A 112,592-nucleotide genomic window follows, 5' to 3' on the forward strand; every position below is an offset into this window, starting at 1 on the left:
ATTGTCCACCCTGGCCCTGGGCGTCTCGGCCATCAACTATTTCAAGGATATTCCGCCGGAGCTCGTGGACATGCAGACCTTCTGGCGGCATTCCATCACCTGCGGCGTTTTCGCCCGGCTGCTCGCCGGGACGCAGAGCGGCCTTTCCCCGGAGCGGTTCTTCATCGGCGGCCTGTTACACGATGTGGGCCGTCTCATCCTGTTCAAGAAGCTGCCTTACGCGGCCACCGAAGCCATGCTTTTCGCCCGCGAGAACTGCCTTCCCCTCGTGGAGGCCGAGCTGTCGGTTCTGGGGCTGCGTCATACCGACATCGGCAAGCCTCTGCTGGAGTCCTGGCACTTCCCCGAAGGCCTCGCCGCCATGATCGACTATCACCATGACCCCATGGGGTATCCCAACCCGCTCGAACCGGCCATCATCCATGTGGCCGACAATCTGTCCAACGCTGTGGAGATAGCCCGGGGCGGCATGTACGTCATGCCCGGGCTGGACGAGGAAGCCTGGGACATCCTTGGTCTCGACCCGGAAGCCCTTTACGAGGCCATGGAGCGGTACTCGACGCAGATCGACGCCGTTCTGGACGCGTTTCTCTAGCCATCCGGCCGAACCGGGGTCCCGGTCAACCTTGCCTTTAGCCCAGCCGACGGGCGAATTCCGAGACGATGATGGCCCCTGCCTGGGCAACGTTCAGCGAGTCGAATTCCCTGAGAAAGGGGATATGGAGGCTGTGGTTCGCGAATTTGGCCACGCCGGGGCGGATGCCTTTTTCCTCGTTGCCGAGGATGAGCACGGCCGGAGTGCGCAGTTCCGCGCTGTAGACGTTGTCGGAGTCGGAAGTCATGCGTGCGCAGTAGAGGGTGAAGTCGTAGTTGACGCAGTCCTTCATGGCGTTGGCCATGTTGCCGACCTTGGCCACGGGGAGCTTGTTCAGGGCGCCGGCGGAAGAACGCACGGCCCCGGCGCCGAGATAGGCGCCGTGATGCTGGCAGACGATGAGCCCGGCTCCGCCGAGCGCGTGGACGGTGCGGGCGAGCACGCCGACGTTGCCGGTGTCCTGGACTTGGTCCAGGGCCACGATGAGGGGCAGCGGGGCGTCGGGAGCCTGTTCGAGGAGCCGCTCCAGCGGGGTGTACTCCAGGGCCGCGCACCGGGCGGCCACACCCTGGTGGTTGCCGCGGTACATGTAGTCCAGCTCCTTGGCCGAGACAGACTTGAAGGGCACCTGGGCGGTTCGGCAGAGGTCGAAAATTTCTTCCATGGCCTTGTCGCGCCGCCCTTTTCGGAAGGCCACGAAGTCCACTCTTTGTGGAGAATCCAGCAGAAGCTCCTTGACCGGCTTGTTGCCAACTATGTAGATTTTCGAATCCTTTTTATCCCGGCCATGATCTTGCATTATCGATTCCTTGTGATAGACACGGCAAAAAGTTGCACATGGTTGCCTTTGGCAAGGGGGTCTAGTAGGCGTTTATCGCTCCTATTGCAATCTATGGCAAGCTGGGCTAGCTGGAAGTCTCGGACATCCGGCGTTCAAGATTTTTTCTAGACTTTTCAAAACCGGACTTATCTGGTAATGGTGTGCCGAACTCGGAGGATCGCTTGAGAGTTTTCAACTGTGCATATTTACTCGCGATGGGGCTGCTTATCGCGAGCCTGGCCGCGGGTTGTTCCACCAAGACGACCCCTGAGGCGGCCCCGCCCGTGGAGGAACAGGTGGCGGAGAACCTCGTGCCCGATGACGCCGAGGCTCTCGAACCCGAAATCGAGGCCACTCCCGAAGTGGCTCCCGACGAGGACCTGACCCAGACCGAGCAGGCCGTGCTCAATCAGCGTTTCGGCCTGCTGTTCGATCTTGAGCCCCACGAGAACGATGAAGTCGAACTCTTCTTCACCTACTACAACCACAAGGCGCGCAAGACCATGGAGCGTTGGCTGAAACGCTCCCAGCCCTATCTGCCCTATGTGCGTCGGGTCTTCACCCAGTACGGTCTGCCCCAGGACCTTGTCCTGCTGCCGTTCGTGGAATCCGGCTACAACGTTCGGGCCTACTCCTGGGCCGGTGCGGGCGGAATGTGGCAGTTCATGCGCGGCACGGGCCGCTTGTACGGCCTCAAGGCCGACTGGTGGATCGATGAGCGCCGCGACCCCTACAAGGCCACCGACGCCGCGGCCCGCCATCTCAGGGACCTGCACGACAAGTTCGGCGACTGGTACCTGGCCCTGGCCGCCTACAACGCGGGCGAAGGCAAGATATCGCGTGCCCTGAAACAGGCCAAATGCGACGACTTCTTCGAGTTGACCGAGAAGAACCGCAAGCTTTCCCGGCGCAATCGCCTGAAACGAGAGACCCGGCACTACGTGCCCAAGTTCATCGCCATTTCCAAGATTTTCCAGAACCTGGATACCCTCGGCTTCGAGCCCGTGTCCTGGGACATGGAGATTGAGATCGTCCCGGTCAAGGTGCCCGGCGGCACCGACCTGCTCGCTCTGGCCCGCGCCGGCGGCATGACCTGGAAGGAATTCCACGACATGAACCCGGCTTTCCGCCGCCAGGTCAGTCCGCCGCACATGGAGGCCACCGCATACCTGCCCTCGGACAAAGCCGACAAGATGATCGCCTATCTGTCCGAGCCGGGCGCCCAGCCCTATGCGGGCTACATCCGCTACCGCGTGCGCTCCGGCGACTCCTGGTGGGTCATCTCCCGCCGCTACGGCGTGCCCATCAACGTGCTCAAGAGCGTGAACAACACCCGCTCCAACATACTGCGTCCCGGGCAGCACGTCATGGTGCCGGGCCACGGCTCCAAGCGGACCGTGACCGCGTCCGCTTCCTCGTCCACGGCCAAGACCCGCGCCATCGCCGCCAAACGCGGCAATTACGTGGTCCGCTCCGGCGACAACCTGTGGTCCATCGCCCGGTCATTCAATACCACCGTGGCCACCCTGAAGCGTTCCAACGGACTGCGTTCCAACCGCCTCAAGGTCGGCCAGAAGCTCTACATCCCCAACAGCTCCAGCGCGGCCACCAAGCAGGCCGTCAAGGACGCCGGAAAGGTCAAGACCGAGCTGGTCCACTACAAGGTGCGCAGGGGAGACAATCTCTATTCCATCTCCCGCAAGTTCGGCGTCAAGGTCTCCGACCTCTGCCATTGGAACTCCATCAGCGCCAAGACCACCATCTACGCGGGCCAGAAACTCAAGGTCTACGTCCAGTAATCGCGACACCCGATGGAAACCCCCTGCCGGCTTATGCCGACAGGGGGTTTTTTGTGCCTCCGGCTCTTGGCCGCACGGTCCTTCCCGGATCGATTGCGCTGTCCCCGGGACGTGGAGGTGACGGAAGGGGGTGGTCTGCGAGCGGAGGGCTTGATTCTGGAAAAAGGGCGGCGGAATGGCGGCCGTACGTATCGGGTTGTCGCGCCGTAACCGGACAGGGGCGAGCCGTCCTTTTCGGGCGCGTGCCCTTGGGGCGTGGGGGAAAGACCGAAGGGGCCGTTCCGTCGGCACGGGGCGGGCGAAAAGCGGGTGCGCCCTCTCGGGAAGGCGTCCGTCTAGGCTGATTAGATGATTTCGGCCCCGCTGAGGACCGCGACGAATCGTTTGAAAACGTTCATGTCGACGTTTTCGCGCATTTCGTTTCGGATGAGGGAGAGGGCTTCGTAGGGCTGCATGGCTTCGGCGTAGGGGCGGTCGGTGGTCAGGGCGTCGTAGATATCGGAAAGGGAGATGATGCGGACCGGCGTGGGCACGTTGTCGCCCTTTATTCCCGCCGGGTAGCCCGACCCGTCCAGGGCCTCATGGTGGAACAGGATGCAGTTGATCGTGTTCTGGGTCATGGGCAGGTGCGCGCACATGGATACGCCATGCACCGGGTGCTCCTTGATGATCTCCCGCTCCGCCGTTGTCAGGGGGCCCCGCTTGTTCAGGATTCGTTTGGGAATCTTGGCTTTGCCCACGTCGTGCAGCAACGCGCCCAGCCCGTATTCGAAGACCTCGCTCTCGGTCATGTTGTAGGTCTGGAACAGGGCCACGGAATACACGAACACGTGCATACAGTGGGTGTAGGTCTTGTAGTCGTGGGAGATGAACGGGGCTACGGCGGACAGCGAGTCGTCCTTGGCCAGGAACTTGATGGAGTTGCGCACGATGTCCGTGATGCGGTCGAAGTGCCTGGCCCGCAGGGCGCTCGGCAGCTTGCGGTCGAACACGTCCTGGAGCACCACGGTCGTGGCTTCGAAGAAAATCCTTGAACGCGCTTCGATGGGCAGGGTTTCGTCCAGCAGTATCCGGCCGAGGTTGCGCTCGATGTACTTTTCGTACTCGTCGCGTTCAGAGCCCTGGACGTATACTTCCTTGACGCCGTTTTTGTGCAGTGTCAGGCGGTGACGGGTGGTGAATCGCTGGCCGGAAGAGGTGTAAAGAACGAAGTCCCCACCTTGCCACAGGTAGACTGAGAAGTTCCCCAAAGCCTCCGGAAAGAGCATCACCGGGGATACGGGAAAGTAGGATACCGGCCGAGCGGCACGTGGATTCGTATCCATTCCCGGATTCATATATTAATCATCCGGCAAATGCTAGCAAAAATCAGGAGATTGTCTAGAAGACAGGGGGCGATTTGTGCGAGGGACGACGCTCCGTTCTGTCACATTCGCCATAAAACGGCGAAACAGAAAAGAATTCATGGGGTTCTTGTGGAAAACTGTGGAAGAAGATACGATGGTCTAGATCTGTCAATTTCAGGAGACCGACCCATGAAAAAATACCTGTTTGCCTGTCTGTTTTGCCTCCTCGCTTCGACGGTCTGGGCCGGAACGCCCCTCCGTTTCGTCGTCGACGCGGATTTCGCGCCCTATTCCATGGTCGTTGACGGCTCGCCTTCGGGCATCGACGTGGACGTGCTCAACGAGGCCGCGCGCCGGGCCGGGATCAACATCGAGATTCGCACGACACCCTTGAAGACCGTCCTTGAAATGGTGGGAGACGGCAGTTGCGACGGGGCCGCGGCCCTGTTCCGAAGCCCGGAGCGCGAGAGGTACGCCCTGTTCCTCGACGGCGTTCCGATCCATTTCAGCGACTATGTGCTTTTCGCCAAGGTGGGCAACCGATTCGTGTTCGATTCGTACGACGATCTGGCAGGCAAGGTCATCGGCGTGGCCGCCGGGCTGGATCTTGGCCCGGAATTCGCCGAGGCCCGGGCAAAGGGCGACATGATCGTCAAGGAGTATCCTGACCTGCGGGGCATCCTCGCGGGACTGCTCGGCGGCGAAATCGACGCCTTTGCAGGCAATATCGATGTGACCTACTACCGCCTCAAGGACATGGGGCTGACCAGCTCCGTGGTCTATCTTCCCAAGAAGCTTCAGGCGGAAAAGCCCGCCTATATCGTCCTCTCCCGCGCCTCGGGTCTTGAGGACAAGGATAAGGTGGCCCGGGCATTGGAGGAAGCGCTCGCCAAAATGCACAAGGACGGCTCCTACAACACCATCGCCCACCGCTATTTGTTGCGCTTCTAGCTCGGGCAGCGGCGGTCTCGTTCGGCGTCGGACAATAGCGCGGGAATTCTCCCGCGCTTTTTCTTTTCCCTTTTGAAAATGGTGCGCGACCGAAAGCCCGGGCGCGGAGCCTGGGACGTGGCGGCGGTTGCCGTCCGGTTTTCTGGGCCGGGGAGTTTCGGTCGTCCGACCTACAGGTCGACCAGCAGAACGTCCCTTTCGGCTATGGGCGTGCCCAGAAAGCGGGAGCCGGTCCGGGCGAAGCGCGCGGCGTCGTCGGTGGTCAGGTAGGTGGTTCCGCCACAGCCGTTTTCGGGCCGGGCAAGGCCGAGGCGGCCGAGTTCCGTATAGACGGTTTCAGCGGTGGTGGCCGCGGAGTCCACGATGGTGGTCCGGTCCGGGACCACGCTGCGGATGGCGGCGGCGAGAAGGGGGAAGTGCGTGCAGCCGAGAACGAGCGTGTCGGGGATGACGGGACGCTCTGTGCCGGACGCGGGCTTGAAGATCGGGTCGAGGTAACGGGTTGCCACGGCCTCGGGCACCTGCCCTTCGGTCCACCCCTCTTCGGCCAGGGCCACGAACAGGGGGCAGGCGTGGCCGATAATGCGGGCTTCCGGGCGGATGGCGTGGATGGCGCGCTGATAGGCCCCGCCAGCGATAGTGGATTCCGTGGCGATAACGGCGACGGCCTGGTTGGCCGTGGCGGCGCAGGCGGCGCGCGCACCGGGTTCGACCACGCCGATGACGGGTACGCCGGGGTTGGCTTCGCGCAGGGCGTCCAGGGCCACGGCCGAGGCGGTGTTGCAGGCCACGACGAGCAGCTTGATGCCGCGCCGCGTCAGCTCCGCGCCGCACTGCACGCCGTAGCGGGCGACGGTCTGGGGCGATTTGGTCCCGTAGGGCAGCCGCGCCGTGTCGCCGAGGTAGAGAACGTCCTCGCAGGGCATACGCTCGCGCAATGCTTTGAGCACGGTCAATCCGCCCACGCCCGAATCGAATACGCCGATGGGCAATTTCGCCTTGTTTTGCATGATCCTGCTCCTTGAATGCGATCCCTTTTCGCGCCTCGGAGTGACACATTTCCCAGCGAAAGTCTAAGCCAATCACCGGGCCCCGCCGGGGCGGAGAGCTGGGCTAGTCCGACTTGGAATAGCCGAGCGTCTTCTGGGTCCAGGTGCGGGACTGAATGTAGATCAGCTCTGTCTTGAAAGCGTTCAGGGAGAGCTTTTCGAGGTATCGGGCGGTCTCGTCCCATTGGCCGCGTTCATAGCTTATGGCCAGGTGCAGGAGGTCGGACAGGTCGCCGGTGCCGTTCAGGGCCTCGACCACCCGCTCCTCCAGGGGAAGGGACTTGAGGACGTCGCGCATCTCCATGCCGAGCATGGCGTCGAGCAGCGAGAAGAGGCCGATCATGAACAGGGTGTCCGCTTCGCATTCGGACTTGTTGGAGTCGAAACAGACGGATTCCAGGAATTTGGCCCTGTGCACGGCCAGATAGGACAGCTCCCCGGCCTTGGGCGAGGGGTTGAGGTCGGCGAGGATGACGCTGCGGAGCCACTGCTTGGCCCGGATCATGCCCATCATGTCGATGGCCCGTTTCGCGGAGGTTATCTTCGCGGACAAGCCGAATCCGGCCGAGTTGATGTAGCGGAAGAGCCGGTAGGTCAGGTTCGGGTCGGACTGGAGAATGTCGGCCAGCCGCGCCGGCTCGAAGGCGGGCTTGGCCAGTTCGCCGAGGATCTGGAGCTTGGTGGTCTCGACAGCGGTGAGCTTGCGGCCGGGAATGATCTCGGGACGGCTGAAGAAGAACCCCTGGAACAGGGAGAAGCCCATGTCGCGCAGCAGCCTGAAGGTTTCGTTGTCCTCGACCTTCTCGGCCAGGGTGGTCACGTGCTTGGGCAGTCCGGCCAGGGCTTTCCTGATGCGCGCCGGGTCGGCCCCCAATGCCAGGATGTCGAGTTTGACGATGTCGGCCAGATCTATGAACGGACGGAGTTCGCCCTGGCCGAGGAAGTCGTCAACGGCCAGGGTGTAGCCCGCTTCCTTGAGCCTGCGGACGGCGGACAGGGTCTTTTTGTCGGGGCGGACGTGTTCCAGAATCTCGATAACGCATCTATCCTTGGGCAGGGCGAACCCGGCGTCCTCCCCGAGCAGCTTCTCCGGGAAGTTGATGAGGACGCGGGCCTCCGGGCTCATGCCCTCCGTGGCCAGGGTCAGGCCGTCGGCGATGACCGAGGCCGTGGCCTGGGACTCGTCGCTGATGACGGCTTCGTTGTCCCGGCCGGAACGGAAAAGCAGCTCGTATCCCCACACGGATTCGTCATGCCTGAAGACGGGCTGCCGTGCGATAAACATGGATTCGAAGGTTTGAGGTTTGGAACGCATTATAAGTCGTCTCCTTCCGCGGCCCGAAGCTGTGGCGGCCGCGGACGTTAGCATATGGGCTCTCAATTGCGGTTGCGTCGGAGTTTGGCCGGGAACGTTTTCAGGTCGTCGTCGCATTCGGCCAGAATTTTGTCCAGGTAGGCCAGGTTGCGATCAATGGCCTCCCGGTAAAGGTCTTTACCTACTTTTATGCGCATTTGGAAGTAGTTAAGCATGAAACGATCCACGCCCTCGAACGGTTCGTCCAGGCGTTTGCGGACAACATCCCGGTAAAATCTCCTGGTTCTGAGCGCCAGGTCGAAGGCGGTCTCGTAGTCGGACAGCCGGGCTTCCTGGAACTCCTCGAAGAGCAGAAGCAGCTTTTCCGGGTAGCGGCGGTCCGCGAGCTGGGCCAGGATGTCCGCGCTGCCCACGAACTGGCCCATCCTGCGAATGGTCACGGATCGGAACGGGATTTCGGAGGGCTGCACGGACAGATTGGTGCTGCGGATGCAGTCGGCGACGTCGGCGATGTCTTGTTCGGAGAGAACCCCTTTCAGGTTGTTCCGCATGAACCGGATGGACCGCTCTTCGTGCCCGACCGTGTACTTGGCCCCGGTTCCCATGGTGTCGCTCTCGTCCTGGATGAGGCCCACGTCGTGGAAAAGCGCGGCCAGGAGCCCCTTGAGACGGTCGTTGGCGGAGAAGATTTCACCCTTGCCCGAGGCGCCGTAGATCAGGCGCGCCGCCGCCAGAACCACGGAACAGGTGTGCTCGAAGTCATGGTATCGGGTGTTGCTCGCCCGGTAGCCGGGATAGCGGCCGGAAAAAAGCCGTTCCACATCGTCGAATGCCCGGCCGAAGAGGGGGCCGTCGTGTTCCGGGGAGAGTTCCCGCATGAGGTTTTCGGTCTCGCGCAGGACGCTTTCGGGGTCTTCGGGGTCCGCGTGGTCGTATAGATTCGGTTCGGCTTCCGTCATACGCCTACTTCCCGGGGGAATCCGACCACTTGTTGCGGATGGCTTTGATGACGTCGAAAATCTCCATGAAGATGTCCACGACCTCGGGGTCGAAGTGGGTCCCGGCCCCCTGTTCCAATGTTTCCAGGCATTGGTCGTCCGTGTGCGGGTCCTTGTAGGACCGAGGCGAGGCCAGCGCGTCATACACGTCGGCCACGGCGCAGATGCGCGCGGAAAGGGGGATGGCTTCGCCGTTCATGGGCGCGCCGCCCATTTCCAGGTCGTCTGCCCAGATCCGGTCGCGGGGAATGGAGGGATAGCCGCTGCCCGCCCATTGCTCATGGTGGCACAGGGCGATGTCCATGGACATGCGGTCCAGCTCGGAGGTCTGGTTTCCGAAGAGCCGGGCTCCGTAGATGGTGTGCCATTTTATGATGTCGTACTCGCGCTCGGTGAGCTTGGCGGGCTTCTTGAGGATGGTGTCGGAAATGCCGACCTTTCCCACGTCGTGAAGCATGGCGGCCAGGCGGAGATTGTCGCGGGTGCGCTTGATCTCCTTGGCTCCGTGGCCCCGGCGGGCGGCCCAGGTGCCGTATATCTCGGCGCAGTACGCCCCCACGCGCTGGACGTGCGCCCCGGTCTCGGAGGGATCGCGCAGCTCGGCCATCTGCATCATGCGCAGAATCAGTTCGCGGTTCATGATGCCGCGTTCGATGGCCACGGAGGCGTTGTTGCAGAAAATGGGAATATAGGTCCGGGCCTTTTCGGAGAAGGGGATCACCGCGCCGGATTCGTTCTTCGCGTTGATGAGCTGCATGACCCCGACGAGCCTGCTTTCCTGGGCGATCAGCGGGATGGCCAACATGCTGGTGGTTCGGAAGCCCGACTTCTCGTCAAAGGATTTGTTCAGGGAATAGGGGAGGGTGGGGTCCAGCTCGTAGGCGTCGTCCACGGCCAGGCTCTGCCTGGTTTTGGCCACATGGCCCACTATGGACTGTTCGCTGATGGGGATGGCGAAGTTCTGGTACAGGGCGGCGTTGGCCGCCTCGGTCTTGAAGAGCGTGTCGTTCTGGACGTAGCTGAAGATGAGCCGGTCGTCTTCAACAAGGTATATGGACCCGGCGTCAGCACCGGAAAACTGCCTGGATTCATAGAGAATCTTGTCCAGGATCGTATCAACGTCCTTGAGTTGGTTGACTTCATCCGTGACCTTGAGAATCGCCAATACGGCATCGTCGCGGGCTTCGAGTCGCCTGTCGGCCATTTTTCCTCCCTTCCAGCCTTTTCGGAACGTCTCACCTATTTCAGATGAAAATGCAAACATTCTCGAATTTTCAAGAATTTGCACAAAAAAACGCGAAAAAACGGAAAGATGTTGTGGAAAACAGTGGCCGCCGGACAGAGGGACGCGGCAAGGAAGGATGGGGCGGGCCCGGAATCGGCCCGGAAAAATGTCCGGCCCGGCAGCGGAAACTGCCGGGCCGGATCGTTATGCGCGTTTAGCCGAGGATTTCGGCCAGGTCGGCTTCGGGGGTGGAGATGGGGGCGATATTATAGTTGTCGACCAGGTAGTTGAGAACGTTGGGGGTGATGAAGGACGGCAGGGAGGGGCCGAGCTTGATGTTCCGGATGCCCAGGGCGAGCAGGGAGAGCAGAATGGCCACGGCCTTCTGCTCGTACCAGGAGAGCACCAGGGACAGGGGCAGGTCGTTGACGCCGCAGTCGAACGCCTTGGCCAGGGCCAGGGCTATCTGCACGGCGGAGTAGGCGTCGTTGCATTGGCCGATGTCGAGCAGACGCGGGATGCCGCCGATGTCGCCGAGCTGCTTGTCGAAGAAGCGGAACTTGCCGCAGGCCAGCGTCAGGATGACCGTGTCGGCCGGGGCCTGTTCAACGAACTGGGTGTAATAGTTGCGGCCGGGCTTGGCGCCGTCGCAGCCGCCGACCAGGAAGAAGTGGCGAATGTCGCCCGCCTTGACCGCCTCGATGACCTTGTCGGCCACGGACAGCACCGCGTTGCGGGCAAAGCCGGTCAGGACCGATCCCTTGTCCGCGTCCGCGTCGAAGCCGGGCATGGCGAGGGCGCGTTCGATGACGGGGGTGAAGTCGTCGTTGCCCACATGGACCGCGCCGGGCCAGCCTACCAGGCCGGTGGTGAAGATATTGTCGATGTAGTTCTTGGGGTCCTGGATGCAGTTGGTGGTCATCAGGATGGCGCCGGGGAATTCGGCGAATTCCTTTTTCTGGTTCTGCCAGGCGGTGCCGTAGTGTCCGGCCATGTGCGGGTACTTGTTCAGCTCGGGGTAGCCGTGGCAGGGGAGCATCTCGCCGTGGGTGTAGATGTTGATGCCCATGCCCTCGGTCTGCTTGAGCAGGGTGTCCAGGTCCTTGAGGTCGTGGCCGGAGACGAGGATGGCCTTGCCCGCGGTGGGCCCGAGCTTGACCTCGGTGGGAACCGGGTGCCCGTAGGCGGAAGTGTTGGCGTCGTCCAGGATCTCCATGGCCCGGATGTTGATGCGGCCGCATTCCAGTCCGGCCTCCACGGCCTGCTCAAGGGTCAGGTCGGTGGCCAGGGTGGCGGCCAGCAGGGCCTGGATCTTGGCGTAGAGTTCGTTGTCCTCCTTGCCGAGGATGGCCGCGTGGTCGGCGTAGGCGGCCACGCCCTTCAGGCCGTAGGTAAGGGTGTGCTTGAGGGACTTGATGTCCGGGTTCGGCTCGGGGTCGTTGTCGACGCCGAATTCGCGCCCCTGGGCCACCAGGCCCGGGAGGTCGAGGGCGGGCATGAGGACTGCCGGGCCGCTGAACTCGACGCCGGAGACTTTGGCCTTGAGCCTGTCGCGCAGGGCCGCGCATTCGTTGATGAGTTTGACGAACCGGGCGTCGTCGAAATTCACGTTGGTCAGGGTGGAGAAGATCGCCTCCACAGTGAAGCGGTTGGCCTCGGCGTCCTCGATGCCCTGTTCGCGGGCGGCCATGGCCACCTGGGAAAGGCCCTTGGTGAAGTGGAGGAGGAGGTCTTGGAGGGTCGCGGTGGAATCGGTTTTGCCGCACACGCCGATCTTGGTGCAGCCGCCCTTGGCCGTCTGTTCACATTGATAACAAAACATGGTGTCGCTCCTTTGTTTCGATGAAAAGTCCTTGTTGCCTCGGTTGTAGGCCGGGTGGAGGCGCAAGGGTATGACTTGAGTCAAAAACAGGGGAAAGACATGCAAAAAAAGGCGGCCGGGAAAACGGAGGTCTGAAACGGCGGGTTGAGATCGGGCCGCGAAAAAACTGCTATTCCCGTTATAGAACAAAACATAGCCTATTCCCCGGCCAATGTCTTTATTATCCGGAAAAAGGCGGAATCAGCGGCCTGACCCGTATCCGTCGACTTTATTAATTTCCGCGTATTTGTTAGAGAACGGACGATTCATCTCGGTGCAGGGATTGTCATGAAGAGACCGATTCGCCCACGCAGGGCCCGTGGCCCCCTCCTGCTCGCCTTCATGGCGCTGGCGGTCCTGCTCGCGCCCGGGATCGGGCGCGCCGCCCAGTCGAGCCAGATTCTTATGCTCAACTCCTATCATCAGGGGTTCATCTGGAGCGATGAGGTCAACGGCGGACTTGTGGACGTCCTGCGCCCCCGGGAAACGGGCATCACCCTGCACCGGGAATACATGGACACCAAGCGTGTGGCGTTCAACGACATTTACGAGCGTCAGTTGCTGAATGTTTACGCCCACAAGTACAAGGGCGTGGGCCTCGATCTGATTCTGGCCACGGACAACGCGGCCTATGAATTCCTGTGCCGCCATCACGACAAGCTTTTTCCCGGGGTTCCGGTCGTTTTCGGCGGGGTGAACTTTTTTCAGCCCGACCAGCTCGAAGGCCATCCCCTGTTTACGGGCGTGGCCGAGATTCTGGACATGCGCCAGACAATCGACTGCGCCCTGCGCCTCCATCCGGGCGTGAAGACCGTTTTCGTGGTCAACGACTATTCCTGCACCGGCAAGGCCGTTCGCAAGTCCCTCGAAGAACAGCTCTTCGGCCTTGCCCCGGACGTGGTCGTGGAGTTCAGCGATGACGAGGGGCTGCCCGGAGTCCTCGGACAGGTGGAGAGGCTGCCGAAAGACGCCGTGGTCCTGCTCGCCGCCTTCAACAAGGATTGCGAGGGACGGTATTACGGCAGGGACGAGGTGGCGCAGGCGGTCTCGGCCCGGTCCAGGGTGCCGGTCTACGGCATCGTCGATGCGGACCTGGGGCACGGTATCGTGGGCGGCATGTTGGCCAACGGCCGCGACCAGGGCCAGGCCATGGCCCAGATCGCCCTCCACGTGCTGTCCGGGCGCTCGCCGGGCGCGATTCCCGTCCTCCAGGGCAGCTTGGTCAGCCCGAAGTTCGACTACGATCAGCTCAAGCGGTTCGGTATCAAGTTGGCCGGACTTCCGGAGGGGAGCACGGTCATCAACCGGCCTGACTCCTTCTATCGCGAGCATTCCTCGCTGTTCCTGGTCGCCGTCACCTTCGGCGTCCTGCAATTCTTGATAATTCTCGCCCTGATTCTGAATATTTCGCGCAGACGCCGCGCCGAAAAGGAGCTGCGCAAGGTGAGGAGCGGGTCAAGGAGCGCACCAGCGAGCTGCGGGCGTCCGAAGAGGTCATGCGGACCATTTTCGATTTCTCCTATGACGCCATCATCATTCACGACGGCAAGGGACGCATTCTCGAAGTCAACCAGCGAATGATCGAGATGTTCGGCCTGGAAGGCATGGACCCGGCGGGCGTGTCCCTGGCAAGGGACCTTTCCAGCAAGGATACCCCGCTGCGTTTCATGGCCGCCACCATGCGCGAGGTCCTCGAAGGCAAGGCGCACCACCTGGAGTGGCGGGCGCGCCGCTACCGGGACGGTCGGGAGTTCGACGTGGAGGTCCACCTGTCCCGCATCACCTACCGGGGCGAGACGGCCATCCTCGCGAACATCCGCGACATTTCGGCCCGCAAGGAGTCCGAGAACGTCATCCGGCAGAACCTGGTCAAGTTCGAGGCCATCCTGGAAAATTCGCTCATGGGCATCGCCATGAGCGTGGGCCGCAAGATCGTGACCATCAACCGGCGGGGCGCGGAAATATTCGGCTACACGCCCGAAGACATTCGCGACAACACCCTGAATCTGCTGCTTGGCCATTATCAGACCGAAGACGACTTCGCCCAGGCCGCCAAGGCCGCCCTGTCCGAACGCGGGGAGTTCAACACGGAGCAGGCATTCCGGAGCAAGAGCGGCTCAACGGTCTGGTGCCGCATGTACGCCAAGACCGTGGACCGCGGCGATCTGTCCAAGGGCGTCATCTGGGCCTGGGACGACGTCACCGAGAACCGCAAGGCGCAGGAGGACCTGCTTCGCACCCGCGAGGACGCCGAGGCCGCCAACCGGGCAAAATCGGAGTTCCTGGCCGCCATGAGCCACGAAATCCGAACTCCCATGAACGCCATAGTGGGCATGACCGAGATCACCCTGCAGACCGACCTGTCCGACGATCAGCGGGACTATCTCAAGACGGTCAAGGACTCGGCTCAGCATCTTCTTTCCATCATCAACGACATCCTCGACCTGTCCAAGATCGAGGCGCGCAAGCTTGAGCTGGACCACGTGGACTTCGACCTGCCCTTCCACGTGCGCACGACCATCAAGGGACTGGAGGTCCAGGCCCGGCAAAAGGGGCTGGACATGGTCCTCGAAATCGACGAGGGCGTGCCGAGCTGCGTCAAGGGCGATCCCCTGTCCCTGAGGCAGGTGCTCGTCAATCTGGCGGGCAACGCCGTGAAGTTCACCCACCGGGGAGCCATTTCCATTCGCGTCCGGCCGGCCTTCGGCCCCGGCCCGGACCCGGAGCGGACAGTGGGCGTGACCTTCGCCGTGGAGGACACGGGCATCGGCATTCCGCGCGAGTTCCTGGAATCCATCTTCCAGAGCTTCTCCCAGACCACCCGCGCCTTCGGGGGCACGGGCCTTGGGCTGGCCATCTGCAAGCAGCTCATCAGCCTCATGGGCGGTGCCATCCAGGTGGAGTCCACCGTGGGCAAGGGGAGTGTCTTTTCCTTCACGGCCTGGTTCGAGCCGGGCTTCTCCTGCCCCATGCCCGCCGATGATGTCCCGCAGCGGCCCGAGTCCCCGGTCCGGCCCGTTCGCGTGCTGGTGGCCGAGGACAACGACGTCAACGTCATGGTCACCACCCTCAAGCTTGAGGATCTGGGCTACACCTATTCCGTGGCCAAGACCGGCCTCGAAGTCCTGGACCTGCTCAAGCGCGAACCTTTCGACCTCATTCTCATGGACATCGAAATGCCGGTCCTGGACGGTATCTCCACCACCAAGGCCATTCGCTCCGCCGTGCCGGGCGGCCCCATCCCGGACCCGAATATACCGATTATCGGGGTCACGGCTCACGCCCTGAAGGAGTTCCGGGACAAAAGCCTCGACGCGGGCATGGACGATTATGTGGCGAAGCCCGTGGATTTTCACGAGCTGTCCGTAATCATAAACCGGCTTATCGGAGCTGTCCCCGCGCCGCCTCCTCCCGCCTCCGGTTCCGGTCCCGCCGAGACCGAGGCCCTGGACGCGCTGCCCGCCTGGACGCCGGATTCAGCCATGGAGCATCTGGGCGTGGACGAGGCCATTTTCGCCGATTTCCTGGTCACGGCCCGGATCGAGCTCAACCTTCTGCTCGACGAATTGGGGCAGGCCCTTGGTTCCGGCGCGGTGTCCAAGGCCGAGGAACTGGCCTACACGGCCCGGTCCGTATGCACCGCCATCGGGGCCAATGCGGCGGCCCTGGCCGCGGGCACTCTGTCTTCGGCCTGCCACGGCGACGGCACTGCCGAGGCCGCTTTCGAGCGGTTCCGCGAGGAAGTCGGAAATCTTATGAAAGTCATGGACTAATACGCCTCCTCCCACTATCCTTCCAATACTGGGCGGACAACTCGTTCCGTCATCACCCTGGTACGCGCTCTCTTTGGCGATGAGGAGGCAGGCCATGCCCGGCGAGGAACATTCCGAATTGCGGAAGTTCGTGGCCCCGGAGTTCGTCTTCGGCGCCGGCGCGGCCATGCTTGCCGGTCAATACGCCGCAAACCTGTCCGCGAAGAAGGCGCTGGTGGTCAGCGGGCCGACCCTGGAATCCATCGGCTGGACCGGCCTGATCGTGGATTCCCTGACCCGGGAAGGCGTGGACCGCGCCGTGTTTACCGGAGTCTCCCCCAACCCCCGACACGAAGAGGTCATGACCGGCGCGGAGGTCTACCGCCGCGAGGGGTGCGACGCCATCGTGGCCGTGGGCGGCGGTTCGCCCATGGACTGCGCCAAGGCCATCGGCATCGTCTGCACCAACGATCGCCATGTGCTTGAATTCGAGGGCGTGGACAATGTCGACCGTCCCGGCCCGCCGCTTATCTGCATTCCCACCACGGCAGGAACCGCCGCGGACGTCTCCCAGTTCTGCATCATCAGCGACCCGGACCGAAAGGTGAAGATCGCCATCGTCTCCAAGACAATGGTGCCGGATGTGGCCCTCATCGATCCCCGGCTGACCGTGACCATGGACGAAACGCTCACGGCCCATACCGGGCTGGACGCCCTGACCCACGCGGTCGAAGCCTTTGTTTCCAACGCCGCCTCGGCCATCACCGATCTCAACGCCCTGGAGTCCATGCGGCTCATTCGGACGCATCTGAAAGGGGCGGTGGAGCGTCCGGACGACATGATCGCGCGCACCGGCATGATGCTCGCCTCCACTTATGCCGGGCTGGCCTTTTCCAACGCCATTCTCGGCGCGGTGCACGCCATGGCGCACAGTATGGGCGGCCTGCTCGACCTGCCCCACGGCCTGTGCAACGCCATCCTTCTGGATCGCGTCATCGACTACAATTTCGACTCCGTTCCCGAAAAATACCGCCGCATGGGCATCGCCCTGGGCGCGGACATTCCTCCCGACGTCCCGTCCGGGGAGGTCCGGGCGCGTACCGTTGATGTGGTCCGGGCCCTCAAGCGGGACGTGGGCGTGACCGACACTTTGGCGGAGCTGGGCATCAAGCCTGACGATTTGCCCCTGTTGGCCCGCAACGCATTGGCTGACGTCTGCATGTTGACAAACCCCAAACAACCCTCGGCAGATGACCTCATCGAAATTTTCAGGCAGAGCCGCTGATCCCGCGCGAAGGCGTGCCGAGGAGCGGGAAAAGCTCATCGGCCTGGGAAGGCGGTCCATCAGCAAGAGCTATTACCCGGAGCTCAGGAGCAGGCTGGACGAGCTTGAGCATTTTCGCGCCCTGCTGGATCGGGTCAACGACGCCATCCTCGTGGTGGACGCGGATACCGGAATTATCCTGGACGTCTCGGGCTCGGCCGACACCCTGCTCGACTGCGACCCGGATCGCCTCCGGGGCCTGTGTTTCAGCGATATCCTGCCGCTTCACATAGGGCGTTTCGCCGACAATCTTTTTCACAACAAGACCAGGACCGTGCGCCTGGAGACCGAGTTTCTCAGCCCGGTCAGTCCGGACAGGCCGCCCGTCCCGGTGGACCTGACCCTCAGCCTGGTCTCCTTCCGGGACAAGCGCCAGGCCATCATCGTGGCCAGGGACATCAGCGAGCGGAAGCAGAACGAGCGGGCCCTCAAGCGCAGCCACGACCAGCTTGAAAAACGCGTTCGCGAACGGACCCGGGAGCTGGACCGCGCCAACAGGGCCAAGTCCGAATTTCTGTCCACTGTTTCCCATGAGTTGCGTACTCCGCTGACCGCCGTGCTCGGCTTTGCCAAGATCACCGGCAAGAAGCTGGGCAATTCCATTTTTCCGGCCATCGAAGCGTTTGCGGATCAGGAACTCAGGACCGAGATGGCGATGGTTCGCAAGAATCTCGAAATCATTGCCAGCGAGGGGCGGCGGCTCACCATGCTCATCAACGACGTCCTCGACCTGGCCAAGATGGAGGCGCATCGCGTCGAATACGACAAGGCGCCCATCCATCCCGAGGATTTCATCCTCAGGACCGTGGAGGCCACTTCGTCCCTGTTCGACGATTCCGGGCTTCCCTTGCGGCTGAGAATCGAGCCCGGCCTGCCCATGGTCGAGGGCGACGCGGGAAGGCTCATGCAGGTGATGGTCAACCTTTTCTCCAATGCGGTGAAGTTCACCTCCAACGGCAATATTACCTGCACGGCGTGCGCCGCCGATAGCGACGTGCGCATCAGCGTGGCTGACACCGGCGTCGGCATCAGGCCGGAATGCTTTGAATCCATTTTCGAGGAATTCACCCAGGCGGGCCAACGTCAGGCCGACCGCCCGGCGGGCACCGGCCTCGGCCTGACCATATGCAAGCACATCGTGGAAGGCCACGGCGGGCGCATTTGGGTCGAAAGCCGGGTGGGGAGCGGCAGCACGTTCATTTTCACCCTGCCGGTCCTGAAGAACGCCTAGTCACGGCTTGCCGGAAGAGCGGCGTCGCCTCTAGCGTCTCGGGTGGGTTTTGCGCCACTGGGCGGGCGTCATGTCGAGCCCGCCCTTGCTCCAGAAGCCGAGCCGTTTTTTACGGGCTTCCTTTTCGGCCTGCTTGAAGCAGGGGTAGCGGTGGGTGTTCGGCTTGATCCTGACGGGGATGGCCAGCCCGGCGCGGATAATCTCCTCGTTGAGCATGAGGCCGTCCGCGTACACGTAGGCCAGGGTGCGGCCGTAACGGTCCCGCCGCCGTTTGTCGAACTCCAGGCGCAGGGTCTTCTTGTAGCAGAAGCGGAGGGAGAACTCCCGGGCCTTGCGGCTGTATTCCTGTCTGTATTCCGGGGCGTCCACGCCGATGAGGCGAACCTCAAGAGCGTCGCCCCGGTATTCAACGCGCAGGGAGTCGCCGTCTATGACGCCGAGAAAACGGACCTTGATGTCCGCGACGGCGGTTCCGGGAAGGAGGCAGACGGCGAGGAGGGCCAGGACGAGCGGGCAAAGCGGGAAAAGAATATTGCGGCGTAACATGCGTTGAGCATAGACTCTTTCATTGCATCATTCCAGTATATCGCAACCTCGGAGGCTAGTCATGGAACTGACATTTCTGGTGGACAACAACGCGCTGGTGGGCAGCCAATACATGGCCGAGGCCGGGCTTTCCATGTTCATCGAGGCCGACGGGCGGCGGGTGCTGTTCGACACCGGCTATTCGGACGCCTTTCTGGTCAATGCCGGGCGCAAGGGCATCGACCTGTTGCGTCTGGACTGGATAGCCCTTTCCCACGGCCACTTCGATCACACCTGGGGGCTGGATATGCTGGTCCGCCAGTATTTCCAGGCGGCCGTCAACCGGCGTCCGTACAGCCGCCCCGGGCTGATCGCGCACCCCAAGGCGCTGCTTTCCAAGCGCAAGGCAGTAGTGGCGGAGCTGGGTATGCTGCTGGGGGAGGACCGACTGTCCCGGCTGTTCGACCTGACCCTTTCGCGGGAGCCCGTCCAACTGTCGGACTCCCTGACGACCCTGGGCGAAATCGAGCGGACCATGGACTTCGAGCCAGAGTCCACCCTGGGCGAGCGGCTGGAGGGGGACGGCTACGTGCCGGACGACCTTCCGGACGACACGGCCCTGGCTTATGTCTCGGACACCGGCCTGGTGGTCATCGCGGGCTGCGCCCATTCCGGCATCTGCAACACCGTGGAACAGGCCCGGCGGGTCACGGGCGTGGACAAGGTGCGCGCGGTGCTGGGCGGTTTTCATCTGCAAAAGGCCGGCCCCGAGCGGTTGGAGCCCACGGCCGATTACCTGGCGGCCCTGGACCTGGAAGGGCTGTGGTGCTGCCACTGCACGGACCTGGCCGCCAAGATCGGCCTGGCCGCGAAATGCCCGGTCCGCGAAGTGGGCTCGGGCCTGACCCTGACCTTCTAAAACCCGCTTCCCTTCAATATCCTGTCGTTTTTTCGTTGGGCTGTTCCCGAACCCGAAAAGGGCCTCCCGAAGGAGGCCCTATGGTTGGCCGGGGAATGGCCCCGTGCGGTTGCGCTGGCGGGTCGGACGCTACGCGGCGATCACCGTGACCGTGCCGTCCGAGTTGGCGGCCACCATCATGTCGATGGCCGAGGCCCGGTTGGCGCCGGTGCAGGCGATGACGATGTCGCCGGTTTCCAGGTTGTAGTCCTCCACCGCCTGATCGAAGTAGCCGGAAGCGGTCACGGCCGCCGCCTCGTCCTCGGTGCGGTAGATGAACATCTGCTGGCCGGGCACTCCGCCCATGAGCCGCATGTCTTCGCTGATATAAGCCATGATTGGTTTCTCCTTGTTGTGGTTGGCTGCGGGCTAGGCGATGGCCGCGTCGTCGTCGCACTGGATTTCGACAACGCCGTCCGGGTCGATGAGGCAGGCTCCGGCCGAAAGCATGTGGTCCACCAGGTGGGCGGCCTTTTCCGGCACCCAGTCCACGAACGCCTGGACCTTCTGGCCTTCGGCCAAGCCCGCGGCGTTGCGGTGGTAGATGTAGCACCGGCGCATTCCCGTCTCGTCGATCGGCAGGCCGGTGTGGAACATCCAGGTAATCCCCAGCCAGGTGCGGGACTCGGTGCCCTTGAGCCAGGCGTACTGTTCGCCTGCGTAGTCGCTGGACTTGAACTCCTGGATGTTCAGCAGCTCGTTCCACTGGTGCGGGCCGACCACGGCGAAGCGGTGGCCGTCGTCCGGCACGTCGTTGGCGTTGAGGGTTCCGAACGCCCGGAGGATCTTGTCCTTGGTCAGGCCCGAGGATGCCTCGGGCACCACGTTGGACGCGCCGTCCAGTTTGGTGATGAGCAGTTCGTCGATCTTGCGGCCCAGGGCCCAGGCGCCCGCGTTGGCGGCCACCTGCTTCTCGTCGCTCTTGTCCTTGAGTTCGTCGAGCTTGTCGATGTACTCGGCGGCATACCAGTCGGACAGGGTGCAGGACACGTTGGAATGGTTGAGGTTCATGAGCGGAACGTTGCCGTGGCGGGTTTTTTTCCCGGCCGCGCCCTTGCCGACCTTCTGGAAGACGCACTTGGAGCCTTCCACGTCGGTCTGGAGGCGCACGGTCTGGCGCATCTTGGAGCCCTGGGCCTGATAGGCCTGGTGCACCATCTCGACGTATTGGGTGACAAAGGCGTTGCTGACAGTCGTGGACATTGGTTTCTCCTTGTCCGTTGCTAGGTTGAACAGGCCGGGTGTCCGGGCTGCGTCCGCCGTCGGGTGTCCGTGGGCCGGGAAACGAACCGTTCGCTTCCGGTCCCGGGCCGGGGGCGGGACCTCCGGGCCGGATGCGCAAACCTAGCACGGGTTTTCCGGACCACCCGGTTTTGTTGAAGAATGTCAGGTAAAAACAGTCGAGAGGTATAAAAAAGCAACTTGACAGGGGCCTGAATCCAGGCAGATTCGGGCGTGATGCATACTATCGAAGAATCCCTCGGAAACGACCTGGCCCGACGACTTGACCGGCCGCTGGCGATCGGCGGCAAAACCGTGGCCAACCGCCTTTGGCTCGCGCCCCTTGCGGGGCTCGGCCATGTCGCCTTCCGCGAGGTGCTGGACGGATACGGCGGGTGCGGACTCATGTTCACCGAGATGTGCGGGGCCAAGAGCGTGCCCACCGAGAATCCGCGCATCTCGCCGGTCTTTCGCTGGCGTGAGGAGGAGCTGCCGCGCCTGGTCTGCCAGGTGGCGGGGGCCACCCCGGAGGAGATGATCCCGGCTGCCCGCCGCGTCGAGGACTGCGGTTTCTTCGGCTTCGACATCAACATGGGCTGTTCGGTTTCCGGTATCGTCAAGAAGAACGCGGGCGCGGCCCTGCTGAAGGACCCCGACGCGGCCCTGCGCGTGGTCGAGGCCGTGCGCCGGACCATTTCCATTCCCCTGTTCGTCAAGTTCCGCACCGGCTGGACCCCGGATATCGAACCCGCCGTGCGGCTTGCCCGCCGGTTCGAGGACGCGGGCGTGGATTGCCTGGTCTTCCATCCGCGCGTGGCCCCGGACAAGCGCACCCGCCGTCCCGTGCGCGGTCACATCAAATCCATCGCCGAAGCGGTCTCAATTCCGGTCTTCGGCAACGGCGACGTGACCACCCCGGAAGACTGCCTCGACATGCTTGAAACCACGGGCTGCGCCGGGGTCTCCGTGGGCCGCATGGCCATCGCCCGGCCCTGGCTCTTCGCCGAATGGACCGCGCGGCGCGTCCCGCCCGAGACCATCTTCCGCGACTACGCCCTGCGGCTGGCCGACGCCCTGGACCATCACTTCGACCCGGTCCGCGCGCTCAAGCGGTACAAGCTGTTCACCATTTATTTCGCCGCCAACTTCACCTTCGGCCATGCCCTGCAATCCTGGTTTCTCAAGGCCAAGTCCATGGACGAAATACGGGCCGCCGCACGGGAGCACATCCGGCCCGAACTACAGCTCGTCAAACAGCCCAACCTGAATCTCTTCAACATCTGACGGAGGGGACCATGCAGACAATCGATCTCAGCCACGCCATCCGCACGGGAATGCCCGTCTATCCCGGCGACGAGCCGCCCAACGTGCGCCGCACCCATTTCGTCAAGAAGCACGGCTTCGCCCAGACCATGCTGACGCTCCCGTCGCACGCCGGGACCCATGTGGACGTGGCCGCGCACCTGTTCATCGAGGCCCCGACGCTGGACTGGCTCGGGCCGGACAATTTTACCGGATGGGGGGCCGTGGCCGACCTTACCCGGCTTGAAGGGCCGGTCATCGATCAGTCCGATCTCGCGCCCCTGGCGGCCGTGGAAGGTCTCGATTTCGCGTTGCTTCGCACCGGCTGGGACCGGCACTGGGACACTGACCGCTATTACCGGGACTACCCCGTCCTGACCCAGACTGCCGCGCGGTTCCTTGCCGGGCTCGGCCTCAAGGGCGTCGGCCTGGACACGCCTTCGCCCGATCCCGTGGATTCCTCGGACCTGCCCGCGCACCGCATTCTTTTCGACAACGGGTTGGCCATCGTCGAGAACCTCGCCGCCCTCGGGGAGTTGCCTTCCGAAAGCTTCATATTCTGCTGTCTGCCCCTCAAGGTCATGGACGGCGAAGCCTCGCCCTGCCGGGCTGTGGGGATCGCGCTGTAGGGCGTGCGGGAAAGTGCGGGCTTTTGCAGTTGGTTGCCTGCCGTGCCCGGGGCGGGTATATGTGCGGTCATGAAATTCACGGCCGCGCAACGCGGCGCGGGACGGCTTGAGCCGCCCGGCCCGTGAAGAGCGAACGGGAACCGGCCCGCCGAATCCGGCAAGCAATGAGGGAATCATGATCGAGAATGCCCAACGACCCGCGTCGACCCGCGTCCTGTGTTTCTGCCTGTCCGGCCTGCTCCTGGCCCTGGGGGCCTGTGTGCGGACCGCGCCCGGGACCCAGTCGGACATGATGACGCCGCCCCTCTCCGTGACCTTTCTGCCGCAGAAGGGCGACTTCATCTCCAACACCGGCGCGCCCATGCCCCTTGCGGAGGTCGTGGCCGAGGCGCGGGGGTATGACTACATCCTTATCGGTGAAGGGCATCGCAACCCGGTGGACCACAAGGTGCAGCAGGCCCTGCTCGAAGCTCTGTCGGACAACGGCGACGGCCTGTCCCTCGGCCTGGAGATGGTCGCCGTGGACAAGCAGCAGGAGCTGGACGATTTCTGCAAGGGCCAGGTGGAACTGGACGCCCTGCCCGGCGAGTTGGAATGGTCCGCAAATTGGGGTTATGATTTCAGGTTGTTCCGCGGTCTTTTCGCCATAGCCAAGCAAAACGGTGTGCCCGTGGCCGGTCTGAACGCGCCTTCCGCCGTGACCCGCAAAATTGCAAGGGAAGGGCTCGACAGTCTGACCGACGCCGAAAAGGCCCTGTTGCCGAAGGAGATCGTGCCGCCCGCCACGGATCAGCGCGCCTTTCTGGACGCGGTCATGACCCTGCACAGGAACAAGGACGCGAACGACCTCCGGGAGCGAGAGCTGTTTTATCTGGTCCAGTCCATCTGGGATTCCAAGATGGCTGCCGAGGCGGTGCGGTTGCGCAGGCAATATGACTGGCCCGTGCTGGTGGTGGCCGGGGCCGGGCATGTCGAATACGGCTGGGGCATCGCCAAGCGCATCCGCTGGTTCGACCCGGCGGCCCGCATCCTGACCGTCATGCCGTGGCGCGGCGGCGGATTCGATTCCGAGGCCGGGGACCTGTTTTTCTATTCGCCCGACACCTACCGTTCGCGCATGGGCATGACCCTGGCCGCGCAGACCGACGGCATTCTGGTGGAATCCGTGGCGCGCGGCTCGCGTGCGGACAGGGCGGGGCTGCGGCCCGGCGATCTGCTGACCGAAGCGTCGGGCGTCGCTCTCGAAGGGCTGTTCAATCTGCACCTGGCCGGGACCAAGGCGCACGATGCCGACGAACCGCTGGTCTTCTCCGTCCGGCGCGGCGACGCGACGTTCGCCGTGGACATGGGCAAGCTCGGCAAGTCCGGCTCCAGGCCCAAGGCCGCTCCCGAAAAACCGAAACCGGAGGCGAAGTAGATGCGCCGAATACTCCCCGCATTGTTCTGTCTGTTCCTTTTGGCCGCGCCCGCACTGGCCGACAATCTGTCCGGGCTGTTCCCGGACGCCGTGGGCGATCTGCGCCGCGTGGAGTTGGCCACCGGCCGGGATGCCCAGGCCGAGGTGGACCGTCTGCACGGCAAGGCTCTCGTGGCCGAGGCCAGCGGCGTGGCGCGCTACGCCCGGAGCGGGGAACGACCCGCCGAGGTCTGGGTTTCGCGCGTATCCTCCGATACCGAGGCGCGCCGCCAGACCGGGCTCATGGTCCACAAGATGTTCGAAAATCCTCAGTCGCCCTTCAAGAGCCCCGGCCGGATCAACCACGGCGGCACGGCTGTCTACCGTTTCACCGGCATGGGGCAGGTGCACCTCATTTGGTGTTCCGGCGACCTTGTCTGGTGGGTCAGCGCGTCCCCGGCCGACGAAGCGGCCTTTCTCGATGCGCTTTGCCTCTAGCCGTCCGTCCCTTGCCTCAATGGGCCGTTTCCGTGTAGTGCTGGCGCAAACCCGGAGGCTGTCGTGAGTGGGACGAATGCGGACAATGTCGAGGCTCTGGCCGGAATCATCCGGCAGTTGGCGGCGCACTATGGACTGTGGCTGGCGGAAAGCGTGCATCAACTCGGGCTGGACACGGCTCTTGACGCCGAGGCCCAGGCCGGTGACCGGCTCCAGGCGATTTTGACGGACAAGCTCGAACGCGCTTTGGGCCGGGAGCCGGGCGGGCTGCTCGCCGGGGCGGACCCGGCGGCGTTGGATCGGGCCGCGCAGGCCCTGCGCACGGGGTGGCTGGCCGCCGACGGGGTCTGGTTTCAGGCCGTGGAGAAACTGGCGGGCATGGACGCGGCCAAACGGGTCAACGACACCTGCTGGACGCGGTTCGCGCCCCTGGAGGCCCGTCGCGCCAAGGCCAACCTTCATCTCCCCGAACGCGGCGGCATTCCCGCTCTCAAGGCCGGACTCGCCGCGCGCATGTACGGCCGTCTCAACAAATGGGAGTTCGCCGGTGAGACCAACACTTCCCTGATCTTCCGCATGACCGACTGCCGGGTGCAGACCGCGCGCAAACGGCGCGGACTCGACGACTATCCGTGCAAGTCCGGCGGCATCGCCGAATACACCGGCTTTGCAAGGGAGATCGATCCCCGCCTGCGGTGCGAATGCATCGGCTGTCCGCCCGACCCCCACCCCGAGGAATGGGCCTGCGCCTGGCGTTTCACTCTGGTCGAAGAGTAGCGGGGAGAGGCGCGGCAAAGGCCGCTGTCCTCACCTGTCCAAGTCGCACAGACCCCATCGGACTTCCCTCCCCCAAAAAAGGAAAAAACCTCTCCCTTCGCCGAAGGCGACTAAAAAGTTTCGGAAAGTCCGGGGCAGCGCCCCCGGCTTATCCGTCGAGGTCCTTCCTTCACATCGCCAGCACGTCGGACGCTTTTCACCCGGGCGGATTTCGGGTACTCACCAAACCATGCCGGAACTACCTGAAGTCGAAGTGATTGCGCGCGGCTTGAACGCCGATGTCGCGGGTCTGAGGATCGAGTCCGTGGAGGTGCCGGGCCTGACGCGCTTGAGTGAGCCTGCCGAGACGCTGGTGCCCAAGGTGGTGGGGCGCGAGATCGAGCGGGTGCGGCGTCGGGCCAAGGTCTTGCTGGCCGATCTGGACGACGGTTCGACCCTGGCTTTTCATTTGAAGATGACCGGCCGGGTGGTGCACGGGCCGAAGCGCGTCGCGGAGAAGCACGATCGGATTCTGTTCTTTTTGAGCGACGGGTCGCTTCTGTCCTTCGCGGACATGCGCAAGTTCGGCTATGTGCGCTGCTTTCCGGCGGGCGAGTTGGAGCGTTGGGATTTCCTGCTCAAGGTCGGGCCGGAGCCGCTTGAGACCGCGCCCGAGGTCCTGGCCGAACGGGTGGTGAAACGGAACTGCGCCATCAAGGCGTTGTTGCTGAATCAGTCGGTCGTGGCCGGTGTCGGGAATATTTATGCGGACGAGTCCCTGTTTCGGGCGGGCATCCATCCCGAGACCAGGGGCAGCCGGGTGGGACGCGCCAGGGCGGTGCGGCTGTTCACCGAGTTGCAGGCCGTGCTTCGGCAGGCCATAGCCGAGAACGGCAGCTCCATTTCGGATTACGTGAACGCGCACGGCGACGCCGGGGCGTTTCAGAACAGCTTCAACGTTTACGGCCGCAAGGGCCATCCGTGCAAACAGTGCGGCGGGACGTTGCAGGCGACGACCGTGGCGGGCCGGACTTCGACCTTCTGCCCGGCCTGTCAGCGGCGGCGATGAGGCCGGGCCGATCGCGAGGCGAATGGAAGCCGGGGAGCGAAGACAGGATCGGGGTCGTGTGCATAACCGTGTTCCCAATTTCGACTGAAAGCATTATTTTCTGAATTTTATTTAGAGATTACCCTGTGCAAAAGAACGAACAGCGACGAACCGCTACGGGACGGTGGACCAAGTGAGCGATCACGGCAGGCGCATAGCGCGGAACGCGGCGGTGGTGGCGGGCGCGACCCTGGTTTCGCGCATCCTGGGGTTTCTCAGGGACATCATCGTGGCTTTCGCTTTGGGCGCCGGGTTGTTCGCCGACGCCTTTTTCGTGGCCTTTCGCATCCCGAACCTGCTCCGGCGGCTTTTCGGCGAGGGGTCGTTGACCATGGCCTTCATCCCCATCCACTCGCGGCTTCTGGAAGAGGAAGGGGAGGAGGCGGCCCAGGCCATGGCGCGGTCCGCCGCCATCTGGCTGGCCGTAATCCTGATCGGGATCACCGTGGTGGTCGAGTTGCTGGCCCGTCCGCTGACCATGGCCATTGCCCCGGGTTTCCTGAGTAATCACGAACAGTTCGCCGTCACCGTGGATTTGGTGCGCATCTGCTTCCCCTATGTGGTGCTTATCTGCGGGGTAGCCCTGTGCATGGGCATTCTCAATTCCCGCAATCATTTTCTTGCCCCGGCCCTTGCCCCGGTGGCCCTGAATCTGGCCCTTATCGGCTCGGCCCTGTTCGGCTATTTCGCCGGGTTGAACGTGGCCTATTGCATGGCCTGGGGCGTGCTCGTCGGCGGCGCGGCCCAATGGCTGCTCCAGCAGCCGTTTCTTTCGCGTACCGGGTTTTCCTGGCGCGGGCCGTGGTCCTGGCGCAATCGGGGGGTGGCTCGCATGGGGATGCTCATGCTCCCTACTGTTTTCGGCGCGGCCGTGTACCAGCTTAACATTCTGCTCGGCACCCTGCTGGCGTCGTTCCTGCCCGTGGGGTCGGTGTCCTATCTTTATTACGCCGACCGGCTGGTCCAGTTTCCGCTCGGGGTGTTCGGCATCGCCATCAGCACGGCAGCACTGCCGTCCCTGTCGCGGCTGGCGGCAAGGGGGGAGATGGGGGAATACGACGAGGCCCTGTCCGCCTCCCTCGGCCTGACGCTGTTCATCAGTCTTCCCGCCGCGGCCGGGCTCATAGGATTGGCCTCCCCGGTCATCGGTCTGCTCTTCGAGCGCGGGGCCTTTTCCGCCGAGGCTGTCACGGCCACGGCCCACGCGCTGGTGGCCTACTCGGTCGGGCTGCCCTTCATCGCCCTGTCGCGTCCCCTGGTGGCCGGATTCTATGCCCTTGAAGACACGCGCACCCCGGTCAAGATCGCGGTACTCTGCCTTGCGGTCAACGTCGGGCTGGGCGTGGCGCTCATGCAGCCGCTGGCGCATGTGGGTCTGGCCCTTGCCGTGAGCGCCTCCTCCCTGCTCAATTTCGTTCTGCTGTACGTTCTGCTCACCCGCAGGCGCGGCGTATCCCTCATGCCTTTGTGGTCGGCTGTCCGCATCCTCCTGCTTTCGGCCCTGATCGGCGGGGGCGCATACTACAGCACGGGCTGGCAGCCGTGGTGGGTTCTGCTCATTCCGGCCTGGGTCGCGGTTTATATGTTCCTGGCTCTGGCCCTGGGGCTGAAAGAGGCTCGCCTGTTTGCGGACATGCTTCGTTCGCGGGTGCGGCGCAAGCTGGCGGGGACGAAATGACCGCTTTGGATACCAACGCCATTCTTGAGCGGCGCGAGTATTTCCCGCGCGGCCTGGTTCAGCCCGAGGGGGGCTATCGCTTTTCCCTGGATTCGCTGCTTCTGGCCTGTTTCGCCAACGTGACCCGGGGACAGACCGGCCTGGACCTGGGGTGCGGCTGCGGCGTCGTGGGCCTTGGGGTGCTTCTCCGGCAGCCCGGCGCGACCATTACCGGGGTGGAGCTGAATCCGCAGGCCGTAGAGGCCGCCAGGGAAAATGCGGCCAATCTGCATCTTGCTGAAAAGATGGGGATAGAGCAGGGTGACGTGTCCGATTGGCGGCCGGACAAGGTGGTTGATTTCGTGGTGGCCAACCCTCCCTATCGCAAGCTCGGCAAAGGCCGGGAGAGTTGCGGTGAACAGCGGAAGACGGCCCGGTTCGAGGCGTCCGGCTCCTTTTACGGATTCGCCCGGTGCGCGGCCGTGGCCCTGAAGACGCGCGGACGGTTCGCCTTCGTGCACCTGCCCGAGCGGTTGCCCGAGCTCATGGCCGATCTGGCCGAGGCCGGGTTGACCCCCAAGCGTTTGCGGTTGGTGCACGGCAAGGTGGATCAGGAGCCCCGCATGGCGCTCGTGGAGGCGGTCAAAGCGGCCTCGCTCGGGCTGCGCGTCGAACCGCCGCTGATATTGCATGAGGGAACGGGGCGAAACACCCGGTTGAGCGAACAGGCTCTGGAGTTTTGCCCGTTTTTGGCCTGCAACCCTAAAGAGAGCGAGTAGATGTCCAAGTATTTTGTGGAGAAGAGGGTCGCCGAGCTTTTCGGCGAAAATAAATTTCTTTGCGGAGAAACCGTGGCCCGGGTGATCGCCGATGCCGGAGGGCGGGACTATCGGGACGTGGTCTGCGCGGTGACGGGATTTTGCAGCGGGATGTCGCGCTCCTGCGGCCAGTGCGGCGTGTTGGCCGGCGCGATCATGGGCATGGGCCTGTATGTCGGGCGCAGCGAGATGAGCGAGGACCATGAGGCGTGTTATGCCCTGGTTCAGGAGTTTTGTTCCCGGTTCCAGCAGCGGTTCGGGTCGTCCAACTGCTATGAATTGATTCGGTGCGATTTCAACAATCCGGACGACATGGTTCGTTTTCGCCGGGATAACGTGCGGGAATATTGCCGGACCATCGTGGAGTTCGGGGCCGAGGCCGCCCTTTCCATTCTTCGTGAACACGGCTACCTTCCCGAGGAGGACGACTGTCCCGAAATCGGGGCGGGACTTGCGGTCGTTTGCGCGGCGGCATCGTAAAGCCAAAGGTAAGCAATATTATTGGTGGCATGATTAATAAAATCATTATCGATAACTTCATGGCTCACGAGCATACCGAGCTTGAGCTCGGGCCTGGCGTGACCATCCTGACCGGCTCCAACAATACCGGCAAGTCCGCTGTGGTGGAGGCGTTGCGCTGCCTGGCCACCAATCCGGCGCGTAGCCCCAACCCCGCCCTCTACATCAGACACGGGGCCAAGGAGGCCCGCGTTGAGGTGGAGGTGGACGACGGGACCAGGGTTGCCTGGGTGCGCACCAAGCGGTGGGCCAAATACGAGCTATGGCCGCCGGGAGCGGACGAGCCGGAGGAGTATCACAAGCTTCAGGGCAAGGTACCCGAGGATGTGGCCCGGGCCCTGCGGCTCGATCGAGTGGAGCTTGAGACCCGCAAGGACTCGGTGGACGTGCATCTCGGCAACCAGCGCGACCCCGTGTTCCTGCTCAATCAGCCCGATTCGGTCATGGCCGAGTTTTTCGCCGCATCCACTGAATCCGCCCACCTGCTGGCCATGCAGAACGCCCTCAAGATTCGGGTGCGCGACGCCAAGCGGGAGGAAAAGGGGCTGGACGGTCAGGTCGCGCGTATCGCCGCCGACCTGGATCGGCTTGATCCCCTGCCCGAACTGGCCCTGCGCATGGACGGGATCGAGGAGCTGGACCGCGAGGCCGCCCGGCTGGAGCGCGAGGTCCCGGCCCTTGAAGCGGCCCTGGCCGAGTTCCTGTCCCTGGACGGGCGGCTTGCCCGCGAGCGGTCCACTGGCGCGGCGCTTCATGGAATCCAGGCCCCGCCCGAGGTCGAGGACGTGAACCGTCTCGGACGGCATATCGGGGCCATGGCATCGGTGGAGACGCAACTCGGCCGCGCGGGCAGTGCCGCGGGAGCCCTGACCGGGCTCGACGCGCCGCCCCGGACCGAGGACGCGGCTCCCCTGCATAGGCTCATTCGGGAGCTGGACGACACCGGGGCTATTCTTCGCTCGGCCTCGTCCCGGCGGACTGTCCTGGCCGGTCTGTCCGAGCTGCCGGACCCGGCGGACACCGGCGAGCTGGCCGCCGTGGTGGATGAACTGCTCATCCTGCGCGCCCGCTCCGCCCGTTTGGCCCGCCTGACGGAAAGTCTGGGGCACGTTGCCGAGCCGCCCGCGCCGCAGCCGCTTGATAAACTCGGCGAAGTCGTGTCGCTAATCAGCGGCCTCAAGGAACAATTTTCAACCAGACAGGCCGAATTGGACGGTCTGGAAAGGGATTTGTCGGCCGTTGTGGCCGCCATGGACGAACGCATCAAGGCCGTTGGCTGCTGCCCGGTTTGCGGCGGCGATCTGACCACCGACGGTTTCCTGGATCACGGGTGCGGCCATGAGTCTTGAACACGTTCGCGCCAAGGGCCTGTTTCTGGTGGCCGACCCGCACCTGGCGGATCATCCGCCGGGCCAGCGGCTGGAAGGCTATCTCGACCAGATACTGGCCAAGCTGACCGCCTGCCTGGAGCGGGCCGACGAGCTGTCCATGGCCCCGGTTTTGCTCGGCGATCTTTTCCACTGGCCCCGCGACAACTCCAACAGAATGCTTGTGGAGCTTATCCGGCTTTTCGGCGGCCGCACGGGCGACAGGACCGTGCACATTCTCGTGGGCAACCACGACAAGTACCAGTCGCGGTTCACGGACGACGTGTCCCTGGCCGTGCTGGAGACGGCGGGCGTGGTCCGGCTCATGAAGGAGGAGGGGCCGCAGTTCGTGCTGGATACGGACGAAGGCCCGGTTCTGGTCTGCGCCAGCCCGGACGGTTCGCCCCTGCCCAAGTCCTACGAGCGCGGTGAGGACGACCCGGAGACCGTGATCTGGCTGACCCATCACAACATCCGTTTCCCGGAGTTCATCGACAAGGCGTACTCCATCAAGGAGCTGCCGGGCATCGACTGGGTCATCAACGGCCACATCCATCGGCCCCAGCCCACGGTGACCAAGGGGCGGACCACCTGGGCCAACCCCGGCAACATCACCCGGCTGACCTTCACCCGTCGGTCCATGGCCCGGGAGCCTGCCGCCGCCATCTGGACGCCCGGCTGCGCGGAGCTGGAAAAATGGGTGATTCCGCATCTCGCCTTCGACCAGGTCTTTCCGGATCAGGAGCTGCCCCCCGAGGAGCAGGAGCTTGAGGGCGAATCCAATTTCATCAAAGGGTTGGAACGGCTGGCCTGGCAGCGCACCCACGAGGGTACGGGCCTGAAGCAGTTCCTGACCGAGAACCTGAGCAGCGAAACCCCGGAAGGCAAGCTCATCTGGGAACTCTACGAGGAGGTCATAAGCGGTGAATAACGACTCCAACCAGACCGGAACGGCCCGGGATGCCCGCGTGGAGCGGGAACTCAACGACCTGCGGCGTCAATACGAGCAGTTGCGCGACCGCAAGGTGCGCACCGAAGAGGCCGTGGCCCAGCTCACCCATCAACTGGAAACCCTGAAAAAACAGGCCGAGGCCGAATACGGAACCAGCGACCTCAAGGAACTGCAACAGCTTCTTGAGGAAAAACGGACGCAAAATGAAGAAGTTGTCGCTGCATACCGCAAGCATGTCCAACAGATTCAGGCCGATCTCGCCCAAGTGGAAAACGCGGTGGAGGGCGACTAGGTGAGTCTGTCCGACGATCTCAGGGAACTGCGCCAGGACCGCCGCCGGGCCGAGGGCCGTCTGCATCGTCTGTCCGCACTTGGCGAGCAGTTGCACGCCGAGCACGGCCGCGTTCGCCGCGAGCTGGCCGGGGTGTGCGAGTTCCTGGACCTTGCTCCCCGGGCGCGGGACACCCTCGAAGAACTGTCCACCGCCCTGTTCGGGCGCATCCTCGACGAGGTCGAGGCCAACCTGACCCACGCCATTCGGGAGATTCTCGGCCAGGATCGGGTGGTGGTCACCGAGCGCGAGGTCAAGAACAATCGGCTCCAGATCCATTTCCTCATCCGCAACCAGGGCCGCGAGGACGAGATCGAGGATATCATGACCGGCCAGGGCGGCTCGGTCTGCAACATTCTGTCCGTGGGATTGCGGCTCATCGCCCTGTCCCAGTTGCCCGAGGCGGGCCACCGGCCTTTCCTCGTCCTCGACGAGCAGGATTGCTGGCTCAAGCCCGGCCTCATTCCCAAATTCATGAAGCTCATTCAGGAAATCGCCGCCCGCCTGGAAATCCAGCTCCTGGTCATCAGCCATCATCCCCTGGACCTCTTTGCCGGGTCCGCCGACCGCATCTTCGAGCTGGTTCCGGACCGTGAGGCCGGAGCAGCGGTCAAGCGCGTCAAATAGCCTTTGCCGTCCGATTTCGGCGGTTACCCTCTGGACAATCCGGTTCTGGTGCTTATCTTAATAGTGCCAAAGATGGCCATAAGGGATAGGCCCGCAAGGGATTGGCCCCATGACATATACGGCAGACAACCCTAAAGGAGGATTCCACCCGTTAAACCTCTCGAAACCATAAAACAGCGAACCGAGTCGCGCTCCCGCAAAGCATAGTGTGCGCATGGACCCCCGAGGCCGACCAGGCCAGGGACCGCCGGGAAATCCGGTCAGCGCACTTTTTTTGCGTCTTTTTTTCACCGTGGGAGGAAGGTTGGCGCGTCCACCCAAAAGCGCGCCGCACCCCTTTTCGGGCACGGCGCGCTTTTGAGTGGACGGGTTTTCCGACGCGGTTATTTGGAGCCGGTCCAGTCCTTTTCGGGGACGGCATGGTCCACGAGCATGATCGGGATGTCGTCCTTGACCGGGTAGACCACCCCGCAGGCGGGGCAGGCAAGACCGTCTCCGGCGGGCATGAGCGTCAGCGCGCCCTTGCACTTGGGGCAGGCCAGGATGTCGAGCAGTTCTTTTTCGAGAGGCATGGCGTTCTCCTTTGGATGTGGCGGAGAATAGCTTCGGAGGAGGGAATTGGCAACCACCCGGCCTTTACCTCAAGAGGGAGAGGCTGTACCGTTCGCATTTGCGCAACCTGAAACCAAATAGGGAAGCACAGCCATGAGCATAGATCTGCATACGCATACCACGGCATCGGACGGCACGCTGACGCCCACGGAATTGGTTCGGCTGGCCGCCGAGAGCGGCCTGGACGCCATCGCCGTGACCGATCACGACACCTTTCAGGGCGTGGCCGAGGCCATGGAGGCGGGCAGGCGGTTCGGGGTCGAGGTCATCCCCGGCACGGAGTTGAGCCTGGAATCCCCGGAAGGCGCGGGCTGGATTCACGTGGTCGCCCTGTGGCTGCCGGAAAGAGCCGACGAACTCCAGAAGGCGTTGGATTGGGTCATCGAAGGCCGGGCCAACCGCAACCGCGAGATCGTGGCCAAGCTGCGCACCCTTGGAGTGAACATTTCCTATGAGGCCGTGGCGGCACGCGCCACCGGAACCATCGGCCGCCCGCATTTCGCCCAGGAATTGATGGCGCTTGGCGTGTGTTCGTCCATGGATGAGGCGTTCCGGGTCTGGGTCGGCGACAACGGGAGGGCCTATGTGCCCAAGCGCAAGCTTACGCCCGAGCAGGCGTTTCCCCTCCTCTCCGACATCGGAGCCACCTCCATTCTGGCCCATCCGTTCGCCCTGAGGCTGAACTATCCGGAGACCGAAAAGGTGATCCGTCGTCTCAAGGAACTTGGTCTGGACGGCATGGAGGTCTTTTACTCCGAACACTCCGAGGCCGACACCAAGGCCTATGGGGAAATGGCGGACCGGCTCGGCCTGCTCAAGAGCGGCGGATCGGATTTTCACGGAGCCAACAAGCCGGAAATCAAGCTCGGCGTGGGCCGGGGCAATCTGAATATCCCCTACGAAGTTCTTGAAAAGATGAAGGAAGATCGCCGATCCAAAGGGCTGCCCGTCTAGGGCGCCCTTTTTGCGTTCCCGGGCGCGACCCGGAACGGGTCAGGCTCAATATTCCCCTTGGCGAAACGAACCCCCATCAGGTACTTTGCGCCCATGCCAGACACCAGCCCGTTCATACCGGAACTGCTCGCCCCCGCAGGCAACATGGAAAAATTGGAGACCGCCATCCTTTATGGCGCGGACGCTGTCTACCTTGGCGGCGAGGGTCTCAACCTGCGCGCCGGAGCGGGCGGGTTCGACCGTCAGGCCCTGGAGCGGGCCATTCACCTCGCGCATCAGGCCGGGGTCAAGGTCTACTACACCCTCAACGTCTACCCGCGCCAGTCCCACATGAACGCCTTGCGCGAGCAGATTGATTTTCTCGGCGAGCTTCGGCCCGACGCCGTCATTGCCGCGGACCCGGGCGTCATCCGGCTGCTGCGGCGCGAGCTTCCCGAAATTCCGGTGCATATCTCCACCCAGGCCAACACCTCCAATGTGGAGGCCGTGCGTTTTTGGCGGGAAAACGGGGCCAAGCGCGTTAACGTGGCCCGCGAACTGCGCTCCGCCGAGCTGGCGGAGATGCTCGACGCCTGCCGCAAGCAGATGCCCACCATGGAGCTTGAGGTATTCATGCACGGGGCCATGTGCATGGCCGTGTCCGGCCGCTGCTACATGTCCGCGCTGCTCAACGACCGGCCCGGCAATCTCGGCCAATGCTCCCACCCCTGCCGCTACGAGTATCGGCCCACCTCCATTTCTTTTGAAGAGCGTACCCGGCCCGGCGAAAATCTCTGGGAGATTCGCGAATATTCCGCCGGATTGACCGAGGAGTTTTCCTTTGACGCGCCCGAGGATTTCGCTTTTTCCTCTCCGGACAAGGACGGCCCCATCTCTCAGCCCCCGGCCGACCGCGCCTTGTCCGCCGCCCTGGATACCGACGGCTGGACCAAGTTTTTCGCCGCCGAGGACCTTTGCCTGCTCCACTACATCGAGTGGTTCCGGCGCATGAAGGTCGCCTCCCTCAAGATTGAGGGACGCACCAAGAGTTCCGCCTACCTCGCCCAGGTGGTGGACGTCTACAAGACCGCTCTTACCCACGCGGCCACGGGTCGTTTTCAGCCCGAAATCTACCTTGACGAGCTGGTCAACGCGGCCTCCAGGCCCCTGACCACCGGCTTTTTCGATCCGGCCAACCGGGGCGCCATAGCCCTGCCGCCGGACGACACCGAAAAACGCCCCGTGCTCGCCCGCGTGCTCGCGCCGCTGGCCTCCGGCCGTTGGCTCGTCCAGACCAAGGCGCGCTGGGATGCCTCGGAAGCCGTCGAAATCCTCGTGCCCGGGCTGCTTCGGCCCGCCATCGCCGCCAAGGACTACGCCCTCGTGGACGAAAAGAATCAGGGCGTCGACGTCTCGCACCCCGGCCAACGTGCCGTTCTCATTTGCGATCACCCCGACATCAAGGCTGGATTCTTTCTGCGCAAGCCGTGGGAAATGAATCGGATCGATTAGTCCTGGGAGGCCGGAGGTTCGGCGGGCTTAGGCCGGTCTGAGCCGGACTGGCTGGGATGGCTTCGCCGACCGGGCGTCTCCAACGGTTCAAGAACCCTCTTGAGAGGGTTCTTGAAAATCTCCCAGACGTTTAGGCGGTGCTTCGCCGGTTGCGGAGCGTTGGGGGCAGGGGACTTCCCCAGTCTGGATTGTTTACCGTTCTTCTTCCTTTTCCTTTCCATACAGCGCGTAATAGCCGCTTGGCACGACGACCAGCGTGAACAGGGTCGAGGCGACGAGACCGAAGATGAGCGCCCAGGCGAGCCCCGAGAATATGGGGTCCAGGGTGATGGGCCATGCGCCCAGCGCGGTGGTGAGCGCGGTGAGCACGATGGGTCTCATGCGCACTGCGCCGGATCGGACGATGGCCTCCTTGAGGGGTGCGCCTTTTTCTGTTTCGCCCTGGATGAACTCGATGAGCACCAGGGAGTTGCGGATAACGATGCCGCCCAGGGCGATCATGCCGATCATGGAGGTTGCGGTGAAGAAGACCGGGTCGTTGAACCCGTCCACGGTGCCGCCCGCCACCAGGTTGAGCAGCCAGAATCCCGGCAGGATACCGAGCAAAGTGAGGGGGATGGCGGACATTATCAGGGCGGGCATGACAAAGGAGCCGGTCTGTCCGACGAGCAGGATGAAGATGCCGACCAGCGCGGCGGCAAAGGCCAGGCCCAGATCGCGGAAGACGTCGAGGGTGATCTTCCATTCGCCCTCGCCCGCCCATTGCGTGGTGAGCCCCGGCTGTACGGGGTCCTTCTTGAGCATGGACTGGAGGTCGATGACCGCTTCGCCCGGCGGGACGCCCGCGGTTTCGGCATAGACGTAGGCCACGCGCTTGAGGTTCTTGTGGTAGATGGGCTGCTCGGCCGGGACCCTGCGGAAGGAGCCGAGCTCAGCCAGGGGAACCATGGCCCCGGAGGCGGTCTTCATGCGCAGCTCGCTCAGGGGATCGGGGCCGGTGCGCAGCCGCATGGGCAGGACGAGGCGCACGGGCAGGGACTGGCGTTCGTGGGGCAAGTGGACGTTTGCCGGGGCGGAGCCGGACAGGGACAGGCGCAGTGTATCGACCACATCGGCGGTGGTCACGCCGTGCAGAGCGGCTTTTTCCTTGTCCAGGACGAAGTCGTACATGGTCCGGTCGGTTTCGGAGGAATCATCCCGGTCCACGAGGCCGGGCAGTTCGCTCATGACTGATTCCACGTGGCGCGCGCCGTCGAGGAAGTCCTGATAGGCCATGCCGGGGCGGCCGTATATCTCGGCGGTGAGGGTGGCTATGACCGGCGGTCCGGGCGGGACCTCGATGAGCTTCATGCGCACGCCGTTTCGGTCGGCGATGGCCTGAAGGTCGTTGCGCAGGCGCAGGCCGATGGCGTGAGACTGCATGTCGCGCTCGGACTTGTCCCTGAGGTTGACGCGTATGTCCGCGAGGTTGGGCTGCTCGCGCCAGTAGTAGTGGCGGACCATCCCGTTGAAGTCCATGGGCGAGGGCTCGCCCGCATAGGTTATGAAGTCCGTCACTTCGGGTACGGTGCGCAGGTAGGCCTCGAAGTCGCGTACGGCGCGGTCGGTCCTTTCCAAGGTGGTCCCTTCGGGCATGTCCACGAGGATTTGGAATTCGTTTTTGTTGTCGAAGGGCAGCATCTTGAGCGGCACCAGCCGCAGGAGCACCAGCACGCCGCACAGGGCGAGCCCGGCCAGGATGCCGAAAAGGAGCAGCCAGCGGTTGCGCGCGCGGGTCAGGAACGGGGTGATGGCCACGCTGTACCAGCGCAGCAGTCGCGCGCCCGTCTTGCTTTCGGCGGCGGTGTTGTCCGAGTCCGGGGCGGTCTTGCGGTTGCGCAGGAGCAGGTAGGCCATCCACGGGACCACGGTCAGGGCGGCCAGGGTGGAGAAGGTCACGGTCAGGGGCACGTTGGCGGCCATGGGGGCCATGTACGGACCCATCATGCCGGTGATGAAGAAGAGGGGCGCGAAGGAAACGATGATGGCCAGGGTGGACAGGATGACCGGGGGCAGGACTTCCTTGACGGCGGCCAGGGTGGCCTCCAGGGGATCGCGCAGTCCCATGCGGATATGACGCTGGATGTTGTCCACGTTGGTGATGGGATCGTCCACCACCAGCCCCAGGGAGAGGATGAGGGCGAAAAGCGTCACCCTGTTGATGGTGTAGCCGAAGAGATAATTGACGAACAGGGCCAGCGAGAAGCTCATGGGCACGGCCAGGGCGACCACCAGGGCCTCGCGCCAGCCCAGGGTGAAGGCGAGCAGGGCGACGACGGTGATGATGGCGAAGAACAGCGACGAGAGCAGGTCGTTGACCTTGGCGTGGGCCGTGGCCCCGTAGTTCCGGGTCACGGTCAGGGTCACGCCCTCGGGCAGGACGTCGCGTTTCAGCAGGCGTGCGCGCTCGATGACCGCGTCGGCCACGCCCACGGCGTTGACGCCTTTCTTTTTGGACAGGCCGAGGGTCACGGCGGGCCGGGAGGCGTGCTCCGCGTCCAGGCCGCGTTCGGCCATATACAGATCGGAGAAGCCGATGCGCGAATAGCTGGTCGGCTCGGCCGGGCCGTCGATCACGTCGGCCACGTCGCGCAGGTAGACAGGCCTGTCATCGAACACGCCCACCACCAGGGAGGCCGCGTCTTCGGCCGACAGCAGGAAGGACTGGCTGACCAGCTGGGTGTCGTTGTCGCCGGAAACGAAATGTCCGGCGGAAAGGGAGCTGTCCGCACCCTTGAGGGCGCGGGATATTTCCTGGGGCGAGACGTGGAACCCGGCCATGCGGTCGGGATGCAACTCCACGCGCACCTCGCGGGAGCGGCCAGAATGCAGGGTCACCCGCGAGACGTCCTCCACCTCGGCCAGCCGATGGAACAGCTCTTCGGCCATGCGTCGCAGGTCGAAGTCGGAATAGCGGTCTTCAAAGCCGTGTTCCGCGTGCAGGGTCAGGGTGACGATGGGGACGTCGTCGATCTCCACCGGCTTGACCACCCAACTCTTCACGATGGAGGGAGCCAGGTCCTGATTTTTGAGGATGGTGTTGTGGAGCTTGATGAGCGAGTCCTCGCGGTCCTCGCCCACATGGAATCGCACGGTGACGGCGGTTTGGTCCTTGCTCGACGTGGAATAGACGTACTCCACCCCGTCGATCTGCCAGAGCAGCCGTTCCAGCGGGGTGGTCACGAGTTTTTCCACCTCTTCGGCGGACGCTCCCGGCACCTGGACGAGGACGTCGGCCATGGGCACCACGATCTGCGGCTCTTCCTCGCGCGGGGTGACCATGATGGCCGCCGCGCCCACCAGGAGCGAGGCCAGCGCGAGGATGACGGACATCTGCGAGGTCAGGAAATAGCGGACGATGGACGGCAGAAATCCACGGACCCTGGATTGATCGGGCTGCATCAGCGGACTTCCTCCCGGGACAGGCCCACGGTTTCGCCGCCGGACAGGCCGGACAGAATCTCGATCTTGCCGTCCACGCTCTCGCCGGTGCGCACGTAGACCGGCTGCCACGCTTCGTTTGATTTGACCATGACCGTTTCAAGCTGGCCGACACGGCGCACGGCTTCTCGCGGCACCAGCACGGTCTCCCGGTCGCCCAGGGGCACCAGCAGCCTGCCGAACATGCCGGGATACAGCCCCGGCCGTTCCGGCAGCCGGACCTTGACCAGGAAGGAGCGGGTCACGGGGTCGGCCAGGGGTTCGATCTCCTGGACCACTCCGGTCAGCGGCTCCTTGTCGTTCAGGGCGGTGATGACCACGGACAGGCTGTCGCCGAGTTTGATCCGGCCTATGAGCGCCTCGCGGACCATGGCCTCAAGGTGCATGGAGCCGCCCGTATGCAGGGTGAGCAGTTCCTTGTTGGGAAAGGCCAGGTCGCCCGGCTCCACCAGACGTTTGGCCACCTCGCCCGGCTCCTGGGCGGTGATGGTCGTGTATCCCAGGGAAATCTCCGCCTCCTGAACCACTTTGTCCGCTTCGCGGGCGCGCGCTTCGGCGGCGGCTACGCCCTGTTCGGCCTGGTTCAGGGCGGCTTTGGCCTGAAGGTAGGCGGCTTCGGCTTTTTCCACTTCCTCGGCCGTGACCACTTTCTGTTCGAAGAGCTGGTTCATGCGCCGGTAGGTGGATTCGGCCTTGGTGTGCGCGGCCCTGGCGGAGGCCAGCGCATCGCGCGCCTGGGCGGCCATGCTCCTTGCGGAGGAGACCGCCTGTCGGGAACGGTCCAGCCGGGTCTCCGAAGCGCGGCTGTCCAGCACCACCAGCCGGGCGCCCTTGTCCACCCGGTCGCCGGGCCGGACAAGCACTTCGAGCACACGTCCCGTGACCTGGGCTTCCACGCGGATGTCCGTCTTGGCCTGCACCGTGCCCACGGCGTCGAACAGGCGCGGCAGCACCGTGCGTTCGGCCGTGGCTGTGGCCGCCGGTTCGTATCCCGCGCCCTTTTTTACGGTCATGGGCGCGTCCTGGCCGCAGGCACCCAGCAGGCCGAGAATTACGATGAATGACGATATGTTCAGGATTATTTTTCTCATGAACCCGTCCATAACATACAACCCCTCGCTCCTGCCACGGTCAAGATGGGAGGGCGGGAAAACAGTGGCCGGAGGAGTGGGAAAGACGCGGGATCGGATTTTTTCCACAGGCAGTCTTGACGGCCTGATAAACGTGCCTATTTAGTTTGCGTACAAAAAAAAGGAGGTGCCGTTCATGGTTATCGATTTCAATACGCTTTATAATTTCCCGTCCAGGTTGGATCGCGTCTTTGAAGAGTTTCTGCGATCTCCCATGGGCGACGACCGGCGTTTGGCCTACCCCCCGCTCAATTTGAGCAACGACGAGGAGAACATTTACGTCCGCGCGGAAGTGCCCGGAGTGACCATCGACGATGTTGAGCTGACCCTGACCGACAAGACGTTGGTTATCAAGGGAGAGCGGACCGCCCCGGAAGGCAAGTTCTACAGACAGGAACGTCCGAGCGGTGTTTTCCACAGGGTTATAAACATTGGGGTGCCGGTCGACAGGGAAAAGGTGACCGCCGCCATGAAGGACGGCGTTCTGACCGTGACCCTGCCCAAGTCCGAAGAGGTCAAGCCGCGCACCATCAGCATCGACGTTGCCTAATCAAGGAGGGTGTCATGAGTGAAGTCGTGAAGAAAGAGGAACGCAAGGAGCTGACCCGCTTCCGTCCGGCCACGGACATCCTGGAGCGCGAGGACGGCTTCCATATATTCATGGATATGCCCGGCGTGAGCAAGGAGGATATGTCCATCGACCTGGAAGAGGACGAGCTGACCGTCACGGGCCGTTCGATCCAGTGCCCGGTCCCGGGCGAGAAGTTCGTCGAGATGCAGTTCGGCGGGTGCGAATACATCCGCTCGGTCTCCATCTCCGACATCGTGGACCGCGAACGCATCAAGGCTTCCGTGGAAAACGGAGTCCTGGAACTGTTCCTGCCCAAGCTGGAGAAGGTCCAGCCCAAACGGATCAGTATCGAAGCGCAATAGTTCCATCAGCCATCCTACATGAAAAAGGGCCCCCGGCGACTCAGGTTGCCGGGGGCCCTTCCTTGTGGCGTCGCAAAGGCGTCAGATGGCCCAGGTCTCTATGTCGATGAGCCCCAGCCGGGCGGCGTAGCGGACAAGCTCCACCGAGCTTTTGAGTCCGAGCTTCTTCATCAGGTTGGTGCGGTGATTCTCCACGGTCTTGGGGCTTATGAACAATTGTTCGGCCACGCCCTTGGCGGTCAGCCCCTCGGCGAGCATGCGCATGACCTCCTGCTCGCGCGGGGTGAGGGTGGAGTAGGGGTCGTCCTGGCCGTCGTCGGCCTCGTCCTTGGTCTGGAGCAGCTTGAAGACAACCTCTTGGGACAGGGCTCCGTCCAGGAAGATGTTGCCCTTGGCCACGGTGTGGAGGCCCTTGATGAGCTGCCCGGCGGCGGACTCCTTGATGATGTACGCAGTGGCTCCGGCCCGGAACGCCTCGATGATGTAGTCGGCCTCGGAGTGCATGGAAATGATGACGAACCGGGTCTGGGGCAGCTCGTCCTTGAGTTCGCGGATCATCTGGATGCCGCTCTTGTCCGGCATGGAGATGTCAACCAGGACGATGTCGGGCCGGTGGGTCCGCGCCAGGGTGACGCCCTCGCAGCCCGTGCCCGCTTCCGCGCAGACCGCGAAACGTTCATCCCTGCTGATCATGGTCTTGAGCCCCTCCCGGAAGAGGGGGTGGTCGTCGACGATCATGATGTCCAAGATATTTGCTCTCATGCTATCCGTGTCTCCTCGCGCTTTCGATCGGAACCTTGAAGAGGATGCGCGTGCCGGTTCCGGTCAGGGTCTGGATCTCCATGGAGCCGCCGATGAGGCGGGCTCTCTCCTCCATGCTCCGAAGGCCCATGCGTTTATCCGCGTCGGCCTTGGCCAGGCTTTCCTTCATGAAGAACCCCCGGCCGTTGTCCTCGATGCGGATGAGGATGTCCGGGTGGCTTTTGACCAGCCGGATCACCGCCCGTGTGGCCCGGGCGTGTCGGCAGATGTTCCTGACGGCTTCCTGAACCATTCGGTAGAGATTGATTTCCACGTCGAAGTCCAAGGAAATATTCTCGATTCCGGTGGAGAAAAAGTCAACGTCGAACCCATATCGGCTTCCCGCCTCATGGCAGAGGTTGTCCAGAGCCTGGACCAGACCGAGCTGATCCAGCGCCGGAGGCCGCAGGCCGTAGGCAATTTCCCGGACCGAAGCGATGGAGTGGCGCAGGATTTCGGTCACGGCCCGGCCTCGCCCGGTCAGCTCCGGGTCGGCATCCGGGTGGCCGTCGAACAGGGTCTCCATCTTGAGCATGATCGAGGACAGGTCCTGGGCCACGTTGTCGTGCAGGTCCCGGGCGATGCGCTGGCGTTCGTCCTCCTGCACCCGGATGAGCTGTTGGGTCAGGGCCTGGATGCGTTCCTGGGCCTGGCCGCGCTCCTCGGCAACGGCCTTGAGCCGGACGTTGGTTTTTGACAGCTCCGCCGTGCGCTTGCGGACCCGGTTTTCCATTTGGGCGTGGGCGATGAGCAGTTCCGATTCCAGTGCCTTGTACCGGGTGATGTCGGTCAGGATGAACATCAGCGCGTCGCGGCCGCCCCACATGATGGGCTTGACGTTCATGTTCACCCATTTGGTTCCGCCGCTCTTGGTCAATATGCGAAAGAAGCCCAGCGGGGTCTTGTCCTTGCCCGTGCCGAGCCGGGCGAGCCTCGGGGTGTGCTCGTTCCGGTCGTCGGGGTGGACCATGTCCGCGAAATTCAGTTCTTCAAGCTCGTCGGCCGTGTAGCCCGTGATGCGCATCATGGACCTGTTGACGTAGCGGACCGAACCGCTCTGCGTGACGATGACCCCTTCCTGCGAGTTCTCGGCCAGCACGCGGTAGCGCTCCTCCGAATCCATGAGGGCCTCTTCGGCCCGTCGCCTCGGGGTTACGTCCAGCAGCGAGACGATGACGCGGGAGAGGGTCTCCTGATACTCGTCCGGGACGTAGAAGTGGACCATGACCCAGATAGTGTCGCCGTCCAGGGTGCGGTTGGCGATCTCGCCGCAGTATTCCCGGCCGCCCGAGGCCAGCATGATGATCTCTTCGGTGAAGGCGGCCATGGAGCTGTCGGTCAGGACCTTGTCCAGGTTGCCCAGCAACTCGTCCTTGGAGGTCGCCCCGAGCAGGGACAGGGTGGCCTTGTTCACGTCAACCACGGTGACCAGCGAGGCGCACTTGGCCAGTGATTCGGGGTTCTCGTAGAAATAGTTCCGGAAGTCGGTGACGCCCTGCTCCTTGAGCCCGTCCAGGTAGAACTTGAGCCGGGTCAGGTCCTCCTCCCACAGGGATATGGGGGAGTCCTCGAACAGGGTGCGGAAGCGGGCTTCGCTGGCGGCCACGGCGGCCCCGGCCTCCCGGCGGATGGTGACGTCCCTGGACACGCCCTGGAATCCGATGGGGCGTCCCTTGTCGTCGAGCAGCCGCTTAATCACGGTCTCTGCCCAGAAGGTCCGGCCGTTTTTGTGGATGTGCTCCAGCTCAAGGTTGCTGACCAGGGCGTAATCCCCCTCGGCCTCGGCTTCCCTGCGCCGGTTCAACGCTTCCTCCAGCCTGGGGATGGACTTCTCGGCGACCATTTCCCGGAGCGGGCGGCCCTGCACTTCTTCCGGCGTGTAGCCGCTGATGTCCTTGATGGACGGCGTGGCGTAGACCATGCAGTAGTCGTCGTCCATGGTCCAGATGGCGTCGGCGGTGTTTTCGGCCAGGAAACGGTATTTCTCCTCGCTTGCCCGGAGACGCTCCTCGGCGCGTTTGCGCGCGGTGATGTCCGTGGCGATGCCTTCCACGGCCACGGGGTGGCCGTGTTTGTCCCGAAGCAGGATGTGCCGTTGGCTGGCCCAGAACACTTCGCCCGACTTGTGGATGAACTGGAACACGTATTCATCGCGGACCTTGCCTTCGAGCAGTTCCTGCAGGACCTCGTCCAGATAGTCGCGCCAGTCGGGGTGGACGATCTGCTGGAGGAGCATGGGATTGTCCTGGTATTCCTGCACGGAGTAGCCGGAAAACCGTACCACGGAAGGGCTGAGGTAATCGTACAGGCCGGTGTGCAGGTTCAGGCGGAAGAAGATGTCGCTGGTGCTTTCGGATATGAATTTCAGACTCTTCTGAGCCGTTCCGAGGGCCTCGCGGATGCGGATGAGGTCGGACAGGTCCTGCTTGATGGAAATGACGTGGGTGATTTCTCCGGACTCGTCGGTGACGGGATCGAACCAGCCCTTGACCGAGCGCAGGGTCCCGTCTTTGGACCGGATGACGTATTCGCCTTCCCACCGGTTGCCCTGCCGGACCGTGGGCAGCACAACGTTCCAGTAGAGGTCCAGGGTCTCTGCGGGCAGGATGTGCTTCTCGTCCAGGTGGTTGTCCAGAATTTCTTCGATGGAGTAGCCCCATAGCCGGGCATAGGCGTTGTTGCCCCATACGGGGAAGAGGTTCTTGTCGTGAACAGATACCGCCATGCCGGAGGCCTCCACCAGACGGCGGAACATGCCGGGGGTGAAGTCGAGCAGACGCTCCCGGGTTTCCGGGTCTGGGCGAGGTATCGGTTCGCGGTGGGGCTTCACGGGGCGTCCGATTGCTGATTGTGGTGGGTATGGGCCTCTACGACGAATGCATCTTAACGTATTCGCAACCCGAATGGAAGGCGCGGTCGGTTACTGCTCCGCCTTGGGCCGGTCCAGACTGTTTATCCAGGACACGGCCAGAGAGGCGTGATCGTCGGCCACCTGCTCGACCCAGGAGGATTGCCCGCCCTCGGCTTCGAGGACCTCCCGGCTTGTCTTGGCCGGGGCCACGACAATGGTGAAGGGACGTTTCTCCTGGTCGCGCAGGGATTCGAGGGTTCGGACAAGGGACCGCCACTTCGCCGTTTCCCGGCCGGTGACGAGCCAGAGAACGGGCGGTTCGAGACGGGCCAGGGTCTTCCGGTTCGGCAGGTCGGCCGGAGTCAGTCCGTCGGTGAGCATACAGATCAGGAAACGAGGCGATGCCTGTTCGGCGGCTTGAAGCGCGGCGGGCACGCCCGGCCCGGCTCCCCATATCCCGGCCTTGTCCGCGCCGATGGACGGGTGGGCCTTGAGAAATCCGTAGGCGGCCGAGGTGTCCTCGATCAGTTCCCCGGGACCGGCCGGAGCGGGCTGTTCGGCGGCGCATCCGCGCGGAGTGAAGGTCAGGGCGGACAGGTCGTGCATGGACAGGGTCCGGGTGAACGCCTGGACAAGGCCCGGATCGGCGCATTCCGGCCCGTGAACGACCACCACGCCCGCATGGCCCTCGTCGTAGGGCGGGCGGGAAAGGCGCGCCTCGATGGGGCCGGCCGGGCCGTCGAAGGAGACCTCCTCCTCGCGCACGTGCACCTTGACCGGATAGTGCGCGATGCGGTCCTCGTCGGTGACCAGGATGAACCGTTCGATACGGTCGTTCTTGGCCAGGAAGGTGACCGACCCCGTCACTGGCTCGTCTGCATAGGCGGAGGGGCCGATTGTGTAGACGTACTTGCCGAACGCCTGCTTCAGGCGGCGCAGGGTCTTGTTCTTGGAGTCGTAGATCAGGAACCGCCCGTACTTGGTGTTGCGGGCGTCGATGATGGAGATGACCCGGTCGTCCTTGGTCCGGAACTGGCCGGAGAACTCCTGTGCGGAATAGGAAAAGTAATCGCCCATCAAGGCCCGGCCGAAACGGGCTTCGGCTCCCCTGTGCACGGTGCTGTCCTTGCGGACGTAAATTTTTTCGGGCAGGCCGTCCTCGGCTGTCTTTTCGGGCGGCAGGGTCTTGGTCGGGCTGATCTCCACCACTTCGGGTTCTGGCTCCGGCTCCGGAGCGGGCTCGGGTTCGGGAGCGGGAGCGGGCTCGGGCGGCGCGTCGTCCAGGACCACGGTCTTGTCCATGGGCAGGGGCGCGGCGGCCGGAAGCTCCTCCGGGGGCGGCTGCGCCGCTGGCGGTTCGGGAGCGGGGGCGGGCGCGGGCATGGGAATGATCGGTTCAGGCTCCTGGATGTCGGTCAACTCCACTTCCATAAGCTCCATCTCGGGCAGGGGCGGCAGGTTCACGGAATGAAGCAGCCCCATCGCCACCACGGCATGAAAGAGGATGGAGAGTGTCCAGCTCAGCGTCCGTTGCATGTCGTTCTGTCCCGTTCCCTACTTTTTCTTGTCCGGCTTGGGCTCTTCGGCCACGATGCCGAGCTTGTCGATGCCCGCCGCCTTGATTTCGCCCATGACCTGAACCACCGTGCCGTAGGGCACCTCCCGGTCCGCGCGCAGGAAAAGCTGCTTCTTCTGGGTGGCCACCAGCCGCTTGAGGTGCTCCTCAAGCTCGTCCAGGCTTACCTTGTACTCGTCCAGAAAGATGTTGCCGTCCTTTTTCACGGTCAGGACCAGATGTTCGGAATCCTGCGGCAGGTTGCGGACCGTCCGTGTCGCGGGCAGGTCCACCTCGACCCCCTGTGTCATGAGCGGAGCCGTGACCATGAAGATAATCAGCAGCACCAGCATCACGTCCACGAAGGGCGTGACGTTGATCTCGTTGAGAAACCCGCCGCCGGTCTTGATCGCCATGACCGACTCCTAGTGGCGCTCGGGCTTGTCGGCCCAGGCGATTTCACGTTCGGCCCGGTTCAGGAACGCGCCGGCGAAATCCACCATGCCGGACTCCACCTCGTTCAGCTTGCCGAGAAAATAGTTGTAGAAAATGGTCGCCGGGATGGCCACGAGCAGGCCGATGGCCGTGGCGACGAGAGCCTCGGAGATGCCCGGCGCGACCGTTGCCAACGCCGCGGACTGCGCCTGCCCGATGGAGTGGAACGAGTGCATGATGCCCCAAACCGTGCCGAACAGGCCGATGAACGGGGCCGCGTTGGCGCAGGTGGCCAGGAACGGCAGGTTGCGGGTCAGGCCGCGCATCTCCTTGGAAATGCCCTGCTTGAGCACGCGCCGGAGGGTGTCCTTGACCAGGAGCCGTCTGCGCTCCCGGTTGACGTCCGCCTTTTCGAGCTGGCGGAATTCCTTCACGGCCAGCGAGGAGACCCGGGCCAGGGGCGAATCGCTCTTGTCGCCCAACTGCTTGATGCCCTTGGACAGATCGCCTGCGGCCATGAACGCGTCGTAACCGCTGATGACCCGCTTGCGGGCCGTGCCGATGGTGAAGAACTTGAGGAAGATGATGGTCCAGCTCCACAGGGACATGCACCCCAGGAAGAGCATGACCAGCTTGACCGCCAGGGTCGCCCCGGAAAGCAGGGTCAGGATGTCGTTGTCGGGCAGAAAATTCATGATTTCACCTTCGGTTTTCCTTCGGAAATATTCCGTTGAGAGGGGGCCTTTACCATGTGTAAACCCCGTTCGGTTAGAAAGCAAGGGGGGCGCAAATTGGAAGGACTGTCTTTTCAGACGGTTGCAGTCAGCATTGAGGCCGCTTGGCGCGGGGAGCGGTATAAGCTTGTCCCGCGTCCGCTTTTTGGCGTAAGGACAGAATTGGGCGGCGGAAACTGTTCATGATCCGTGGGGTATTGCGGAGGCGTTGTGTGAAAATTCTGATTTTGGCGGGCAAGGATGCGGACCTGCGTGACCTTGATCTGCTCCCCGGCGGCCATGAGCGTACCGTGGCGCGTCTGGAGTCCGTTTCGCGGGGCGTGCTTCGTTTGGAGAAGGACGACGCGGATCTTGTCATGCTCGCGCCCGACCCGGACGACGAGTCCTGGCCCCGCGCCGTCGAACGTGTCCGCAGAGAGTATGGACGGCAGGCCGTCGTGCTGCTTGGCGGTCCGGGCGGCGAGAACGAGGCCCTGGCAAGGGGGGCGTTCGACTGCTTTGTGCTGGGAGAGGATACCCCCGGCTGTCTGGCCCGCTGCATCCGTCATCTGGAGGACCGTCTGGCCCTTGAGGCGGAACTGACGGCCGAGCGTTCCCAGTTCGACTGGATGGAGCGCACCGGCGTCTTCGGCAGATGGATCATGGAGGCGGACGGCGATATCCGCTGGTCCGGCGGGCTGCGCCGCATCTTTGGGCCGGACGCGGAGCCGGGCCGTCGGCTTTCCGGTCTGCGCGAACATGTTTATCCCGAGGATCTGGAGGTCTTCGACCGGGCCGTGGAGGCCACCTTCGATCAGGGATGGCCTCTGGATTTCGAGTACCGGGTGATGGACGCCGCGGGAAAGGTCCGTCATCTGCGCGTCAACCGGGAAGTGGAGCTGGGCCCGGGCGGGGACGTCGTCCGGGTGTGGGGCATGGCCCGCGATGTCTCCCTGCAAAAGGATTTCGAGGAATTTCTCTTCAAGCGTGACGCCGTTCTTCAGGTGCTGGCTAATTTTGCCAGCCGTTTTCTGCGTGACGCCGATTGGAACAAGGGCGTGTCCGAGGCCCTGGCCAAGCTCGGCAAGGTCGTGGACGTGACCCGCATTTACCTGCTGGAAAGGTGCGGATCGGACGACGTGGAGGACCCGATCCTGCACAGCGAGTGGGGCGTCGACTGGCTGAAGCCCCTTCGCGGCGAATCCGGCAAACTGGACCTGTCCATCCTGCCCGACTACTGCGCCTGGCGCGGGGCCATGCTCAAGCGGAAGGTTGTCGCCGGGCACGTGAGGCATTTCCGCAAACAGGACCGGGATGCCTTCGGGGCCACCGGAGCCAAGTCGGTCATGATAGTGCCGGTCTTCGCCGGGAGCACCCTGTGGGGCGTTATGGGGCTGAGCGAGCACCGAAGCGAGCGGGACTGGCTGCCCGTGGAGATAGAGTCCATGATGCTGGCCGCCAACCTCTTTGGCTCGGCCATTCATCACGGCGAGATGAGCCGCGAGCTCATGGAGGCGAACCGATCCGCCGAAGAAGCCTCCAAGGCCGCGCGTGAGGCGAGCATGGCCAAGTCCATGTTCCTGGCCAACATGAGCCACGAGATCCGCACCCCCATCAGCGGCGTCCTCGGCATGACCGAGATGATGCTCACCACCGGGCTGACAGGAGAACAGCGGGAGCATATGGACATGATCCGCGACGCGGGCAACTCCCTGCTGAACATCATCAACGATATTCTGGACATCTCCAAGATCGAGGCGGGCAGGATGGAGCTCAAGCCCGAGGACTTCACGCTTCGCACCGCCCTGGAAACCTGCGTGCGCTCCTTCGGGCCGCAGGCCGAGCGTAACGGGCTGGCCTTCCGCCATTCCGTGGCCGACGACGTGCCCGCCCGGCTCAACGGCGACCCCGACAGGTTGGGGCAGGTCCTGTGGAATCTCATCGGCAATGCCCTCAAGTTCACCCCGCGCGGGCTGGTGGAGCTGACCGTGGACGTCCTGCGTCGCGAGGCCGGACGCGTCTGCCTGCGGTTCAAGGTTCGTGATACCGGGATAGGCATCCCCGAGGACAAGCTCGACGCGATCTTCGACAGCTTCACCCAGGCTGACGGCTCGCGGCGCAAGAGACACCAGGGCACCGGGCTCGGCCTGACCATCTCCCGCCAATTGGTCGAGATGATGGGCGGTGAGATCGGCGTGTCGTCCGTCGAGGGACAGGGCAGCACCTTTACCTTCTCCGTCTGGTTCGGACTGGCCGGAGGGCCGGAAACCGTTGCGGAGCCGGAGGCGGTCCTTTCTCCGAAAACTGTGCATCTGAATATTCTGCTCGCCGACGACAATTCCATGAACCGGAAGTATCTGCGCCATTTCCTGACCCTGTTCGGCCATGCCGTGACCACGGCGGAGAACGGGGTCGAGGCCCTGGAGGTTTTGCGGCAAGAGGGCCGGGCCTTCGATGTGGTGCTCATGGACGTCCAGATGCCCGAGATGAGCGGATTGGAAGCCACCAGGGCCATCCGCGAGTCCGACGGCCGGTTGTTCGACCGCGACATCCCCATCATCGCCCTGACCGCCTACGCCATGAAGGGCGACCGCGAGCGAATGCTCGAAGCGGGCATGGACGGCTACGTCAGCAAGCCCGTGGACATGCACGAGCTTTCCGATATCATTGTCCGCTGCGTGGCCGACCGGAAGCCCGAACGAGGGGAAGCCCGGCGCAGCGCCGCGTCGCCGTTGGCCCCGGAACCCGAGGCCGGAATCGGGATAGCCCTCGATGTGGATGGCCTGAAAAAACGGTTTCATGGCGACATGGAACTGTTCAAGGACATTCTCGATCTCTTCCTCGTCGAGGCCGAGACCAAACGCGGGGAGCTTGAACGGGGAATCGAGGCCATGGACGCCCAGGTTGCTGCCGACGCTCTGCATTCCATTACCAACATCGCCAGCCATGTGCTGGCCATGGATGTGGTCAAGTTGTCCCGTTTGCTGGAAAAATACTGCTATTCAGGTGAGATGGGGGCAGTTCGGGAGGGAGTAAAGGAACTCCTGCCCCTCTTCGACGCCCTGGTCCGCGCTGTGGAGGCCGAGGCCGCGCGACTGTAATTCGTTGCAATTTGCGGACTTGCGAGGTAGGTATAGTTCACCGTTTCCATTCCGGAAATCGCTGTACAGGAGGTAGCCGATGCTGGTCAGAGACTGGATGACGGTCAACGTCATCGCCCTGGGAGTGAATTCCTCGGTGCTGGACGCGGCCGAGATACTGCGGGAAAAGAACATTCGACAGTTTCCGGTCATCGACAGCGCCGGCAACCTGGTGGGCATCGTTTCCGATCGGGACATCCGCGACGCCATGCCGTCCAAGTTCATCCCCGGCGACGCCGTGGTCGAGAGCGGCGGCGGCCTATACACCCTCACCGCCGGGGACATCATGACCCTGGACCCGGTCTCCGTGCCTTCGGACTCGGCCATGACCGAGGTTGCGGGCATTCTGGTCAAGCACAAGGTAGGCGGCCTGCCCGTGGTGGACGGCGGACGCCTCGCGGGGATCATCACCCAGCTCGACGTGCTCCGTTTTCTCTGCGCCTCGGCCGGATCGGTCCGGGGCGGCGTGCAGTTCGGCATCCGCATGGACGGCTCCGAAGGCTCTCTGGCCGACCTGCTCTGTGACCTGCGTTCCGAGGGTATCGTCTTTACCAGCGTGTTCACGGCCGTGGACCCGGGTCGGACAGGTTCCCGCAACGCCTATGTCTCCATGGCCGACCTCGGCGACAAGTCCGTGGAAGAGGTCGTCGAGCTCATTCAACACAAGTATTCGCTGCTTTTCTACGTCGCCGAGGGCGTTACCGTCGATCTGGTATAGTCGCCGTCTCCCTTGCGGGAGGACGTACCGCCTGGGGAATCCGTGTCACGGAGGTCTTCGGGCACGTCCGCTCATGCGGAACAATCAGGAAAATGAAAGGGAATGACGGCCCGAAAGAAGGGGAGGGGGAATGCCTTGTTGGCAAGGTGTTCCCCCTCCCCTTCTTTCGGGTTCCGGACGGCGGTAAATGCCTGTCGGTTTTGTCGAGGTTAGTCGTTCAGGGCGTTGCGGACGACTTCGACGAGGCGGCGGGTGTCGATGGGTTTGGTGAAGGTGTCGAGCACGTCGTAGACCTTGGCGAGTTCGACAATGGCTTCGGGGTTGAAGGCTTCGCCGCCGGATATGGCGATGAATTTGTGCGAGCTGTCGGCCTTGATGAGTTCGCCCATGACCTGGAGACCGCCCTTCTTCGGCAGGAAAATGTCGATGATGGAAAGGTCTATGGGTGTTTTGCGGCAGATATGGATGGCCTCTTCGCCGTCCGCCGCCTCAATCACGTTAAACCCTTCGGCTTCGAGAACCGATTTGAGCAGCTCCCGAATCATGGGCGCATCGTCGACGACGAGTATGGTTTTCATTGTTTGCTCCTTTATCTTTCAGGGAGGGGGTTCGTTGTTTGGCCGCGGACAATCGCGATGTAGTTTAGCGCGGACCGGACGTCGGATTCAAGAATTTTCAATTCCTTTTCGGCAGAGGAGGCGTCCTTCTGGCGGCAGAGGTACTCCATTTGTTCGGCAATGGCGCCGAGCCGCTGGGCTCCAACGGTGCGGGCCGCGCCTTTGATGGAGTGGGCCAGCCGTTTGGCGTTGGTCCAGTCGCCCTCGCGGAAGCTGTCGGTCAGCTCGTCGAGCTCTCGGGGCACGTCGCGAAGGAATATCTCGTCCATGCGGGCGAGGAGGTCCTGTTTGCCTCCGAGCATTTCCAGGGCATTTTCCCTGTCGAAGGGGTTGGCCGGCGCGTTTGGCCCGCGTTCCTCTTCCTGGGCGGGGAGCATCGCTGGGCGGCCGTTTATGGCTTTTGCGATGGTGTTGTAGAAATCCCGCATCTTGATGGGCTTGGCGATGTAATCGTCCATGCCCGCTTCGAGGAACCGTTCGCGGTCGCCTTTGAGGGCGTGAGCGGTCAGGGCCACGATGGGGATGTTCGGGTCGGTCGCTCCGGAGTTGGGATCGCGAATGGCCCGGGTGGCCGAGATGCCGTCCATGATGGGCATCTGGATGTCCATGAGCACCAGGTCGAACGAGCTTTCGCGCAGGGCGTTGAGGGCCTCGATGCCGTTCTTCACGGCCAGGACGCGGTGTCCCTGCTCGGTGAGCAGGGTGCTGGCCAGCTCCCGGTTGAGCGGGTTGTCGTCAGCCAGCAGGACGGACATGGGCGGGATGCTCGGGGTCGGGATTTCGGCCTCGCGGCGTTCCCGTTCCATGGCGGCGGGATCGCCCACCTTGAGGTCGGAGGTGAAGGAGAAGGTGCTGCCCCGGCCCTCTTCGCTCCGCAGGGACAGCTCGCCGCCCATGAGATCCACCAGGAGCTGGCAGATGGCCAGGCCGAGGCCCGTGCCGCCGTACTTGCGGGTGATGGAGTCGTCGGCCTGGAGAAAGGATTTGAAGATGTCTTTCCGCTTGTCTTCCGGGATGCCGACCCCGGTGTCGGTAACGGAAAATTCCAGGGTGATCGGGTCGCCCGGAACGAGGTTCTGGGCGGGGGATGCGGACCGGACATTTACGGTCACCCTTCCGCTGTCGGTGAATTTGATGGCGTTGGCCACCAGATTGTTGAGAATCTGGCGCAGCCGTGAAGGATCGCCCACCAGCGCCTCGGGCACGTCGTCGGCGACTTCGGCCACGAGTTCGAGGCCCTTTTCCCCGGCAGCGATGAGGTGCAGGTCCATGGCGGCCTCAAGGGCCAGGCGCGGGGCGAAGTCAATGCTCTCAAGGGTGAGCTTGGAAGCCTCGATCTTGGAGAAGTCGAGGATGTCGTTGATGACGGACAGGAGCGAGCTGCCTGCCTCCATGACCCGGTGAAGGTAGCGGTCCTTGCGGTCCTTGTCGTCGATGGACAGGGCCAGCTCGGACATGCCCAGGACGGCGTTGAGCGGGGTGCGTATCTCGTGGCTCATGTTGGCCAGGAACGAGGATTTGGCGTGGGTGGCCGCGTCCGCCTTTTTCATGGCCGCGACGAGCCGCTGGGATTTGCTGGTCAACTCCACGTTGGCCTTTTCCAGCTCCAGGGTGCGTTGCCGAACACGGTCTTCCAGTTTGTCCCTGGCCTTTTTGAGGGCGTCCTCGGCCCGCTGTCTCGCGGTGATATCGATGCCGAGCACCATTATCATGCGCTCGCCGTTGGAGTCGGTCATGGGGCTGCATTGCAGGTGGAAGGTCCGTCCCCTGTCGTCGGTCCAGTCCCATTCCATGGCCTGGTCGGTGTTCATGGCCTGCATGGGCGGGCACATGCCGCAGTCATTGCCGGAGCAGTTCAGGGCCTCGCGGCACTGGCGGTTTCTCGGGCTGCCGAAATACCGCCGGAAGTAACGGTTGGCGTAGCGGATGGTCTGGTCTGGGTAGAGGTGATAGACGATGCCGGGCAGGGACTCCATGAAGAATATCTGCCGCTGTTGTTCGCGCCGAAGGTCCTCGTCCGTGCGGCGCAGCTTGGTCAGGTCGAGGGTGTGCACGGCCAGTCGGTTGACCTCGCCCCAGGGGTTGGCCACGGGCACGATGGAGTGGACCAGGGAACGGCCGCCGATCTCCTCTTCGAAGCGCACGGAACGCACACTGCGGATGGCTTCCTCGATTTTGGCCCGGCGCGAGTCGGCGGCTTCGGCGGGCAGAAGGTCGTAGATGTTGGAGCGTTGGAGAGTCTGGCCGGGCTTGAGGTCGAAGAGCCTGGCCGCCGCTTCGTTGGCGGCCAGCACGTATCCGCTCACGTCCATGACAAAGGCGGATTCCACCGAGGAATCCATCAGGGCCCTGGAGGTTTCGTCCAGGGCTACGTAGGAGGTGGGGCGCGCAGGGTTCTTCTTGAAGGGCATACTGTTTGGGGCGTAGGTTAATTGTCTCTTTTATAAGTAGTAAAAAACCAGGCCTGGCAGGTCAACGGGAAACCCCCGCCGGGTAATTATAAATTCCGGCTCTCCCCTCCCGCGCTTGCCATTTCCCGGGGTTTCCGTATCGTTGGTCGGCCTGAAGGAGGACGCGCATGGATCACCAGGGCATGATAATTCGACCGCCGAGCGAGGCCGGGTCCATACTGCTTCAGGTCACCCTGGGCTGTTCGCACGGCCGGTGCGCCTTTTGCGGAGCGTATCAGGGCAAGCGGTTCGCCATCAAGCCGCGTGAGACCGTGCTCGCCGATATCCTTTACGCCGCCCGGCACTGCGTCGATCAGCGGAGGGTGTTCCTGTGCGACGGGGACGCCATGATCCTGCCCCAGGCGCGTCTTGTCGAAATACTGTCACTTATCCGAGAGCATCTGCCCCGGGTTACCCGAGTGGGCACCTACGCCAACGCCAAGAGCCTGAAGCGCAAGACCGACGCGGAGCTTGAGGAATTGCGCGGGCTTGGTCTGGGCATCGTCTACATGGGGCTGGAGTCCGGCGATGACGAGACCCTCCGGGCCATGGGCAAGAACGGCGACGCGGCATTTATCGTGGACCAGGGGCGGCGGGCCAGGGCCGCCGGGTTCAAGCTCAACGTCACGGTCATCAACGGCTTGGGCGGGGTGGCGCGATCTGAAATCCACGCCGTGGAGACGGCCCGCGCTCTGACGCGCATGGACCCGGATCAGGTCGGAGCCCTGAGCCTCATGCTCGTGCCCGGCACGCCGCTGCACGAGCGGGCCGAGCGCGGCGAATTCGAGCTGCCGGATGCGCGCGGCATTCTGCTGGAATTGCGCGCGATGCTTGCCGGGATCGACCTGACGCGCGGGCTGTTCCTGGCCAATCACGCCTCCAATTACCTGCCTCTCAAGGTGCGGCTGCCCTCCGGAAAGGCCGAGGCCCTTGAGCGCATCGACCAGGCCCTGGCGGGACGGACCTCTCTTAGGTCCGAGTCGGTCCGTCGGCTCTGATTTCCACACCTCTCAGCGGATGAACACCCCTTCCTTGACAATGTGCAGGGGGTCTTTAAGCGCGTCCGGGCCGGGCTCGCCGCGCACCATGAGCAGGTCGGCGGCCATGCCCGGAGCGATGACGCCCCGGTCCGTGAAGCCGCACACCTCGGCGGCAGAGACCGTGGCCGCTTCCAGCACGGCAGCTTTGTCGAGCCCCGCCCGCGCGAGCAGGCGCATTTCGCGCACGGGCATTCCGGCCTCTGTCCGCCGGTAGGGAAAATCGTTGCCCAGCGCGATTCGTCCGCCCATGGCGTGAAAGGCGCGGACCGGCTCGAATAAGGCGGGGCCGTTCCACGGAGTGCGGGTGAACACATCCAGGGTCGGGGTCATCGTCACCCCGTCCCGGACCATGCGTTCGAGCAGGCCGAGATAGTATGGCGCGGGCGCGTCGTCCGGGGTCAGCACGGACCGGATGCGCCCCCGGTCATTCCAGCGGTGCGGCACATGCTCGATAACGGATACACCGGCGTCCAGGGCCGGGCCCAGGCCGGACAGATCCTCCACATGGCAGCGCACTCCCAGTCCGAGCCTGTGGGCCTCGTCGCAGATGGCCGCGGCGGTGGCCGGGTCGAACAGGGGCCACGGCTCGGGCATGACGCCGGGTTCGAAGGCGATCTTGATGCGGGTGACGCCCAGATCCGCCAGCCGTTTCACCGCGTCCGCGCCCTGTCGCGGCGTGGCCGCGACCATGCCGTGTTTCGGGCTGTGGATCGGCAGCGGATAGCCGCCGGGCGGGCAAAGCATGGGACCGCAGGTGGAGGCCGTGGCCGTTGTGCCGGGCGGCGAATCGAGGAGGGCGGGCAGGGCGTCGAGCGGCGAGGCCGCGTCGCCGATGGAGGTCACGCCGCAGAGAAGCCAGCGTTCCCTTCGCTCCCGGGCGGAGTGCAGGGTGTGGCAGTGGGCGTTGATTACGCCCGGCAGGATGGAAACGTTTTCGGGCGCAAGGATAGGACGGTCGGCCACGGTTTTGGCGGGGACGACGCCTTCGATGCGCCCGGCCCGGACGAGCACGGCGTGGCCGGGCATGGGCGCGCCCCTGCCGGGATGAACGACGCCCGCGAGGGCGTAGGTGCCGCGCAACGGGAAGGCCGACGCATGGACGCCGGGCGCGAGCAGGGCGGTTCCGCCCAGAAGGGTCAGGAACTCGCGCCGGGAAAGGGTCATGGCCCGGGGCTAATCCGCGCCGGGCTTGGAGGAGAAGAAGGCGTCGGCCCAGGTGAAGGCGTGCTGGTAGCTGACGGCCACGGTGCCGGGCAGTAGGTTCAGGGCCGATGCGCGCGTGCCCACTTCGTCCCAGTCCGAGGCCTCGATGGCCTTGGCCAGGTCGAGCCACGGGGTGTATTTGGTCCGGCGGCCGCACAGGGTGGCCTTGACCTCATCGTCCACCGGCAGGTGGTTGGTGATTTCCTTCATGGCCGTGTCGAGCATGGCGTCGAGCAGGGAGAACAGGCCGACGATGAACAGGGTGTCGGATTCCTCCTCGTACCCGCTGCCCAGGGCGGCGGTTTCGAAGAGCTTGGCCCGGTGGGCGGAGATGTAGGCCAGTTCCAGAGTCTTTTCCGAGGGGGTCAGATCAGTCAGGATTATCAGCCTGAGCCAGTTGCGGATGGGCTTCCAGCCCGTCAGGACCACGGCCTGCTTGATGGAAGTGACCTTGGTGGCGAAGCTGAAGTTTGCGGAGTTGAGGAAATTGAGCAGCCGGTAGCTGATGGCCACGTCCGCCTCGATGGCCGGAGCCAGGGCGTCGAAGTTGGGCTCGTCCTTTTCGATGATCTCGAACAGCTTGAGCCGGGTGGCCTTGGCCGAGCTGATCTTGCGGCCGGATTCGATTTCGGGCCGCTTGAAGAAGAATCCGTGGAAGAGATGGAAGCCCGCGTTTTTGGCCTTCTCCAGCTCCATGGAGTTCTCCACCTTTTTTGCGATCATGCGGGTGGCGCCGGTTTTCTTGCCTCGGGCGACGATGGCCTCAAGCTCGGCCTGACTCTTGCCCTCCACATCGATGAGCAGGGTGTCCGCCAGTTCGGCGAGCCGTTCGCAGCCGGGTTTGCCCTCGAAATTATTGACCGCCAGCCCGTAGCCGTCGAGGATTAGATCCCCGAGCGCGACGATAAGGGCCTCGTCGGGGTCTTCGGCCTCTTCGAGGATGATGACGGTGTTGTTCCAGGGGATGGCGTGGGGAATGCCCCGAATCACGGCCTCGGGAGTGAAGTGGACCAGGAATCTGGTCTGGCAGTTCTCGGGCGTGTCGCACAGGGGCAGGTTGGCCACCAGGCGCATGGTCGCCTCGGAGTTGTCGGTAAATACGGCATGGTCGGCGTCCGCGCTGTCGCGGAAAAGCATCATGTAGCCCCAGGTTTCGTTCTGGGCGTCGAATATGGGCTGTCGGGCCACGAAGACGGGTTCGTAAGTCTTCTCGTCGGTCATCTGCGTCCCCTTTGGAAGAAAATCGGATCTTTCATGACGGTTCACGGGGAAACGGCACGGTATATTAGGATAGTTTCTGGAGGGGCATTCGTCAACAACTCCGCGTAAAAAGCGGCCGGAGCCAAGGCTCCCCCGTTACAGGAATTCCACTTTCCTCTTCACCCGTACTGTATTATGTGGAGCCAGATACCGAACCGACCCAAACCGCCAGGAGCGAGGTAATTCATGCAGATTGGAAAGGCCATTCGGCTGGAGAGAATTTTCAACCGCAACACCATGCGGACCATTATCGTGCCCATGGACCACGGCGTGACCGTGGGCCCCATCGCCGGGTTGGAGAAGATGCGCGACACCGTTACCAACCTGGTGGCCGGCGGCGCCAATGCCGGATTGGTCCACAAGGGCCAGGTCAAGCTCGGGCACCGGATGCAGGGCCGCGATTTCGGCTGCATCGTCCATCTTTCCGGTGGCACCTGCCTGTCGCCGTTCCCCAACGTGAAGCGGCTGGTGACAACGGTTGAGGAGGCCATCAGGCTGGGCGCGGACGGCGTCAGCGTGCATGTCAACCTGGGCGACGAGACCGAGGGGCAGATGCTCACCGATCTGGGGCGCGTGTCCGCCTCGGCCGAGGAATGGGGAATGCCGCTGCTGGCCATGATCTACGCGCGCGGCCCCAAGGTCGGGAACGAGTACGATCCCGACGCCGTGGCCCATTGCGCCCGCGTGGGCGCCGAACTGGGCGCGGACGTGGTCAAGGTCAACTACACCGGAGACGCCGAAAGTTTCGCCCGCGTCGTTGAATGCGCCGGTGTGCCCGTGGTCATCGCGGGCGGGGCCAAGCTGGATTCCACCCGCGACTTTCTGGACATGGTCCGCACCTCTCTGGACGCGGGCGGTTCCGGGCTTTCCGTGGGCCGAAACGTTTTTCAGCATCGCGATTCCACCCGGCTGGTGGAGGTCCTTAATCGGATCGTTCACGAGAACGCCTCGGTGGACGAGGCCATTCAGGGGTACTCGGATATCCTGTAGGCTCCTGCAGACAAGGGGAGCAAGCAAAGACCCTGGCGCCAACGGCGTCAGGGTCTTTGTCGTTCAGGAGCGGGAAGGTGCGGCGGCCCGGCCCGGTCCGGCGGGCTTGAGGCCCGAAGCGGTGCCGTGTCGTCTTTTTCTCCCGTCCCGTTCGGGCGTTGACCCGGGCTCAGGGCGGCGGACACGGCGAATCCGGCCGCCCGGAGCTCATCGACTGTGGGCAGCGCGTCCCGTCGCTCTGCCCGTAAGAACATTGCAAGACTCATGTTTTCCCCCCTGGAGAAACCGTCCCTTTTGCAAGGGGTGATTTTGTTAATCGATATTTATAGAAAGAACGATGCAACAGTATGGATGGGGACATGAAATGTCCAGTAAAATCTGACAAAATTACCATGTAATGTCCTATTTTACTTTGAAAAATTAGTTAAATAAAATTTAAGATTTTGCTTTTGAAAAGGTATTTTGGTGTGACGGATGGGGCATTGCAATCCAAAAAAGCCCACGTAAATCAAAAATACTGTATAAGACAAAGTAAAAGGCCGTTACATGCATAGATAGTTTATGCATGTAACGGCCTTTTGCATTGCGGATCAGCTTTGTTACTGGTCGACACTCTTGAAGACGTAAAGGGGAAGTCTTGTCCGGACCTGCCATTCCTCGCCATCTTTGACGGACACGGCCAGGACGTGCTTGCCCTCGCCTTCCACCTTGAGTCCGGGCAGATGGAAGTTCATCTTGTGCAGCATGGTCCCGGTGGGGGTGACTTCCTGCATCCCCAAGGTCAGTTCCTTGCCGCCCGGAGATACCAGCGTCAGGGAGACGGTGAACGGGGTGTCACCCGCCCCTTCCAGGTCCCACAGGCTGGCAAAGAAGATGGGCGGCAGGGTTGCCGGGAATTCCGGCACCACCGCGTGCTCGATGGTGCGGATGAATGAGGTGGAGCTCGAATCCTTGTCGATTATCAGGTCCGAGCAGATGAGTGCGTAAATAAGTTCGGGCATGGTGCCTCCATGTCAGTTCAGGTGAATGGCGCCGCCAAGGGTCCTGCGAAGGTCTTCTGGCAGGGTGTGCGCCATGTTCGGGTCGATGCCGGTCAGGAGCAGAGCCGCCGCGGCGCGCTGCCCCTCGGTGCCGGTGGCCAGGGCGTCTTGCAGGGCCGGTTTGGCTTGGTCTCCCATGCGGGCCAGCGTGAACAACGCCATTTGGCCCATGGGCGTGCCGGGCCGGGACAAAAGTTTGACCAGGGTGGGGGCCGCGGCCGCGCCCATGCGCGAGAAAGGCCGGTTTCCCCTGGCGGAGATCAGAGTCATTTCCCGGAGGACCGTGGCTGCGTCCGGGCCGATGAGGTCCAGGGCTTCGGCAATGACGTGGATAAGGCGCGTGTCATCGGTGTCGAGCGCGTGGATCAGGGCCGGGGCCGCGGGCAGGGCGTCGCTTCCCATGCCGCCGAGGAGCCATGCGGCGTTGGCCTGGACCGGCGGGTCGTCGCGGCGCATCATCGCGGCCAGGGCAGGGACGGCATCCGGTCCCATGCGGCTCAGGCACAGGGCCGCTGCAACCCGGATGTCGTGGGTCGGGCTGGCCAGGAGCCGGGCCACATCGGTCGCGGCCAGTGGACCGAGGCGAGCCAGGGTGTGGGCGGCCAGGGAACGCACTGTCGCATCCGGATCGCCCAGGGCGTTGAGCAGAGATTCCATGGCCAGCGCGGGCGCGGGCTGGAGGGCCGCTCCCATGACCGCCCCGCGTCGCACTTCAGCGGAGGGGGCTTCCATGGCCGCGAGCAGGCCGGGCAGGGATTCCTGTCCCCACGCGCGCAGGGCCGACAGCCCCTTGGCCCGTTTGGCCGCGTCCTGGCTGCCGAGCATTGCGGCCAGCCGCAACCCTTTCGAGCTTGCGCCCGGGCCGCTTGCCGCGTGCGCCGTCGTTCCGGCCAGGGCCAGGGCGATCAGCAGGACCGGGACGAGCCTGCGGGCCGCCGAAATATGTCGAAAGTCCAACATCTGGCCTCCTTGCAATGATAAATGGCTATTTCCGGGTCATGTCGCTCCACGCCCAGACCACGCTGCCGCCGATGGCGCGGGAGATGTCCCCGCTGAAGTCGCGTCCCAGTCTGTAGGTGGCTGGCGGGTGCTCTCGGCTGTCGTCCGAGTAGTAGATCAGCTCCACGTCGTCGTCCAGCCTTCGGGTGCTGACGCGCCGGATGCGCGTCTTCCCGCCTTCGTGCGGCTCCCTGACGAGCATGATCTTGCCCGCCGGACACGGGTCGCGGTCGTCGCGGTCCACCAGGACCACGTCGCCCGGATGCAGGGTCGGGGCCATGGACAGTTCACCGGGCATGACCTCCACGGCCACCAGGTTGGAGCGGAAACGAATGGATTCTTGGTGTCGCCAGACCAGGACCCACCCCTCCACGCTCTCCTCCGGGACCAGCCCGGCCGAAGCCGCCACAACGGGGGCCGTCAGGGGCACGGCCAGAAAATCGTCCGCTTTGGGACCGGGGGCGCCCGGCCCGGCCCGTCCCTTGTCGGGCGGCCGGAAGCAGACTTCGCGGGTGGCGTCGGAGGGATCGTCGCAAAAGGTCAGAGTCACGCCCACGCGGTCCAGGATATGGCCCAGAGAGTCGCTGTTCAGGCCGCGTTCCCGCTTGAGAAAACGGTTGAGCTGCGACGGGTCGACCCCGAGTTCGTCCGCCATCCGCTTGTTGTTGGGGTAGCGTTTGCCTGGTCCGATCCTGTCGAGGAGCGCCTGGCGCACGTTGTCGGTGAATCCCATGTCTTCCCCTTTTCTCTGTAATGGTTGTGCACCCTTATACACGAAAATTGGCAAATGTCTAAACAGAATACCAAAAAATGGTTGACTAGCAAATAGACAGTTGACTATGCCACGTTGAAGCGTTTGGTCAAAATACATAAAGGAGTTTTACCCAATGAGAAACGTGGACATAATGCGGCTGGAAAAGGGCGAGGAAGGGACTTTTGGCGTGCTTCGCCTGGATGGCAGGGTCTTTTGCGTCACCCTTGAGCCGCCGGAGCGGGGCAATCGGGTGGGGGTGTCTTGCATCCCGGCCGGGGCTTATACCTGCAACCGGGTGGAATCGCCCGCTTTCGGCCGCACGTTCGAGGTCGCCGACGTGCCGGGCCGTACCCACATCCTGTTCCATGCGGGCAATGTGGCCCGGGACACGCGCGGGTGCATCCTGTTGGGTAGGCGGTTCGGCGTGATCGGGTCGGAGCGGGGCGTTCTCGATTCCCGCGTCGCATTCGGTGAATTTCTGGACCGCTGCTCCGGAGAGCGGGCCTTTCGGTTCGAGATAGCGGAATAGGCCGGGGGAAGGCATGTCGGATATCTGTTTGAAAGGGGCGAAGGAGATTTGCGAGGCTGTGGGAGAAAATCCTCGCAACATCACGGAACTGGTCCGCGACAAGGGGCTGCCCGCCTGGAAGCGGGACGACAAGGGGTCGTGGCGCGCTCTGCCCGAGGATTTGCAGCGGTGGATTCGCGAGCAGCGCGACCGCCATATCAGCAATTACGTGTTTCGGGAGCGCGCGGACGGAGGGCCGATGTGACGGCCGATCGGGGAAAATGATACCGGCCATGCGCGTTGGGAGCCGGGGCGCGCCCAGGTCAGGGCAGGGTGTTGAAGGAATTGACCGAGTTCAGGAGCACCCCGTCGGGCCGGGCCAGATCCTCCAGATCGGCCCCCGGCTCCAGGGTGGTGATGACGGTCCGGCCTATGACCGCCCGCCCTTCGACTCCGTTGCGCCGTGTCTTGAGCCCCCAAACGGTGTGCAGGACCACGGGTTGGCCGTTTTCCGAGCCGATGTAGAGCATGATGTGCCCCGGTTTGCGCACCAGGGTCAGGAACGGCACGCCCTCTTCGAGCAGCAGGTTCTTCTTGGCCTGTTCATCGCCGTGTTCCAGAGGCGTCACCCAGCCGAGCTTGGCCTGCTGGCTTGAATTGCGAGGCAGGAAGATGCCGAAGGCAGCCATGAGGTCCATGGTCGTGGCCGAGCAGTCCCTGTCGCCATACAATCCGCCCCAGCCGTAGGGCTCGCCGATCATGCGTCCGGCCAGCCGAGCGAAGTTGTCGGGCGTGGGCGGAAGCGGGGCCGGCTCCGCGTCGCCGGGCGAGATATGGGCGAGCTTGACCACTGCCCTGCCCTGGTCGTCCCGGGCCGGGACCACGACCGTGAGGCCTTTGTCCGCCGCGTCCCCGTCGCCGGGAGCGTTACCGGCCAGGGGCAGCAGGGCGCCGATGGCGCCTGTGCAGCGGAAAATCCCGTCCTGATCCACCAGGGACACGCCGTCCCGGACAACGGCCGCATAGGTGTCGGCGCGGAACCGTTTGGCGAACCCGTCGTTCACCCAGGCGATGTCCGTGGCCCTGACCCAGCCGTAGGCGAAGCGCGATTCGACCAGAATCCAGGCCCGGTCCGCGCTCTCGTGGGTGGCGTAGAGCGGAGTCCCGGCCAGGACCAGGGAATTTTGCATGTAATCGAAGGGAAATCCCTCGCCCGCCTGGCTGGGATCGAGAAAGACCGGCTTGTCCGTGGGCAGAACCCGCATGGAGGTGTTGACCACGCTCACGGCGCGTCTGCTCAGGCTCGGATATTCGCCCACGCGCGAGGCGTCGGCCATGGCGGCGAGCCACTCCGGGCCGCGCGCGAGGACGTTTTCACCGAACAGGGGCCTGTCCGCAAAGACGGTCAGCCCCCAGAAGACCTTTTCCGCCGGGAATTCCGGGCGAACCCGGTCCCATGGGTCGAAGTGCCGCGCCAGGAAATCCGACCAGGCGGCGGCCTGGATGTCAGGGCTCATGAGCCGCGCGTCTCCCGGCAGTCCGTGATACGCTCCGGCGTCCTGGACAAGCGGAAGTCGAGGCGCGGAGGATTGGCGCACCGCGCATCCTGTCCCTAGGACAAGCAGGGTCGCGAGGAGGATTGTCAGGAAAGCGGCGCGGCGCATGGCGTTAGTCCTTTTTCAGATATTTTGTGCCTATGTTGAAGCCTTGGCCGATCTTTTCCCCCACGGTGTGGTAGGCGCGGGTGCCGGGGGAGAAGATGAGCGGAAGGACTTTTTCCGGGTCAGGGTATTTGCCGTCGACGAGCTTGTCGTCGTCGCACTTCACGTCCTTGATTTCGCCCACGAGCATGACGTGCGCGTTGAGATCCACCGTTTCCTTGAGTTCGCACTCGACGACCAGAGGGAATTCGCCGATGTACGGGGCGTCGACGCAGTCGCTCTTAACCGGGGTGAGCCCCGTGGCCGCGAACTTGTCGATCTTGCTGCCCGAGACCATGCCGAGGTAGTCCGCTTCGGCGGCCAGATAGGCCGGGCTTACCGATACGGTAAACGCCTTGTGTTTCATGATTCCCGCATAGGTATGGCGCGACGGGCGCACTGATACGGTCAGGCAGGCGGGGTCCGAGCCGCAGATGCCGCCCCAGGCGGCGATCATGGCGTTGGGTTTGTCCGCCTCGTCGTAGGAACCCACCGCCCAGACCGGAGTGGGCTGGGCCAGGGTGTTGGGACCGAGGGATTTCTTCATTGTCAAAGCTCCTTGTATTCGATTCAGGTTCGCAGTCTACGGCAAACCCGGCGGAATGAAAACAATCAGGGCCGGTACGCGGGCAGGCCGGGATCGACGCGCTCGGCGATGCGTTCGGCCAGGGATGCGCACAGGCCGCAGGTCCGGCACGCCTTGTCACATGCCGTGACCCGCTCGAAAAAGTCGGCTGGCAGGCTCCTGTTGGGGATGCGCACCCGGTCCGCCAGGTCGCCCATGGCGTCCATGAGGTCCAGAAGATTGCCGTCGTAACGCCCTTGCACGTAGGCGTCCGCCGCGCGCAGGAGAAAGGCCGCGCCGCGGTTCCGGCCGCACAGCTTGAGTCCGTGGGCGATCCCCTTGTACCGCCAAGCGTCCTCGGGCCGGATGAACGGCGAGGCGAGCATCAGCCCCGGTTCCCCGATCATGCGCCGCACGCAGCCGAAGTCCCGGTTCATCGCAAAGGTCCGGTCTCCACACAGCCCCTCCACCACCAGCCCGACGTGGGCGTCGTGGGCGGGCTTGTACGGGCACTGGTACAGGCATCCCTCGTTGGCCATGAGGAACAGGCGGATATCCTTATGCCTGGCGCGCAGGCCGTGGGCCAGGGAGTTCAGGCCGTCCGGGTCGCGGTTGAGCGCCCTGTCCGCCACCAGTCGCGTCGGGGGCCGGAACGCGGTCTGGTCGATCATGTCCAGCAGGGCGAAGACGCGCGCGGGCGAATCCGGCATGGCGTTGATGCTGGGCACGGCGGCCAGCCGTTTGCACGTTTCGGGTCGGGCGTCGGACAATGCCTGGAGAAAATAGGCGTCGGCAAAGACGATTCCGGTTAGCCCGGCCTCGTCCGTCAGCCTGTCCAGCAGGTCGGCCGTCTCATCCAGCAATTTTATGTCGAAATACCGTTCCGGGTGGAGGAATCGGCTGTTCATGAGCAGGAGCTTGTCCACGCCCGGAAGCCGGTTCAGGCCGGTGATGATGGCGTCGAGTCCGGCCGGGGCTGTCCGCTGTCGCGCGTCGGACACGCGCGGGTCGCACAGGGAGAAGTGGACCGAGGCCAGCCGGTCGGACCGTTCGAGCAAAAAAGCGACGTAGTCGTTGTCGGGCAGAAATGGGACATCCAGAAGCATATGCCGTTTTCGCCCCTGCCCGCGTTCCCGTCAAGCGTTGGTCGGGAAAAGCGTTCCCTGCGTCAGGATGGCGGGGGGCGAAAAAAAGGGAGAACCGGATGTCCCGGTCCTCCCGAAAGAGGGGTGAACGCCCCGGTGCGTTAGATGTGTTGTCCGGCCCAGCCCGCAATGCCCCGCGCATCCATTGCGCCGGATTGCCGGGCGATTTCGCGGCCGTTTCTGAACAGGATGAGCGTGGGCACGGCGCGGATGCCGTAGCGCGCGGCAACGGCCTGTTCGGCCGAGGTGTCGATTTTGGCCAGCCTGGCCTTGGGGAACAGGGTCTTGGCGGCGTCGGCGAACTGCGGGCCCATCATGAGGCAGGGGCCGCAAGTGGGGGAGTAGAAGTCCACGAGCACGGGGACGTCGCTCTTGTTGATATGGCGGTCGAAGGTGGAGCCGACCAGTTCGAGGGGTTGGGCCTCGAAGACCTTGCCGCCGCATTTGCCGCAGGCGGCCTGGGCCTCGCGGCCGGAGTTCACGCGGTTTACGGCCCCGCACTGGGGGCAGACGATGAGTCTATTATCGGTGGTCATGGGATTCCTCCGTAGTTGTCTTACGGAAGAAGAATAATCACCGTGGGGCGTTGGGCAAGGGGCTGCGTCAGGCCACGAGCAGGAACGAGGCCGTGGCCCTGGCCACCTCGCGGTCGCCGGACGAGGCCGAGGCCTCGACGAACAGCACGCGGCCGCCGCGCTTTACCACGCGGGCTTCGCAGGTCAGGTCCGAGCCGGGCCGGACCGCGCGGAGGAAGCTGACGGACAGGTCCACGGTGGTGGTCCGTTCGCCGGGCGCGTTGCCGCCGAGCACGGCGTGGGCCATGGTTTCGTCCAGCAGGGTCGACAGCACGCCGCCCGCGACCATGCCCGCTCCCTGGGTCAGCTCCGGCTTGAAGGGCAGTTTGAGCACGGCGTGGTCCTGTTCGATGGACACCACCTCCACGCCGAGGAAGGTGAAGAGGTTGTTCACGGTCTGGTCCTGTTTGCGGACCGCTTTGAGATAGGCTTCAGGCATGTGGTTTAATCCCTCCGGCCGGTTTCTAGCCGCGCTTCCATATCCTTGCGCAGCCTGGTGAGCATTTCCACGGTGCCGTCCATGTCGTTCGGGAAGGCGCCGGGTTCCAATTCCAGGGTAATGTATCCGGCGTATCCCCGTTTGCCAAGGCGTTCGAGGAAGGCATCGAGCGGCAGCGCTCCTTTGCCGGGCGCGAGGTGTTCGGTGTAGCCCACGGCGTCGGAGAAGTGGACGTTGTAGAGCAGTTCATGCTGGACCTTGTCGATGGCCTCCAGCACGTCGCGGCCCGACACGCCCATGTGGCAGACGTCGAAGGTCAGGCCCACGTTCTTGTCCCGGCACTGGGCCATGAGCTTGTCCAACGGGTCCTTGCCGAAGGGCGAACCTTCGGCCCAGGGCATGTTCTCAAGTGAAAAGCGGATGCGGCCCTTGGCGTCCAGGAGCAGGGGCAGGTCCACGGCTTTTTCGAACCAGCGGTTCTGGATCATGTTGGCCAGCCGGGTGCCGGGCGGGTGCATGGTGATGTGGTCGGCCTCGGGCAGGGTGTTGGCCAAGGCCGTGGTCGCCTTCCAGGAGTTGAGGTGACCGCCCCAGGCCGCCCAGTCGCGGAACGGGGCGTGCAGGCTGCGGATGGGCAGGATGTCGCTGATTGCGCCCAGCCCTGCGTCGGGATTGAGCTTGGGGGAATTCATGATGAGCTCCATGCCCGCGAATCCGGCCTCACGGCCGATGCGCGCCACGTGCTCAAGCGGCAGGTGAAACAGGCATCCCGCCGACAGAAGAATAAGGGGGCCGCTCCGGCCGATAGTGTCTTCTCCCATGCCTGCACCATACGGCACGGTTACGTCACGGCAATAAAATATCGGGGAAGGGCGAAAAAAACCGGGTAAACGGCAACTGGCCGCGCTTTGTGACTTGATGCGCCCAGGTCGGCCCCGTGGTTTGGGTACGGTTCGTGAACGGGTCGGGCACGGGCCGGAGCAGAGCGGTCAACGCGGTTTTGCCTTGGTGCGCATGGCGGTCCAGGGACACGGTCGGAAGAACACTGAACAAATCGTCAGTGTTTTATCTTTTTGAATTTATGTGAGAAATAGATGATCGTCGCTTGTCGACAACTACTTTGCAGGCGACTTCTCAATGAGGTCGACCAGGACCAGCGCCCAAGCCATGTCGCGCTTGTTGTCCTCGGTCATGGCGTCCAGGAGTCGTTCCTTGAGCGGCTTGATCGCGGCCTTGAGCCGGGCGGGGCCGATGTCCTCCACCCGGTAGGCGGCTTCAAGGGCGTTCAGGCACAGGGAGTCGAACGCCTGCCGGTCGGATCGGTCCGTGTGCCGGGCCGCGCGCAGGGCCGCATGATAGGCCGCGATCTCCCGGACCTTCAACAGCCCGAAGACCACCGCCTCCAAGTTGGTGTAGTCCCGGCCCCATATGTCCGCGCCTCGGATTTCCGGGCGCGGCAATGCCGGACCCCGCTCCTCGCGCCTGTCCAGAGTCCGCCGGAATTCCTCAAGGGCAACCACGTTTCCCATAACCGCTCCTTATTACAATCGTCGTTCTCTCTAATCGGATGGCCGATCCGTTTCTTAAGATGTTTCTTAATATTTTACGGGATGGGTGAGGCGAAAGGAGCCCGGTACTTGCCGTGGCTTTGGCGCAACTGTCGTTTGGCGTGTTTACGGATTGGCCGAATAGTGGTGGGAGGGGGGGGCGCGGCGTTCAAAAAAGGAGGGAGGCCGCCCTGCGTCCGGGCAGCCTTCCAGCCTTATGAAAAGGCAGAGATCGTCGGTAAGATCATACTATATTACAAGCGTATATAGATCAAGTAACTTATCGTCTTTTTATCGTATTAAATGATGTTTCCGGCGATGATCCCGGGTTTGTTCCTCTGCTAGATGACGGTGTGGACCGCGTCGACGACCCAGTAGAGAACCTCGAACTGTTCGGCCAGGCCTTGCTTGAGGCGCTTGAATTCGGGCTTTTCCATGTCGCGGATGCGGATGTAGACGTTTTTGAACCCTTCGGATTCGGGCACGTTGTGGGTCATGATGGACATGATGCGCGCGCCGTTGTCCTTGAGGAAGGCGAGGACCGGGCGGAGGCTGCCGGGAGCGGTGGACAACCGCAGGCAGAACTGGGCGCCGCCTTCGTAGATGCCGGAAATTTCGACCAGGACCTTGAAGACGTCGGTGTCGGTGATGATACCCACGACCTTGTCGTTTTCGTCCACCACGGGCAGGCCGCCGAAGTTGCCTTCAAGCATGAGCACGGCGGCCTTCTCCACGGTTTCGGTGTCGCGGATGGTGACGATCTTCTTGGTCATGATGTCCCGCACCTTGACCTCGGAGAGGAGGTAGTACAGCTCGTGCATATCGAGGGTGGTGGCCTTGGACGGAGAGGCGTCCTTGACGTCGCGGTCCGAGATGATGCCCACGATTTTGCCGCTCTCATCCACCACGGGCAGACGGCTGATTCCCTTGTCCTTCATGAACTTGGAGGCCTTCATCATGGAGCGGTCCGGGGTGATGGTATAAACGTCCTTGGTCATCCAGTTGGCTACCAGCATAGGGGGTTCCTCCTTGTTTTAACGGCTGTTTCCAGCCGGATACAGTCGATATTTTGAGCTATTCTTAACGCTTCCCGCGTCATTTGGCTAGCCCTGCGACGGCTTTTTCCCGGGCGGGCCGGGCGTGGACGGCAGCCTCGTCCGTCCAAACCCCGTCAAGTTGTTTTTTTATGCCATTTGGCCGCTTTTCCCTGCCATTCTCCGCCGTAACCGGGTTTCGCCGGAAACCGGGGCTATGGTCGTCCAGGACCGGGGCGGCCATCGGCAACCTCAAGGATTGGGAGAACAACATGGCGATACCCATTATCGCGGCCGTGGCGGGACTGCTGACCACGGTGGTGGACGGAGTGGCGGACCACTTCAGGGGAAAACGGGAATTGAAGAAGGCGGTCATGGAGAACCGCGTGCGGCTGGCCCGTTCGGACCGGGAATTCAACCACGATTGGGAGATGAAGCAACTGGAGAACGCGGGCTGGAAGGACGACGTGCTCTTCTTCGCCTGGATTGGCTTTTTCATCTGGTCCGGAGCGGACCCCGAGGGCGCGGGCGAGGTCATCCGCGCCTGGGAGGCCCTGCCCGACTGGTTCCTGCAGATCACGTTCTGGATCGTGGCTGCCGTGCTCGGGGTCAAGAAGATCGGCGACTACCTGCCCGGCGCGGTGCGGGGGCTCAGGGACGCCCTGGGAGGCGGCAAATGACGGCCATGGACAGACAGGACGTGCAGGATCTTCTGGTTCGCATAGATGAACGGGTCAAGGCCATCCAGGAGGCTATCAGGGAAATCAACGAGGCCCGCCAATGCGCCAGCCATCGGGAGAAAATCCGCGTCCTGGAGCGGCTGGTATGGGGCAGCCTCGCGGGCACGGCGGCACTGGGCGGGCGTATCCTGTTCGAGGCTCTGCGATGAGCCTAGGGGTAGATTTGGTCCCGGTATTCCCGGAGCTGGTCCATGTATTGGGAGGCCAGGAAATCGTTGCCGCGGGCGCGTGCCATCGTCAGGGCCGTTTCGACGGCTTCGATGGCCTGGTCCATTTCACCGGCTCCCGCCAGGGCCTCGCCCAGAAGTCCGAAAAGGGCGCTCTGTCCCGGTTCCAGCTGAGTGGCCCGGCGGTAGTCCCTGACGGCTTCCGCGTACCGGCCGAGCTTGAGCAGGGCCTGGGCCCGCGCGGAGAGCAGCCGGACATTGTCCGAATCCAGAATATACGCTTGGGACAGGTCGCTCAGGGCCGCCTCGTACTCATTGCGGGACAGGTACGCCATGCCGCGGTTGTAGTTGGCGTCCAGATCGGCCGGATTGATGGCCAGGGCGCTGCCGAAGTCGTCGATGGCCTCGTCGCTCCGGTTCAGCCGGAGATAGCACAAGCCGCGCCGGACGAACGCCTCGGCCACGGTCGGGTCGTGCCGGATGACCTGCGAGAAGTCGCGGGCCGCTTCCCGGTACCGGGTCAGATTCAGGAGAATGGAGCCTCGCGTGTAGAGCGCGTTCACGTAATCCGGCTTCAGCTCGATGGCCCGGTTCACATCCGTCAGGGCTTCGTCCGTATGCCCCTCGGAAAACAGGATCATCGCCCGGTAATAGCGGGCGTTTGCCATATCCGGGTCCAGCTCCAAAGCCTGGTCCAGGTACCGAAGCGCCGTGTCCTCGTCGAGGAACGCGCCGTCGTGCATGAGCTGCATGGCCTCGGTCAGGGCTTCGGCGGCCCGGGCCTCGCGTTGTTGCGCTGCCAGCTCCTCCCGGGTGGGCGGCGCGACGGGCGGGGCCGCCTTTTCGGTGCAGCCCGCCGGGGCCAGAACCAGGCAAAGCAAAACAATCAGGGCGTAAGTCCGCATGGCCGAGGAATAGCCTTGGCCCGCGCCGTCCGTCAACATAAGCGAGGAAACAATGTCCACTGATCTGTATGTGCCAAGGGAGCACCAGGCCAGGATCGAGGCGGAGCTTGGCCGTTTCTCCGTCCTGGTCTGCCACCGCCGGTTCGGCAAGACCGTGCTGTCCGTCAATCGGCTTATCAGGGCTGCGAAGGCCACCCTCCGCCCGGACTGGCGCGGGGCTTACATCGCCCCTTTGTATCGCCAGGCAAAAACCGTGGTCTGGGACGAACTCAAGCGATACTGCGGCCAGGGGCGCGACGAATGCACCGTGAAGTTCAACGAGACCGAATTGCGCGCGGATTTCGAAAACGGGGCGCGCATCCGCCTGTTCGGGGCCAACAATCCGGATTCCCTGCGCGGCATGTACCTCGACGGCGTGGTATTCGACGAGGTGGCCCAGATGCCCTTGCGCATATGGACCGAGGTTATCCGGCCAGCCCTGTCGGATCGCAAGGGGTGGGCCATGTTTATCGGCACCCCCCGGGGCAAGAACGCCCTTTACGAGATATGGGAGAAGGCCAAGGCCGACCGGGATTGGCTGGCCGCCATGTACCGCGCATCGGAGACCGGGATCATCGCCGATGACGAGCTGGAGGCCAGCGCGCGGGAAATGTCGCCCGAGGAGTACGAGCAGGAGTTCGAGTGTTCATTCACCGCCGCCATACGCGGGGCATACTTCGGCCAGCTTCTCGCCGACGCCGACCGCGATGGCCGCGTCACCGCCGTTCCCCATGATCCGTCCATGCCCGTGCACACCGCCTGGGACCTGGGCATGTCGGATTCCACCTCCATCTGGTTCGTCCAGGCCAAGCCCGGCGGGACCTTCGCGGTCATCGACTACTACGAGGCCAGCGGAGAGGGATTGGACCATTACGCCCGCATTCTCGACGCCAAGGGATACAAGTATGGTACGCACATCGCGCCCCACGACATCCGCGTACGCGAGCTTGGCACGGGCCGGTCGCGCCTCGAAACGGCTCGTTCCCTGGGAATCCGCTTCGATATCGCGGCCAACATTCCCATCCAGGACGGCATCAACGCCGTGCGCACCATCCTGCCCCGCTGCTGGTTCGACGAGGCCCGCTGCGGCCCCGGTCTCGAAGCGCTCCGCCACTACCGGCGTTCCTTCAACGACCGGACCGCCGATTTCTCGTCCCGGCCCGTGCACGACTGGACCAGCCACGCGGCCGACGGGTTCCGCTACTTCGCCGTGGGCTTCCGCCCGCCCGCCGCGGGACCTCGCCCGGCGCATACCGCAAACGATTACAACCCCTTCGGAGGAAACCATGTCCGTTCATGAGACAACCGACCGGCCTGCGCCTCTGGCCCACTTCCCGGATGACGGGACCTACCGCTGGCTTGAACTGGCCGACGGCGGCAGCCGCTACGGCGTCAGCGCCATCGCGGCCCGGGACGGCTACCTCGAACTGCATCTGACCATGACCCGATGGGGGCCGGACGTCCGCCGGAATCTGGCCCGGGATCTGGAATGGCTCAAAACCGAGGCGCGGCGGCTCGGCCTGTCCAAAATCATGGGGGTTCGAGCCGACGACCTGGGGCGGTTTGACAAACGCCTCTTCCGCTTCGCCAGGCTCTACGGCTTCAACGAAACCTGCGTATTTCAGACGGCGAGTCTGGCGGTTGGTTGAGGTCCTTTGGAGGACACTTCGGGGAGGCAGGGCGCTGCCCTGCACCTGCCGGGGCGCTGCCCCGGACCCCGCCAGAGAACCCTTTGAAAAGGGTTCTCTGGACTCTCCGAAACTTTTTATGTCGCCTTCGGCGAAGGGGGATGTTCTTTGAAGTGTTTTTGGTATGGGGGAAATTGGTATTTTTTCGATTATGCGTTGCCGACCACGATGTCGCCGCCGGTGCGTTCCGGCGCGTCGAAGTTGAGGATGGTCCGCGAGGAGTTGTCGAAGACGTAGGAGGGGGGCTGTCCCGCGAAGGCGGCCGTGTTGTCCTGCTGGTTGATGATGGTGGTTTCGGTGGAGAATTCGTTGTTCCTGTTGAAATTCTGCGTGACGTTTCGGGTATTCTCGGTGGTTCGGTCCGAGGACAGGTCCAGGTTCCGGGTGGTGGAGTTGTCGAACTCGTTTTGGATCACGTGGTGTTCGCTGCGTTCGATGACCGTGTTCATGGACTGGTCCAGGGTCTGCTCCACCGAGCGGTTGAAGGTCGTCTCGTTGTTCTGTTCGATGTTGCGGGTCTGATCGATGTTCAGGGAGTATTCCGAGCGCATGTCGATGGTCGTTCCTCTGCCCGATTCCTGCTCGAAGTCGACCTTGGGGGGCGTGAAGGGCTCTTCGTAGCCGTCCGCCGTCGGCACCCACGGGGCCATGGGGATTTCAGGCGGCGTGTAGGGCGCGGAGTGGCGCGAGTGGTGAAAAACGTCGTTGGGCCAGTGCTGTGTGTGGCCGAAATACATGCCGTGCGGGTTGGTCATGCGGTGGGCCATGATGGTCCCGGCCGGAGAAACCGGCACGAAGCCTGTCATGGAGGGCATGGAGAAGCCGATCTTGGGGGCGATTTCCACATTGCCGCCGGGCGATACCGGCTGGACGCCCAGGGCGGGAGCGATGGCCACGTTGCCCGTGGCCGAGGCCGGGGACGAGCCCGAGCGTTCGACGGACCCGCCGCCCGAGGAGCCGGAAACGCCGCCGCCCGTTGCCTGCGCAATGGGCGGACGTCCGCTTTCCGTGGAGATGGGCACACTGGCTCCGCCCGAGACGGGGCCGCCGCCGGAAGCGTTTGCGCCGGACGCGCCGCCGGTCTGGATGGAGCCGCCGCCCATGGACTGGACCATGCCGCTTCGGCCGGGTTCGGTGGAGATGGGTACGCTGGCCCCGCCAGAGACCTGGCTGCCGCCGGACGTGCTTTGGCCGACCGTGCCGCCGCCGGAGGACTGGGCGACGCCGCCTGTGCTTGAAATCAAGCTTGTGCCCGAGCCGCCGCCCGCGCCGGATACGCCGCCCGTGACCGCGCCGACTCCGCCGCCGACGTTCGATACGGATACGCCGGAAGACGCGCTTCCGCCTCCCCCGCCGGGGACTGCGCCGCCGGAAATGCTGACGGGCGCGCCCGTGGGCGCGGCATAGGGAATGCGCGCCATGGACGTGTCGATGGGCACACGCGCCGGCGTGGTATCAATGGGGACGTGGCCGGGCTCGCCTATGGAGACTTGTCCGGCCGGAACGGCCTGGAATGTGCCCGCAGGGCCTGCCGTGACCTGGCCGGGAGGTCCGGCCACTATGAAATCAGTTACTCCCATGGACATGGGATTTTCTCCCCGCCGAGCCGACCTTCCCTGGTCCGCGATTGCCCGCAACGGGCCTTTCGGCGTATATTTACAATATACGAGCGGGAAAAAGGGCGTCAAGGGAGATATTCGCCGTTTGAGCGCGGCGGGAAAGGGGGCCGGAGACGGCCCCGGAAGCCTGGCTACGGGGATCGCCGGGCGGGATCGCCGCTAGAAGGACTCGGCCGTGTTGCCGAAGCCGTTGGCGCGGGTGCCGCCGCCTTCGGCCATGCCGTCGACCTTGAGCTTGGTCTGCTGGGCCTTGAGCAACTGGTCGCGCAGGTCCATGAGCATGGTCTGCTTCTCCTGGATCTGCGTCATCTTGCGGTTTTCGGGAAGATCGCCTTCTTCAAGGGCCTCGATCTCCTCCTCAAGCTTCTGGATGCGGTCCTTGAGGGTCTGGATGGTCTGGTCCATGTCCTTTTCCTGGTCGGACTCCTCGGACTCGCCTGGCTTTTCGAGGGCGATGAGGGCGCGGCCTTCCTCGGAGATGGTCACCGTGTCACCCTGGTCGGGGATACGCGCTTCCAGGGCGGTCTCGGCCTCGGTCTTGCTCGTTGCCGCGGCCTTGACGGCCAATGCGTCGACGAACGCTCCCGTCTGTTGCATCAAAGGTTCGATAGCCATGGTCCGCACTCCTTTATTGTCTGCGTGGACATCCCCTCATATGACTTATCGCATGTTCAATAGAAAACTTTAGAGTTGTATGGAAATCTTGATGCCGGAGCCGGAGGGACAGGGGCCGCAAGGGGTAAGAAGCCGGGAACCGTCCGTGTCCATTCTGCTGTTGCCTCGTTGCGGTAAAACACGCTATCCTTTGTCTAAACCGCTTACGTTACGACACGTCAAGGAGCCACATGAGCGTCACCAACCTCGAATATCTTTTCAAGCCCACATCCGTCGCGGTCATCGGCGCCACCAACGATCCCAGGAACGCGGGCAACATCGTCATGCGCAATATCATGGCCGGAGGCTTCATGGGGCCGGTCATGCCGGTTTCGTCGCAGGCCGAGGCCATCGCCGGGGTGCTGACCTATCCCTCGGTCAAGCATTTGCCCAAGACTCCCGATCTGGCCGTGGTCTGCTCGCCCCTGGAGGAGGTCCCGGAGGTCATCCATTCCCTCAAGGAGCGGGGCACGCGCGGAGCGGTGCTCATGGGCGCGGGATTCGCCTCCATGTCCCGGGAGGAGAGCCTGGACATCAAGTCCACCATCCTGTCCATCGCCCGTCCGCCGGAAATTCGCATTCTCGGCCCGAAATCCCTCGGGTTCATGGTTCCGTCCCTGAACCTGAACGCCTCTCTGGCCCATGCCCGGGTGGAATCGGGCAAGGTGGCCTTCATCTCGCAGTCGGATTCGCTTTTCGCCACGGTTCTGGATTGGGCCATCGACAAGGGCGTGGGGTTCTCGCATATGGTCGCTCTCGGCAGCCGTGTCGACGTGACTTTCGCCGATATTCTCGACTACCTGGGGTCGGACCCGCTGACCCGGTCCATCATGCTCTATGTGGAGTCGGTCAAGGACGCCCGCGAATTCATGTCCGCCGCCAGGGCGGCCTCGCGCAACAAGCCGGTGCTGGTCATCCGGCCGGGCCAGGCGCTGGACACCGTGCTCGGCGATCTCAAGCAGCGCGGAACGGGCGGTGCCCGGAACTCCGACGAAATCTACGATGTGGCCTTCCGCCGGGCCGGTATGCTCCGGGTGGAGGACATCGACGGGCTGTTCGACGCGGCCCAGACCCTGTCCGCGCCTCGGCAGGTCCATGGCCGCAAGCTGGCCATCCTGACCAACGGGACGAGCGCGGGCATCCTGGCCGCCGACCGGCTGCTGGTGGGCGGCGGGGAGCTGGCTCCCCTGTCCGAGGAGACCATCAAGGCCATCGACACCGTGCTCGGCGAGGAGAACTGGTCCCGAGCAAACCCCGTGGACATCCCCTTCAACGCTGACGGCAAGGCCTATTCCGAGGTCCTCAAGCTGCTCATCAAGGACAAGAATTCCAACGGTATTCTGGCCATGCATGTGCCGTGGACCGCCCAGCCCGACGTGGAGGTGGCCGAGGCCATCCGCGACTCCCTCAAGCGGGTCCGGCGCATGGTCCTGACGGCCTGGCTCGGGTCCGGCAAGGCGGACCAGGCCAGGGAGGTCTTCCGCAACGCGGGCATCCCCACCTACGAGACCCCCACCCAGGCGGTTCAGGCGTTCCTGTACATGGCCGAGTACCTGCACAACCAGGAGATGCTCATCGAGACGCCGGATTCCCTGCCTTCGGATTTCTTTCCGGACACGGCGCGGGCGCGGGATATCGTGCGCGCCGCCCTTGAGACCGGGCGGGAGGCCCTGACCGAGCCCGAGGCCAAGGACATTCTGGCCGCCTACGGCATTCCCGTGGTGGAGACCCGCATCGCCGTGTCCGCCAAGGAGGCGGTCATCGCGGCCGACGCGCTTGGCTATCCCGTGGCCCTGAAACTCAGGAGCCCACAGATTCCCCAGCCCTTCGACGTGGGCGGAGTGCTTCTCGACCTGGAGACCCCGGAACGCGTCTGGGAAGGCGCGGCCTCCATCCTGGCCCGCTGCACCCGGGAGCGGCCCGACGCCTACATCGAGGGCTTCACGGTCCAGAAGATGGGGCGCAGGCCCGGCGCGCACGAGCTGTCCGTCTCGGCCCATCTGGACAATACCTTCGGCCCGGTGCTTCAGTTCGGGCACGGCGGCATGGCCCGGGAGATGATCCAGGACCAGGCCCTCACCCTGCCGCCCCTGTCCATGTCTCTGGCCCGGGAACTGGTCGGGCGGACCCGCATCGCCACCCTGCTCAAGGGCACCCCGTCCCACCTTCCGGCGGACATCGACGACATCTGCCTGACCATCATCCAGATATCCCAGCTCATTGTGGACGTGCCGCAGATCACGAGCATCGACATCAACCCGCTCTACGCCGATTCCGAGGGTGTGCTCGCCCTGGACGCGAAGGTGGAGATCGCCCCGTACGAGGGCGTGGGCGAGTCGAGGCTGGCCATCCGGCCGTATCCGCGCGAACTTGAGGAGTGCGTCACCCTCAAGAGCGGGCGGCAGGTCACGTTGCGGCCCATCCGGCCCGAGGACGAAGACACGCATCGCGACTTTCTTGGGAGCCTGTCGGACGAAGACCTGCGGCTGCGCTTTTTCGGCGTGGTCCAGCGCGATTTCGACCACAAGGACATCGCCCGCTTCACCCAGATCGACTACGACCGGGAGATGGCCTTTATCGCGACGGCCTTGGACGAACGCGGCGACCCCGAGACCCTGGGCGTCATGCGCACCAACACCAAGCCGGACAACTCCGAAGCCGAGTTCGCCATCGTGGTCCGTTCGGACCTCAAGGGCGAGGGGCTCGGGTCCATGCTCTTCCACAAGGGCATCCAGTACACCAAGGACCGTGGCACCCGGCTGCTCACGGGCCAGACCATGGTCGAGAACAAGGCCATGCAAGGGCTGTCCAGAAAGTTCGGTTTTGAAATCTCGCCCGATCTCAACGACCCTGACCTGGTGAACATGATTCTGGATATGGAAAAGGTGGGCCGCTAGACCATGAACCTGTCCATGGTCCATCATCATACCGGCCTGGAGGCGAGCGGCGGAGCCACTCGGGTTGCGCAGCTTCTCATCGACGGTCTGGAATTGGGCGGAGTGCCCGCGCGCCTGACCTTCGAGCTTGCCGAGCAGTCCGAAGGCGAGGCCATATCGCCCGATGAGCTAGGCGCGAACATCCCCCGGGGAGGCATCGTCCATGTGCACTGCACAGGGGACTGGCCCTCTCTGCTCGGCTCCATCCCCACGGGGGTGAAGACGGTCATAACCCTGCACGACTGCGAGTTGTTCACCGGCGGCTGTCCGTATCCGCTGGACTGCCCCATGTCCGAGAGCGGCTGCGTCGATCCCTGTCCGCGCAATTTCCCGGACGCGAATGAGGTGCGCAAACGCAAGCTGGCCGAGGTCGCGCGGCTGGACCCGGTCCTGGTCGCCCCGTCCCGTTGGCTGGCGCGGCTCGCCAAGACGCATCTGCTGCGGCCTGTGAAGATCATTCCCAACGGCATCCCCTGGCCTGGCACCAGGGTCGCCAAGGCCGAGGCCCGCAAATCGTTCGGCATTCACCCTGCTGCGCGGGTGGCCCTGTTCGCGGCCCATGGAGGCATGAATGCGGCCTACAAGTCCGGGGACGCCTGGAAGGGCATATGGGAGCGGCTCAAGGCGGACATGCCCGATCTGGTTTGCTTTGCGGTGGGCGGCGACCGCGAGGAACGGAGCGACGATTTCATCCTGTGGCCCTACGTGGACCGGGGGAAGCTCTTTATGCTCATGTCCGCCTCCGACGCCCTGCTCTATCCCACGCGTGCCGACAACCATTCCCTGGTCGTTCTGGAGGCCATGGCCGCCGGACTGCCCGTGGTGGCCTACGCCGTGGGCGGCGTGCCCGAGCAGATCGTGGACCGCATGACCGGGATGCTCGTGCCTTCCGGAGACACCGGGCGGTTCGTGGAGGCGGCCCGGTCGGTCCTGTCCAGCCGGTCCATGGTCCGTCAGATGGGCCAGGAAGCGTTTCTGTCCGGGGGCAGGAAATTCGCCGTGGAGCGCATGGTGGGCGATTATCTGCATCTTTACGAAAATCTGTAAGCGCTGAAACCGTCGTCTTTGTCAACGAAAAAGCCCCCCGAGCCTATTCGGCTCGGGGGGCTTCACTGTTCGCCGCCGGGCTAGCCCAGCTTCTTGCGAAGGTGGGACCGCAGCATGATGGCGATCAGGTTCATGCCCAACACCAAGGCCACCAGCACGAGCGAAGTGCCGTACTGGAGAGGTAGAGTGGCCTCGGGGTCGGTGGAGGAAACGGAAAGGGAGTAAATCTGATAGGGCAGCGCCATGACCTCGTTGAAGATGGACCTGGGCAAGGTCGGGTTGTAGCTGGCCGCCGCCGTGAACATGATGGCCGCGGTCTCGCCCGCCGCGCGGGAGATGGACAGGATCGAGCCGGTCAGGATGCCGGGCATGGCCGAGGGCAGAACGACTTTGAAGATGGTCTGCCACTTGGTCGCGCCCAGCCCCAGGGAGGCCTCGCGGTAGGTGTCGGGAACGCTTCTGAGCGCTTCCTCGGAGGTGCCGATGATGACCGGCAGGATGAGCACGGCCAGGGTCATGCAGCCCGCTGCGATGGACACGCCCATGCCGAGGCCGCCGAGATCGCGGGCGGCCACGAAGAAGGCCATGCCGAACAGGCCGAAAACCACGGACGGGACACCCGCCAGGTTGTTGATGCACAGCCTGATGACGCGCATGAACGGTCCGGGCATGGCGTATTCATGCAGATAGATGGCGGAGGCCACGCCGAGCGGCAGGGCCAGGGCCATGGAGCCGATGGACAGGTAGAAGGTGCCGACGATGCACGGGAAGATGCCGCCCGCCAGTCCGCCTTCGGTGGGCTTGGTGGTCAGGAAGTCCCAGGTGATGGCCGGCAGTCCGTAGTAGACCATGTACCCGACGATGATGAACAGGGCCAGTCCATTGATGGCCACGGCGCCGCGGAACAGGGTGAACCAGATTTCCTGGGTGGCCTTGCGCTTGAGGCGCAGGCCCGGGGTATCCGGTATGTTGGATCCGTTCATGGTCATTTCGGTGCTTACCATTTCTGACATGTCCTTTTCCTAGAGGCTGGCCGAGCCGACCTGCTTGTACTTGTGTGCGATGTGGTCGGCCAGGAGGTTGAAAAGAAAGGTGATGATGAACAGGACCATGGCGATGGCGAACAGGGCGAAGTAGTGCATTTCCAGGCCGAAGCTGGTCTCGCCCATTTCAGCGGCGATGGAGGCGGGCATGGGCCTGACCGGGTCGAAGATGGAGGTCGGGATGCGCGCCGCGCCGCCCGCGACCATGAGGACGACCATGGTCTCGCCGATGGACCGGGACATGCCCAGGATGACGGCGGTGGACAGTCCGGAGAGCGAGGCGGGCAGGACCACGCGCCAGATGGTCTCGAACCGGGTGGCGCCCAGGGCCAGGGAGCCTTCGCGCACTTCGTTGGGTACGGAGTGGATGGCGTCTTCGGCGATGGAGGTGATGGTGGGCACGGCCATGAAGGCGAGCATGATCGAGGCGTTGAGCATGTTCACGCCGAACCGGATGTCGAAAAGATTGAGCAGGATCGGGGCAACGACGACCATACCGAAGAAACCGATGACCACCGAGGGAAGGGAGGCCAGAAGCTCGACCATGGGCTTGACGATTTCGCGCACCTTGCTGGGGGCGATTTCGGCCAGGTACACGGCGGTCATGATGCCCAGGGGAATGGCGATGATCGAGGAGAACAGCGTCACCCAGACCGATCCCATAATCAGGGGCAGGATGCCCCATTGGGGGGTCTCGGAGACCGGCTTCCACTGGCTGCCGAGGATGAAGTCGAGGACGCCTACGCCCTGAAACTTCTCACCCATGGCGTTGAAGCCCAGGAATGTGGGCAGGGCTTCGGAAACCAGAAAATACATGATCAGGCCCAGGGCAATGATGGACGCGCTGGCGGCCACCAGGAAGAATCCCTTGATGAGCTTTTCCTTGTTGGAGCGTGAGAGCATTTATTCTCGCCTCTTTCTCAAGCGTGATCCCGTCGGGGCGCTTGGTGCGCCCCGACGGGGGAGTTTCTATGTCGGAATCAGTCGTTTCGTTTCAGTTACTTGACCGGGACGAAGCCGACTTCGGCAATGATCTTCTGGCCAGCGGGGGACATGACGAAGTCGATGAACTTCGCGGTCTCGCCGGAGGGCTTGCCGCCGGTGTACAGGTTCAGGGAGCGGGACAGGGGGTAGGAGCCGTCCTTGCCGGTCTCGACGGAGGGAACCACGCCGTTGACGGTCAGGGCCTTGATCTTGGGATTCAGGAAGCCCAGGCCGACGTAGCCGATGCCCTTCTTGTTGCCGGCGATCTTGGCGGCCATGGCGGCGTTGGAGGGCATACGGGAGACCATGTCGAACTCGTCTTCCTTCTTCATGACCTTGCCGTGCCAGACCTCGTAGGTGCCGGAGTTGGTCTCGCGGGAGAACAGGGCGATCATGCCGTCGTTACCGCCGACGTCCTTCCAGTTGCGGATCTTGTCCTGGTACATGTCCTTGAGCTGGGCGGTGGTGATCTTGGAAACCGGGTTGGAGGGGTGCACGATGGGCACCAGGCAGTCCAGAGCGATGACGAACTGCATCGGCTCGATGCCGTTGGCCTTGCACTTTTCGATTTCGGCGGGCTTCATGTCGCGGGACATCATGCCGATGTCGGCGGTCTTGTTGATGATAGCCTTGGCACCGTCACCGGAGCCGGTGGCGGAGATGGAGAAATTTACGCCCGGATTGGCGGTCTGGTAGGCGGCGACCAGCTTTTTCATGGCCGGGTCGACGGTGGTGGAGCCCTTGACGCGGATTTCCGCGGCGAAGGACAGAGCGGAAACGCTCAGAACAGCCAGTGTCACGAAAGCAATGAGCAATTTTTTCATCAGAAGTACCTTCCTTAAAAAATTATGATAAAACTATTCCTCGTCAACGTGTGACGTAGTGATAGACCTGCGATGTTACATCTTCGTGACGAGCGATCGAAAGGTCCGTGACAAAGTGTCTGGCCGATTCGGCGGGGCGGGTCGCAGCCATGCGCCGCCATTTGTGTTTTTTGTCTTTGCGCGGGCCGGACCGCAGGGCCTCTCCGGAGGGTTGAGCCAGCCTTGTCCAGGCTGGCTCCGCCCGGAATGCGAAAGTCTCGGTGGAGCCGCGCGCCGTCGATTCGCGCCAATGCCCCTGGGCCAAGTGTAGCGCATCTCCTCGGGCCGGGATGTTATAATCCGTCCGATTCGGGCACTTCCGGCAGGGGCTTCTCTTCCCCGGAGCTTCGGAATATCAAAATAGTGTTGTCAGGATTTCGGTCTCGTCGCCCGGGGTGACGGTCTGGCCGCTTTGCAGGACGGCGAGGCCGTGGGCCAGGGCGAGGCCGTGCATGGGAGGCAGGGTCTTTCCGGCCAACGGGGTGGCGGTCAGCGTGGAGCCGTGGACGGTGAGCTCGCATTGGACGAGCCATTCGGAACCGGCCCGCGCGTTGATGGATCGGGTGAACCGGGCCATGCGCGGTTCGGGTTCGGGCAGGCCAAGCAGCCGGCGGATCACCGGGAGGATGACGGCGTGGAAACAGGCGTGTCCAGCGGCGGGAGGCCCGGGCAGGCCGAAGAGCAGGGTGTTGCCGCGCACGGCCGCGAACATGTTTCGGCCGGGCCGGATGTCGATGCGTTTGAAGACCGGCGTGAAGCCGCTCTCCCTGGCCGCCTCGAAAGCGAAATCCCGTTCGCTGTTGCCCGTGCCGCCCGTGGTCGCCATGATTTCGGGCAGGTCGTCGCGGGACAGGGTCTCCACCAGTCTGTCACGGTCGTCCGGGACCACTGCGGTCCGCTCCACCAATGCCCCGGCCGCCTCGAAGAGGCCCCGGAGCAGTACCAGGTTGTCCGCCGGGAACCGTGCCGTGCCGCTCAGGCTTTCGCCCGGTTTGGCCAGTTCGCTGCCGAGAGCCGTGAGCCGGACGCGCGGGCGGAGGCGGACCAGGATGGAGTCCACGCGGGTTCGGGTCATGACTGCCGCGCCCTGGGGAGTGACCAATCCGCCCGCCGGGGCAATCCTCGTGCCCGCCGGAATTTCGCCGCCCGCGGGCCGGATGTACCATCCCTCGCCAACAGGTTCGCGGACCAGGATGGCGCCGTCCAGCTCCTCCACGTCCTCCTCGGCCAGGACCGCGTCCGCGCCGGGCGGAACCGGCCCGCCGGTCAACACTCGCACAGCCCGACCCGCTTCAATGGGATCGGGAGACGTGGACTCGGCCCGGATGCATCCGCTCACCGCCAGCCGCACAGGAGTCGTGCCCGAGGCTTCGGCCACATCACGGCTGCGCACGGCGTATCCGTCGCGGACCGAGCAAGCCTGCTCGGGCACGTTGCATCGGGCGGCCACGTCCCGGGTCGAGGTCAGGCCGACGCCGTCCATGGGGGACACGGCCGTTTCCCCGGAGGGGCGGGCGAGGCCGAGCAGTTTTTGGACCGCTTCCTTGCGGGAGATGGGTGTGGACATGGACTTCCTCGGGTCTTTTCAGGTCGTATCCATATAATATTGGCACCCGGCTTCCGGGTTGTAAAGGATTGCGCCCTTTGTGCCCTTTATATAAACTGAAGTGTATGGCTGTGCCGCGTCCGGGACCTTGGCGGTCGTCCGGGCGCGTTTCTGTATCTTAACTCATAGGGGCTTTAAATGACTCAGCATATATTTTGCATCATCGGCAAGAAAAAAGCCGGTAAAACCACGTTCTTGGAAAAACTTGTGCCCGAACTGCAAAAGCTCGGCCTGTCCGTGGGCGCGGTCAAACACGACGCCCATACCTTTGAGATGGACGTGAAGGGCAAGGACTCCTGGCGGCTCAAGCAGGCCGGGGCCGAGACCGTGGTGGTCTCCTCGCCCGACCGCGTGGCCATGATCCAGACCGTGGACCGTGAACGCTCTTTGGAGGAACTCGCCGAGACCCTGTTCGCCGACAAGGACGTGGTTCTGGCCGAGGGGTACTTCAATTCCGACCAGCCCAAGATCGAGGTTTTTCGCCAGGAGGCGCACGATCATCCTCTTTGCGGCCGGAATAACCAGCAGGACAAAAAACTCATCGCCATGGTCTCGGACCAGAGCGTGACCGTCGACGTGCCCAAGTTCGGCCTGGACGAGGCCTCCGAGGTGGCGGCGCATATCGCCCGTAAATACTACGGCTGGGTCTACAACGGCATGTGGGCCACCCACGACTAGGGGGCGGCGTTGTGCGCGGGGCGACTGCCCGGTTACGGCCGGGCGGCCTCGCCCGTGGAGATGGTCCGACCGTCCTTGGCCTTGTTCGGGTCGATGAAGCGGCTGAGCATCTTTTCGACGATGGGCAGGGATACCGTGGTGTCGAGGCAGGGACCGTGCGGCCGCTCGTTGAGCACGCCGTATACGGGCAGGGGATAGGTGTCCTGAATGCCCGAGGAGAGGTCGCGGTGGCAGGCCACGGCGATTATCAGCTTGGGCCGGAGCTGGACGACGATGCGTCGGGCGATGGTCCCGCCCGTGGCGATGGCCAGGTTCACCCCGTACTTGTCGTGCAGGTCGAGCAGCCCGGCCATGGAGCATTTTCCGCAGCGCACGCAGTTGTTGATATCGTAGGTCAACCGCCGGTCGCACTTGGAGTTTTGCAGGCAGTGCGGCATGAGCAGGAGTATTTCTTTCGGCGCGTACCGTCCGGCCTCGGCCAGGACCAGGTCGTTGTTCACGGAGATGAACGAGAGTCTGATGAGTTCCTTTTCGATGCCGAATACGCGGCCCAGAAGGACCATGAGCGGCAGGAACAGCTTGATGGTCAGCCCCCGGAAACGGCGTGCGCCGGGCAGGGGCTTCTTGGTGACGATGTTCAGGAACAATCCCCAATAGGCCACGCAGACCAGCCCGATGAGGCCCACGACAACCGCGCCGAGCACCCATTTGGCCGACGGGTGGATGTTGTCCAGCCCGATGTAGGGCACCAGCCAGAGCAGGGCCAGAAACAGGCAAATGACCAGGCAGGCGATGCTGATCAAGCCGATGAAAAGGCGTTTGCGCGCCCGATGGACGGACCGGGGCTGGTCCAGGGGTGTACCTATTTGCATTCCTTCATGTATCCGCAGGTGAAGGCCGTGGCGTCCATGGCCTTTTTGCCCTGCGGCTTGACCTCGGGTGTCAGATATATCCTGTCTGCCGTGGTGATGGCCAGCTTTCCTTCCATTTCGCCCAGTATCGTGCCCGGAGCGACCTTGGGAGCGGATTCGCCGGACACCTCGCCGGGCGTCACGTTGAGGCGCAGGGATTTGCCTTCCGGGTTGGTCCAGTCAAAGAACGCGCCGGGCCACGGGTACATGGCGCGGATGCGGTTGTGGATTTTCTCGGCAGGCTGATTCCAGTCGATTTCCCCTTCCTTCTTTTCCAGTTTCTTCGCATAGGTGGCCAACGAATCATCCTGGGGTTTCAGGTCGTAGGCGCCGGTCTGAAGGCGGGCCATGGCTTCGCAGATGCAGATGCCGCCCAGCTTTGCCAGCTCGTCGTGAATGGTCCCGGCGTGGTCGTTGTGCCCGATGCGCAGGGCGCGCTGAACCATGACCGGTCCGGTGTCCAGCCCGGCCTCCATCTTCATGATGGAGATGCCGGTGACCACGTCGCCGTTTTCAATGGACCGCTGGATCGGGGCCGCGCCGCGCCAGTGGGGCAGCAGCGAGGCGTGGATATTCAGCGGCAGCACGGTCGGGATGTCGAGTACGGACTGGGGCAGAATCAGCCCGTAGGCCGCCACCACCAGCACATCCGGTTTCAGGGCCGCCAGTTCATCGACATCGGCCTGGTCCTTGAAATTTACGGGCTGGAATACGGGGATGTCGTTTTCCAGGGCCACCTGCTTGACCGGCGAGGGCTTGCACTGGCGTCCGCGTCCGCAGGGCCTGTCCGGCTGGGTATATGCGGCGACGATGTCCGCCGCATCGAACTTGAGCAGGATTTTCAGCGCTTCGGCCGCGAAGTCCGGGGTGCCCATGAAGACTACCCGAAGGGGCTTGAGGTCGACCGCGCCCCAGGATTCGGGCGTGTTCTGGCTGGAACCGGCTATTTCTTCCATCTCGCGGCCTTCTTGCGATACATGGCTTTCTTCAGGCGGCCCGTGCGGTCGGCCAGGGTCACGCCGTTCAGGTGATCGATCTCATGCTGCAGGATGATGGCCAGGAAGCCTTCCGTGTCCAGGCAGACGTCCTCGCCTTCGCGGTTTTGCGCCTTGACCTTGACCCGTTGCTTGCGCTTGACCGTGATGTTGAGTTCGGGGCAGCTCAGGCAGCCTTCCTCGGACTCCACCTCGCCGTCGGATTCGACGATCTCGGGGTTGATGAGGACGCGCAGATCGCCCCGCTCCTTGGGGCCGGTCTGGTCCACGCAGATGAGCCGGATGGACTGGTTCACCTGCGGTGCGGCCAGTCCCACCCCATCGGATTCGTACATGGTTTCGACCATGTCTTCGATGAGTTCCTGAAGCTCGGGGGTTATTTCGCCGACGGTTTCAGCCTTGGCGGCCAGGACGTCGTCGGGCCAGGTACATATTTCCAATTTCATTATGTTTGCCTCCGGCGGCCGGGATAAGAAAGGAGAATTCCTTGAAATAAGGCTGGTTGTCGTCAGCCTCGGAATATCCGTTCCCGTTTGCCCTTATTGTTCCCCTTGCGCCGCGGGAACGGACGCGGGGAGCGTTCGGTCCGGCTTGCGGCGTATAGGTACTGACTCTTATCTCAATAAGTACGGAAATTCAAAAGGCCAGTTCTTTGTCGAAACCGGCCGAATTCTGGGCCGCTTCGCGGAAGGATGCCCGCGAACCGGCGATATGCGTCGAGGAAAGGAACGCGGGAGGGAAACCTTGCCGTCGGGTTTCCCTCCCGCATCTTCCATTATTCTTCTTTTTTCTTCTCGCGCAGGCGGATGCCGAGTTCGCGGAGCTGCTTGCTGGGCACGGCGGACGGCGCCTCGGTCATGAGGCAGGTGGCCTTCTGGGTCTTGGGGAAGGCGATGACGTCGCGGATGGACTTGGACCCGGTCAGGATCATGACCAGCCTGTCCAGGCCGAAGGCGATGCCGCCGTGGGGCGGCGCACCGAACTTGAGGGCGTCCATGAGGAAGCCGAACTTGTCGCGGGCTTCCTCGTCGTTGATGCCCAGGGCGGCGAACATGGCCTGCTGCTGCTCCTCGGTGTGGATGCGGATGGAGCCGCCGCCGACCTCGAAGCCGTTCATGACCAGGTCGTAGGCCCGTGCGATGGCCTGGCCCGGGTCTTCCCTGAGAATCTTCATCTGCTCGGGGCGGGCCGAGGTGAAGGGATGGTGCCGGGCCACGAACCGCTTCTCGTCGGGGTCCCATTCGAGCAGCGGGAAGTCGGTGATCCAGACAGGCTTGAACTCGCCCTCCTTGATGAGTCCGAACCGCTTGCCCAGCTCGCAGCGCAGGTTGCCGAGCGCGGCGTTGGCGATGTCGGCCGGACCGGCCTGGAAGAAGAGGATGTCGCCGGGCTTGCAGCCGGTGCGATTACGCAGTTCGGCGATCTCCTCCTCGGAGAAGAACTTGACGATGGGGGACTGCCATTCGCCGTCCTCCTTGACCTTGATCCAGGCCAGGCCCTTGGAGCCGTAGATCTCGACGAACTTGGTGTATTCGTCGATCTCCTTGCGGGACAGCTCGGCCCCGCCGGGCACGGCCATGACCTTGACCAGCTCGGAGGACGCGAAGACCTTGAAGCCGGAGTTCTTGAAGACGTCGGTGATGTCGATGTGCTTGAGCTCGAAGCGGAGGTCCGGCTTGTCCACGCCGTAGTCGCGCATGGCGTCGGCGAAGGTCATGCGGGGGAACTCGTCGGGCAGGGCCACGCCGATGGTCTCCTTGAACAGGGTCCGGACCATGCCTTCGGCCATGTCCTGGATCAGCGCCTCGTCCACGAAGGACATCTCGATGTCGATCTGGGTGAACTCGGGCTGGCGGTCGGCGCGCAGGTCTTCGTCGCGGAAGCATTTGACGATCTGGAAATAGCGATCCATGCCCGAGACCATGAGCATCTGCTTGAACAACTGCGGGGACTGGGGCAGGGCGTAGAACTCGCCCTGGTTGACCCTGGAGGGCACCAGGAAGTCGCGCGCGCCTTCGGGGGTGGACTTGGTCAGCACCGGGGTTTCCACTTCGAGGAAGCCCAGGCCGTCCAGGTAGCGGCGCACGGATTGCGCGGCCTTGTTGCGGATAATGAAATTCCGGGCCAGGGAGGGGCGGCGGAGATCCAGGAAGCGGTATTTGAGCCGCAGGTTCTCGGAGACCTCCACGCGGTCCTCGATGGGGAAGGGCGGGGTGTCCGAGGTGTTGAGCAGCTTGTACTCGGAAACCTCGATCTCGATCTCGCCAGTGACCATGTTCGGGTTGGCCATGCCCTCGGGACGCGGGCGGACCTTGCCCTTGACCGCCACCACGTATTCGGGGCGGATGGCGTGGGCGCGCTCATGCACCTCGTCATTGTCCTCGGGGTTGAAGACCACCTGGGTCAGGCCTTCGCGGTCGCGCAGGTCCAGGAAAATCAGCCCGCCGTGATCGCGGCGGAACTGGACCCAGCCCATGAGGCAGACCTCTTCGTCCATGTTGGCGGCGGTCAACTCGTTGTTGTGGTGCGTGCGCCGCCAGCCCGCGAGGTCTTCAATGACGCGGTACTCGTCGTAATCTCTCTCTTGCTCGGACATTATCTCTCCAGTCTCGTATTTAGTGCCTCCGGCGGCCCCTGCGGGGGGCTTGCCTCCGGCGGCTCAAGAAACCTTTTGAAAAAGGTTTCTTGAGAATCTTCCAAAACTTTTTGGTGCGCCTTCGGCGGGGGGGCCCGCGTTATGACGGCTTTTTATCAAACATCTGCGGCAAGGCCGCATACGGGATTCCAAAGGCCCTCGGCCTTTGGCCGCCGGAGGCGAAGTCACCCGTCCATCGCCGCGCAGCGGCTTCTTAATTCCTCTCTACAGACTTGCCAGATACAGCTTCCGGTCCAGGGTTTCCTGTTCCCTGTTCCCGGCCATGTCCTTGACGGTGATGGTATTGTCGGCCAGTTCGCTGCCGCCCAGGATCAGGCAGGTCCGGGCCCCGGATTTGTTGGCCGCGCGCATCCGGGATTTCATGGAGCCGCCGGCGAAGCTGACCTCGCCGCGCAATCCCTTGGCGCGCAGGGCCTGGGCGAAGAGCATGGCCTCGTTGGCCGCTTCGCCGTCCACCACGGCCAGGTAGAAGTCGGGCGCTTCGGGCTCGACATCGCCGAGCAGAAGGGCGAGCCGTTCCATGCCGCAGGCGAAACCGGAGCCGGGGCAGTCCGGGCCGTCCAGGCTTTTTATCAGGCCGTCGTAGCGGCCGCCGCCGGCCACGGAGGTCTGGGAGCCGATGTCGTTGCTGGTCACCTCGAAACAGGTGCGCACGTAGTAATCCAGGCCGCGCACCAGGCGGGGATTCAGGGCGTAGGACACGTTTGCTCCGTCCAGCACGGCGCGCACATCGGCGAAGTGGGCCTCGCAGTCCGGGCAGAGGTGGTCGGTGATGACCGGGGCGTCCTGGACCAGCTCCTTGCAGGTGGGCACCTTGCAGTCGAGCACGCGCAGGGGGTTGGTCTCCATGCGGCGCTGGCAGTCCTCGCAGAAATTCGCCTTGTCCTTGGACTTGTAGAAGTCCACCAGGGCCTGCTTGTAGGCCGGGCGGCATTCATGGCAGCCTAGGGAGTTCAGCTCCACGGTCAGGTCCTTGAGGCCGATGCGGTGCAGGAACGCGGTCAGCATGAGGATCAGCTCGGCGTCGGCCTGGGGCTCGTCCGCCCCGAAGACCTCGGCGTTGATCTGGTGGAACTGGCGTTGGCGTCCCTTCTGCGGCCGCTCATATCGGAACATGGGACCGAAAGTGAAGAATTTCGAAACGCTGCCCGGCTGATGGGTCTTGGATTCGATGAACGCGCGGACCACGCCCGCCGTGGCTTCGGGGCGCATGGTCAGGGAACGGTTCTTGCGGTCGGGGAAGGTGAACATCTCCTTGCCGACCACGTCGGTGTCCTCGCCGATGGATTTCTGGAACAGCTCGGTCTTTTCCAGGATGGGGGTGCGCAGCTCGCCGTAGCCGTATCGGGAGAAGATTTCCCGGGCGCAGGATTCCATGAAGGTGTACTTGGCGGCCTCTGCCGGGAAAAGGTCCGCGAAGCCCTTTATTTTTTGTACTTTCGCCATTTCGCGTTCAATATCCTTATAAATGATCGGGTCTGTGGAACCGAATCTGGTTAGACCATACGGCCCGGATTGTCAAAAAGAGAGTGGGCGGCGGGCCGCTTCCGGCCGGGTGCGGCAGGGCGTGCTTTTGATTTGACCCCGCCCCGCAAATCCTCCAAGCTTGGAGTCAGGGGGATAGCACATGAAGACCGTCACGGCCTGCACCATGGATTGCGGCGACGCCTGTTCACTGGTGGTCGATACCGAGAAGCGAACCGTTCGGGGCAACCCTCGGCATCCGTTTACCAAGGGGTTCTGCTGCCGCAAGGGAGCCCGATACTTCGAACGTCTGGACGCCGAGGAGCGCATCGTCGAGCCGCTCGTCCGGCGCGGCGGAGCGTTCGTGCCCGTGGGGTGGGACGAGGCCCTCGACCTGGTGGCCGAAAGGCTCGACGCGGCGCGGGGTGTGCCCGAGTCCATCCTCCACATTCACGGGAACGGCTACCGGGGCGTGCTCGCTTCGGCCAGCTCCGTCTTTTTCGAGCGGCTCGGCTCATCCACCGTGTGCGGCTGCGTGTGCGATGACACGGGCATCGAGGCGTGCCTGAAGGATTTCGGGGCGTTGAATCACAACGCGCCCGAGGACATCCTGAATGCGGACCGGGTGGTTAACTGGGGCCGGGACCTGACCCGTTGCTCCGTGCACCAGCTCGCCCTGTTGCGGAAGGGTCGCGAGAAAGGCGTCGAGGTCCTGTCCATTTCTCCCGGCGGCGACGGCACTCCGGATTTCTCCGACGTCAACGTAATCATCCGACCCGGCACGGACCGTTTTCTGGCCGCCGCTGTGCTCAAGCTCTATCTGGAGGCGGGGGACCTCAACCCGTGGGTCCTGACCCGGACACGGAACTGGCCCGCCCTGCGCGGGCTTATCGACGGATTGAAGTTCCGCGACCTGTGCGCCGCCTGCGAGGTCTCGGCCGAGGATGTGGAGCTGGTCTACGAGTGGTATTCGGACAAGGGCGACGTGGCCACGCTTGTCGGCTGGGGGTTGCAGCGCCATGTCTATGGCGGGGAGAACGTCCGCTTCATCAATGCCGTGGCCATGATTTCAGGCAACATCGGGGTGAGCGGCGGCGGTGCGTATTTCAATATTTCGTCCGGCCGGAATTTCGGCTCGTGGGCGCACCTTGTCGAGGGCGGCGCGAAACCGTCCAGGCGGCGCAGCTTTCTGTTGCAGGACCTGGGGACGGAGCTTCGTCGCGCCGATCCCTCGGTGGACTTTGTCTGGATCGACGGGCACAACGTGGTCAACCAGGTGCCGGACGGCCTGTCCGTGGCCGACGCGCTGGCCCGGCCGTTTACGGTTGTGGTGGACGGGTTCATGAACGACACGGCCATGCGGGCCGACGTGATCCTGCCGCCCGCGTTCATGTTCGAACGGCGCGACGTGCTCGGCTCCTACGTCCACAACTATGTCAACCTTTGCGCTCCGGCCCTTGCGCCGCGCGGCCTGGCTCGGCCGGATTTCGACATCCTGGCCGACCTGGGGACGCGGTTGCGCGAGCGGATCATCCTTCCGGACGAGGAGACCTGCCTGCGCGAGGGGCTCAAACCTGCCGCCGTCTCCTACGACGAGCTTCTCGAAAACGGGTTCGCCAAGGTTAATCATCCCTTCGTGGCCTTCGAGGATATGGTCTTCGGCCATCCGGATGGACTGTACCGCTTCCCGGAGACGCTGCATCCCGAGCCTGAGCGGGACCCCGACTACCCTCTGCAACTGCTGACCCTGGTGCGTGGGGAGTCTCTGCATTCGCAGATAGCCGAGACCGACCAGCGCGGGGTGCCGTCCGTATGGATCTCCAGGTCCAACCCGGCCTTGACCGTTCTGGACCCGGCCAGGGATGTTTTTCTGGTCACCGACCTCGGGGCCATGCAGGTTCGGCTTGTGATTGTCGAAGACCTGCACCCGAGAGCCGTGCTCATGCGCCGTGGGGGATGGATGAAGTACGGTCACGGGGCCAACGCCGTCATCCGGCCTTCGGTCACGGACATGGGAGCCGGGACGGCCTACTACAGCCAGGCGTGCCGCCTGGAAAATCGTTAACCAAGGAGGATTGCATGATGAAAACGTGGAAAAAATTCGTGGTAGTGGCTTGCCTGCTCCTGTTCGCCTTCGCGGCCTTCGGTTGCAGCGAGGAAGGTCCCATGGAGAAGACCGGCAAGAAGATCGATCAGGCCGCCGAGGATGCGGGCGATGCCGCCAAGGACGCGGGCGACGCCGCCAAGAAGCTTTTCGAGTAGCCCATGCGGGCCGCCCTTGAGGGCGGCCCGTAAAATCCTTGTCACGCCGTTGTCTGCTTCGGCCTCTTGCCAAAGAGGGTTTTCGGCGCGTAATGAGGCGGGTATGCAAGCACGTTCCACAAAGCCCCTGCCTCCGGCGAGGCGGGCGGCCCTAGAAGCCCTGTTTCGCTGCCTCATGAACCGGCAGGACATCCAGGCCGCTCTGGACGAGGCCCTTTCCTCCGGCGTCGACGATCCGCGCGACGTCGGGCTGGCCACGGAGCTGAGCTACGGATACCTGCGGCTCAAGGGGCGCATCGAGTACGTCCTCTCCCGATTCCTCAAGGACCCGGGCAAGCTCAATCCCAAAATGCGGCTGGCCATGGGCGTGGCGGCCTATGAAATCCTTTTTCTGAACAAGATTCCGGCCTACGCTTCGGTGGATTGGGCCGTTGAATTTTCCAAGTCCAAACCGGGCGCCCGCCTGGCAGGTTTGTTCAATGCCGTATTGCGTCGGGTGTCCGAGCTCGGCGACGATGCCCACGATCCGGATTTCTTCCGTAAGGATGCGTCCCTGCCCGAGTTCCTGTCCCGCTGGTACTCCTGCCCTCAGTGGCTGGTGGATATGTGGTGGCGGGAATACGGCGAGAAGGCGGCCACCGAGTATCTTGAAGCGCAAATCAAGCCCCCGGCGCTCGGTTTCAACCTCTTCGGCCATCCCGAAGCGGACGAACTGTACGTCGAGATCGCGGGTTGGCCGGAGCTGTTGGATATCGAGGGCATGAGCTTCGCCCTCCCGGCGGGCATCTCCTTCGACGACGAGCCCGCCCCGCCCCTTTCCCGCCAATCCTTTGCCGCGCGCCAGGCCGTCGAGGCCCTGGACCCGGAGGCCTGGGAAGGCCCTGTCTGGGACGCCTGCGCCGGTCGCGGGGGCAAGACCCGGATTCTGCTGGAAAAGGGGCTCGACGTGTTCACCTCCGACCCGCACCGGGGACGGCTGGCCGCGCTCAACCGCGAACTGCCGGGGGTGGAGACCTTCGAGGCCAACGCGGCCACGGCAACGCCGCCGCGCGTACCGGGAACCATCCTTCTGGATATGCCCTGCTCCGGCCTGGGCGTGCTTTCCCGCCGTCCGGACACCAAGTGGAAACGCAAACCAGCCGATCTGGGCGACCTGACCCTCCTGCAGCGGGAGATTCTGGACAATGCCCTGGAGCAGGTCCGGCCCGGCGGACGGGTCGCGGTCATTACCTGCACCCTCAATCCCGAGGAGAACCAGGGGCTCGTTTCCAGGCTGACCGAGAATTCCGACCGGGTCCGGGTCGAGCGTGAATGGACCACCCCGTCCTATTCGCCGCTCAACGAGTTCTTCTACGCGGCTTCCCTGTTGGTGAGATAACCTTTCGGCCGACGGCCCCGGCGTGCGCCGGGGCCGCTGCCTCCTTGTCCGTCAGCCTCCGAGTTTGGCCCCCAGCCACGTGGCCGGGCTCATGGATTCCGGCACGCCCTCGCGGGCGTCCACGCCGCGCGCTTCCGCCAGTTTGTCCTGGTAGGTCTTCCAGCAGGACTGGGCCAGGGACGTCGACCCCGACAGAGGATAGGCCAGGGTGGCCGCCAGTCGCGCGGAGAGGGCCTCCGCGAGCAGGGCGTCGTATCTCTTGGGGTCTGTTTCGCGACGGACATAGGCGATGAAGACCGGAGCCTCCTCGTCGCAAAGGATGATCCCAGCCTGGATTTCCCAATTCCGGATTTCCTCTCCGTCCGCGCCGGTAAGGGCGATTATCCGCAGAAAGTCCGTGGGCAGCACATACCTGTACGCCCATTTCCACAGTGGTGCCGAGGCCCCGGCCGCCAATTCGGCCTGGGCCATGGCGCAGTTCCAGGGATGGGCGCGCAGTACCGCGTCGCGCACCGCTGGCCAGCGGTGGTTGCACAGCCCGGCGGCCTTGGAGTCGTCTCCCATGGACATGATCGCGTCCTCTCCCAGGTCCAGCAGGGCGTTGTTGCAGATTTCGATCACACTCGTTGCCATATGCGTGTTCCTCGCTTGCTAGGGTTGCGGGCATCCCGGCGCGGAAAGCGTATCACGCGTTTTCGCCGGACGGGCCGGGCGGGAGCGAATGGCATGAAAAAGCGTTTGATCGGCAGGGAAAATCAACTTGACAGGGTTCCGGAATTTCAGACCCGAACGCTCCGTTTGCCGCTCGTTGTTGACACGGCTTGCGGGATGTGTTTTGCCCTTTTTCGTGAAAACGGCGTTCAAATGCCCGTGCAAGCGGAGCTGCTGACCGGACTTTCCAGGTGTTTCCCTATTCAAACCGCGAAAACGTCGTTGCCCATTATGAAAGACGTATCTCTCATCGATCTGGTGTGCGGCATCTCCTCCGCCCTTGACTACATTTCCCCGGCAGTGACCGGGCATCACCGCCGGGTGGGCCTGGGGGCGGTCGCGCTGGCCAGTCAGGTGGGCGTCCCTGCGTCTTCCCTGGTGGATCTTCTGCTGGCCGGGCTGATGCACGACATCGGGGCTTTTTCCATGGATTTGGCCCTGGACGGCCTGAAGTTCGACTCGGACCTGAAGGAACACGCCGTCGTCGGATACAGGCTGCTCAAGGATCACCCCTTTCTGGAGCGCGCCTCGCGCATGGTCCTGTACCACCATACGTGCTGGAGCGATTTACGGGTCATCCGCCAGGAGGGGGACAGGGAAACCCTGTTGCTGGCCAACATCATCAATCTGGCCGATCGCGTCGACATCCTGCGCCGGGTGGGGACGTCCTCCCGCGAACGCTGCGAGGTCGAGCAGGCCGTGGCCGGGTTCACCTCGGATCTGTACGCGCCGAGGCTGCTTGAAGCCTTCAGGGAACTGGCCGACGGCGGTCTTTTCTGGCCGTTGGTGGAGGATATGGACAGGCCGGTGCGGGAGATGCTTTCCCGGAACCTGCTCGACGTGCGCATCACTCCGGATGAGCTTATCGACTTTTCGAGCTTCTTCACCCGGATCATCGACTTTCGGAGCCGCCACACGGCCACCCACACGGCGGGCGTGGCCGAGAGCGCGGTCCTGCTGGCCAAGCTGGCGGGCATGAGCGAGCAGGAACAGAAGGCCATGCGGCTTGCCGGCAACCTTCACGACATCGGCAAGCTGGCCGTGCCCACGGCCCTGCTGGACAAGCCGGGAGCTTTGGACAGCGACGAGTACGTCAAGGTCCAGGACCACGCCACGGTGTGCGCCGAGGTCCTGCGCTCCATCTCCGGCCTGGGCGAGGTGGCCGACTGGGCCTGCCAGCATCATGAACGGCTCAACGGCAAGGGGTATCCCCTCGGGTTGACCGCCGATCAGCTTTCTTTGGGGTCCCGGATAATGCAGGTGGCGGACGTGCACACGGCCATCACCGAGGACCGTCCCTACCGCAAGGGGATGGCCCGCGAAAAGGTCGTGACCGTGCTGCGCTCCATGGCGGACAACGGGTTCCTCGACCCGGACATCGTCAATCTCATCATCGAGAACCACGACAGGTTCGACGCAGTTCGAACCATCGTCCAGAGCCGCGCCCTTTCGGAGTTTCGGCGTTTCGCCGAGGCCTCCAGGTAGCCGCCGTTAGGCTTCGGCGAAGATTTCCCCGATTTCGTCCGGGTCGGAAGTCAGCCCCAGGGCGCACATGAGCCGGATGCGGGCCTTGGGTCCGCCCAGCCGTCCGGACAGGATGACGCCCTTGGTATGCAGGTCGGCTCCGCCGCCGGGGTAGCCGTAGATCGGCCACACGCCGCCTTCGATGCATCGGGTGGACAGGACCACCGGAATGCGCCGCTCCAGGCACGCTTCGATTCCCTCGACCATGGCCGGAGGGACATTCCCCGCCCCGAATCCTTCGATGACAACTCCCTTTGCTCCCTCGCTTATTGCGTGATCGAGAGGTTTCCGGTCAATTCCCGTATACGCGGTGATGAGCGGTACGTTGGTCTCGATGGCGTCGAGGGCGAACCTGCGTCTGGGCCTGGGGGTGGAGCGCGGCCTGGCCAGGAGCACGGACTCCCCGGCCACGTAGCCGACAACCCCGGCTTCGCGGGATTCGAAGGCGTCCACGTTGAGCGAGTTGACCTTGACCGCCTCGCGGGCGGCGAAGATGCGGTCGGTCATGAGGATGCACGCCCCGATGCCGGGCGGCAGCGGGAGCAGGCAGGCGCGCACGGTGTTGGCCAGGTTGCGGATGCCGTCGTAGCCCGCCTCGGAGTAGTAGCGCATGGACCCGGTCAGGATGACCGGCTTGTCGGAGTGGATGACCAGGTCGCACATGTAGGCGGTCTCCACCAGGGTGTCCGTGCCGTGCAGGACCACGGCCCCGAGCACGGACTCCTCTTCCAGGGCGGCTTCCACGTCGCGGGCCAGCCGGAACATGTCCTCGGGGGTCATGTGCGGGCTCGGCTTGTCCGACCAGAGCACGGGCCGCAGGGTCACGTCCGCCTCCTGGGGGGAGAGCTGGTTGAGCAGTCCGTCGAAGTTGCCCCCCGGGGCCACGCCTTCCCTGCCTTCCACCGGGGACATTCCGATGGTTCCCCCAGTGAAGAAAACGACTATTTCTGTTTGCTTCGTCATCTCGTTCCGCTTGTTGCGTTTGGTTTTTGGGCGTGACGGCTTACTGCCGTTCCATGGCCGCCTGGATTTTTTCCCGAAGAATCGATTCGTTCACGGCTCCGGTCACGGGCGGCTGCCCTTCGATGATGAAGGTCGGGATGGCGGTCACACCCGCCTCCCGCGCTTGTCTGGACCCATCCTCCACCCGTTGGCCGTAGCGGCGGTCGGCGAGCGCGTCGGTCAGGGCCGTGGCGTCGAGCCCGGAGTTTCCGGCCACATCGAGGATCACGTTCATGTCCCCGATGTTCCGTCCCTCGGTGAAGCAGGCCCGGAACATGCGCTCGTGGAATGCGCGATACCGTCCCGCGTCCCGGGCGAACTCCGCCGCTTCCAGGGCCAGTCGCGAGTTGGACAGCAGGGTCATTTCGGTGAAATGGATGCCGTAGGGCTCGCCCCGCCGGTTGCAGGTCATGGTAACCTGGTCGATGTCGAAGCGGTCGAACAGTTCGTCCATGGGACGTCCCTCGGGCGGGGTGTCCGGGTGGATTTCATGGGGGACCCAGGTGTCCAGGATGTCATAGTCCCGCTTCAGTCGGTCGACAATGCCCGTGCCGATGAAACAGAACGGTCAGACGAAATCGGAGAAAATGGTCATGCGAATGGGCATGGATAATCCTCGGGCTCAAGTTTGCCCCCACTTTACGGTCCGTCAGCGAAAAGTAAAGCGGTTTTACCCGGTCCCGGCCGCGTCCAGAAGGTCCCGGCGCAGGGCGTCGATGCGCTCTTTGTCCAGGAGCCGCCGTCCGTCCTGAGTGCGCACATGGAAGACGTCCGCGGCCCGTCCCTTGATGGTCGTAATCATGGCCAGGTGAATGGACAGGGAGTGGGCGGCCAGGGTGCGGGCCATGTCGAAAAGGAATCCGGTGCGGTCCGTGGCGGCCACCTCCACCACGGTGTAGAAGTCGCTGGCCGCGTTGTCGATGGTCGCCAGCGGCTTGAGCTGCGGGAGGCCCCGGCCCCGGGACAGGGGGGATCTGCCGCGCTCCTCAAGCCGTGCGGCCAGGTCGAGTTTGCCCGTCATGGCGTAGCCGATGGACCTCCCGACCCTGGCCCAGACTTCCTCGATGAACAGGTTCTCGGGTGGTTCGGCCACGGTGAATACGTCCACGGCGGTGCCGTCCTTCCAGGTGAAGATGTCGGCGGCCAGGATGTTCAGCCCATGCAGGGAGAGGGCTCCGGCGATGGTGGCGAAGAGGCGGGGCTGGTCCACGGCCGCGATGGTCAACTGGTAGGTTCCTTCGGCCCAGCCGGGCGCGCCCTCGATCAGGTTGACGCCCTTGCCGCCCACGGCGGACGGCTTGCGCTTGCGGTCTTCGGCTACATCGGCCCATAGCCGTTTGACCAGGCGCAGGTGCCTGGCGATGGCGTCCGGAGTCAGGGCCAGAAACGCGCGCGGCGGCATGGCCCGCAAGGCCGCTTCCACGTATTCCGGGTCCTGGTCCGAGGCAGCGGTGACGACCTCCCGCCTGGCGTCGGCCAGCCTGCGCGCCGCGTCCGGCTCGGCCAGGGGGCCGTGGCGGAGCAGGTTGCGCACCTTGAAATACAGTTCGCCGAGCAAGGAGCGGGTCCAGGCGTTCCAGGCGCGTGGGCCGGTGGCCATGGAGTCGGCCGTGGACAGAAGGTGAAGCATGTCGAGCCTGTCCGTGTTTCCGACCGTGGCGGCCACATCCGCGACCACCCGTTCGTCGGACAGGTCGCGCCGAGTGGCGGTCTTGGGCAGGAGCAGGTGATGTTCCACCAGGAAGGCCACGTCTTCGACGGCCTCCGGGGAGCGGCCGTATCGGGTCAGGGCCTCACGGGCCAGCGCCGCTCCGGCCTTGGAGTGGTCGGGCGCGCCCTTGCCCAGGTCATGGAAGAATCCCGCCAGCACCAGGCGGGCCGGATCGGCCACGCGCGCGGCCAGCTCGCCGGTCCATTGTCCGTCCCCGGCCAGGAAGTCCGAAAGCAGGGCCACGGTGGCCAGGGTGTGCCGGCCCACCGGATGGACGTGGTAGTCGTTGAATTGGATAAGGTGTTCCACCTCGGCGAACGCGGGGAACAGGGCGGGCAGGAGCCGGGTTTCGATGAGCCCTTCGCAGGCGGTCCGGCAGTGCGGGGCCATGAATATCTCGACCAGGATGGACAGGGTCTCGGTACGGCCCGCCAGCCCGGCCGCGAACCGCTCCGGGTCGTGCCGGACGATGCGCCGCGCGCCCCAGGTCAGGGGCAGACCCGTGCGCGCGGACTCCAGGAACGCGCCGAGCACGTTGTCCGGGGCGGCCTCGGACTGCCTCTTGAAGCGGATGCCCTCCGGCTCGGCCTCCAGGTTACGGATGGCCAGTTCGGGCAGCGGCCCGGTCCGTGCCGGGAACGCCTCCCGGAACAGGGCTTCGCGCATGGCCTTGATGCGGGTCATGGCCTGGTGCAGCCGGGAGAGGAAAAATTCGACGGCCAAGCCCGTGTCGCCGGGCGAGGCGGTTCGCGGGGCGAACCCCATGAGCCGTGCCGTGGGAGGTTGCAGGTCGAAGAAAAGACGGTCGGTTTTGCGTCCGGCGGCCAGGTGCAGGGCCGTGCGCACGCGGTTGAGGAACGCCTGATCCTCGCGCAGCCGGGCCAGTTCCTCGGGAAGAAAGATGGGGTCGCGGCCCATGATGTTGAGCGTCCGGGTCAGCCAGACCACCTGCTGGCCGTCGCGCAGGCCGCCAAGCCCGTTCTTCAGCTCGGGTTCGAGCAGGGCCGAGGCGTCGCCGTACTGGACCGCGCGGGTCTCGTTGTGATCGCGCAGGGCCGAGGCGAAGGTTGCGCCTGTTTTTTTCAGGACCTTGGCGTCGAAGGCCGTCCTGAACGCCTCGAAGACTCCGGCTTCTCCGGCCAGGGGGCGGGCGTCCATGAGCGAAGCCAGGACCTGAAAATCCTTGCGCGACAGGGACACGCAGTCGGCCACTGTGCGAACGCCGTGGCCCAGGTCCAGGCCGAGGTCCCACAGGGGGAAAAGCAGGGTCTTGATGAAGGCGTCCGCTCCGGACGGGATACGGCGCTTGAAGAGCAGGACCACGTCGATATCCGAGCCGGGGCACAGTCGCCCCCGGCCGTATCCGCCCACGGCGGCCAGGGCGAAGTCGAACCGTTGCGGCCCGGCCTCGCGCACGCGGGCCTCGAAATATCTGTCCACCAGATGGGTGTTTTCCCAGGCAAAGCCGCCCACAGCCCCGGCCTTGGCCCGCGTCCACAGGTCGGCCCTGGCCTGTTTCAGCCTGCGGGCGGATTCTGGAAGTAGGCTGTCCGGCTGCATCTGGCGGCTCCTGGTTGTCCGGCGGATGGGGAAAGGAGGTGGCGGCCGGGAGCCTTTCCTTCTCCCGGCCGCCGTCAGCCCGGTAGGGCTGGGGAATGCTCGGGCGGAGCGCAGGGACTCTCTTTCCTCGCAGGCCCGGCAGGCCCCGGCCCGGGCGAACCCGGGCCGGAGGTGTTCTTTTGATTGCGAGGGGGCTAGATGGCTTCCTCGCCGGTTTCGCCGGTACGGATGCGCACCACCTCGTCCACGGTGGAAACGAATATCTTGCCGTCGCCCACCTCGCCGGTATGGGCCGCCTTGCGGGCAGCCTCCACCACTTCGGGGGCGAAGTCGTCTTCGACCACGGCTTCAATCTTGATCTTGGGAACGAAATCCACCTGGTATTCCGCGCCCCGGTACACTTCCTTGTGGCCGCCCTGGCGGCCGAAACCCTTGACCTCGCTGACTGTCATGCCTTTCACGCCGATGGCGGAGAGGGCGCTCTTGACTTCGTCGAGCTTGAAGGTCCGGGTGATGATTTCGATCTTCTTCATGTCGATGTCTCCTTGACTACCACTGATATCCGGTCTCGGAATGCTCGGCAATGTCCATGCCCTTGTCCTGTTCCTCGTCGCTCGCCCTCAGTCCGATGGTGGCGTCCACCACCTTGAAGATGATGAAGGTCATGGCGAAGCAGAAGGCCCAGGTGGCCACCACGGAGACGAACTGGACCCACAACTGATGCGCGTTGCCCGCGATGAGCCCTTCGGCGTTCACCGTGGCCAGCAGGCCGGTGGCCAGGGCTCCGTAGGTGCCGCCCAGGCCGTGGATGCCGACCACGTCCAGGGCGTCGTCATAACCGAATTTGTTCTTGAGCATGATGCCGCCGTAGCAGATGACGCCCGCGCCCAGGCCGAGGGCGATGGCCCACATGGGGGTGACGAAGCCCGCTGCCGGGGTGATGGCAACCAGTCCGGCGACCGCGCCGGAGGCCGCGCCCAGGGTGGTCGCCTTGCCGCCGTGAAGCCATTCCGCGATGATCCAGGACAGGGCCGCGGCGGCCGTGGCCATGTGCGTGGTCACGAACGCGTTGGCGGCCGCGCCGTCGGCGGCCAGGGCGGACCCGGCGTTGAAGCCGAACCAGCCGAACCAGAGGATGGCCGCGCCCAGGATGGTCATGGGCAGGTTGTGCGGGATGAAGGCCGTGGAGCCGTGTCCCTTGCGTTTCCCGATGAGTATGGCGCAGCACAGGGCGGCCGCGCCGGAGCTCATGTGGACAACGGCTCCGCCGGCGAAGTCGAGCGCGCCCATCGCGCCCATCCAGCCGCCGCCCCAGACCCAGTGGCACATGGGGGCGTAGACAAGGATGAGCCACAGGGCGGAGAAGATCATGAATCCGCCGAACTTCATGCGCTCGGCAAAGGCTCCGGTGATGAGCGCGGGGGTGATGACCGCGAACATGCACTGAAAGATCATGAACGTCAGGTGGGGCAGGTTTTCGGCAGGGGAGCCTGCGTTGGTCATGCCCACGCCCTTGAGGAAGATGAAGTCGAGCCCGCCGATGAGCCCGCCGATGTCGGAACCGAAGGACAGGGTGTAGCCTATGACGGCCCAGAGCACGGACATGAGCCCGAGCATGATGAAAGACTGCATTATGGTTGCCAGAACGTTTTTCGAGCGGACCAGCCCGCCGTAAAACAGCGCCAGCCCGGGGGTCATGAACATGACCAGGGCAGCGCAGACCAGTATAAAGGCGTTGTCGGTGAAATTCATTGTTCAACCCTCCAGACGCCGACTATGCAAAAGGGGGGCCAAATAAAAACACCGTGATTTGGGCGACATCTACAGAAAAGTATTTTTTGTCCTTAACAAAAGTGGCAAATTTGGTAAAAATTTTTCAAAAATGTTAAAAAGATGTAGGCAGTCGTCGCTTCTCGCGAGATGGGGCCGATCCGGGCCGGTTTGACCGGGGACAACCAAAACCGTAGGGTTGATTCGCCGGGACCTGTCGCGGATTCGCGATCTCGGGAGGTTTGGACATGAACATGAGAACCAAGAGCGCGCTGGTGGTGACCGTCGGACTGCTCCTGCTGTTCGCCGTGATGTTCACCATGGACTACACGGGCAGATACGTGAGCGACCGTTTCTTCGCGGCCGTGGAAGCGGCCCCGGCCGGGTCGGACAGAACGTATTCCCTGGACGCCTTCATGGAGTATTACGATTGGGATTCCGTGTGCGTGGTTTTGCCTGGCGCGGAGCACGCCTTCTCAACCATTCTTGGGCGGACCTATGTGCCCAAGGGCGCGAAGGACGGGGCCTGGAGCCTGGTTTTCATCAAGGCGGGCGCGGTCAATGCCGAGATAACCGTGGACCCGGACGTCCTCGGGCCGCCCAATCCCCAGGATGATCCCTGCTTCGACCGCTGGGGAGCCGTCTTCACCTTGGCCCGTGACGAGCGGGACAGGCCGAAAATGATCTTTGTCGGACACTAGAATATGTCGAATCACGCACTGAAAAACGCCGCCGACGTCTTGAAAAACGCCCGTTGCGCCATGGCCTTCACCGGCGCGGGCATCTCCGTTGAATCGGGTATCCCGCCGTTTCGCGGGCCGGGCGGCGTGTGGTCCAAGTACGACCCGGACAAGTTCGAAAAGGGATATTTCAAGCGCCATCCCGAAGAGGTTTGGCCCCTGCTCAAGGAAATCTTCTTTGACATGATCGGCCGGGCAAAGCCCAACCCCGCGCATCTCGCCCTGGCCGAACTGGAAAGCGCCGGGAAACTCGTCGGTATCGTCACCCAGAACATCGACTCCCTGCATCAGGCCGCGGGCAGCCGGACGGTCCACGAATACCACGGCTCCACCCGGCGGATGCAGTGCCTCTCCTGTCGGACCTTCTTCGACTCCTCGGCCATCTCGCTGGACAAACTGCCGCCGCCATGCCCTGTCTGCGGCGGCCTGCTCAAGCCGGACGTCGTCTTCTTCGGCGAAGGCATCCCCTCCGACGTTCACGTGGCCTCCGTCGAACTGGCCGCGCAGGCGGATGTCTGCATCGTCATCGGTACGGGCGGCGAGGTCGCTCCTGCCGGACGCATCCCCCATGTGGTCAAGAATCACGGCGGCACCATCATCGAAATCAACCTCAGGGATACGGCCTATACCTATAACACCACCGACTACTTCCTCGAAGGCAAAGCCGGAATCCGAACCCCGGAACTGGTCCGCGCCGTGCTCGGATAGACGCGAGCCGCTCATGCGGCGCTGAGGGTGAAGCCAGATAGGGAAGCCGCCTTCGGCGGGATTTTCGGATGACTTCGCCTCCGGCGGCCAAAGGGTCATAACCCTTTGGAAACCCTTTCGCGCCTTCGGCTAAATTCATATGAAAGGATCGCTTCCATCGATTGCGATGAGCCTGAATGCCATTCTGTTGAACCTGTTTCGCCCCGCAGGGGCGACGATCGGGATGCAAGGGGGGCGTGCCCCTTGCCCGCCGGAGGCGAAATCACCTGACCAATCCCGCCGAAGGCGGCATCAAAACCTGCCTTCCCCTTCACGCATAGGGCCGTCAGGACTGCATCCGTCCGATGAGTTCGTTGAGAGATCCTGCCAGGGAGGACAGCCGGTCCAGGGCGGTGCGTGCTTCGGTCATGGACCGGGCGGTTTCGCTGGAGATGGCGGTTATTTCCTCTGTGGCTCTGGTGACCTGTTCGCTGGTGGCGGATTGTTCTTCGGCCGCTGTGGCGATGGAGCGCATCTGGTCGGCGGCCCGGATAACACTTTGCTGGATATTCTCGATGGATTGTCCGGCTCGTCCTGCGAGTTCGGTGGATTCGCGGATCGCGGCCACGGCGAGTTCTGTGGCGGTGACGTTTTCGCGGGTGCCGGTGCGGATGGACTGGATGGCTTTGTCCACCTCACTGGTGGCGGTCATGGTCTTTTCGGCCAGTTTGCGGACCTCGTCGGCCACAACGGAGAATCCGCGTCCGGCGTCGCCCGCGCGGGCCGCTTCGATGGCCGCGTTGAGCGCGAGCAGGTTGGTCTGGTCCGCGATGTCGTCGATGACCTGCATGATCGCGCCGATATCCTTGGTCTGTCGGTCCAGGTGGTCCATGGATTCCTTCAGGGCTTCGGATTGGACGCCCACGCCCCGGATGGCTTCGACCACTTGGTGGACGAGGCCCGAGCCTTCCTCGGCGAGGTCACGCATTTCCTCGGCGTTGCCGGAGGCGTCGGAGGCGTTGCGGGCCACTTCGAGGACGGTGGCGTTCATCTGTTCCATGGCCGTGGCGGTTTCGCCCGCCCGGTCGCGTTGGATGTCCGAGCCCCGGCTCGCTTCGTCCACCTTGGTTGCCAATGTGGCGGACGCGTCGTCCAGGTCCCCGGCGATGGCCTCGGCTTCGCGGGCCGCTTCGGCGATAAGTTCGTGCTGGTGCCGGGCTTCGGCTTCGCTTTTCTTGATTTCCGTGGTTTCGGTGAGGATGGTGAACGCGCCCACGAGGTTGCCGTCCAGGTCCTTGATGGGCGAAATGTCCACGAGCAGGTGGTAGGGACGGCCCTTGCGGCCCTTACCCTCGGTGGCCTGTCCGGTAATGACCTTGTCCTCGTTCATGCAGGTGCCGAGCATGGTCGGGCGCGAGCGGTCTCCGTAGACGAATTCGGACATGTGCATACCGATGAAGTCGGACGGCGGCGCGTCGATCTGCAACAGGTCCAGTTCGGCCTGGTTCAGGAAGGTGATGATCTCGTTGGTGTCCACCACCACACAGGGTTGGGTCAGGCTGGTCAGCAGCCCCTGGGCCATGCCCAGTTTGGTCTTGAGTTCGCCGGTCATGTTCCTGACCGCGTCGATGGTCTCGCTGATGGCGTCCCGGGCCGGGTATTCGATGGCCGCGTTGTAGTTTCCCGCCGCAACTTCGTGGGTGTAGGCCGAGAGCTGCCGCAGGGGTTTGAGGAGGGTCCGCACCAGCACGAAGCTGCCAGCAAGGGCACCGGCGATTCCGGCGGCCACGATGAGCGCGGCCACGAGCAGGATTCGGTTTTTGACCGCGTCCAGGGCCTCGGGAGCCACGTTCAGCCCGCCGATGGTGTTGTCGACCATGAGGATGATGCCGCCCGCCAGGAAGATGGCGGTCAGGGCGACCATGCTTACCACGCCGAGGATGAGCTTGACGCGGAAGGGAACTTTCTTGGAATCGATCATGCCTCGTCCTCCGGATTGCGGGCTCCGAGGCGGACGGCCCCGGCGCGGGCATTTGTCTGGATAATCTCTAGATTTTGTACGAGGGTCACTCGATTCTGTCAATACGGGCCGTTTCGGGCCTAGAAGAGGATCGCGCCGATTCCGGCCCCGGCCAGGACCACCCAGAGGATGTCCACGCCCTTGCGCAGGGCGATGAACGCAGCCGCGGCGAAGATCGCCTGGGCGGCGGTCCATTGGATGGACAGTCCGAAACGGACGGCCACGGCGGCCATGAGGCCCACCAGGGAGATGAGGCTGCCTTTGAGGACCCGTCGGGCCAGGGGCGATGTCACCAGCCGGTCGGCGAACGGAGTGGCGGCGCACAGGATGATGAGCGAGGGCGAGAACACGGTCAGGGCCGCCACCAGCGCGCCGGTCATGCCGGACACGGCGTAGCCCACGAAGGCTCCGGTCATGACGATGGGGCCGGGCGTGACCTGTCCGAGGGCGATGCCGTCCATGAACATGGGTTCGGTCAGCCAACCGCGCACTTCGACCACCTCGTGGAGCATGAGGGGCACGGATACGTAGCCGCCGCCAAAGGCGAAGCAGTCGATTTTTATCATGAGCAGGCCGAGCCGGAACAGCTCGGGATCGACGGCGTAGAGCACGCCCATGAAGGCGAGCAGGCCCGCCAGCAGCAGTCCCGCGAAACGCAGGGGACCACGGCCGGTCCGGCCATTGGGCGGAGCCATGCCGCCCTGTTCGTCGCGGAGCAGGAACAGGGCCAGGACACAGACCACGGCCAGGGCCAGGATCGGATTGCCCTTGAAGCCGAGCCAGACACCGGCCAGACAGGCCAGCAGCTTGGAGGCGAGGGTGTTCAGGTAGCGGCGGGCGAAGTTAATGGCAGCGTGAAGGATCAGGGCCACGATGACGAGTTGCAGGCCGGTGAAGGCCGCGGTCACGGCGGCCACGTCCCTGGCGGAAAAGTAGAGTGCGGTCAGGCCGAGCATGAGCAGGAAGGCGGGCAGGCCGAATCCCGTGTAGGCGGCGAGCGCTCCCACGCCGCCGCGCGCCCGCAGACCCACGTAGGCGGCCACCTGCATGGCGGTGGCGCCGGGCAGGAGTTGGGTGAGCGACATGCCCAGCGAAAAGGTCGGTTCGTCGAGCCAGCCTTTGCGTTCCACGGCCATGGCGCGGATGTAGGGGACCATGGCGGGACCGCCGAAAGCGGTCAGTCCGAGCCGGAGAAAGGCGAGAAAGATGTTTGTCAGTGAAGGCCGGTTCATGGCGTCCTAATCGCCGAAGGCGAGGCGATTGATGATGGAGTTGGATACGAGCATACCGTTCTTGGTCAGCCGGAGTCTGCCCCCGGATATGCGCACCAGGTTTTCGCGGTGCAAGGTGCTTATGAGCTGCTCCTGCTTCTTGACCAGGTCGAAGCCCGTGCGCTTGCGGTATTCCTTCAAGTCCAGCCCCTTGCTTGTACGCAGGCTGAGCATGACCAGCTCGGTGAGCAGGGCGTCGTCGGTCAGCTCCTCGAAATCGTTGCCCACCAGTTCGCCGCGCACGTAGGCGTCGTATTCGTCCATGTAGCGCGGCACCGTGAACCGTCTGCGTCCCAGGGTGGACACCGCCGACGGTCCCAGTCCCAGGTAGTCCGAGCCGTCCCAGTACCCGGAGTTGTGTACCGACATGAATCCCATGCGCGCGAAATTCGACACCTCGTAGTGGAGGTAGCCCATGGATTCCAGGAATTCGGCCCCGTAGACGAACATGCGGCCCTGTTCCTGTTCGGGGGGCAGGATAAGGTCGCCGCCCGGTCCGCATCGCCGGGCCATGACGGTGCCTTCCTCCAGGGTCAGGTTGTAGGCGGAAATATGTTCCGGCCGCATGTCGGACACGACCTTGAGCTGGTCGAGCCAGGCCTTGAGCTTCTGGCCCGGCAGTCCCCATATGAGGTCCAGGCCGATGTTGCCGAATCCGGCCCTGCGCGCCTGGTCGAAGGATTGGTGCGCCATGCCCGCCGAGTGCGGGCGGCCCATCATCTGAAGGTCTTCGTCCTTGAGGCTCTGCACGCCCAGTGAAAGCCTGTTGAAGCCCATGTTCAGCAGTCCCCGGAAGTAGCTGACGTCATGGGCCGAGTCCGGGTTGGCCTCGATGGTCGTCTCGATCCCGGGATTGACGATGAACGCCTTGTTCAACGCTTCCATGATTTGGTCGAGCCCGGCCAGGGGAATTATGGACGGGGTGCCGCCGCCGAAATAGATGGTGCGCAGCAAGGGCCGTTGCAGCCGCCGTCCCCACAGCTCGATCTCCTTGAGCAGCAGCGAAAGGTACCAGGCGAAGGTGGTCTGGTCGAAGGTCTGAGAGTGAAAGGAGCAGTAGTGGCACCGGGAGCGGCAGAACGGCACATGGATGTAGAGCAGCAGCCCCTTGTTGCCGGTCGCGCTCCGGGCCGGCGCGGTTCCGGTTCCGGGAAAGGCCGGTCTTACGGGAGTATTCTTGTCGTGTATCCTGCCCATGCTCACCTCTTCCGGCGGCTAGAAAAGATCACAAGCGCTCCGGCGATCAGATACGCGGCCGCCGCGAATCCGATCAGCGCCACGCCGGGCGCGTTCGTCAGGCTCGACCAGCCGAGGAGCAACGCCCCGGCCGCCTCGTAAAGCATCAGCACGGTTATGGCCCAGATGGAGATGAGCCGTCCCGCGAGGGCGAACGCGGCGATGATTCCATAGACCAGCAGGGCCAGGATACCGATGCCCCAGGTCTCGGCCGACCCTTGGGCCAATCCGTTGACCAACACCGCGGCGGCCTTGAGCAGCAGGAAGCCGATGAGTACGTGTTTGCGCGTCAGCAGAAATCGGAGCAGCGCACCCATGCCTAGTCCATCAGCTCCCGCTTGTACCGCTCGTTCTCGCTGTACAGGCAGCCGCAATATTGCTGGCGGTATATCTCCCACGCCTTGGAGGTCTCGATGCCCTCTTTCCATCCCTCGCGGAAGTCGTGGTACAGGAACTTCGTTTTGGCCGATTCCAAGTCCCGTCCCAGGGCCGCGATCTCGTCGTGCTTCTGGTATTTGGAATAGAGCAGGGTGGTGGTGAAGAAATCGAACCCGCCCCGCTTGGCGATTTGCGAAGTGCGTTCCAGACGCATGGCGTAGCAATGAAAACACCTGTTGTTTTCCCGGTGCGCCACGGCCCGGAACCATTCCTGCGGGCGGTACTCGTTGTCCTTGACGATGATCTTGACGCCCATCTTTTCGGCCACGGCCAGGCATCCGTCCCGCCGTTTTACGTATTCCATGAGCGGGTGGATGTTCGGGTTGTAGAACAGCCCCGTGACCTCGTGTCCGGTGTCCAGCAGGGTCTTCAGCGTGGTGATCGAGCACGGTCCACAACAGATATGCAGCAATACTTTCGACATTTGACGATATTTTGAGCCCATTTCCCGTGGTTTGTAAAGAAAATGCCGTTGTTCCTCCCCTTCGGAGCCCGGCGGCGGCGAACCGGGCCGGGCGTCGCCCGGTTGTTCTTTTCTCCTCTCCGTCTCCATGGTAGCCTGTTCGAAAAACGTAAAAGGAAAGGACATTCATGGCGAAATACACCGGCATCAACCATCTGGCCATGGTCACAGGAGACATGGACGCGACCATCCGTTTCTGGCGGGATTTGCTCGGGATGCGGCTGGTGGTCGGCCTCGGGCATCCCGGCTACCGTCATTATTTCTTCGAGATAGCCGAAAACGATATGATCGCCTTTTTTGAGTGGCCCGGCGTGGAGCGGCTCGACGAGCGCGACCACGGGTTCCCGGTCAAGGGCAAGGTGGCCTTTGACCACATCTCCTTCGGCGTGTCCTGCGAGGACGACCTGTGGGAGATCAAGGACAAGCTCGAAGCCGCGGACGTCTGGTGTTCCGAGGTGGTGGACCACGGCTTCATCCACTCCATCTACGCCTTTGATCCCAACAACATCCCCATCGAGTTCAGCGCGACGGTGCCGGGCGTGGACATCCGCGAAACCCCGGTGATGACCGATTCCCAGCCGAGCCGGGAGGCCCTCAAGGGGGCGGAGCCGCAGTCCGGCGTCTGGCCCGATGTGGCCGAGCCCACGCCGGACCGGGACAAGGCCGTGTATGAAGGCGAGGGCCACCGGATCGTCGAGGCCCTGGAAAAACTCAAGCGCGGGGAGTAGCCGGGGAGTGGCGGGCTTTCCGCTGGCAAAGCGGCGTGAAATGGCCTAGACGGGTACTTCAAGGAGAAACCGTGCCCAGACCCGTTGCCCGCATTCCGTTTCATGCCCCCTGCCGCCACGCCGCCTTTGTCCGGCGCATAAAGAGGTTCACCGTTGAGGCCGAGGCCTTGGACGGCCCGGACAGGGGCGCCACCCTGATGGCCCACACCAACAACACCGGCTCCATGCTCGGCCTGCTTCGGCAAGGCGGCACGGCCCTGCTTTCGCCCGCCGCCAACCCGAACCGCAAGCTCAAGTATACCCTGGAGGGGCTCTCTCTTGCCGGGGCCATGGTCGGTGTGAATACGCTCACGCCCAACCGCATGTTATACGCCGCCTGGCAGTGCGGGGCCATGCCCGAGATGGACGGCTACGAGCATTTTCAGAAAGAGGCCAAGGTGGGGCACAGCCGTTTGGACGCGCATCTGACCGGCGGTCGCGGCGACCTGTGGGTGGAGTGCAAGAACGTGACTCTGGTCGAGGACGACGTGGCCCGTTTCCCGGACGCCGTCACCGAGCGTGGCCAGAAGCACCTGCGCGAGCTCATGGAACTGGCCGCCGAAGGGGCGCGGGTGGCCCTGTTCTTTCTGATCCAGCGGCCGGACGGCCGCTGTTTCGGCCCGGCGGATTTTATCGATCCCGTATATGCCGAACTGTTTTACGAAGCCCTGGACGCCGGAGTGGAGGCCTGGCCCTACGTGGCCGATGTGGACGAGAACGGCATCACCCTGGGCCGCAGGCTTCAGGTGGTGGCCCCGTGAGCGCGCTGCTGGTCGGAGCGGTGCTCATCAGTTTTTCCTCGGTCATGGTGGTCCTGGCCGGGTTGCCGCCGGAAGTGACCGGGTTCTACCGGCTGACCGGGGGCGGGCTGGCCATGCTGGCCCTGCTGGTCCGGATGGGCAAGATCAGGTTCTTCACCCCCGACGTCATCAAGTGGGGAACCGTGGCCGCCGTGTTCTTTGCCGGGGATTTCATCTTCTGGCACCGTTCCATCGCCTACGTGGGGCCGGGACTGTCCACCATGCTCGCCAATTTTCAGGTTATCCCCCTGGCCGTTGTTTCGGCCCTGTTCTTCAAGGAGCGCCTGCCGGGACGCATGTTCGCGGCCATCCCGCTGGCTTTGGCCGGACTCTATCTCATGGTCGGCGTGAGCTGGAGCGGATTCGCCTCCGACTACAGGCTGGGCGTGTTTTTCGGACTGCTTACGGCCTGCTTCTACGCCCTGTACATGCTCTCGCTCAAGTACGCCCTGGCCCGCGACAGGATGGACTCCCTGGTTCTGGCTTCGGCCGCAGCGATCGCCACGGGCCTGATGCTTGGCGTGCTGGCTCTGGCCGAGGGCCAGTCCTTCGTCATCCCGTCGCTCAAGTCGCTGGCCGCCATCTCCGCCCTGGCGTTCATCTGCCACGCCGTGGGCTGGTTCCTCATCACCCGGGGCATCCAGACCGTGCGCGGGGCTCTGGTCGGGCTCATACTTCTCTTGCAGCCCACGCTGTCCTTTGTCTGGGACATCCTCTTCTTCGGCAAGCCGGTGAACCCGGTGGAGCTGTCCGGCGTGGCCCTGGCCTTGGTCGGCATCTACATCGGCTCCAACGCGAAGATGGGCCGACGCCGAACCGCGTCCCCGCGATCGTGACTCCGCGTCGCGAAGCGCGTCTTTTCAAGCCCATGAAAAAGCCCCGGACCATCATGGTTCCGGGGCCTTTTCGGGTCAGTTCTTTTTCTGGAGGCAGACCTTTTTGCCTTCTTCTAGCTCGCGTTCGCGCTTGCGCATTTCGCGGCGCAGTTCCGCTTCGGCGTAGCGGCGTTTGGCGGTTTCGGTTTCGAGCCTGAGAGGCGGGACCTCGGTGGGTTTTCCGTTGTCGTCGAGGGCCACGTAGGTCAGGTAGGCGGAGTTGGTGTGGCGCACCTCGCCGGTACGGAGGTTCTCGGCCTCCACGCGCACGCCGATCTCCATGGAGGTGCGGCCCACGTGGTTGAGGCTGGCCTTGAAGGTGAGCAGTTCGCCCATGTAGGCGGGCTGTTTGAAGGCCATGCGGTCGATGGACACGGTCACGGTGTTGTGCCGGGAATGTCGTTTCGCCACCACGCCGCCCGTGGTGTCCACGTGCTTGAGTATGACGCCGCCGTGCAGGTTGCCTGCGGGGTTGGCGTCCTGGGGCAGGACGAGGTGGGTCATGATTACCTCGGATTCTGCTGCGGTTTTCGCTTTCATATCAATCCTCTTTGGATTTTCCATAATGTACTCGGGCCTCCCAGACCAGTTTTCCGATTTTTCGGCCCAGATCGGCCTGGCGCGTCTTCATGAGCGCCTCGGCCGCCTCCCGATTGCCCTGCCGTTTGAGCAGGGTGGCTGATTCGAGATCACGCAGGTGATTCTCGCATTCCCGAATCATACCGGAAAGGTTGAGGGTTTCCAATTCCTTGGGCACGCGGACGCTGCGAACT

Annotated in this window: 105 protein-coding genes (2 of these 105 running past the window's edge); 47 read left to right on the forward strand and 58 right to left on the reverse strand. The window is 63.7% G+C overall.

The genetic code is table 11. The annotated features are described in order from the left end of the window. A protein-coding gene (locus tag LF599_RS17205) for an HDOD domain-containing protein (RefSeq protein WP_279521671.1) crosses the window boundary here: on the forward strand, window positions 1-595 show its final stretch. Its footprint begins 623 nt before the window's first position; only the last 595 of its 1,218 coding nucleotides appear in the window; the start codon falls outside the window, past its left edge; its stop codon occupies window positions 593-595. 37 nt (window positions 596-632) lie between these two features. Here the strand turns inward: LF599_RS17205 and LF599_RS17210 are convergent, their stop codons facing one another. After that, window positions 633-1,394, reverse strand: a complete 762-nt coding sequence (locus LF599_RS17210) for a TrmH family RNA methyltransferase (protein WP_279521672.1) — start codon at window positions 1,392-1,394, stop codon at window positions 633-635. 236 nt (window positions 1,395-1,630) lie between these two features. Here LF599_RS17210 and LF599_RS17215 point away from each other — a divergent pair, with 236 nt between their 5' ends. Then, window positions 1,631-3,214, forward strand: coding sequence for a lytic transglycosylase domain-containing protein (locus LF599_RS17215; RefSeq protein WP_279523118.1), 1,584 nt, complete (start codon window positions 1,631-1,633; stop codon window positions 3,212-3,214). A gap of 344 nt (window positions 3,215-3,558) precedes the next feature. Here LF599_RS17215 and LF599_RS17220 read toward each other — a convergent pair whose 3' ends face one another. Continuing rightward, window positions 3,559-4,539: an HD-GYP domain-containing protein gene (locus LF599_RS17220; protein WP_279521673.1), complete on the reverse strand. Its 981-nt coding sequence runs from the start codon at window positions 4,537-4,539 to the stop codon at window positions 3,559-3,561. 210 nt (window positions 4,540-4,749) lie between these two features. On the opposite strand from LF599_RS17220, the gene LF599_RS17225 reads away from it, so the two are divergent. Further along, a complete protein-coding gene (locus LF599_RS17225; protein ID WP_269940485.1) occupies window positions 4,750-5,511 on the forward strand; it encodes a substrate-binding periplasmic protein in 762 nt (253 codons plus the stop codon). A 170-nt stretch (window positions 5,512-5,681) separates the two neighbouring features. On the opposite strand, the gene murI is transcribed toward LF599_RS17225, so the two are convergent. From murI to hcp, 5 genes are all read right to left on the reverse strand, one after another. Then, a complete protein-coding gene (gene murI, locus LF599_RS17230; protein ID WP_279521674.1) occupies window positions 5,682-6,521 on the reverse strand; it encodes a glutamate racemase in 840 nt (279 codons plus the stop codon). A gap of 103 nt (window positions 6,522-6,624) precedes the next feature. Next, window positions 6,625-7,875 carry an EAL and HDOD domain-containing protein gene (locus LF599_RS17235; protein ID WP_279521675.1) on the reverse strand — a complete coding sequence of 417 codons (1,251 nt, stop codon included), beginning with the start codon at window positions 7,873-7,875 and terminating at the stop codon, window positions 6,625-6,627. Window positions 7,876-7,937: 62 nt separating this feature from the next. Further along, the gene (locus LF599_RS17240; protein ID WP_279521676.1) at window positions 7,938-8,834 is read right to left on the reverse strand and encodes a hypothetical protein; all 897 of its coding nucleotides are present in this window, start codon (window positions 8,832-8,834) and stop codon (window positions 7,938-7,940) included. Window positions 8,835-8,838: 4 nt separating this feature from the next. After that, complete coding sequence (locus tag LF599_RS17245) at window positions 8,839-10,077, reverse strand: GAF and HD-GYP domain-containing protein (RefSeq protein ID WP_279521677.1); 1,239 nt, start codon at window positions 10,075-10,077, stop codon at window positions 8,839-8,841. A gap of 235 nt (window positions 10,078-10,312) precedes the next feature. Beyond that, a complete protein-coding gene (hcp, locus tag LF599_RS17250) occupies window positions 10,313-11,920 on the reverse strand; it encodes a hydroxylamine reductase (protein WP_279521678.1) in 1,608 nt (535 codons plus the stop codon). 327 nt (window positions 11,921-12,247) lie between these two features. Between hcp and LF599_RS17255 the strand changes: the two genes are divergently transcribed. From LF599_RS17255 to LF599_RS17270, 4 genes are all read left to right on the forward strand, one after another. Then, window positions 12,248-13,540 (forward strand): ABC transporter substrate-binding protein, encoded by a 1,293-nt coding sequence (locus LF599_RS17255; protein ID WP_279521679.1) that lies wholly within the window; start codon window positions 12,248-12,250, stop codon window positions 13,538-13,540. Further along, a complete protein-coding gene (locus tag LF599_RS17260; protein WP_279521680.1) occupies window positions 13,456-15,732 on the forward strand; it encodes a PAS domain-containing hybrid sensor histidine kinase/response regulator in 2,277 nt (758 codons plus the stop codon). Before LF599_RS17255 ends, LF599_RS17260 begins: the two co-directional genes overlap by 85 nt. A gap of 94 nt (window positions 15,733-15,826) precedes the next feature. Beyond that, window positions 15,827-16,996, forward strand: coding sequence for an alcohol dehydrogenase-like regulatory protein ErcA (gene ercA, locus LF599_RS17265; protein ID WP_279521681.1), 1,170 nt, complete (start codon window positions 15,827-15,829; stop codon window positions 16,994-16,996). Then, window positions 16,962-18,266, forward strand: coding sequence for an ATP-binding protein (locus LF599_RS17270; protein ID WP_269940477.1), 1,305 nt, complete (start codon window positions 16,962-16,964; stop codon window positions 18,264-18,266). Before ercA ends, LF599_RS17270 begins: the two co-directional genes overlap by 35 nt. Window positions 18,267-18,296: 30 nt before the next feature. Here LF599_RS17270 and LF599_RS17275 read toward each other — a convergent pair whose 3' ends face one another. Next, entirely contained in the window at window positions 18,297-18,812 is a 516-nt protein-coding gene (locus tag LF599_RS17275) for a thermonuclease family protein (protein WP_279521682.1), read from the reverse strand. A gap of 61 nt (window positions 18,813-18,873) precedes the next feature. On the opposite strand from LF599_RS17275, the gene LF599_RS17280 reads away from it, so the two are divergent. Next, entirely contained in the window at window positions 18,874-19,710 is an 837-nt protein-coding gene (locus tag LF599_RS17280) for an MBL fold metallo-hydrolase (RefSeq protein ID WP_279521683.1), read from the forward strand. Window positions 19,711-19,839: 129 nt separating this feature from the next. Here the strand turns inward: LF599_RS17280 and LF599_RS17285 are convergent, their stop codons facing one another. Both LF599_RS17285 and LF599_RS17290 read right to left on the reverse strand, forming a co-directional pair. Further along, complete coding sequence (locus LF599_RS17285) at window positions 19,840-20,085, reverse strand: hypothetical protein (protein WP_269940474.1); 246 nt, start codon at window positions 20,083-20,085, stop codon at window positions 19,840-19,842. Window positions 20,086-20,118: 33 nt separating this feature from the next. Next, entirely contained in the window at window positions 20,119-20,952 is an 834-nt protein-coding gene (locus tag LF599_RS17290; protein ID WP_279521684.1) for a phage capsid protein, read from the reverse strand. Between the two features lie 255 nt (window positions 20,953-21,207). Here LF599_RS17290 and LF599_RS17295 point away from each other — a divergent pair, with 255 nt between their 5' ends. From LF599_RS17295 to LF599_RS17355, 13 genes are all read left to right on the forward strand, one after another. Continuing rightward, window positions 21,208-22,254, forward strand: a complete 1,047-nt coding sequence (locus LF599_RS17295) for a tRNA dihydrouridine synthase (protein ID WP_279523119.1) — start codon at window positions 21,208-21,210, stop codon at window positions 22,252-22,254. Window positions 22,255-22,265: 11 nt separating this feature from the next. Continuing rightward, window positions 22,266-22,901 (forward strand): cyclase family protein, encoded by a 636-nt coding sequence (locus LF599_RS17300; protein ID WP_279521685.1) that lies wholly within the window; start codon window positions 22,266-22,268, stop codon window positions 22,899-22,901. 175 nt (window positions 22,902-23,076) lie between these two features. Continuing rightward, on the forward strand, window positions 23,077-24,318 hold the full coding sequence (locus LF599_RS17305) for a ChaN family lipoprotein (RefSeq protein WP_279521686.1): 1,242 nt from the start codon (window positions 23,077-23,079) through the stop codon (window positions 24,316-24,318). Continuing rightward, entirely contained in the window at window positions 24,319-24,795 is a 477-nt protein-coding gene (locus LF599_RS17310) for a hypothetical protein (RefSeq protein ID WP_269940472.1), read from the forward strand. It begins immediately after the preceding gene. 63 nt (window positions 24,796-24,858) lie between these two features. Further along, complete coding sequence (locus LF599_RS17315; protein ID WP_269940471.1) at window positions 24,859-25,572, forward strand: DUF6125 family protein; 714 nt, start codon at window positions 24,859-24,861, stop codon at window positions 25,570-25,572. 229 nt (window positions 25,573-25,801) lie between these two features. Then, complete coding sequence (mutM, locus tag LF599_RS17320; protein ID WP_269940470.1) at window positions 25,802-26,620, forward strand: bifunctional DNA-formamidopyrimidine glycosylase/DNA-(apurinic or apyrimidinic site) lyase; 819 nt, start codon at window positions 25,802-25,804, stop codon at window positions 26,618-26,620. Window positions 26,621-26,792: 172 nt separating this feature from the next. After that, window positions 26,793-28,337: a murein biosynthesis integral membrane protein MurJ gene (gene murJ, locus LF599_RS17325; RefSeq protein ID WP_279521687.1), complete on the forward strand. Its 1,545-nt coding sequence runs from the start codon at window positions 26,793-26,795 to the stop codon at window positions 28,335-28,337. Continuing rightward, window positions 28,334-29,095, forward strand: coding sequence for a tRNA1(Val) (adenine(37)-N6)-methyltransferase (locus LF599_RS17330; RefSeq protein WP_279521688.1), 762 nt, complete (start codon window positions 28,334-28,336; stop codon window positions 29,093-29,095). Before murJ ends, LF599_RS17330 begins: the two co-directional genes overlap by 4 nt. Continuing rightward, window positions 29,096-29,614: a C-GCAxxG-C-C family protein gene (locus LF599_RS17335; RefSeq protein WP_269940467.1), complete on the forward strand. Its 519-nt coding sequence runs from the start codon at window positions 29,096-29,098 to the stop codon at window positions 29,612-29,614. Between the two features lie 29 nt (window positions 29,615-29,643). Next, window positions 29,644-31,002 (forward strand): AAA family ATPase, encoded by a 1,359-nt coding sequence (locus LF599_RS17340; RefSeq protein ID WP_279521689.1) that lies wholly within the window; start codon window positions 29,644-29,646, stop codon window positions 31,000-31,002. Next, window positions 30,992-31,951: a metallophosphoesterase family protein gene (locus tag LF599_RS17345; protein WP_279521690.1), complete on the forward strand. Its 960-nt coding sequence runs from the start codon at window positions 30,992-30,994 to the stop codon at window positions 31,949-31,951. The genes LF599_RS17340 and LF599_RS17345 overlap by 11 nt, the downstream gene beginning before the upstream one ends. Continuing rightward, a complete protein-coding gene (locus LF599_RS17350) occupies window positions 31,944-32,264 on the forward strand; it encodes a hypothetical protein (RefSeq protein ID WP_269940465.1) in 321 nt (106 codons plus the stop codon). Before LF599_RS17345 ends, LF599_RS17350 begins: the two co-directional genes overlap by 8 nt. Continuing rightward, window positions 32,265-32,930 (forward strand): hypothetical protein, encoded by a 666-nt coding sequence (locus LF599_RS17355; protein ID WP_269940464.1) that lies wholly within the window; start codon window positions 32,265-32,267, stop codon window positions 32,928-32,930. Between the two features lie 383 nt (window positions 32,931-33,313). On the opposite strand, the gene LF599_RS17360 is transcribed toward LF599_RS17355, so the two are convergent. Further along, window positions 33,314-33,502: a Trm112 family protein gene (locus LF599_RS17360; protein WP_269940463.1), complete on the reverse strand. Its 189-nt coding sequence runs from the start codon at window positions 33,500-33,502 to the stop codon at window positions 33,314-33,316. A gap of 133 nt (window positions 33,503-33,635) precedes the next feature. Here LF599_RS17360 and LF599_RS17365 point away from each other — a divergent pair, with 133 nt between their 5' ends. Together LF599_RS17365 and LF599_RS17370 are read left to right on the forward strand one after the other, a co-directional pair. Further along, the gene (locus LF599_RS17365; protein ID WP_279521691.1) at window positions 33,636-34,496 is read left to right on the forward strand and encodes a PHP domain-containing protein; all 861 of its coding nucleotides are present in this window, start codon (window positions 33,636-33,638) and stop codon (window positions 34,494-34,496) included. Between the two features lie 93 nt (window positions 34,497-34,589). Continuing rightward, a complete protein-coding gene (locus LF599_RS17370; RefSeq protein ID WP_279521692.1) occupies window positions 34,590-35,987 on the forward strand; it encodes a peptidase U32 family protein in 1,398 nt (465 codons plus the stop codon). A gap of 192 nt (window positions 35,988-36,179) precedes the next feature. Here the strand turns inward: LF599_RS17370 and LF599_RS17375 are convergent, their stop codons facing one another. Next, window positions 36,180-39,428 (reverse strand): efflux RND transporter permease subunit, encoded by a 3,249-nt coding sequence (locus LF599_RS17375; protein ID WP_279521693.1) that lies wholly within the window; start codon window positions 39,426-39,428, stop codon window positions 36,180-36,182. Next, window positions 39,428-40,558, reverse strand: coding sequence for an efflux RND transporter periplasmic adaptor subunit (locus LF599_RS17380; RefSeq protein ID WP_279521694.1), 1,131 nt, complete (start codon window positions 40,556-40,558; stop codon window positions 39,428-39,430). Before LF599_RS17380 ends, LF599_RS17375 begins: the two co-directional genes overlap by 1 nt. 175 nt (window positions 40,559-40,733) lie before the next feature. Here LF599_RS17380 and LF599_RS17385 point away from each other — a divergent pair, with 175 nt between their 5' ends. Beyond that, a complete protein-coding gene (locus LF599_RS17385; RefSeq protein ID WP_279521695.1) occupies window positions 40,734-41,147 on the forward strand; it encodes an Hsp20/alpha crystallin family protein in 414 nt (137 codons plus the stop codon). A 14-nt stretch (window positions 41,148-41,161) separates the two neighbouring features. Then, complete coding sequence (locus LF599_RS17390; RefSeq protein ID WP_269940460.1) at window positions 41,162-41,530, forward strand: Hsp20/alpha crystallin family protein; 369 nt, start codon at window positions 41,162-41,164, stop codon at window positions 41,528-41,530. Between the two features lie 81 nt (window positions 41,531-41,611). Here LF599_RS17390 and LF599_RS17395 read toward each other — a convergent pair whose 3' ends face one another. The 5 genes from LF599_RS17395 to LF599_RS17415 form a co-directional block, all read right to left on the reverse strand. Beyond that, window positions 41,612-42,292 (reverse strand): response regulator transcription factor, encoded by a 681-nt coding sequence (locus LF599_RS17395; RefSeq protein ID WP_279521696.1) that lies wholly within the window; start codon window positions 42,290-42,292, stop codon window positions 41,612-41,614. A gap of 1 nt (window position 42,293) precedes the next feature. After that, the gene (locus tag LF599_RS17400) at window positions 42,294-45,161 is read right to left on the reverse strand and encodes a PAS domain-containing sensor histidine kinase (protein ID WP_279521697.1); all 2,868 of its coding nucleotides are present in this window, start codon (window positions 45,159-45,161) and stop codon (window positions 42,294-42,296) included. A 90-nt stretch (window positions 45,162-45,251) separates the two neighbouring features. After that, window positions 45,252-46,718, reverse strand: coding sequence for a dienelactone hydrolase family protein (locus LF599_RS17405; protein WP_279521698.1), 1,467 nt, complete (start codon window positions 46,716-46,718; stop codon window positions 45,252-45,254). An 18-nt stretch (window positions 46,719-46,736) separates the two neighbouring features. Further along, window positions 46,737-47,153, reverse strand: coding sequence for a protein TolR (gene tolR / locus LF599_RS17410; protein ID WP_279520658.1), 417 nt, complete (start codon window positions 47,151-47,153; stop codon window positions 46,737-46,739). Between the two features lie 9 nt (window positions 47,154-47,162). After that, a complete protein-coding gene (locus LF599_RS17415) occupies window positions 47,163-47,867 on the reverse strand; it encodes a MotA/TolQ/ExbB proton channel family protein (protein ID WP_269940452.1) in 705 nt (234 codons plus the stop codon). Between the two features lie 251 nt (window positions 47,868-48,118). Between LF599_RS17415 and LF599_RS17420 the strand changes: the two genes are divergently transcribed. Next, complete coding sequence (locus LF599_RS17420; RefSeq protein WP_279521699.1) at window positions 48,119-50,986, forward strand: hybrid sensor histidine kinase/response regulator; 2,868 nt, start codon at window positions 48,119-48,121, stop codon at window positions 50,984-50,986. A 79-nt stretch (window positions 50,987-51,065) separates the two neighbouring features. Then, entirely contained in the window at window positions 51,066-51,743 is a 678-nt protein-coding gene (locus tag LF599_RS17425; RefSeq protein WP_269940447.1) for a CBS domain-containing protein, read from the forward strand. Window positions 51,744-51,952: 209 nt separating this feature from the next. Here LF599_RS17425 and LF599_RS17430 read toward each other — a convergent pair whose 3' ends face one another. Together LF599_RS17430 and LF599_RS17435 are read right to left on the reverse strand one after the other, a co-directional pair. Further along, window positions 51,953-52,321 (reverse strand): response regulator, encoded by a 369-nt coding sequence (locus LF599_RS17430; protein ID WP_269940446.1) that lies wholly within the window; start codon window positions 52,319-52,321, stop codon window positions 51,953-51,955. Between the two features lie 11 nt (window positions 52,322-52,332). Next, on the reverse strand, window positions 52,333-54,771 hold the full coding sequence (locus LF599_RS17435) for an ATP-binding protein (RefSeq protein ID WP_279521700.1): 2,439 nt from the start codon (window positions 54,769-54,771) through the stop codon (window positions 52,333-52,335). Window positions 54,772-54,938: 167 nt separating this feature from the next. Between LF599_RS17435 and LF599_RS17440 the strand changes: the two genes are divergently transcribed. Beyond that, entirely contained in the window at window positions 54,939-55,808 is an 870-nt protein-coding gene (locus LF599_RS17440) for a radical SAM protein (protein ID WP_279521701.1), read from the forward strand. Between the two features lie 12 nt (window positions 55,809-55,820). Here the strand turns inward: LF599_RS17440 and LF599_RS17445 are convergent, their stop codons facing one another. After that, entirely contained in the window at window positions 55,821-57,014 is a 1,194-nt protein-coding gene (locus LF599_RS17445) for an amidohydrolase family protein (RefSeq protein WP_279521702.1), read from the reverse strand. 9 nt (window positions 57,015-57,023) lie between these two features. Next, window positions 57,024-58,274: an EAL and HDOD domain-containing protein gene (locus LF599_RS17450; protein ID WP_279521703.1), complete on the reverse strand. Its 1,251-nt coding sequence runs from the start codon at window positions 58,272-58,274 to the stop codon at window positions 57,024-57,026. Between the two features lie 225 nt (window positions 58,275-58,499). Between LF599_RS17450 and LF599_RS17455 the strand changes: the two genes are divergently transcribed. Next, window positions 58,500-59,303 (forward strand): 2-amino-3,7-dideoxy-D-threo-hept-6-ulosonate synthase, encoded by an 804-nt coding sequence (locus tag LF599_RS17455; RefSeq protein ID WP_279521704.1) that lies wholly within the window; start codon window positions 58,500-58,502, stop codon window positions 59,301-59,303. 599 nt (window positions 59,304-59,902) lie between these two features. Here LF599_RS17455 and LF599_RS17460 read toward each other — a convergent pair. From LF599_RS17460 to LF599_RS17470, 3 genes are read right to left on the reverse strand one after another with little or no spacing between them, the layout of a single operon-like run. After that, the gene (locus LF599_RS17460; RefSeq protein WP_279521705.1) at window positions 59,903-60,304 is read right to left on the reverse strand and encodes a hypothetical protein; all 402 of its coding nucleotides are present in this window, start codon (window positions 60,302-60,304) and stop codon (window positions 59,903-59,905) included. A 12-nt stretch (window positions 60,305-60,316) separates the two neighbouring features. After that, window positions 60,317-61,303 (reverse strand): HEAT repeat domain-containing protein, encoded by a 987-nt coding sequence (locus LF599_RS17465; RefSeq protein ID WP_269940440.1) that lies wholly within the window; start codon window positions 61,301-61,303, stop codon window positions 60,317-60,319. Window positions 61,304-61,328: 25 nt separating this feature from the next. Then, window positions 61,329-62,075 (reverse strand): S24/S26 family peptidase, encoded by a 747-nt coding sequence (locus tag LF599_RS17470; protein ID WP_279521706.1) that lies wholly within the window; start codon window positions 62,073-62,075, stop codon window positions 61,329-61,331. 154 nt (window positions 62,076-62,229) lie between these two features. Here LF599_RS17470 and LF599_RS17475 point away from each other — a divergent pair, with 154 nt between their 5' ends. Together LF599_RS17475 and LF599_RS17480 are read left to right on the forward strand one after the other, a co-directional pair. Then, complete coding sequence (locus LF599_RS17475) at window positions 62,230-62,625, forward strand: DUF5675 family protein (protein WP_279521707.1); 396 nt, start codon at window positions 62,230-62,232, stop codon at window positions 62,623-62,625. Window positions 62,626-62,638: 13 nt separating this feature from the next. Then, on the forward strand, window positions 62,639-62,869 hold the full coding sequence (locus LF599_RS17480) for a helix-turn-helix domain-containing protein (RefSeq protein ID WP_269940437.1): 231 nt from the start codon (window positions 62,639-62,641) through the stop codon (window positions 62,867-62,869). 58 nt (window positions 62,870-62,927) lie between these two features. Here the strand turns inward: LF599_RS17480 and LF599_RS17485 are convergent, their stop codons facing one another. The 8 genes from LF599_RS17485 to LF599_RS17520 form a co-directional block, all read right to left on the reverse strand. After that, entirely contained in the window at window positions 62,928-64,268 is a 1,341-nt protein-coding gene (locus tag LF599_RS17485; RefSeq protein ID WP_279521708.1) for an SH3 domain-containing protein, read from the reverse strand. 4 nt (window positions 64,269-64,272) lie between these two features. Then, the gene (locus tag LF599_RS17490; protein WP_279521709.1) at window positions 64,273-64,851 is read right to left on the reverse strand and encodes a flavin reductase family protein; all 579 of its coding nucleotides are present in this window, start codon (window positions 64,849-64,851) and stop codon (window positions 64,273-64,275) included. Between the two features lie 65 nt (window positions 64,852-64,916). Then, complete coding sequence (locus tag LF599_RS17495) at window positions 64,917-65,975, reverse strand: hypothetical protein (RefSeq protein WP_279521710.1); 1,059 nt, start codon at window positions 65,973-65,975, stop codon at window positions 64,917-64,919. Window positions 65,976-66,115: 140 nt separating this feature from the next. Further along, window positions 66,116-66,550, reverse strand: a complete 435-nt coding sequence (locus LF599_RS17500; protein WP_269940434.1) for a thioredoxin family protein — start codon at window positions 66,548-66,550, stop codon at window positions 66,116-66,118. A gap of 67 nt (window positions 66,551-66,617) precedes the next feature. Next, window positions 66,618-67,028 (reverse strand): PaaI family thioesterase, encoded by a 411-nt coding sequence (locus LF599_RS17505; RefSeq protein WP_269940433.1) that lies wholly within the window; start codon window positions 67,026-67,028, stop codon window positions 66,618-66,620. A gap of 5 nt (window positions 67,029-67,033) precedes the next feature. Next, complete coding sequence (locus LF599_RS17510; RefSeq protein ID WP_269940432.1) at window positions 67,034-67,849, reverse strand: sugar phosphate isomerase/epimerase family protein; 816 nt, start codon at window positions 67,847-67,849, stop codon at window positions 67,034-67,036. Window positions 67,850-68,143: 294 nt separating this feature from the next. Further along, a complete protein-coding gene (locus tag LF599_RS17515) occupies window positions 68,144-68,557 on the reverse strand; it encodes a hypothetical protein (RefSeq protein WP_279521711.1) in 414 nt (137 codons plus the stop codon). A 359-nt stretch (window positions 68,558-68,916) separates the two neighbouring features. Beyond that, window positions 68,917-69,591, reverse strand: coding sequence for a CBS and ACT domain-containing protein (locus LF599_RS17520; protein WP_269940430.1), 675 nt, complete (start codon window positions 69,589-69,591; stop codon window positions 68,917-68,919). Window positions 69,592-69,881: 290 nt separating this feature from the next. Here LF599_RS17520 and LF599_RS17525 point away from each other — a divergent pair, with 290 nt between their 5' ends. Continuing rightward, entirely contained in the window at window positions 69,882-70,289 is a 408-nt protein-coding gene (locus LF599_RS17525; RefSeq protein WP_279521712.1) for a hypothetical protein, read from the forward strand. Further along, a complete protein-coding gene (locus tag LF599_RS17530; RefSeq protein ID WP_269940428.1) occupies window positions 70,286-70,498 on the forward strand; it encodes a hypothetical protein in 213 nt (70 codons plus the stop codon). The genes LF599_RS17525 and LF599_RS17530 overlap by 4 nt, the downstream gene beginning before the upstream one ends. A 2-nt stretch (window positions 70,499-70,500) precedes the next feature. On the opposite strand, the gene LF599_RS17535 is transcribed toward LF599_RS17530, so the two are convergent. Then, window positions 70,501-71,460: a tetratricopeptide repeat protein gene (locus LF599_RS17535; protein ID WP_279521713.1), complete on the reverse strand. Its 960-nt coding sequence runs from the start codon at window positions 71,458-71,460 to the stop codon at window positions 70,501-70,503. Window positions 71,461-71,473: 13 nt separating this feature from the next. Between LF599_RS17535 and LF599_RS17540 the strand changes: the two genes are divergently transcribed. Next, window positions 71,474-72,760, forward strand: a complete 1,287-nt coding sequence (locus tag LF599_RS17540; RefSeq protein ID WP_279521714.1) for a terminase large subunit domain-containing protein — start codon at window positions 71,474-71,476, stop codon at window positions 72,758-72,760. Further along, window positions 72,747-73,109, forward strand: coding sequence for a hypothetical protein (locus LF599_RS17545; protein WP_269940424.1), 363 nt, complete (start codon window positions 72,747-72,749; stop codon window positions 73,107-73,109). Before LF599_RS17540 ends, LF599_RS17545 begins: the two co-directional genes overlap by 14 nt. A 188-nt stretch (window positions 73,110-73,297) precedes the next feature. On the opposite strand, the gene LF599_RS17550 is transcribed toward LF599_RS17545, so the two are convergent. Then, on the reverse strand, window positions 73,298-74,734 hold the full coding sequence (locus LF599_RS17550) for a hypothetical protein (protein ID WP_279521715.1): 1,437 nt from the start codon (window positions 74,732-74,734) through the stop codon (window positions 73,298-73,300). Between the two features lie 192 nt (window positions 74,735-74,926). Continuing rightward, window positions 74,927-75,382, reverse strand: coding sequence for a hypothetical protein (locus tag LF599_RS17555; RefSeq protein ID WP_269940421.1), 456 nt, complete (start codon window positions 75,380-75,382; stop codon window positions 74,927-74,929). 230 nt (window positions 75,383-75,612) lie between these two features. Between LF599_RS17555 and LF599_RS17560 the strand changes: the two genes are divergently transcribed. Continuing rightward, the gene (locus LF599_RS17560) at window positions 75,613-78,318 is read left to right on the forward strand and encodes a bifunctional acetate--CoA ligase family protein/GNAT family N-acetyltransferase (protein ID WP_279521716.1); all 2,706 of its coding nucleotides are present in this window, start codon (window positions 75,613-75,615) and stop codon (window positions 78,316-78,318) included. A gap of 3 nt (window positions 78,319-78,321) precedes the next feature. Beyond that, entirely contained in the window at window positions 78,322-79,404 is a 1,083-nt protein-coding gene (locus tag LF599_RS17565; RefSeq protein ID WP_279521717.1) for a glycosyltransferase, read from the forward strand. Window positions 79,405-79,484: 80 nt separating this feature from the next. Here the strand turns inward: LF599_RS17565 and pstA are convergent, their stop codons facing one another. From pstA to LF599_RS17585, 4 genes are all read right to left on the reverse strand, one after another. Continuing rightward, window positions 79,485-80,417 (reverse strand): phosphate ABC transporter permease PstA, encoded by a 933-nt coding sequence (gene pstA / locus LF599_RS17570; protein ID WP_404823730.1) that lies wholly within the window; start codon window positions 80,415-80,417, stop codon window positions 79,485-79,487. Window positions 80,418-80,426: 9 nt separating this feature from the next. Then, window positions 80,427-81,350 (reverse strand): phosphate ABC transporter permease subunit PstC, encoded by a 924-nt coding sequence (gene pstC / locus LF599_RS17575; RefSeq protein WP_279521718.1) that lies wholly within the window; start codon window positions 81,348-81,350, stop codon window positions 80,427-80,429. A gap of 95 nt (window positions 81,351-81,445) precedes the next feature. Continuing rightward, window positions 81,446-82,255, reverse strand: a complete 810-nt coding sequence (locus LF599_RS17580; protein WP_279521719.1) for a PstS family phosphate ABC transporter substrate-binding protein — start codon at window positions 82,253-82,255, stop codon at window positions 81,446-81,448. A 394-nt stretch (window positions 82,256-82,649) separates the two neighbouring features. Then, window positions 82,650-83,861, reverse strand: coding sequence for a molybdopterin molybdotransferase MoeA (locus LF599_RS17585; RefSeq protein WP_279521720.1), 1,212 nt, complete (start codon window positions 83,859-83,861; stop codon window positions 82,650-82,652). A gap of 177 nt (window positions 83,862-84,038) precedes the next feature. Here LF599_RS17585 and mobB point away from each other — a divergent pair, with 177 nt between their 5' ends. Continuing rightward, window positions 84,039-84,578 (forward strand): molybdopterin-guanine dinucleotide biosynthesis protein B, encoded by a 540-nt coding sequence (gene mobB / locus LF599_RS17590; protein ID WP_279521721.1) that lies wholly within the window; start codon window positions 84,039-84,041, stop codon window positions 84,576-84,578. A 32-nt stretch (window positions 84,579-84,610) separates the two neighbouring features. On the opposite strand, the gene LF599_RS17595 is transcribed toward mobB, so the two are convergent. The 5 genes from LF599_RS17595 to hisS form a co-directional block, all read right to left on the reverse strand. After that, a complete protein-coding gene (locus LF599_RS17595; RefSeq protein ID WP_279521722.1) occupies window positions 84,611-85,450 on the reverse strand; it encodes a DUF116 domain-containing protein in 840 nt (279 codons plus the stop codon). Further along, entirely contained in the window at window positions 85,441-86,445 is a 1,005-nt protein-coding gene (gene fmt, locus LF599_RS17600) for a methionyl-tRNA formyltransferase (protein ID WP_279521723.1), read from the reverse strand. Before fmt ends, LF599_RS17595 begins: the two co-directional genes overlap by 10 nt. Beyond that, entirely contained in the window at window positions 86,433-86,930 is a 498-nt protein-coding gene (gene def / locus LF599_RS17605; RefSeq protein ID WP_279521724.1) for a peptide deformylase, read from the reverse strand. Before def ends, fmt begins: the two co-directional genes overlap by 13 nt. A gap of 329 nt (window positions 86,931-87,259) precedes the next feature. After that, window positions 87,260-89,080, reverse strand: coding sequence for an aspartate--tRNA ligase (gene aspS, locus LF599_RS17610; RefSeq protein ID WP_279521725.1), 1,821 nt, complete (start codon window positions 89,078-89,080; stop codon window positions 87,260-87,262). Between the two features lie 264 nt (window positions 89,081-89,344). Beyond that, window positions 89,345-90,586 (reverse strand): histidine--tRNA ligase, encoded by a 1,242-nt coding sequence (gene hisS, locus LF599_RS17615; RefSeq protein ID WP_279521726.1) that lies wholly within the window; start codon window positions 90,584-90,586, stop codon window positions 89,345-89,347. 181 nt (window positions 90,587-90,767) lie between these two features. On the opposite strand from hisS, the gene LF599_RS17620 reads away from it, so the two are divergent. From LF599_RS17620 to LF599_RS17630, 3 genes are all read left to right on the forward strand, one after another. Then, on the forward strand, window positions 90,768-92,669 hold the full coding sequence (locus LF599_RS17620) for a molybdopterin-dependent oxidoreductase (protein ID WP_279521727.1): 1,902 nt from the start codon (window positions 90,768-90,770) through the stop codon (window positions 92,667-92,669). Between the two features lie 14 nt (window positions 92,670-92,683). Beyond that, window positions 92,684-92,866, forward strand: coding sequence for a transport-associated protein (locus tag LF599_RS17625; RefSeq protein WP_269940410.1), 183 nt, complete (start codon window positions 92,684-92,686; stop codon window positions 92,864-92,866). Window positions 92,867-92,969: 103 nt separating this feature from the next. After that, window positions 92,970-94,244 (forward strand): transcription antitermination factor NusB, encoded by a 1,275-nt coding sequence (locus tag LF599_RS17630; protein ID WP_279521728.1) that lies wholly within the window; start codon window positions 92,970-92,972, stop codon window positions 94,242-94,244. Window positions 94,245-94,295: 51 nt separating this feature from the next. Here the strand turns inward: LF599_RS17630 and LF599_RS17635 are convergent, their stop codons facing one another. Then, a complete protein-coding gene (locus LF599_RS17635) occupies window positions 94,296-94,877 on the reverse strand; it encodes a hypothetical protein (protein ID WP_269940409.1) in 582 nt (193 codons plus the stop codon). Window positions 94,878-95,186: 309 nt separating this feature from the next. Between LF599_RS17635 and LF599_RS17640 the strand changes: the two genes are divergently transcribed. After that, window positions 95,187-96,440, forward strand: coding sequence for an HD domain-containing phosphohydrolase (locus tag LF599_RS17640; RefSeq protein ID WP_279521729.1), 1,254 nt, complete (start codon window positions 95,187-95,189; stop codon window positions 96,438-96,440). Between the two features lie 6 nt (window positions 96,441-96,446). Here LF599_RS17640 and LF599_RS17645 read toward each other — a convergent pair whose 3' ends face one another. The 5 genes from LF599_RS17645 to LF599_RS17665 all read right to left on the reverse strand — a co-directional run bounded on the left by LF599_RS17645 (window position 96,447) and on the right by LF599_RS17665 (window position 102,504). After that, the gene (locus LF599_RS17645) at window positions 96,447-97,442 is read right to left on the reverse strand and encodes an asparaginase (protein ID WP_279521730.1); all 996 of its coding nucleotides are present in this window, start codon (window positions 97,440-97,442) and stop codon (window positions 96,447-96,449) included. A gap of 40 nt (window positions 97,443-97,482) precedes the next feature. Continuing rightward, window positions 97,483-98,037: a DsbA family oxidoreductase gene (locus LF599_RS17650; RefSeq protein WP_269941069.1), complete on the reverse strand. Its 555-nt coding sequence runs from the start codon at window positions 98,035-98,037 to the stop codon at window positions 97,483-97,485. Between the two features lie 114 nt (window positions 98,038-98,151). Continuing rightward, entirely contained in the window at window positions 98,152-100,752 is a 2,601-nt protein-coding gene (gene glnD, locus LF599_RS17655) for a [protein-PII] uridylyltransferase (RefSeq protein ID WP_279521731.1), read from the reverse strand. Window positions 100,753-100,946: 194 nt separating this feature from the next. Next, window positions 100,947-101,285, reverse strand: coding sequence for a P-II family nitrogen regulator (locus LF599_RS17660; RefSeq protein WP_279521732.1), 339 nt, complete (start codon window positions 101,283-101,285; stop codon window positions 100,947-100,949). 16 nt (window positions 101,286-101,301) lie between these two features. After that, a complete protein-coding gene (locus LF599_RS17665; RefSeq protein WP_279521733.1) occupies window positions 101,302-102,504 on the reverse strand; it encodes an ammonium transporter in 1,203 nt (400 codons plus the stop codon). 266 nt (window positions 102,505-102,770) lie between these two features. Between LF599_RS17665 and LF599_RS17670 the strand changes: the two genes are divergently transcribed. Together LF599_RS17670 and LF599_RS17675 are read left to right on the forward strand one after the other, a co-directional pair. Continuing rightward, window positions 102,771-103,223, forward strand: a complete 453-nt coding sequence (locus LF599_RS17670) for a hypothetical protein (RefSeq protein ID WP_269940403.1) — start codon at window positions 102,771-102,773, stop codon at window positions 103,221-103,223. Between the two features lie 3 nt (window positions 103,224-103,226). Then, complete coding sequence (locus LF599_RS17675) at window positions 103,227-103,970, forward strand: SIR2 family NAD-dependent protein deacylase (protein ID WP_279521734.1); 744 nt, start codon at window positions 103,227-103,229, stop codon at window positions 103,968-103,970. A gap of 325 nt (window positions 103,971-104,295) precedes the next feature. Here the strand turns inward: LF599_RS17675 and LF599_RS17680 are convergent, their stop codons facing one another. From LF599_RS17680 to LF599_RS17700, 5 genes are all read right to left on the reverse strand, one after another. Then, the gene (locus LF599_RS17680) at window positions 104,296-105,930 is read right to left on the reverse strand and encodes a methyl-accepting chemotaxis protein (RefSeq protein WP_269940402.1); all 1,635 of its coding nucleotides are present in this window, start codon (window positions 105,928-105,930) and stop codon (window positions 104,296-104,298) included. Between the two features lie 119 nt (window positions 105,931-106,049). After that, window positions 106,050-107,201, reverse strand: coding sequence for a chromate efflux transporter (gene chrA, locus LF599_RS17685; RefSeq protein ID WP_279521735.1), 1,152 nt, complete (start codon window positions 107,199-107,201; stop codon window positions 106,050-106,052). 6 nt (window positions 107,202-107,207) lie between these two features. Then, complete coding sequence (hemW, locus tag LF599_RS17690) at window positions 107,208-108,437, reverse strand: radical SAM family heme chaperone HemW (RefSeq protein WP_279521736.1); 1,230 nt, start codon at window positions 108,435-108,437, stop codon at window positions 107,208-107,210. Between the two features lie 2 nt (window positions 108,438-108,439). Then, window positions 108,440-108,793: a hypothetical protein gene (locus tag LF599_RS17695; protein WP_269940400.1), complete on the reverse strand. Its 354-nt coding sequence runs from the start codon at window positions 108,791-108,793 to the stop codon at window positions 108,440-108,442. A gap of 2 nt (window positions 108,794-108,795) precedes the next feature. Beyond that, window positions 108,796-109,338, reverse strand: a complete 543-nt coding sequence (locus tag LF599_RS17700) for an epoxyqueuosine reductase QueH (protein ID WP_269940399.1) — start codon at window positions 109,336-109,338, stop codon at window positions 108,796-108,798. Between the two features lie 167 nt (window positions 109,339-109,505). On the opposite strand from LF599_RS17700, the gene LF599_RS17705 reads away from it, so the two are divergent. The 3 genes from LF599_RS17705 to LF599_RS17715 all read left to right on the forward strand — a co-directional run bounded on the left by LF599_RS17705 (window position 109,506) and on the right by LF599_RS17715 (window position 111,780). After that, window positions 109,506-110,105, forward strand: coding sequence for a VOC family protein (locus tag LF599_RS17705; protein WP_279521737.1), 600 nt, complete (start codon window positions 109,506-109,508; stop codon window positions 110,103-110,105). A 71-nt stretch (window positions 110,106-110,176) separates the two neighbouring features. Continuing rightward, on the forward strand, window positions 110,177-110,905 hold the full coding sequence (gene sfsA / locus LF599_RS17710; RefSeq protein ID WP_279521738.1) for a DNA/RNA nuclease SfsA: 729 nt from the start codon (window positions 110,177-110,179) through the stop codon (window positions 110,903-110,905). Beyond that, the gene (locus LF599_RS17715) at window positions 110,902-111,780 is read left to right on the forward strand and encodes a DMT family transporter (RefSeq protein WP_279521739.1); all 879 of its coding nucleotides are present in this window, start codon (window positions 110,902-110,904) and stop codon (window positions 111,778-111,780) included. The genes sfsA and LF599_RS17715 overlap by 4 nt, the downstream gene beginning before the upstream one ends. A gap of 75 nt (window positions 111,781-111,855) precedes the next feature. Here the strand turns inward: LF599_RS17715 and LF599_RS17720 are convergent, their stop codons facing one another. Continuing rightward, window positions 111,856-112,359, reverse strand: a complete 504-nt coding sequence (locus LF599_RS17720; protein ID WP_269940398.1) for an acyl-CoA thioesterase — start codon at window positions 112,357-112,359, stop codon at window positions 111,856-111,858. A gap of 1 nt (window position 112,360) precedes the next feature. Then, on the reverse strand, window positions 112,361-112,592 hold the 3' portion of the coding sequence (locus LF599_RS17725) for a hypothetical protein (RefSeq protein WP_279521740.1). 11 nt of this gene lie beyond the right edge of the window; the window shows 232 of its 243 coding nt (coding positions 12-243); its start codon lies off the right edge, out of view — the gene reads right to left on this strand; the stop codon is at window positions 112,361-112,363.

This window comes from Pseudodesulfovibrio thermohalotolerans (genome assembly GCF_021353295.2).
GTDB classification, from domain to species: domain Bacteria; phylum Desulfobacterota; class Desulfovibrionia; order Desulfovibrionales; family Desulfovibrionaceae; genus Pseudodesulfovibrio; species Pseudodesulfovibrio thermohalotolerans.

What these genes read in the sequence shown, in the direction of transcription:
- LF599_RS17645 (WP_279521730.1), bottom strand. Translation starts at nt 97,442, where the DNA reads ATGACGAAGCAAACAGAAATAGTCGTTTTCTTCACTGGGGGAACCATC.
- LF599_RS17630 (WP_279521728.1), top strand. Translation starts at nt 92,970, where the DNA reads ATGCAAGCACGTTCCACAAAGCCCCTGCCTCCGGCGAGGCGGGCGGCC.
- LF599_RS17290 (WP_279521684.1), bottom strand. Translation starts at nt 20,952, where the DNA reads ATGTCCACGACTGTCAGCAACGCCTTTGTCACCCAATACGTCGAGATG.
- LF599_RS17260 (WP_279521680.1), top strand. Translation starts at nt 13,456, where the DNA reads ATGCGGACCATTTTCGATTTCTCCTATGACGCCATCATCATTCACGAC.
- LF599_RS17245 (WP_279521677.1), bottom strand. Translation starts at nt 10,077, where the DNA reads ATGGCCGACAGGCGACTCGAAGCCCGCGACGATGCCGTATTGGCGATT.
- LF599_RS17440 (WP_279521701.1), top strand. Translation starts at nt 54,939, where the DNA reads ATGGATCACCAGGGCATGATAATTCGACCGCCGAGCGAGGCCGGGTCC.
- LF599_RS17680 (WP_269940402.1), bottom strand. Translation starts at nt 105,930, where the DNA reads ATGATCGATTCCAAGAAAGTTCCCTTCCGCGTCAAGCTCATCCTCGGC.
- LF599_RS17585 (WP_279521720.1), bottom strand. Translation starts at nt 83,861, where the DNA reads ATGTCCACACCCATCTCCCGCAAGGAAGCGGTCCAAAAACTGCTCGGC.
- LF599_RS17210 (WP_279521672.1), bottom strand. Translation starts at nt 1,394, where the DNA reads ATGCAAGATCATGGCCGGGATAAAAAGGATTCGAAAATCTACATAGTT.
- LF599_RS17385 (WP_279521695.1), top strand. Translation starts at nt 40,734, where the DNA reads ATGGTTATCGATTTCAATACGCTTTATAATTTCCCGTCCAGGTTGGAT.
- LF599_RS17360 (WP_269940463.1), bottom strand. Translation starts at nt 33,502, where the DNA reads ATGCCTCTCGAAAAAGAACTGCTCGACATCCTGGCCTGCCCCAAGTGC.
- LF599_RS17475 (WP_279521707.1), top strand. Translation starts at nt 62,230, where the DNA reads ATGAGAAACGTGGACATAATGCGGCTGGAAAAGGGCGAGGAAGGGACT.
- LF599_RS17390 (WP_269940460.1), top strand. Translation starts at nt 41,162, where the DNA reads ATGAGTGAAGTCGTGAAGAAAGAGGAACGCAAGGAGCTGACCCGCTTC.
- hemW (WP_279521736.1), bottom strand. Translation starts at nt 108,437, where the DNA reads ATGGGCAGGATACACGACAAGAATACTCCCGTAAGACCGGCCTTTCCC.
- LF599_RS17215 (WP_279523118.1), top strand. Translation starts at nt 1,631, where the DNA reads ATGGGGCTGCTTATCGCGAGCCTGGCCGCGGGTTGTTCCACCAAGACG.
- LF599_RS17485 (WP_279521708.1), bottom strand. Translation starts at nt 64,268, where the DNA reads ATGCGCCGCGCCGCTTTCCTGACAATCCTCCTCGCGACCCTGCTTGTC.
- LF599_RS17445 (WP_279521702.1), bottom strand. Translation starts at nt 57,014, where the DNA reads ATGACCCTTTCCCGGCGCGAGTTCCTGACCCTTCTGGGCGGAACCGCC.
- LF599_RS17370 (WP_279521692.1), top strand. Translation starts at nt 34,590, where the DNA reads ATGCCAGACACCAGCCCGTTCATACCGGAACTGCTCGCCCCCGCAGGC.
- def (WP_279521724.1), bottom strand. Translation starts at nt 86,930, where the DNA reads ATGAAATTGGAAATATGTACCTGGCCCGACGACGTCCTGGCCGCCAAG.
- LF599_RS17490 (WP_279521709.1), bottom strand. Translation starts at nt 64,851, where the DNA reads ATGAAGAAATCCCTCGGTCCCAACACCCTGGCCCAGCCCACTCCGGTC.
- LF599_RS17270 (WP_269940477.1), top strand. Translation starts at nt 16,962, where the DNA reads ATGACCTCATCGAAATTTTCAGGCAGAGCCGCTGATCCCGCGCGAAGG.
- LF599_RS17425 (WP_269940447.1), top strand. Translation starts at nt 51,066, where the DNA reads ATGCTGGTCAGAGACTGGATGACGGTCAACGTCATCGCCCTGGGAGTG.
- LF599_RS17670 (WP_269940403.1), top strand. Translation starts at nt 102,771, where the DNA reads ATGAACATGAGAACCAAGAGCGCGCTGGTGGTGACCGTCGGACTGCTC.
- LF599_RS17500 (WP_269940434.1), bottom strand. Translation starts at nt 66,550, where the DNA reads ATGACCACCGATAATAGACTCATCGTCTGCCCCCAGTGCGGGGCCGTA.
- LF599_RS17365 (WP_279521691.1), top strand. Translation starts at nt 33,636, where the DNA reads ATGAGCATAGATCTGCATACGCATACCACGGCATCGGACGGCACGCTG.
- aspS (WP_279521725.1), bottom strand. Translation starts at nt 89,080, where the DNA reads ATGTCCGAGCAAGAGAGAGATTACGACGAGTACCGCGTCATTGAAGAC.
- LF599_RS17545 (WP_269940424.1), top strand. Translation starts at nt 72,747, where the DNA reads ATGTCCGTTCATGAGACAACCGACCGGCCTGCGCCTCTGGCCCACTTC.
- hisS (WP_279521726.1), bottom strand. Translation starts at nt 90,586, where the DNA reads ATGGCGAAAGTACAAAAAATAAAGGGCTTCGCGGACCTTTTCCCGGCA.
- hcp (WP_279521678.1), bottom strand. Translation starts at nt 11,920, where the DNA reads ATGTTTTGTTATCAATGTGAACAGACGGCCAAGGGCGGCTGCACCAAG.
- LF599_RS17470 (WP_279521706.1), bottom strand. Translation starts at nt 62,075, where the DNA reads ATGGGATTCACCGACAACGTGCGCCAGGCGCTCCTCGACAGGATCGGA.
- tolR (WP_279520658.1), bottom strand. Translation starts at nt 47,153, where the DNA reads ATGGCGATCAAGACCGGCGGCGGGTTTCTCAACGAGATCAACGTCACG.
- LF599_RS17565 (WP_279521717.1), top strand. Translation starts at nt 78,322, where the DNA reads ATGAACCTGTCCATGGTCCATCATCATACCGGCCTGGAGGCGAGCGGC.
- LF599_RS17560 (WP_279521716.1), top strand. Translation starts at nt 75,613, where the DNA reads ATGAGCGTCACCAACCTCGAATATCTTTTCAAGCCCACATCCGTCGCG.
- LF599_RS17405 (WP_279521698.1), bottom strand. Translation starts at nt 46,718, where the DNA reads ATGCAACGGACGCTGAGCTGGACACTCTCCATCCTCTTTCATGCCGTG.
- LF599_RS17530 (WP_269940428.1), top strand. Translation starts at nt 70,286, where the DNA reads ATGACGGCCATGGACAGACAGGACGTGCAGGATCTTCTGGTTCGCATA.
- LF599_RS17285 (WP_269940474.1), bottom strand. Translation starts at nt 20,085, where the DNA reads ATGGCTTATATCAGCGAAGACATGCGGCTCATGGGCGGAGTGCCCGGC.
- LF599_RS17305 (WP_279521686.1), top strand. Translation starts at nt 23,077, where the DNA reads ATGATCGAGAATGCCCAACGACCCGCGTCGACCCGCGTCCTGTGTTTC.
- LF599_RS17460 (WP_279521705.1), bottom strand. Translation starts at nt 60,304, where the DNA reads ATGCCCGAACTTATTTACGCACTCATCTGCTCGGACCTGATAATCGAC.
- LF599_RS17595 (WP_279521722.1), bottom strand. Translation starts at nt 85,450, where the DNA reads ATGCAAATAGGTACACCCCTGGACCAGCCCCGGTCCGTCCATCGGGCG.
- LF599_RS17705 (WP_279521737.1), top strand. Translation starts at nt 109,506, where the DNA reads ATGGCGAAATACACCGGCATCAACCATCTGGCCATGGTCACAGGAGAC.
- LF599_RS17580 (WP_279521719.1), bottom strand. Translation starts at nt 82,255, where the DNA reads ATGAAAAAATTGCTCATTGCTTTCGTGACACTGGCTGTTCTGAGCGTT.
- LF599_RS17695 (WP_269940400.1), bottom strand. Translation starts at nt 108,793, where the DNA reads ATGGGTGCGCTGCTCCGATTTCTGCTGACGCGCAAACACGTACTCATC.
- LF599_RS17665 (WP_279521733.1), bottom strand. Translation starts at nt 102,504, where the DNA reads ATGAATTTCACCGACAACGCCTTTATACTGGTCTGCGCTGCCCTGGTC.
- LF599_RS17495 (WP_279521710.1), bottom strand. Translation starts at nt 65,975, where the DNA reads ATGCTTCTGGATGTCCCATTTCTGCCCGACAACGACTACGTCGCTTTT.
- LF599_RS17540 (WP_279521714.1), top strand. Translation starts at nt 71,474, where the DNA reads ATGTCCACTGATCTGTATGTGCCAAGGGAGCACCAGGCCAGGATCGAG.
- LF599_RS17550 (WP_279521715.1), bottom strand. Translation starts at nt 74,734, where the DNA reads ATGTCCATGGGAGTAACTGATTTCATAGTGGCCGGACCTCCCGGCCAG.
- LF599_RS17275 (WP_279521682.1), bottom strand. Translation starts at nt 18,812, where the DNA reads ATGTTACGCCGCAATATTCTTTTCCCGCTTTGCCCGCTCGTCCTGGCC.
- chrA (WP_279521735.1), bottom strand. Translation starts at nt 107,201, where the DNA reads ATGAACCGGCCTTCACTGACAAACATCTTTCTCGCCTTTCTCCGGCTC.
- LF599_RS17480 (WP_269940437.1), top strand. Translation starts at nt 62,639, where the DNA reads ATGTCGGATATCTGTTTGAAAGGGGCGAAGGAGATTTGCGAGGCTGTG.
- LF599_RS17335 (WP_269940467.1), top strand. Translation starts at nt 29,096, where the DNA reads ATGTCCAAGTATTTTGTGGAGAAGAGGGTCGCCGAGCTTTTCGGCGAA.
- pstC (WP_279521718.1), bottom strand. Translation starts at nt 81,350, where the DNA reads ATGCTCTCACGCTCCAACAAGGAAAAGCTCATCAAGGGATTCTTCCTG.
- LF599_RS17675 (WP_279521734.1), top strand. Translation starts at nt 103,227, where the DNA reads ATGTCGAATCACGCACTGAAAAACGCCGCCGACGTCTTGAAAAACGCC.
- pstA (WP_404823730.1), bottom strand. Translation starts at nt 80,417, where the DNA reads ATGTCAGAAATGGTAAGCACCGAAATGACCATGAACGGATCCAACATA.
- LF599_RS17295 (WP_279523119.1), top strand. Translation starts at nt 21,208, where the DNA reads ATGCATACTATCGAAGAATCCCTCGGAAACGACCTGGCCCGACGACTT.
- LF599_RS17300 (WP_279521685.1), top strand. Translation starts at nt 22,266, where the DNA reads ATGCAGACAATCGATCTCAGCCACGCCATCCGCACGGGAATGCCCGTC.
- LF599_RS17720 (WP_269940398.1), bottom strand. Translation starts at nt 112,359, where the DNA reads ATGAAAGCGAAAACCGCAGCAGAATCCGAGGTAATCATGACCCACCTC.
- LF599_RS17635 (WP_269940409.1), bottom strand. Translation starts at nt 94,877, where the DNA reads ATGGCAACGAGTGTGATCGAAATCTGCAACAACGCCCTGCTGGACCTG.
- LF599_RS17310 (WP_269940472.1), top strand. Translation starts at nt 24,319, where the DNA reads ATGCGCCGAATACTCCCCGCATTGTTCTGTCTGTTCCTTTTGGCCGCG.
- LF599_RS17430 (WP_269940446.1), bottom strand. Translation starts at nt 52,321, where the DNA reads ATGAAAACCATACTCGTCGTCGACGATGCGCCCATGATTCGGGAGCTG.
- LF599_RS17380 (WP_279521694.1), bottom strand. Translation starts at nt 40,558, where the DNA reads ATGAGAAAAATAATCCTGAACATATCGTCATTCATCGTAATTCTCGGC.
- LF599_RS17510 (WP_269940432.1), bottom strand. Translation starts at nt 67,849, where the DNA reads ATGGGAGAAGACACTATCGGCCGGAGCGGCCCCCTTATTCTTCTGTCG.
- fmt (WP_279521723.1), bottom strand. Translation starts at nt 86,445, where the DNA reads ATGGAAGAAATAGCCGGTTCCAGCCAGAACACGCCCGAATCCTGGGGC.
- LF599_RS17340 (WP_279521689.1), top strand. Translation starts at nt 29,644, where the DNA reads ATGATTAATAAAATCATTATCGATAACTTCATGGCTCACGAGCATACC.
- ercA (WP_279521681.1), top strand. Translation starts at nt 15,827, where the DNA reads ATGCCCGGCGAGGAACATTCCGAATTGCGGAAGTTCGTGGCCCCGGAG.
- LF599_RS17555 (WP_269940421.1), bottom strand. Translation starts at nt 75,382, where the DNA reads ATGGCTATCGAACCTTTGATGCAACAGACGGGAGCGTTCGTCGACGCA.
- mutM (WP_269940470.1), top strand. Translation starts at nt 25,802, where the DNA reads ATGCCGGAACTACCTGAAGTCGAAGTGATTGCGCGCGGCTTGAACGCC.
- LF599_RS17520 (WP_269940430.1), bottom strand. Translation starts at nt 69,591, where the DNA reads ATGCTGGTAGCCAACTGGATGACCAAGGACGTTTATACCATCACCCCG.
- murI (WP_279521674.1), bottom strand. Translation starts at nt 6,521, where the DNA reads ATGCAAAACAAGGCGAAATTGCCCATCGGCGTATTCGATTCGGGCGTG.
- LF599_RS17515 (WP_279521711.1), bottom strand. Translation starts at nt 68,557, where the DNA reads ATGGGAAACGTGGTTGCCCTTGAGGAATTCCGGCGGACTCTGGACAGG.
- LF599_RS17620 (WP_279521727.1), top strand. Translation starts at nt 90,768, where the DNA reads ATGAAGACCGTCACGGCCTGCACCATGGATTGCGGCGACGCCTGTTCA.
- LF599_RS17225 (WP_269940485.1), top strand. Translation starts at nt 4,750, where the DNA reads ATGAAAAAATACCTGTTTGCCTGTCTGTTTTGCCTCCTCGCTTCGACG.
- LF599_RS17450 (WP_279521703.1), bottom strand. Translation starts at nt 58,274, where the DNA reads ATGACCGACGAGAAGACTTACGAACCCGTCTTCGTGGCCCGACAGCCC.
- LF599_RS17255 (WP_279521679.1), top strand. Translation starts at nt 12,248, where the DNA reads ATGAAGAGACCGATTCGCCCACGCAGGGCCCGTGGCCCCCTCCTGCTC.
- LF599_RS17640 (WP_279521729.1), top strand. Translation starts at nt 95,187, where the DNA reads ATGAAAGACGTATCTCTCATCGATCTGGTGTGCGGCATCTCCTCCGCC.
- LF599_RS17525 (WP_279521712.1), top strand. Translation starts at nt 69,882, where the DNA reads ATGGCGATACCCATTATCGCGGCCGTGGCGGGACTGCTGACCACGGTG.
- LF599_RS17625 (WP_269940410.1), top strand. Translation starts at nt 92,684, where the DNA reads ATGATGAAAACGTGGAAAAAATTCGTGGTAGTGGCTTGCCTGCTCCTG.
- LF599_RS17700 (WP_269940399.1), bottom strand. Translation starts at nt 109,338, where the DNA reads ATGTCGAAAGTATTGCTGCATATCTGTTGTGGACCGTGCTCGATCACC.
- LF599_RS17465 (WP_269940440.1), bottom strand. Translation starts at nt 61,303, where the DNA reads ATGTTGGACTTTCGACATATTTCGGCGGCCCGCAGGCTCGTCCCGGTC.
- glnD (WP_279521731.1), bottom strand. Translation starts at nt 100,752, where the DNA reads ATGCAGCCGGACAGCCTACTTCCAGAATCCGCCCGCAGGCTGAAACAG.
- LF599_RS17435 (WP_279521700.1), bottom strand. Translation starts at nt 54,771, where the DNA reads ATGCCCTTCAAGAAGAACCCTGCGCGCCCCACCTCCTACGTAGCCCTG.
- LF599_RS17345 (WP_279521690.1), top strand. Translation starts at nt 30,992, where the DNA reads ATGAGTCTTGAACACGTTCGCGCCAAGGGCCTGTTTCTGGTGGCCGAC.
- LF599_RS17535 (WP_279521713.1), bottom strand. Translation starts at nt 71,460, where the DNA reads ATGTTGACGGACGGCGCGGGCCAAGGCTATTCCTCGGCCATGCGGACT.
- LF599_RS17235 (WP_279521675.1), bottom strand. Translation starts at nt 7,875, where the DNA reads ATGCGTTCCAAACCTCAAACCTTCGAATCCATGTTTATCGCACGGCAG.
- LF599_RS17375 (WP_279521693.1), bottom strand. Translation starts at nt 39,428, where the DNA reads ATGCAGCCCGATCAATCCAGGGTCCGTGGATTTCTGCCGTCCATCGTC.
- LF599_RS17280 (WP_279521683.1), top strand. Translation starts at nt 18,874, where the DNA reads ATGGAACTGACATTTCTGGTGGACAACAACGCGCTGGTGGGCAGCCAA.
- LF599_RS17330 (WP_279521688.1), top strand. Translation starts at nt 28,334, where the DNA reads ATGACCGCTTTGGATACCAACGCCATTCTTGAGCGGCGCGAGTATTTC.
- LF599_RS17220 (WP_279521673.1), bottom strand. Translation starts at nt 4,539, where the DNA reads ATGGATACGAATCCACGTGCCGCTCGGCCGGTATCCTACTTTCCCGTA.
- mobB (WP_279521721.1), top strand. Translation starts at nt 84,039, where the DNA reads ATGACTCAGCATATATTTTGCATCATCGGCAAGAAAAAAGCCGGTAAA.
- LF599_RS17455 (WP_279521704.1), top strand. Translation starts at nt 58,500, where the DNA reads ATGCAGATTGGAAAGGCCATTCGGCTGGAGAGAATTTTCAACCGCAAC.
- LF599_RS17660 (WP_279521732.1), bottom strand. Translation starts at nt 101,285, where the DNA reads ATGAAGAAGATCGAAATCATCACCCGGACCTTCAAGCTCGACGAAGTC.
- LF599_RS17415 (WP_269940452.1), bottom strand. Translation starts at nt 47,867, where the DNA reads ATGAATTTTCTGCCCGACAACGACATCCTGACCCTGCTTTCCGGGGCG.
- LF599_RS17395 (WP_279521696.1), bottom strand. Translation starts at nt 42,292, where the DNA reads ATGAGAGCAAATATCTTGGACATCATGATCGTCGACGACCACCCCCTC.
- LF599_RS17505 (WP_269940433.1), bottom strand. Translation starts at nt 67,028, where the DNA reads ATGCCTGAAGCCTATCTCAAAGCGGTCCGCAAACAGGACCAGACCGTG.
- LF599_RS17240 (WP_279521676.1), bottom strand. Translation starts at nt 8,834, where the DNA reads ATGACGGAAGCCGAACCGAATCTATACGACCACGCGGACCCCGAAGAC.